Source organism: Undibacterium paludis (assembly GCF_022568815.1).
Lineage (GTDB): Bacteria > Pseudomonadota > Gammaproteobacteria > Burkholderiales > Burkholderiaceae_D > Undibacterium.
Window position 1 is genome coordinate 1 of record NZ_JAKZHX010000008.1, and the last position, 115,343, is coordinate 115,343.

General features: G+C 53.2%; 107 protein-coding genes (1 of these 107 running past the window's edge). 55 read left to right on the forward strand and 52 right to left on the reverse strand.

Features of this window, described 5'->3' with window-relative positions; translation table 11 throughout:
- Positions 1–4: 4 nt before the first annotated feature.
- Positions 5–1,000 carry a LysR substrate-binding domain-containing protein gene (locus LZ463_RS14225; protein WP_241456482.1) on the reverse strand — a complete coding sequence of 332 codons (996 nt, stop codon included), beginning with the start codon at positions 998–1,000 and terminating at the stop codon, positions 5–7.
- A gap of 67 nt (positions 1,001–1,067) precedes the next feature.
- On the opposite strand from LZ463_RS14225, the gene LZ463_RS14230 reads away from it, so the two are divergent.
- The 7 genes from LZ463_RS14230 to tnpC all read left to right on the forward strand — a co-directional run bounded on the left by LZ463_RS14230 (position 1,068) and on the right by tnpC (position 7,571).
- Entirely contained in the window at positions 1,068–2,081 is a 1,014-nt protein-coding gene (locus tag LZ463_RS14230; RefSeq protein WP_241456483.1) for a carbon-nitrogen hydrolase family protein, read from the forward strand.
- Between the two features lie 2 nt (positions 2,082–2,083).
- Positions 2,084–3,076 (forward strand): threonine ammonia-lyase, encoded by a 993-nt coding sequence (locus LZ463_RS14235; protein ID WP_241456484.1) that lies wholly within the window; start codon positions 2,084–2,086, stop codon positions 3,074–3,076.
- Complete coding sequence (locus LZ463_RS14240) at positions 3,073–4,059, forward strand: ornithine cyclodeaminase family protein (protein ID WP_241456485.1); 987 nt, start codon at positions 3,073–3,075, stop codon at positions 4,057–4,059. The genes LZ463_RS14235 and LZ463_RS14240 overlap by 4 nt, the downstream gene beginning before the upstream one ends.
- Before the next feature lie 280 nt (positions 4,060–4,339).
- Positions 4,340–5,038: a DUF2059 domain-containing protein gene (locus LZ463_RS14245; RefSeq protein ID WP_241456486.1), complete on the forward strand. Its 699-nt coding sequence runs from the start codon at positions 4,340–4,342 to the stop codon at positions 5,036–5,038.
- A 227-nt stretch (positions 5,039–5,265) separates the two neighbouring features.
- Positions 5,266–5,598: an IS66 family insertion sequence element accessory protein TnpA gene (gene tnpA, locus LZ463_RS14250; protein WP_241456487.1), complete on the forward strand. Its 333-nt coding sequence runs from the start codon at positions 5,266–5,268 to the stop codon at positions 5,596–5,598.
- The gene (tnpB, locus tag LZ463_RS14255) at positions 5,598–5,939 is read left to right on the forward strand and encodes an IS66 family insertion sequence element accessory protein TnpB (protein WP_241456488.1); all 342 of its coding nucleotides are present in this window, start codon (positions 5,598–5,600) and stop codon (positions 5,937–5,939) included. Before tnpA ends, tnpB begins: the two co-directional genes overlap by 1 nt.
- Positions 5,940–5,981: 42 nt before the next feature.
- A complete protein-coding gene (gene tnpC, locus LZ463_RS14260) occupies positions 5,982–7,571 on the forward strand; it encodes an IS66 family transposase (RefSeq protein WP_241456489.1) in 1,590 nt (529 codons plus the stop codon).
- A 30-nt stretch (positions 7,572–7,601) separates the two neighbouring features.
- Here tnpC and LZ463_RS14265 read toward each other — a convergent pair whose 3' ends face one another.
- From LZ463_RS14265 to LZ463_RS14280, 4 genes are all read right to left on the reverse strand, one after another.
- The gene (locus tag LZ463_RS14265) at positions 7,602–7,826 is read right to left on the reverse strand and encodes a hypothetical protein (protein WP_241456490.1); all 225 of its coding nucleotides are present in this window, start codon (positions 7,824–7,826) and stop codon (positions 7,602–7,604) included.
- Positions 7,827–7,855: 29 nt separating this feature from the next.
- Positions 7,856–8,281: a DUF2318 domain-containing protein gene (locus LZ463_RS14270; RefSeq protein ID WP_241456491.1), complete on the reverse strand. Its 426-nt coding sequence runs from the start codon at positions 8,279–8,281 to the stop codon at positions 7,856–7,858.
- Between the two features lie 309 nt (positions 8,282–8,590).
- Positions 8,591–8,869: a hypothetical protein gene (locus LZ463_RS14275; protein WP_241456492.1), complete on the reverse strand. Its 279-nt coding sequence runs from the start codon at positions 8,867–8,869 to the stop codon at positions 8,591–8,593.
- 48 nt (positions 8,870–8,917) lie between these two features.
- A complete protein-coding gene (locus tag LZ463_RS14280) occupies positions 8,918–20,791 on the reverse strand; it encodes a hypothetical protein (RefSeq protein ID WP_241456493.1) in 11,874 nt (3,957 codons plus the stop codon).
- A gap of 344 nt (positions 20,792–21,135) precedes the next feature.
- On the opposite strand from LZ463_RS14280, the gene LZ463_RS14285 reads away from it, so the two are divergent.
- On the forward strand, positions 21,136–21,528 hold the full coding sequence (locus LZ463_RS14285) for a BAR domain-containing protein (RefSeq protein ID WP_241456494.1): 393 nt from the start codon (positions 21,136–21,138) through the stop codon (positions 21,526–21,528).
- 52 nt (positions 21,529–21,580) lie between these two features.
- Here LZ463_RS14285 and LZ463_RS14290 read toward each other — a convergent pair whose 3' ends face one another.
- The 3 genes from LZ463_RS14290 to LZ463_RS14300 all read right to left on the reverse strand — a co-directional run bounded on the left by LZ463_RS14290 (position 21,581) and on the right by LZ463_RS14300 (position 23,130).
- A complete protein-coding gene (locus LZ463_RS14290; RefSeq protein ID WP_241456495.1) occupies positions 21,581–21,829 on the reverse strand; it encodes a sigma factor-like helix-turn-helix DNA-binding protein in 249 nt (82 codons plus the stop codon).
- Positions 21,826–22,371 (reverse strand): hypothetical protein, encoded by a 546-nt coding sequence (locus tag LZ463_RS14295; protein WP_241456496.1) that lies wholly within the window; start codon positions 22,369–22,371, stop codon positions 21,826–21,828. The genes LZ463_RS14290 and LZ463_RS14295 overlap by 4 nt, the downstream gene beginning before the upstream one ends.
- A gap of 147 nt (positions 22,372–22,518) precedes the next feature.
- Positions 22,519–23,130 (reverse strand): TetR/AcrR family transcriptional regulator, encoded by a 612-nt coding sequence (locus LZ463_RS14300; protein ID WP_241456497.1) that lies wholly within the window; start codon positions 23,128–23,130, stop codon positions 22,519–22,521.
- Between the two features lie 205 nt (positions 23,131–23,335).
- Here LZ463_RS14300 and LZ463_RS14305 point away from each other — a divergent pair, with 205 nt between their 5' ends.
- Positions 23,336–24,430: an MBL fold metallo-hydrolase gene (locus LZ463_RS14305; protein WP_241456498.1), complete on the forward strand. Its 1,095-nt coding sequence runs from the start codon at positions 23,336–23,338 to the stop codon at positions 24,428–24,430.
- A 50-nt stretch (positions 24,431–24,480) separates the two neighbouring features.
- A complete protein-coding gene (locus LZ463_RS14310) occupies positions 24,481–25,344 on the forward strand; it encodes an SDR family oxidoreductase (protein ID WP_241456499.1) in 864 nt (287 codons plus the stop codon).
- Positions 25,345–25,425: 81 nt separating this feature from the next.
- On the opposite strand, the gene panB is transcribed toward LZ463_RS14310, so the two are convergent.
- The 7 genes from panB to LZ463_RS14345 form a co-directional block, all read right to left on the reverse strand.
- Positions 25,426–26,238 carry a 3-methyl-2-oxobutanoate hydroxymethyltransferase gene (gene panB / locus LZ463_RS14315; RefSeq protein ID WP_241456500.1) on the reverse strand — a complete coding sequence of 271 codons (813 nt, stop codon included), beginning with the start codon at positions 26,236–26,238 and terminating at the stop codon, positions 25,426–25,428.
- Between the two features lie 72 nt (positions 26,239–26,310).
- Positions 26,311–26,658, reverse strand: coding sequence for a DMT family protein (locus LZ463_RS14320; RefSeq protein ID WP_241456501.1), 348 nt, complete (start codon positions 26,656–26,658; stop codon positions 26,311–26,313).
- Between the two features lie 39 nt (positions 26,659–26,697).
- On the reverse strand, positions 26,698–27,177 hold the full coding sequence (folK, locus tag LZ463_RS14325) for a 2-amino-4-hydroxy-6-hydroxymethyldihydropteridine diphosphokinase (protein WP_241456502.1): 480 nt from the start codon (positions 27,175–27,177) through the stop codon (positions 26,698–26,700).
- A 2-nt stretch (positions 27,178–27,179) separates the two neighbouring features.
- Entirely contained in the window at positions 27,180–28,541 is a 1,362-nt protein-coding gene (gene pcnB / locus LZ463_RS14330; RefSeq protein ID WP_241456503.1) for a polynucleotide adenylyltransferase PcnB, read from the reverse strand.
- Positions 28,538–29,227 (reverse strand): histidinol-phosphatase, encoded by a 690-nt coding sequence (locus LZ463_RS14335; protein ID WP_241456504.1) that lies wholly within the window; start codon positions 29,225–29,227, stop codon positions 28,538–28,540. The genes pcnB and LZ463_RS14335 overlap by 4 nt, the downstream gene beginning before the upstream one ends.
- 1 nt (position 29,228) lies before the next feature.
- Positions 29,229–29,924: a DnaA regulatory inactivator Hda gene (gene hda / locus LZ463_RS14340; RefSeq protein WP_241456505.1), complete on the reverse strand. Its 696-nt coding sequence runs from the start codon at positions 29,922–29,924 to the stop codon at positions 29,229–29,231.
- Positions 29,921–31,006, reverse strand: coding sequence for an AI-2E family transporter (locus LZ463_RS14345; RefSeq protein WP_241456506.1), 1,086 nt, complete (start codon positions 31,004–31,006; stop codon positions 29,921–29,923). The genes hda and LZ463_RS14345 overlap by 4 nt, the downstream gene beginning before the upstream one ends.
- A gap of 179 nt (positions 31,007–31,185) precedes the next feature.
- Here LZ463_RS14345 and purM point away from each other — a divergent pair, with 179 nt between their 5' ends.
- Positions 31,186–32,229, forward strand: coding sequence for a phosphoribosylformylglycinamidine cyclo-ligase (gene purM / locus LZ463_RS14350; protein WP_241456507.1), 1,044 nt, complete (start codon positions 31,186–31,188; stop codon positions 32,227–32,229).
- 176 nt (positions 32,230–32,405) lie between these two features.
- Here the strand turns inward: purM and LZ463_RS14355 are convergent, their stop codons facing one another.
- Positions 32,406–34,571 carry a DUF4214 domain-containing protein gene (locus LZ463_RS14355; protein ID WP_241456508.1) on the reverse strand — a complete coding sequence of 722 codons (2,166 nt, stop codon included), beginning with the start codon at positions 34,569–34,571 and terminating at the stop codon, positions 32,406–32,408.
- A gap of 128 nt (positions 34,572–34,699) precedes the next feature.
- Between LZ463_RS14355 and LZ463_RS14360 the strand changes: the two genes are divergently transcribed.
- Positions 34,700–35,260: a DNA-3-methyladenine glycosylase I gene (locus LZ463_RS14360; protein WP_241456509.1), complete on the forward strand. Its 561-nt coding sequence runs from the start codon at positions 34,700–34,702 to the stop codon at positions 35,258–35,260.
- A 90-nt stretch (positions 35,261–35,350) separates the two neighbouring features.
- Positions 35,351–35,815 carry a DUF4124 domain-containing protein gene (locus LZ463_RS14365; protein ID WP_241456510.1) on the forward strand — a complete coding sequence of 155 codons (465 nt, stop codon included), beginning with the start codon at positions 35,351–35,353 and terminating at the stop codon, positions 35,813–35,815.
- A gap of 81 nt (positions 35,816–35,896) precedes the next feature.
- Here the strand turns inward: LZ463_RS14365 and LZ463_RS14370 are convergent, their stop codons facing one another.
- Positions 35,897–36,775, reverse strand: coding sequence for a proteasome-type protease (locus LZ463_RS14370; protein ID WP_241456511.1), 879 nt, complete (start codon positions 36,773–36,775; stop codon positions 35,897–35,899).
- A 291-nt stretch (positions 36,776–37,066) separates the two neighbouring features.
- On the opposite strand from LZ463_RS14370, the gene LZ463_RS14375 reads away from it, so the two are divergent.
- Positions 37,067–38,170, forward strand: coding sequence for a hypothetical protein (locus LZ463_RS14375; RefSeq protein WP_241456512.1), 1,104 nt, complete (start codon positions 37,067–37,069; stop codon positions 38,168–38,170).
- An 11-nt stretch (positions 38,171–38,181) separates the two neighbouring features.
- Here the strand turns inward: LZ463_RS14375 and LZ463_RS14380 are convergent, their stop codons facing one another.
- From LZ463_RS14380 to LZ463_RS14405, 6 genes are all read right to left on the reverse strand, one after another.
- Positions 38,182–38,988 (reverse strand): transglutaminase family protein, encoded by an 807-nt coding sequence (locus LZ463_RS14380; protein WP_241456513.1) that lies wholly within the window; start codon positions 38,986–38,988, stop codon positions 38,182–38,184.
- A 13-nt stretch (positions 38,989–39,001) separates the two neighbouring features.
- Complete coding sequence (locus tag LZ463_RS14385) at positions 39,002–39,952, reverse strand: alpha-E domain-containing protein (RefSeq protein ID WP_241456514.1); 951 nt, start codon at positions 39,950–39,952, stop codon at positions 39,002–39,004.
- 14 nt (positions 39,953–39,966) lie between these two features.
- A complete protein-coding gene (locus LZ463_RS14390) occupies positions 39,967–41,397 on the reverse strand; it encodes a circularly permuted type 2 ATP-grasp protein (RefSeq protein ID WP_241456515.1) in 1,431 nt (476 codons plus the stop codon).
- Between the two features lie 159 nt (positions 41,398–41,556).
- The gene (gene gorA, locus LZ463_RS14395; RefSeq protein WP_241456516.1) at positions 41,557–42,909 is read right to left on the reverse strand and encodes a glutathione-disulfide reductase; all 1,353 of its coding nucleotides are present in this window, start codon (positions 42,907–42,909) and stop codon (positions 41,557–41,559) included.
- 96 nt (positions 42,910–43,005) lie between these two features.
- Positions 43,006–43,887 (reverse strand): dienelactone hydrolase family protein, encoded by an 882-nt coding sequence (locus LZ463_RS14400; RefSeq protein ID WP_241456517.1) that lies wholly within the window; start codon positions 43,885–43,887, stop codon positions 43,006–43,008.
- 181 nt (positions 43,888–44,068) lie between these two features.
- Positions 44,069–44,608: a hypothetical protein gene (locus LZ463_RS14405; RefSeq protein ID WP_241456518.1), complete on the reverse strand. Its 540-nt coding sequence runs from the start codon at positions 44,606–44,608 to the stop codon at positions 44,069–44,071.
- Positions 44,609–44,946: 338 nt separating this feature from the next.
- On the opposite strand from LZ463_RS14405, the gene LZ463_RS14410 reads away from it, so the two are divergent.
- From LZ463_RS14410 to LZ463_RS14435, 6 genes are all read left to right on the forward strand, one after another.
- Positions 44,947–45,954, forward strand: coding sequence for a gamma-glutamyl-gamma-aminobutyrate hydrolase family protein (locus LZ463_RS14410; RefSeq protein WP_241456519.1), 1,008 nt, complete (start codon positions 44,947–44,949; stop codon positions 45,952–45,954).
- Between the two features lie 79 nt (positions 45,955–46,033).
- A complete protein-coding gene (locus LZ463_RS14415) occupies positions 46,034–47,302 on the forward strand; it encodes a putative Na+/H+ antiporter (protein WP_241456520.1) in 1,269 nt (422 codons plus the stop codon).
- Between the two features lie 50 nt (positions 47,303–47,352).
- The gene (locus LZ463_RS14420) at positions 47,353–48,534 is read left to right on the forward strand and encodes a cation:proton antiporter (RefSeq protein WP_241456521.1); all 1,182 of its coding nucleotides are present in this window, start codon (positions 47,353–47,355) and stop codon (positions 48,532–48,534) included.
- Between the two features lie 28 nt (positions 48,535–48,562).
- Positions 48,563–49,684 carry a YbdK family carboxylate-amine ligase gene (locus LZ463_RS14425; protein WP_241456522.1) on the forward strand — a complete coding sequence of 374 codons (1,122 nt, stop codon included), beginning with the start codon at positions 48,563–48,565 and terminating at the stop codon, positions 49,682–49,684.
- 50 nt (positions 49,685–49,734) lie between these two features.
- A complete protein-coding gene (locus LZ463_RS14430; protein ID WP_241456523.1) occupies positions 49,735–50,292 on the forward strand; it encodes an HD domain-containing protein in 558 nt (185 codons plus the stop codon).
- Between the two features lie 182 nt (positions 50,293–50,474).
- Positions 50,475–50,957: a hypothetical protein gene (locus LZ463_RS14435; RefSeq protein ID WP_241456524.1), complete on the forward strand. Its 483-nt coding sequence runs from the start codon at positions 50,475–50,477 to the stop codon at positions 50,955–50,957.
- A 74-nt stretch (positions 50,958–51,031) separates the two neighbouring features.
- On the opposite strand, the gene creD is transcribed toward LZ463_RS14435, so the two are convergent.
- The 4 genes from creD to LZ463_RS14455 form a co-directional block, all read right to left on the reverse strand.
- On the reverse strand, positions 51,032–52,444 hold the full coding sequence (gene creD, locus LZ463_RS14440) for a cell envelope integrity protein CreD (RefSeq protein WP_241456525.1): 1,413 nt from the start codon (positions 52,442–52,444) through the stop codon (positions 51,032–51,034).
- Between the two features lie 114 nt (positions 52,445–52,558).
- Entirely contained in the window at positions 52,559–54,001 is a 1,443-nt protein-coding gene (gene creC, locus LZ463_RS14445; protein ID WP_241456526.1) for a two-component system sensor histidine kinase CreC, read from the reverse strand.
- The gene (gene creB / locus LZ463_RS14450) at positions 53,998–54,753 is read right to left on the reverse strand and encodes a two-component system response regulator CreB (RefSeq protein WP_241456527.1); all 756 of its coding nucleotides are present in this window, start codon (positions 54,751–54,753) and stop codon (positions 53,998–54,000) included. The genes creC and creB overlap by 4 nt, the downstream gene beginning before the upstream one ends.
- Before the next feature lie 44 nt (positions 54,754–54,797).
- Positions 54,798–55,199 (reverse strand): cytidine deaminase, encoded by a 402-nt coding sequence (locus LZ463_RS14455; protein WP_241456528.1) that lies wholly within the window; start codon positions 55,197–55,199, stop codon positions 54,798–54,800.
- A gap of 42 nt (positions 55,200–55,241) precedes the next feature.
- On the opposite strand from LZ463_RS14455, the gene LZ463_RS14460 reads away from it, so the two are divergent.
- Entirely contained in the window at positions 55,242–56,723 is a 1,482-nt protein-coding gene (locus tag LZ463_RS14460) for a GGDEF domain-containing protein (RefSeq protein WP_241456529.1), read from the forward strand.
- A gap of 311 nt (positions 56,724–57,034) precedes the next feature.
- On the forward strand, positions 57,035–57,691 hold the full coding sequence (locus tag LZ463_RS14465; protein ID WP_241456530.1) for a hypothetical protein: 657 nt from the start codon (positions 57,035–57,037) through the stop codon (positions 57,689–57,691).
- A gap of 50 nt (positions 57,692–57,741) precedes the next feature.
- Here LZ463_RS14465 and LZ463_RS14470 read toward each other — a convergent pair whose 3' ends face one another.
- The 8 genes from LZ463_RS14470 to rbsK all read right to left on the reverse strand — a co-directional run bounded on the left by LZ463_RS14470 (position 57,742) and on the right by rbsK (position 66,255).
- On the reverse strand, positions 57,742–58,062 hold the full coding sequence (locus LZ463_RS14470; protein ID WP_241456531.1) for a hypothetical protein: 321 nt from the start codon (positions 58,060–58,062) through the stop codon (positions 57,742–57,744).
- Positions 58,063–58,143: 81 nt separating this feature from the next.
- A complete protein-coding gene (locus LZ463_RS14475; RefSeq protein WP_241456532.1) occupies positions 58,144–58,986 on the reverse strand; it encodes a 2OG-Fe(II) oxygenase family protein in 843 nt (280 codons plus the stop codon).
- A 12-nt stretch (positions 58,987–58,998) separates the two neighbouring features.
- Positions 58,999–59,997: a nucleoside hydrolase gene (locus LZ463_RS14480; RefSeq protein ID WP_241456533.1), complete on the reverse strand. Its 999-nt coding sequence runs from the start codon at positions 59,995–59,997 to the stop codon at positions 58,999–59,001.
- 309 nt (positions 59,998–60,306) lie between these two features.
- On the reverse strand, positions 60,307–61,278 hold the full coding sequence (locus LZ463_RS14485; RefSeq protein ID WP_241456534.1) for an ABC transporter permease: 972 nt from the start codon (positions 61,276–61,278) through the stop codon (positions 60,307–60,309).
- A complete protein-coding gene (locus tag LZ463_RS14490) occupies positions 61,275–62,357 on the reverse strand; it encodes an ABC transporter permease (RefSeq protein WP_241456535.1) in 1,083 nt (360 codons plus the stop codon). The genes LZ463_RS14485 and LZ463_RS14490 overlap by 4 nt, the downstream gene beginning before the upstream one ends.
- Before the next feature lie 66 nt (positions 62,358–62,423).
- A complete protein-coding gene (locus tag LZ463_RS14495; protein WP_241456536.1) occupies positions 62,424–63,953 on the reverse strand; it encodes an ABC transporter ATP-binding protein in 1,530 nt (509 codons plus the stop codon).
- Between the two features lie 130 nt (positions 63,954–64,083).
- Complete coding sequence (locus LZ463_RS14500) at positions 64,084–65,082, reverse strand: BMP family lipoprotein (RefSeq protein ID WP_241456537.1); 999 nt, start codon at positions 65,080–65,082, stop codon at positions 64,084–64,086.
- Positions 65,083–65,325: 243 nt separating this feature from the next.
- On the reverse strand, positions 65,326–66,255 hold the full coding sequence (gene rbsK / locus LZ463_RS14505; protein ID WP_241456538.1) for a ribokinase: 930 nt from the start codon (positions 66,253–66,255) through the stop codon (positions 65,326–65,328).
- Between the two features lie 480 nt (positions 66,256–66,735).
- Here rbsK and LZ463_RS14510 point away from each other — a divergent pair, with 480 nt between their 5' ends.
- From LZ463_RS14510 to LZ463_RS14520, 3 genes are all read left to right on the forward strand, one after another.
- The gene (locus LZ463_RS14510; RefSeq protein ID WP_241456539.1) at positions 66,736–67,788 is read left to right on the forward strand and encodes an alpha/beta fold hydrolase; all 1,053 of its coding nucleotides are present in this window, start codon (positions 66,736–66,738) and stop codon (positions 67,786–67,788) included.
- A 95-nt stretch (positions 67,789–67,883) separates the two neighbouring features.
- Positions 67,884–68,579, forward strand: a complete 696-nt coding sequence (locus LZ463_RS14515; RefSeq protein ID WP_241456540.1) for an aspartate/glutamate racemase family protein — start codon at positions 67,884–67,886, stop codon at positions 68,577–68,579.
- A 60-nt stretch (positions 68,580–68,639) separates the two neighbouring features.
- Positions 68,640–69,581, forward strand: coding sequence for a peptidylprolyl isomerase (locus LZ463_RS14520; protein ID WP_241456541.1), 942 nt, complete (start codon positions 68,640–68,642; stop codon positions 69,579–69,581).
- A gap of 131 nt (positions 69,582–69,712) precedes the next feature.
- On the opposite strand, the gene LZ463_RS14525 is transcribed toward LZ463_RS14520, so the two are convergent.
- Positions 69,713–69,904, reverse strand: coding sequence for a Thivi_2564 family membrane protein (locus tag LZ463_RS14525; protein ID WP_241456542.1), 192 nt, complete (start codon positions 69,902–69,904; stop codon positions 69,713–69,715).
- 411 nt (positions 69,905–70,315) lie between these two features.
- On the opposite strand from LZ463_RS14525, the gene LZ463_RS14530 reads away from it, so the two are divergent.
- From LZ463_RS14530 to LZ463_RS14575, 10 genes are all read left to right on the forward strand, one after another.
- Entirely contained in the window at positions 70,316–71,422 is a 1,107-nt protein-coding gene (locus tag LZ463_RS14530) for a PfkB family carbohydrate kinase (RefSeq protein WP_241456543.1), read from the forward strand.
- Positions 71,422–72,348, forward strand: coding sequence for a pseudouridine-5'-phosphate glycosidase (locus LZ463_RS14535; RefSeq protein ID WP_241456775.1), 927 nt, complete (start codon positions 71,422–71,424; stop codon positions 72,346–72,348). Before LZ463_RS14530 ends, LZ463_RS14535 begins: the two co-directional genes overlap by 1 nt.
- A gap of 349 nt (positions 72,349–72,697) precedes the next feature.
- Positions 72,698–73,237 (forward strand): TlpA disulfide reductase family protein, encoded by a 540-nt coding sequence (locus LZ463_RS14540; protein WP_241456544.1) that lies wholly within the window; start codon positions 72,698–72,700, stop codon positions 73,235–73,237.
- A 78-nt stretch (positions 73,238–73,315) separates the two neighbouring features.
- A complete protein-coding gene (aroQ, locus tag LZ463_RS14545; protein ID WP_241456545.1) occupies positions 73,316–73,753 on the forward strand; it encodes a type II 3-dehydroquinate dehydratase in 438 nt (145 codons plus the stop codon).
- A gap of 142 nt (positions 73,754–73,895) precedes the next feature.
- On the forward strand, positions 73,896–74,357 hold the full coding sequence (gene accB, locus LZ463_RS14550) for an acetyl-CoA carboxylase biotin carboxyl carrier protein (protein WP_241456546.1): 462 nt from the start codon (positions 73,896–73,898) through the stop codon (positions 74,355–74,357).
- A 112-nt stretch (positions 74,358–74,469) separates the two neighbouring features.
- Positions 74,470–75,837 carry an acetyl-CoA carboxylase biotin carboxylase subunit gene (accC, locus tag LZ463_RS14555; protein ID WP_241456547.1) on the forward strand — a complete coding sequence of 456 codons (1,368 nt, stop codon included), beginning with the start codon at positions 74,470–74,472 and terminating at the stop codon, positions 75,835–75,837.
- A gap of 484 nt (positions 75,838–76,321) precedes the next feature.
- Positions 76,322–77,233: a 50S ribosomal protein L11 methyltransferase gene (gene prmA / locus LZ463_RS14560; RefSeq protein ID WP_241456548.1), complete on the forward strand. Its 912-nt coding sequence runs from the start codon at positions 76,322–76,324 to the stop codon at positions 77,231–77,233.
- 7 nt (positions 77,234–77,240) lie between these two features.
- Complete coding sequence (locus LZ463_RS14565; RefSeq protein ID WP_241456549.1) at positions 77,241–79,049, forward strand: DUF3426 domain-containing protein; 1,809 nt, start codon at positions 77,241–77,243, stop codon at positions 79,047–79,049.
- 59 nt (positions 79,050–79,108) lie between these two features.
- Entirely contained in the window at positions 79,109–80,359 is a 1,251-nt protein-coding gene (locus LZ463_RS14570; RefSeq protein ID WP_241456550.1) for a YjgN family protein, read from the forward strand.
- Between the two features lie 14 nt (positions 80,360–80,373).
- Entirely contained in the window at positions 80,374–81,432 is a 1,059-nt protein-coding gene (locus LZ463_RS14575; protein ID WP_241456551.1) for a M48 family metallopeptidase, read from the forward strand.
- 136 nt (positions 81,433–81,568) lie between these two features.
- Here LZ463_RS14575 and LZ463_RS14580 read toward each other — a convergent pair whose 3' ends face one another.
- The gene (locus tag LZ463_RS14580) at positions 81,569–82,180 is read right to left on the reverse strand and encodes a hypothetical protein (RefSeq protein WP_241456552.1); all 612 of its coding nucleotides are present in this window, start codon (positions 82,178–82,180) and stop codon (positions 81,569–81,571) included.
- A gap of 313 nt (positions 82,181–82,493) precedes the next feature.
- On the opposite strand from LZ463_RS14580, the gene mpl reads away from it, so the two are divergent.
- The 8 genes from mpl (at position 82,494) to LZ463_RS14620 (ending at position 90,763) form a co-directional block, all read left to right on the forward strand.
- Positions 82,494–83,897, forward strand: a complete 1,404-nt coding sequence (gene mpl / locus LZ463_RS14585; RefSeq protein ID WP_241456553.1) for a UDP-N-acetylmuramate:L-alanyl-gamma-D-glutamyl-meso-diaminopimelate ligase — start codon at positions 82,494–82,496, stop codon at positions 83,895–83,897.
- A complete protein-coding gene (locus LZ463_RS14590) occupies positions 83,894–84,466 on the forward strand; it encodes a YqiA/YcfP family alpha/beta fold hydrolase (protein ID WP_241456554.1) in 573 nt (190 codons plus the stop codon). Before mpl ends, LZ463_RS14590 begins: the two co-directional genes overlap by 4 nt.
- Positions 84,467–84,488: 22 nt before the next feature.
- Positions 84,489–85,064, forward strand: a complete 576-nt coding sequence (locus LZ463_RS14595) for a chorismate--pyruvate lyase family protein (protein WP_241456555.1) — start codon at positions 84,489–84,491, stop codon at positions 85,062–85,064.
- Positions 85,065–85,472: 408 nt separating this feature from the next.
- Positions 85,473–87,557 carry a ribonuclease catalytic domain-containing protein gene (locus LZ463_RS14600; protein WP_241456556.1) on the forward strand — a complete coding sequence of 695 codons (2,085 nt, stop codon included), beginning with the start codon at positions 85,473–85,475 and terminating at the stop codon, positions 87,555–87,557.
- Positions 87,557–88,657, forward strand: coding sequence for a TonB C-terminal domain-containing protein (locus tag LZ463_RS14605; RefSeq protein WP_347176271.1), 1,101 nt, complete (start codon positions 87,557–87,559; stop codon positions 88,655–88,657). Before LZ463_RS14600 ends, LZ463_RS14605 begins: the two co-directional genes overlap by 1 nt.
- Positions 88,654–89,511 (forward strand): shikimate dehydrogenase, encoded by an 858-nt coding sequence (gene aroE, locus LZ463_RS14610; RefSeq protein WP_241456557.1) that lies wholly within the window; start codon positions 88,654–88,656, stop codon positions 89,509–89,511. Before LZ463_RS14605 ends, aroE begins: the two co-directional genes overlap by 4 nt.
- The gene (gene mtgA / locus LZ463_RS14615; RefSeq protein WP_241456558.1) at positions 89,511–90,206 is read left to right on the forward strand and encodes a monofunctional biosynthetic peptidoglycan transglycosylase; all 696 of its coding nucleotides are present in this window, start codon (positions 89,511–89,513) and stop codon (positions 90,204–90,206) included. The genes aroE and mtgA overlap by 1 nt, the downstream gene beginning before the upstream one ends.
- The gene (locus tag LZ463_RS14620) at positions 90,203–90,763 is read left to right on the forward strand and encodes a hypothetical protein (RefSeq protein ID WP_241456559.1); all 561 of its coding nucleotides are present in this window, start codon (positions 90,203–90,205) and stop codon (positions 90,761–90,763) included. Before mtgA ends, LZ463_RS14620 begins: the two co-directional genes overlap by 4 nt.
- Here the strand turns inward: LZ463_RS14620 and LZ463_RS14625 are convergent.
- Positions 90,760–91,320, reverse strand: a complete 561-nt coding sequence (locus LZ463_RS14625) for a hypothetical protein (RefSeq protein WP_241456560.1) — start codon at positions 91,318–91,320, stop codon at positions 90,760–90,762. The two genes, LZ463_RS14620 and LZ463_RS14625, sit on opposite strands and share 4 nt — an antisense overlap.
- A gap of 168 nt (positions 91,321–91,488) precedes the next feature.
- Here LZ463_RS14625 and LZ463_RS14630 point away from each other — a divergent pair, with 168 nt between their 5' ends.
- On the forward strand, positions 91,489–91,839 hold the full coding sequence (locus LZ463_RS14630) for a carboxymuconolactone decarboxylase family protein (RefSeq protein ID WP_241456561.1): 351 nt from the start codon (positions 91,489–91,491) through the stop codon (positions 91,837–91,839).
- Between the two features lie 9 nt (positions 91,840–91,848).
- Here LZ463_RS14630 and LZ463_RS14635 read toward each other — a convergent pair whose 3' ends face one another.
- The 3 genes from LZ463_RS14635 to LZ463_RS14645 form a co-directional block, all read right to left on the reverse strand.
- Complete coding sequence (locus LZ463_RS14635) at positions 91,849–92,646, reverse strand: hypothetical protein (RefSeq protein ID WP_241456562.1); 798 nt, start codon at positions 92,644–92,646, stop codon at positions 91,849–91,851.
- A gap of 32 nt (positions 92,647–92,678) precedes the next feature.
- A complete protein-coding gene (locus tag LZ463_RS14640; RefSeq protein WP_241456563.1) occupies positions 92,679–93,098 on the reverse strand; it encodes a hypothetical protein in 420 nt (139 codons plus the stop codon).
- Positions 93,099–93,372: 274 nt separating this feature from the next.
- Complete coding sequence (locus LZ463_RS14645) at positions 93,373–94,068, reverse strand: aspartate/glutamate racemase family protein (RefSeq protein ID WP_241456564.1); 696 nt, start codon at positions 94,066–94,068, stop codon at positions 93,373–93,375.
- A gap of 325 nt (positions 94,069–94,393) precedes the next feature.
- Here LZ463_RS14645 and LZ463_RS14650 point away from each other — a divergent pair, with 325 nt between their 5' ends.
- Positions 94,394–94,537 (forward strand): hypothetical protein, encoded by a 144-nt coding sequence (locus LZ463_RS14650; RefSeq protein ID WP_241456565.1) that lies wholly within the window; start codon positions 94,394–94,396, stop codon positions 94,535–94,537.
- 124 nt (positions 94,538–94,661) lie between these two features.
- Positions 94,662–95,180, forward strand: coding sequence for a hypothetical protein (locus LZ463_RS14655; protein WP_241456566.1), 519 nt, complete (start codon positions 94,662–94,664; stop codon positions 95,178–95,180).
- 36 nt (positions 95,181–95,216) lie between these two features.
- Here LZ463_RS14655 and LZ463_RS14660 read toward each other — a convergent pair whose 3' ends face one another.
- Positions 95,217–95,621, reverse strand: coding sequence for a VOC family protein (locus LZ463_RS14660; protein WP_241456567.1), 405 nt, complete (start codon positions 95,619–95,621; stop codon positions 95,217–95,219).
- Between the two features lie 195 nt (positions 95,622–95,816).
- On the opposite strand from LZ463_RS14660, the gene corA reads away from it, so the two are divergent.
- From corA to LZ463_RS14685, 5 genes are all read left to right on the forward strand, one after another.
- Positions 95,817–96,785: a magnesium/cobalt transporter CorA gene (gene corA / locus LZ463_RS14665; protein ID WP_241456568.1), complete on the forward strand. Its 969-nt coding sequence runs from the start codon at positions 95,817–95,819 to the stop codon at positions 96,783–96,785.
- A 1-nt stretch (position 96,786) separates the two neighbouring features.
- Positions 96,787–97,176, forward strand: a complete 390-nt coding sequence (locus LZ463_RS14670; RefSeq protein WP_241456569.1) for a VOC family protein — start codon at positions 96,787–96,789, stop codon at positions 97,174–97,176.
- A gap of 105 nt (positions 97,177–97,281) precedes the next feature.
- Positions 97,282–97,707: a GNAT family N-acetyltransferase gene (locus tag LZ463_RS14675; protein WP_241456570.1), complete on the forward strand. Its 426-nt coding sequence runs from the start codon at positions 97,282–97,284 to the stop codon at positions 97,705–97,707.
- 21 nt (positions 97,708–97,728) lie between these two features.
- The gene (locus tag LZ463_RS14680; protein WP_241456571.1) at positions 97,729–98,340 is read left to right on the forward strand and encodes a transglutaminase-like domain-containing protein; all 612 of its coding nucleotides are present in this window, start codon (positions 97,729–97,731) and stop codon (positions 98,338–98,340) included.
- 102 nt (positions 98,341–98,442) lie between these two features.
- On the forward strand, positions 98,443–98,886 hold the full coding sequence (locus LZ463_RS14685) for a thioesterase family protein (protein ID WP_241456572.1): 444 nt from the start codon (positions 98,443–98,445) through the stop codon (positions 98,884–98,886).
- Positions 98,887–98,934: 48 nt separating this feature from the next.
- Here LZ463_RS14685 and LZ463_RS14690 read toward each other — a convergent pair whose 3' ends face one another.
- Positions 98,935–101,628: a TonB-dependent receptor domain-containing protein gene (locus tag LZ463_RS14690; RefSeq protein WP_241456573.1), complete on the reverse strand. Its 2,694-nt coding sequence runs from the start codon at positions 101,626–101,628 to the stop codon at positions 98,935–98,937.
- A gap of 196 nt (positions 101,629–101,824) precedes the next feature.
- Here LZ463_RS14690 and LZ463_RS14695 point away from each other — a divergent pair, with 196 nt between their 5' ends.
- Positions 101,825–102,613, forward strand: coding sequence for a substrate-binding periplasmic protein (locus LZ463_RS14695; RefSeq protein WP_241456574.1), 789 nt, complete (start codon positions 101,825–101,827; stop codon positions 102,611–102,613).
- Positions 102,614–102,663: 50 nt separating this feature from the next.
- On the opposite strand, the gene LZ463_RS14700 is transcribed toward LZ463_RS14695, so the two are convergent.
- Positions 102,664–103,716, reverse strand: a complete 1,053-nt coding sequence (locus LZ463_RS14700; RefSeq protein ID WP_241456575.1) for an ABC transporter substrate-binding protein — start codon at positions 103,714–103,716, stop codon at positions 102,664–102,666.
- 204 nt (positions 103,717–103,920) lie between these two features.
- On the opposite strand from LZ463_RS14700, the gene pdxR reads away from it, so the two are divergent.
- Positions 103,921–105,411, forward strand: coding sequence for a MocR-like pyridoxine biosynthesis transcription factor PdxR (gene pdxR, locus LZ463_RS14705; RefSeq protein ID WP_489686120.1), 1,491 nt, complete (start codon positions 103,921–103,923; stop codon positions 105,409–105,411).
- A gap of 69 nt (positions 105,412–105,480) precedes the next feature.
- On the opposite strand, the gene LZ463_RS14710 is transcribed toward pdxR, so the two are convergent.
- From LZ463_RS14710 to LZ463_RS29105, 8 genes are all read right to left on the reverse strand, one after another.
- Positions 105,481–106,935, reverse strand: a complete 1,455-nt coding sequence (locus LZ463_RS14710) for an NAD-dependent succinate-semialdehyde dehydrogenase (protein WP_241456577.1) — start codon at positions 106,933–106,935, stop codon at positions 105,481–105,483.
- Positions 106,936–106,953: 18 nt separating this feature from the next.
- Positions 106,954–107,790 (reverse strand): ABC transporter permease, encoded by an 837-nt coding sequence (locus LZ463_RS14715; RefSeq protein ID WP_241456578.1) that lies wholly within the window; start codon positions 107,788–107,790, stop codon positions 106,954–106,956.
- Positions 107,791–107,793: 3 nt separating this feature from the next.
- A complete protein-coding gene (locus tag LZ463_RS14720) occupies positions 107,794–109,077 on the reverse strand; it encodes an ABC transporter permease (RefSeq protein WP_241456579.1) in 1,284 nt (427 codons plus the stop codon).
- Between the two features lie 94 nt (positions 109,078–109,171).
- Complete coding sequence (locus tag LZ463_RS14725) at positions 109,172–109,477, reverse strand: cupin domain-containing protein (RefSeq protein WP_241456580.1); 306 nt, start codon at positions 109,475–109,477, stop codon at positions 109,172–109,174.
- Positions 109,478–109,749: 272 nt separating this feature from the next.
- Positions 109,750–110,781 (reverse strand): ABC transporter substrate-binding protein, encoded by a 1,032-nt coding sequence (locus LZ463_RS14730; protein WP_241456581.1) that lies wholly within the window; start codon positions 110,779–110,781, stop codon positions 109,750–109,752.
- Positions 110,782–110,845: 64 nt separating this feature from the next.
- Positions 110,846–111,958, reverse strand: coding sequence for an ABC transporter ATP-binding protein (locus tag LZ463_RS14735; protein WP_241456582.1), 1,113 nt, complete (start codon positions 111,956–111,958; stop codon positions 110,846–110,848).
- A gap of 42 nt (positions 111,959–112,000) precedes the next feature.
- Positions 112,001–113,266, reverse strand: a complete 1,266-nt coding sequence (gene gabT, locus LZ463_RS14740; RefSeq protein WP_241456583.1) for a 4-aminobutyrate--2-oxoglutarate transaminase — start codon at positions 113,264–113,266, stop codon at positions 112,001–112,003.
- Positions 113,267–113,793: 527 nt separating this feature from the next.
- A complete protein-coding gene (locus LZ463_RS29105) occupies positions 113,794–113,922 on the reverse strand; it encodes a hypothetical protein (RefSeq protein WP_277624062.1) in 129 nt (42 codons plus the stop codon).
- On the opposite strand from LZ463_RS29105, the gene LZ463_RS14745 reads away from it, so the two are divergent.
- Both LZ463_RS14745 and LZ463_RS14750 read left to right on the forward strand, forming a co-directional pair.
- Complete coding sequence (locus LZ463_RS14745; protein ID WP_241456584.1) at positions 113,921–114,925, forward strand: porin; 1,005 nt, start codon at positions 113,921–113,923, stop codon at positions 114,923–114,925. The genes LZ463_RS29105 and LZ463_RS14745 overlap by 2 nt on opposite strands.
- Positions 114,926–115,290: 365 nt before the next feature.
- A protein-coding gene (locus tag LZ463_RS14750) for an InlB B-repeat-containing protein (RefSeq protein WP_241456585.1) crosses the window boundary here: on the forward strand, positions 115,291–115,343 show its beginning. Its footprint extends 580 nt past the window's final position; the window shows 53 of its 633 coding nt (coding positions 1–53); the start codon lies at positions 115,291–115,293; the stop codon falls past the right edge of the window.

The following is a 115,343-nucleotide window of genomic DNA, read 5'->3' on the forward strand; positions in this document are numbered from 1 at the left end:
GACACTATACTTCGTGCGTCCTTGTTCGTTGATGTGGTGGGAAACCGCAATTTCCCATTACATTAGTACTGGCTTTCATCGCAATCTCTGTCGCAATTCTAATCTTATGTTTCATCCAATTGACAGCGGGATCTTCTTTGCTATCGCGCCGTGACAGTAACTGAACTGGATATTGGTCAAGATCCAGTGGTGCTGGACATGTCGTAAGTTGCGACATGTGTGAGAGCGCAGCTGCTGCATGGCTTGGGAGCGTAACCACAGCTCGCGTGCCCACCAAAAAAGCAGGAACTGCCGAAAAATGCGTTAGCGCTGTATAGACATAGCGTTGCTTTCCTATCGCATTCAACGCCGTATCTACGATGCCTGATCGCCCCGAAAATGAAACAAGTATGTGAGGCAGTCGAACGTAGTCGTCAACGGACAGGGGCAGCGCAACGTCAATCGCATCTGCGTCCACCAAACAGGCATATCCTGCATTACCGATCTGTTCCTGCGTGATCCAAGCCCGACTTGCTGCACCTGACACAACTGCTAGCTCGATTTCCCTGTCGTTGAGTTTCTGTTCAACCGTATGACTGTTTGTTTGTCGGAAAATCAATGAGACATTCGGGCCTTCCTCCCGGACAAGTCGCGATAGGTTTGGACCGATCGCAAGCTCGAAATCATCTGACATTCCGATCGAGAAGTTGCGAGTCGTGGTTGACGGATCAAACGTCTGAGGTTGCTTAAGCACTTCCCATAAATGAGCAACCCCAGATTCCAATTGTTCGACCATTGCCAGAGCGCGTGGTGTCGGCTCCATGCCACCGTTTGTACGAACGAACAATGAATCGCCACACGTTTGTCGCAGACGTGCAAGTGCCGCACTGGTGGCAGCTTGACTGAGTGCTAGCCTAGACGCGGCTTTCGTCACGCTGCGCTCTTGCCACAATGCCAAAAAGACGACGCAAAGATTGAAATCCAGTTTTCTAATATCCAAAATATTGATTTTCATATTCATTATAATTTGTTTGATAAATATTTTTGATTATAGCAAACTGCCCAGTATGGTTTATATGGAGGCGACGATGGCAAAGCATAAAGTGGCAGTTGTACAGGCTGGATCGCGTGTGTTCGACACGCCAGGAACACTAGATCGAATGGAAGTGCTGTGCCATGAGGCCAGCCAAACAGGCGCAACGCTTATCGTGTTCCCTGAGGCTTATGTTGGCGGTTATCCAAAGGGACTCGATTTCGGTGCTTGTGTGGGCATGCGCACCGCCAGCGGAAGGAACGATTTCCTTCGCTACTGGCAATCTGCAATCGATGTACCAGGACCAGAGGTGCAACGAATAGGCGAATTCGCGGCTCAAGCCCAAGCGTATCTGGTCGTCGGTGTGATCGAACGTGAAGGAACCACACTGTATTGTTCGGTCCTATATTTCGGCCCAGACGGCTTGCTGCTCGGTCGGCATCGCAAGCTAATGCCAACCGCAAGCGAGCGTCTGATCTGGGGGATGGGCGATGGGTCGACGCTACCAGTGCTGGACACTCAACTCGGAAGGGTTGGTGCCGCCATCTGCTGGGAGAACTATATGCCTGCGTTGCGTATGGCAATGTACAGTCAAGGTATCGGTATCTGGTGCGCACCGACCGTCGACGATCGAGAGATATGGCAAAGCTCAATGTGCCATATCGCTTACGAAGGGCGCTGTTTTGTTCTGAGCGCTTGCCAGTACCTCACACGTGATGACTGTCCGCAGGATTACGAGTGCATTCAAGGAGTCGCGCCTGACATGCCGTTGATCAAGGGGGGGAGCGTGATTATTAGCCCGCTCGGACAAGTACTGGCTGGTCCCATATATGGCAGCGAAGCGATTATTTCCGCTGAAATCGACATGGACGACATCGTGCGTGGAAAATTCGATTTGGATGTCGTGGGGCACTATTCAAGGCCCGACGTATTTGAACTGAAAGTTGATACGAACGCACGCACCGCGGTTGCAATCGACAAGCTTCAGCAATCGTACAATCCGGAGCCAAAGCCGACGGCTGTTCGGGTTTGTGGCGCACCTGACATTTTAACTCAAGAAGGAGTATAGGAATGAACTTGACCCTTCCACATATTCAAGCGGCTGCGGAGTTGCTCAAACGGCGGCTTGGAGCCTCTCCGCTAGTAACTGTAAATCGCTGGAGGACTGTAGGTGATGCTCAAATCGTAGTTAAGGCCGAAAGTTTGATGCCGACCGGGTCGTTCAAGATTCGCGGTGCAACTTGGCGTGTGTCAACATTAACGGCAGAAGAGCGTAGCCGGGGAGTAGTCGCGTACTCGACCGGCAACCATGCGCAAGCAGTTGCGAAGGCGGCAGCAGATGCAGGTATCAAGGCTACTATCGTGATGTCCCCAGATGTGCCGCTCGCCAAAATTGATGCCACCAAGGCTTGGGGAGCATTTGTGGTCATGGCAGACTCAACGTCCCATGCACGGAGAATCCTGGCAGAGAGCCTTGCTGAAGAACATGGGTACGTGTTGGTTCCTCCATACGATGACATGGAAGTGATGGCGGGGCAGGCATCGATTGGTGTTGAATTGTTAGCGCAACTAGCAGACAAGCCACCTGGTGCAGTGTTTGTTCCAATCGGGGGAGGAGGTCTACTTGCTGGCGTTGCCGCTGCAATCAAACAGTTAGCCCCTGAGGTGAAGGTTATCGGTGTTGAACCCGAACTGGAAAACGATGCATACAGATCCTTTCACGAAGGCAGGCTATCCTCAATGAAAGCACCAAGCGAGAGCGTTGCTGACGCGATCAAGGTTCAAAGTCTAGGGAATTTGACATTCCCATTAATACGCCAATACGTAGACGATATTGTTACTGTCAGTGAATCGGACATCATGTCCGCCTGCCTTCGCTATTATAAAGAGGCGCACCTAGTAGTTGAACCCGGTGGAGCGGTATCTCTAGCAGCGGCATTTTGTGATCAATACAAGTTTCCGAGCGACACTCCAGTGGTGGTCTTGGCTTGCGGTGGGAACATAACGCTGGAACGGTTGACCCAGCTCCAGATGAACCTAGCTCAAAGGAGTAATGCAACATGAGTGCGTCCAACATTAGGGTAATCGGCTACGAAGAAATTCGGTGTTTGGTTGGCATCGCAGACATTCTGGAACCCGTCAAGGAAAGCTTGGTCGCGTATAGCGCCGGTCACACAAGCGCCTCTCAGATTGGCTTATTGGCACTGCCGGATAATGGAGAAGTTCATATTAAATCTGGTTACTTGAAGGCAAGGCCGTACTTTGTGACCAAGGTTGCAACCATGTGTCCCGTTAACAGGGCTTCTGGGCGACATACGTCTGATGGTCTAGTAGCGGTGTTTGATGCAAAGAGTGGCTACCCTGTGGCCGTCTTGCATGATCGCAAGTATCTTACCGACATCCGTACAGCCGCAGTCGGTGCTATAGCTGCGGAATACTTGTCGCGCAAGGATTCCACAGTGTTGGGAATATTGGGTACCGGTGGACAAGCATTTCTGCAAACAATGGCTGTCTTGCTGGTCAGGTCGATCACCGATGTCGTGGTATATGGGCGAGATAGAGACAGAACTCAAGCTTTCATCGATCGCATCCTTCGCGAGGTTCCGTCTCTTCGTGTGCGCCGTGCTAAGTCTCCACAAGAAGTTACGATGGAGGTTGACATTCTTGTGACGGTGACCGCATCAACAGATGTCCTCGTGAAAGGTGCATGGCTTAATGCCGGATTACATGTGACCGCTGCAGGAGCCGACGATGAGCACAAACAGGAACTAGATTTTGATAGTATCGAACGGGCCGACTTACGTTTCGTCGATAGTAAAACGTTGTGCGAACGCTATGGCGAATTAGCCTTGTATACGAAGACGAAAGGTGTATCGCCGCCGGTCAACGGCGAACTTGGGGAGCTTATTTCAGGAAAACTGCAAGGTAGAAGTTCGCGCGATCAGATCACTCTGTCTAAACATGTTGGAATAGGCGTTGAGGACGTTGTTGCTGCGGAAGCCGTTATGAAAATACTTCAGCGATACGCTGAACTCGATTTGGGGTGATAGGCCGAAACTCTCAGAATTTTTGAAAAGCCAATAAATAATTCCTATTCAAGACACGCACCGATGGGATCCATCGGCGTAGCATCGGTATTCATCCATAGTAGCCAACCTACTTCAAATGCCTGTATTGTACCTGTGGTTACTATAGCGATCCGTCAAGATGGTGCTGATGAGGCGCTTACCATGCATGCAGCATGCATTAATAGTCTCTAGAAAGATCTATCGCGTCAAACTATTCAGAGTCAATTACAATGCCATCTCGCACACAATGGAGCCAATTTTGAAGACTATTCTTAAACATCTGATGATCATTGGAATACTGCTTACTGCATCCTTAGCACAGGCAGCAGCACCGACACCAGAGATGAAACAAGCTTTAAAGGAATTTATTGAAGTTCAAAATTTGGAACAAGCCTGGATAATTATTATTGAGAACGCTGCAAAAAATGGCTCTGAAGAAGTGGTCAAGGGGGCAATGCGAAAATTAGAGAGTAGTAGTTCTTTATCTGAAGTTGAGCGCACCAGGATTAAAAACGTCATCTTGGAAATGACACCAACAATCGCGAATGAGGTGACTGCCTTTCATAAAAATTTAGATGTAAAAACCATGGTCACTGAGATGATTGAAGCGATTTATCCAAAATATTACAATGTGCAGGAGATACGCGATTTGACCATGTTCTATGGCAGCATGGCTTTCAGAAAAACTGCAATATTTGGTCGTGAAATTGCCACAGAAAGTGCCATCACTGGTGAAAGTAAGAGTGTACTCTGGCGTCGCTATGACAGCAAATTCACACCACAGGAAACCAAGCAAAAACTTGAATTCGCCAGCTCGGCAATTGGACTTAGGCAAAACGCAATCGGTGCGAAAGTCAATGCTGAATGCCTAGATTTTTTCTATAATCGTACTACGCCGGAACTGATAAAGATTGCAGATAGATATGGCGAAGTACTGGCAAAACGACTCAACCCGTAGGACATTCTGTAGCACACTAAGTCCCCTCGTGAGATGAGGCATCCCTGAATTTCTGAACAACTGAATTTGATCTGACAAATACCGTCATCAAATCGGGTAACTGTCAGATCAGGTCGCGACTACTGCAAATTAAGCGCTAGAAACAATTCGTCGTCAGCCGCCCCACCTATCATTGACCACTGACCTCGGCCAGACTAGCTCTCCCATCACAAGTAAAGAGGAGCAGCATGAAACGAGATCAAGCCAAGCGACAGCAGTGGCAGCAGCACATTGCCCAATGGCAGCAGAGTACACTAAGCCAGCGTGCCTTTTGCGAACACGCAGGCCTCAAGTTCGCCACCTTCGACTATTGGCGGCGCGCCCTCATTGCCGAACAGGCTGTTGATAGTCTGGTAGCATCTCAATCGCAGCAGCCCGGCATGGCGCTGTTACCCGTGCAAGTGACATCTGCTCCTTCTGGCCCCACAGGGCTGTTGTTGCGCAGCCCGCAAGGATGGGAACTGCGCCTGCCGTCCGAAGTACCGGCCGACTGGCTGCTCACCCTGCTGCGTGGCCTGTGATGCAATGGCAGGCAGACGCCATCTGGCTGGCGGTACAGCCAGTGGACATCCGCGCCGGGATAGACCGTCTGTCAACCTACGTCCAGCAAGCCCTGGGGCGTATGCCTTGTGACGGTACAGCCTACGTCTTCAGCAACCGGCGCCACACACGCCTCAAAGTAGTGTGCTGGGATGGTAATGGCGTGTGGATGTGCGTACGCCGCCTGCACCGTGGTCAGTTCGTCTGGCCCAAGCCTGGCGAGCTCAGTTGGCAATTGACTGCCGAGCAATGGCAATGGCTGGTAGCGGGCGTCGATTGGCAACGTCTGTCGGCACCCGCTCCGGTCGCCTGGACACTGTAACAAGCCCTGTTAACTTCGACGCGATTCTGTTAACATGACGACATGGATCTGCTCGAACAACTTGCCCTGACCAACGCCGACCCTGCGCTTATTGCGCAGTTGACGGCCATGCTGGCGCAGAAGGAAGAACAGATCGCCTCGAAAGATGCTCAGCTCCACGTCCTGCAAAGGCAGCAGGATGTGTTGAGTGCCGCTGGACACGCCAAGGACATCAAGATCAAGGCACTGACGCTGGAACTGGCGCATCACAAGCGCATCCGCTTCGGCAAGGCCAGTGAAGCCTATAGCGGCGAGCAACTGGATATGTTCAACGAAGCCGTCGATGCCGACCTGGCGGCGCTGGAAGCGGAGTTGGAAGTTCTGCAAGCGCCACGTCCAGTCAAGCCGCGCAGCCGTGCCGGTCGCCAGCCGCTGCCCAGCGACCTGCCGCGTATCGAACACCGCCATGAACCAGCCTCTTGCCTATGTGCAGCCTGCGGACGTGGCCTGGTCAAGATCGGTGAAGATATCAGCGAACAACTCGATGTCGAGCCAGCACGTTTCTTCGTACATCATCACATTCGCCCTCAATATGCCTGCCGTGGCTGCGATACAGTCACCGCAGCAGCGACCCCGCCAGCAGTGATCGACGGCGGCGTGGCCGCTCCCGGTTTGCTGGCCTGGGTGGCGGTCAGCAAGTTTGCCGATCATTTGCCGCTGTACCGACTCGAACAGATCGCTGCCCGTCAGGGTGTGCCGCTGGCACGCTCTACGTTGGCCGAATGGATAGGTAAGCTCGGCGTGGCTTTACAGCCCTTGAGCGAGCGACTGGCCGAACTGCTGCGGCAACGGCCTTGCCTGCATGCTGATGAAACACCGGTACGCCAGCTTGATCCCGGGCAAGGCAAGACCAAACATGCCTACTTGTGGGCCTATCGCTCTAACCATCTGGACCAGGGGCCAGCCATGATCGTGTTTGACTACCAGATCGGGCGCGCCGGTGCTCACGCACGCGCCTTCCTCGGAACCTGGCGCGGTCATCTCATGGTGGATGACTATGCCGGTTACAAGGCGCTGTTCGCCGACGGCGTGACCGAACTGGCTTGCCTGGCCCACGTGCGGCGCAGGTTCTTCGAGTTGCATGCGGCCAACGGCAGCCCGGTGGCGGCCGAGGCACTGCGCCGCATCGCCACCCTGTACGCCATTGAGCAAGCGGCCAAGAGCGAGACGGCCGAAGTGCGCCTGCAACGACGGCAAACGCAAGCCAGGCCGGTACTCGATGAGCTACATTCCTGGCTACAGACGATGCAACAAGCTGTCGCACCAGGCAGCGGCACGGGCAAGGCTATTGAACACGCACTCAAGCGCTGGCCGGCGTTGGTACGCTATATCGATTCGGGCACGCTGCCGATCGATAATAAAGCGATCGAAAACGCGATACGTCCGATTGCCATTGGCAAGAAGAACTGGCTGTTCGCGGGTTCGGAACGTGCAGGCCGCCGTGCTGCCGCTATCCAGACCTTGCTGGGCACGGCAAAACTCAATGGTCTTAATCCAATGCAATGGCTCACCAGCGTCCTGGAACGTCTCCCGACGTGCCCTAACAATCAGATCGATTCGCTTCTGCCATTCCCGAACTCTACTCCGTTGTAACTTCTTTTTTTACGTGGGGCGGCTGGACGCTTACCCCCAGGCAGTGTCACTGGCGACATTACCGTTCTTGTCGTAGGTGAGCTGACGCCCCTGGCTGGCATTAACATTGGCATTGTCTGCTGCGGTGGCGTTGGTACTGCCTTCTACCAGGTTTTGTCTTTGCATGCCGTCATAGGCGTACCAGTTGTCCTTGGTCGCTGCAGCAAGTGCAGCTTGCTCATGCTTGACTGTATGCTTCCGGCCTGAGATGGACACATTGCGCGTGGTAACGCTGACTGTTTCGGTTACGTATCCTGTTCTTCGCGCAACAATTGGTTAACTTCGTCTGCTGTTTCAAATAGAAATTCAGGTTTAAACTCTACTGAAAGTCCATTAAATTTATTTGAGAGTTCCTGCCAAAAAGTCAAAAAGAAATCTTCCCGGATAATGACTTTTATTTTTGACACATTGCCACGAAATTTACTAAGTTGTGAGTTAACTAAGTTTAGAATCGTCAGTTTTTCAAGCGTAATCCATTGCTCACGCATGAAATTTATCGCTTCAGCTCGTAAGTTAGCGTTTACTGCTTCCAAACTGAAAATTGCCCATCCCCAATTATCGTGAGTAGGTAACGCATTTATTTCTTCATCCGTAAAAATTTTTGCGCCACAATTCGAGCATGTCTTGTCGCCTTCAGAATATTTCCCGCAAATATCACAAATTGTTTTCATACTGTAGATACAATAAACTATCGATGAATTTCTTGATGAGGAAGCACATTGCCGGCTGTATCCACCACGCCGGCTCCATCACTTTGCGGTATCTTGCCACTGGCGTCGTGGTTTTCATGGGTGATGGTTTGACGGTTGTCGCTCTGGTGAACGCGACCAGCCGCCCCATCGATGAATCGGAGGGAGTCCTGTCCTTAAATCCCAATGTTGATATTAAGGCATCTCTGATTGAATCCAAAATCGCAAAGTTAATTCTAAAAAATAAATTACTTATAAATGGTGTACCGGACTTAATCAGAGGTTCTTTCATCAAGAAAGCATTATTGGTAGCGCTAGAGTCGCCCCGTCAATAAATGACCAAGTTATACCAACTAATTTCTTCACAATGCCCGGATCTTTAGTTAAAAATGGACGAAGAAACCCATCAAATTCTTCAGAAAATTCAACTGACCGAATTCCTGAAAAATCTTTCGCGTGCGCGACAAAAGAAAGAACTTCTCCGTTAAGCAAAAAATGATACATCATTCCACCAATCTCATCCGAACGATTTATGGATTGCAAAAATAGTTGATCAAAATTAGTAGACATGTAATAACTCCCGTTTTTATTTTTTACTTCGTCAAATTGGATGATACCTTATGGCTTATATACAGAATAACCTGTCCATACATTATTGAATTCATTTTGTAGCATTTTATAGCTTGTTTGTTTCCAAGGATCGCGAATCAATACCAAGCCTGCATTATCAATACCGTCTACCACGACCCAATGGCCAATAGGGTTTCCACGTTCAAACAAAAATGCGGACCAAGAACCTGTTTTATTGAGTGCTCCAAAGCTAGAGATATCAACACCAGCCCCCATCCAGCCCTTATCGACAGAATTCAATTTTCCAGCCAAACCTTGGGCTGAAGTTGTCTCGCCTCCAAATATTGACTGTTCAATTATCACCCCTCGATCGGCCAGCATTGTCTGACCGCATGCCTGTCCACAAGCTGTTTTTGTTAATTGTTGCGAAACAGATGAGTTAGGAACTTCATTAATTACCGGCCAATTTCCACCTGCACCTGCACGTTCAAGACCTATGTCCGTACTGTACGAAGCCAATTGACCGGTATCACGCAAAGCACCAACTTTCCCAGCATTACTCCATGCACTGTATCCTCCTGCTAGAGCCATCATCGCGTCAGTTCCATACATACCAAAGCGCTGCGCATCATTGCTCGGCGTCCATGTATGAAGTTGCCAAGGCTGCGAGCCACGGAAATTCTGATACACGTCATTCGATACCAATCCTAATTGGTTAGCAATTGCCAAGTACCCTTCTGCAGCTAGCTTTGTGCCAGTAATAGGTAAATTGACGGCATAAGGGCCTATATTCAAAAAACTTTTAAATGAACCTGTACCCGCTCCTAATGGATCATCCCAGGCAGCTTTAGCCGTACGAACTATAGTCTCACCAAACGGATCACGCACCTGCCGATTATCGACTTGCACCCATTCAGTTCCCACAACATTTCCTAACATATCGGTGATTGGGCGCTCCACCATGCCTGGCCCATTTCCCCCATTTCCAGAATAAGCAATCAGCCCGGCAGTTTCTGAACTACGGCCACCGTACCTCATATAGGTCTCGGCCATTATTGCATTTCCTAATTCAGTATTTTTACGCCCTAAAATCTGGTTTTCAGAATTTGCATAGTTTGCGCTTTGCAATGCTATTTTTCGTGCATTACTAGAATCTAAAGCCGACTGGCCCAGCGCGGTATTGTCACCACTACTATTTCCATCAGGGAGGATGTATTGCATGCCAGCCTTGATAGCATCGGTAGTTAACCCGTTCGCCGCCATAAAGTCACCTATAGCTCCAGCATCACTCGTCCCAAGCATTGAAGAAATGCCTTTACCTTTTCCTGCGATCATAGTTGTTGGCGAATCTTGACTTTCACCAAAACCCATTGCCTGATTTGACCAGTTATCGATTGTATCGGCATCGTTATCCACCACACTGACGTTGTCGTTACCCGATCCACCACCTGTTGTATCTTTGGTCGTGGTATCCAGATTCATTGAAGTGTTACCAGCACCAGTCATTACACTGTCACCTGGCTTGCTCCCGCCTGTTGTGCCATCACCTGCGCCACCAGTATGCGTTTCATCACCTGCCGTCACATGATTATCTGTGCCATTACCATTGCCAGATGTTCCCGTGCCCCCATCCTGTGACCCAGTCGTAGCGACATCTTTCAATGCCGTGTTGGCGCCATCAGCGGTCTTGGTATTGCCCAGGTTTAAGGTGTCCTGATAACCATTAACCTTCGCTACAAGCTTACCGTCTTCGCCACTGTTTTTGTCGACGCCATCGCCTGTGGTTTGATCGAAGGTGTTGCTGTCTGCGATGTCCTGATCAGTTGGCTGGTGTTCTTTTTCATAATCCTCGACCTTTTTCTTGAGGTCAGCGACTTGTGTCTTGAATTGGTCGGCGGGGTCTTGCAGTGCATCGACCTTGGCTTTGAGCGCATCGATCTGGGCCTGGGCGGCGGCAATCTTGGCCAGGGCGTCGGGGGCGGTCGGGTTCCAGGTCTTCTCGCTGGCATTTGTGTCGGTAAGCAACTTGGCGACCTGATCTCGCAAGGTCTTGACTTGCCCCGTCAGGGTATCGAACTGCGTGCCGGCTTCGGCGATCTGTGTTTTGAGTTCGTCGCTTAAGTCAGGTTTATACGCCAGTGGGACCAGATCGGCATCGGCTGTATAGAGCACGACATCTATTTTACCGGGGGCCAGGTTCAACGCTGATTCATGCTGATGCAGCTGTAACAAGCTATTGATGTAGGGGTCGCCAGTCGTTGCTGTGGTGGCGCCCGATGATCCGGTGCTGCTAGTTGCAGTTACTGCGTTACTCGCCAGTGTGGATTTGGTACTCGTGCTGGCTGTACCAGTACTACCTCCTGGCGCAGTTGGCGCAGGTGCTGGCGCAGCAACGGGTGCTGCTGGTGGCGGTGCACTGTTACTGCTGCTCGCCTGCAGCTCTGCCATGCGCAGATTATTGACCAGTGCCTGGGTTGCTGATGTGCTGCCCTGCCAGGTTTCACTCTTGCCTGTACCGTTACCTTTATTGCTGGCAAAGTTGTTGCCAGTCGTCCCCAGGCTGCTATGGAATAGCTGACGGTTGATCAGCAGGTTATTGGTCACCACACCGGCTTGCTCACTTTGGATGATCTTGCCGCTGGCGTCGTGGTTTTCATGGGTGATGGTTTGACGGCTACCGCTCTGGTTGCTGTCGGTCACGTCCAGTTCGATGAGGTTGCCGTTCACATCATAGTTGTACTGGCGGTTGCTTTGTCCACCCAGACTGGCCCATTTGGCATTGGTCTTGGTGGTCAGGACGCTGCCTTGCAGGTAAGCATCTGCCTTGATTTGCTGTAACTGGACTTGCAGGCTGTTACCGGCATTGTCATGGCTGGTATAGGCTTGCAGATGGCCTTCGTTATCGTATTGGGTGTAGTCGGTTTGCAGACTCAGCTGGTTCTGGGCATTGCGCACGGTCTCACTGAGCAGGTCGCCATTGGCGTTATAAGCCTTTTGGTTGTTGACGGCGGTTTCAGCCGCACTGGCAAGTTGACTGCTCTGTAGCGCCTGCAGATAGCCTGGGGCCATACTGTTGTTGATGCCTTGCTGCACCAGCCTGCCATTGCCATCGTAATAGCGCTGGTCAACGACGGTTGCGTAGCTTGCAGCCAGACGCTTGCCCGTCGTGTCATAGCTGGCGACAGCGATGCTGGTGAGGCGATTGGCAGCATCATAGCTGAAGTAACGGGTGATCAGGCCTTCGCGTATGAGGTAAGTGGTGTGGCTGGTGTCGGGTTGGCCGTCGCTTCCCAGTGGGATCTGGGCGACCAATTCCTTACCCCAGGCAGTGTCACTAGCGACATTACCGTTCTTGTCGTAGGTGAGCTGACGCCCCTGGCTGGCATTAACATTGGCATTGTCTGCTGCGGTGGCGTTGGTACTGCCTTCGACCAGGTTTTGTCTTTGCATGCCGTCATACGCATACCAGTTGTCCTTGGTCGCTGCAGCAAGTGCGGCTTGTTCATGCTTGACCGTGTGTTGCGTACCAGAGATGCTGACGTTACGCGTCGTCGTTGATGCTGCTTCGGTCTGCTGGGTCTGGTGTTGGTGGAGCAGATTCCCGTTTTTGTCGTAATCAAAGGCAATGGCATAACCGCTCTGGTCATCGACTCGCGCCAACTGACCAAGGGCGTTGTAGCTGAGCTGGTTATCTTGCAGGCTGTAATCGGCCTGAATGGTCTGTTCGCGTACATGCTGGCCCGCCAGGTTGTAGCTGTACAGGGTGGTCTTGTCGAGGGCAAGGTCGCGGATTTGCGTGACCTGTCCCGCATCGTCATAGTGGTAGTTGAGGTTTTGTCCGCGTGTGCTGGTTTGTTGTTGCAATTGCCCGGCATTGTCATAGGCGTAGCTGGTGACAGCGCCACCAATATCGGTATGGCTTTGTAGCTGGCCTGTGCTGTTGTAGCGCCAGGTGCTGATAGCGCCATTGGCGTCTTGTGAGGCAGTCTGGTGGCCCTGGCTGTCGTAGGCAGTTTGCCTGACCTGGCCCATGACTTGTTGACTGCGTACGGTATTGCCACGCAGGTCGACGTCATAGAGAGTTGTCTCGCCATTGCCGTTGGTGCTGCTCAGTACATGGCCTGCCTGGTCGTAACTGGTGCTGCTGACCAGGCTTTGCTGGTTGCTTGTCAGGATACCGTTGCTGGTGCTGGATTTGACTACAAGGTCGGTACTGGTCGTGAGCAGATGGCCCAGATGGTCGTACTGGTAACGGCTGGTATTGCCATTGGCGTCGGTCTGGCTGCTTTGTTGGCCCAGGCCATTGTAGTAATGCTCAACGACACCGCCATCCGCGTGGGTTTCGGTACGTAACTGGCCGTTGGCATCCCAGGACTGGCGGTTGGTGTTACCTACAGCATCAGTGCTGGCGATCTGGCGGCCAAGCTGGTCATAGTAAAGGCGGGTGACAGCGCTGTCGGCAGTTTGCTGACCTGTGGCATCGGGTGCTCGCTGCTCTATCAACTGGTTATTGGCATTGTACTGATAGGTGGTGATGCCGTTGAAACCGTTCAGGTCACTGCGGCTGGTGAGATTGCCCCAGCGGTCGAAGTTTTGGCGGATGACTGGTATCTGGCCATCACGTGTTGTTTCAACAATCGTGGTGACACGTCCCAGCAGATCGTACTGGTTCAGTGTGCGCCGCGTACCTGTCAATTGTTCGGCCTGTTGCGCATTCTGGATGGTGGTCAGCGGATCACCATTGCCCAGCTGGAGGCTGATCTGGTTGCCACCTGTGGTGCTATAGGTGGCAGTCTGGTGGCCTTGCACGTCGTATTGCATGACTCTGGTGACGCCATCGCCGCCATCGCTGCGCCACAAGCGTCCGGCATTGTCATAGTCGTAGTGGTAGGTTTGCTGACCATTCGTACCTTCACTGATGACATCGCCGAAAGCATTGTAGGCAGCTTCTTTACGAACTACGCCTGCTACCGCCTGTGCAACCGTGATGATTTTGCTGCCATCACTACTGAGCTGGCTGGTGCTGGCGGGAGTGATGCTGGCGGTGCGTCGGCCAAGGGCATCGTATTCATAGGCGGTAAACAAGGTATGGACAACGCCGTCATTGCCACTGACACCCATCCAGTTTTTGCGCAGATGGTTTTGTGCATCATAGGACGCAAAGTGATTGGCACCATTGGCGTCGGTATTTTGTACGACGTTGTTATTGCTGTCATAACGGGCCATGCTGATGCGGTCGTCGCTGCTGGTGCTGCCTTTGGTGTAGCCCAGACTGTCGGCTGCGGTGGCGCCATTGGCGTACTCGGCCTTGGTGACGACATTACCAAGGGCGTCGCGCTGGTATTCGGTGAGTGGGCGCAAGGTCGTGCCTGTTGCGGTACTGACCGCTGCCTGTGCAATGGCACGGACACGTCCCAGGGCATCGTAATAGCGGTAGCTGCGATTGCCGAGTGCGTCGGTGGTTGCTACCAGGTTGCCGGTGGCATCGTATTCCTTGGTGGTGGTCAGGTCGGCACGGCTGCGCTGGCCGGTGGCGAGGTTTTCTGACCCGTCGTTATAGCTGACGTTCAGGCGGGTCTCACTGGTCTGGCGGTTAGCCTTGTCGTACCCGTAGACGATGCTTCTGTCATCGCCACTGGTGGCTGGTAATACCAGATTGCTGGCCTGACTGTCCGTGGCAGACAGGGCGGTAGCATATTCAGTAGTGCGGGCGATATTACCTGCCGCGTCGTAAGACTGTGTGCTGACGTAGCCGAGGGCATTGATGGCTGCTGTGCGGCGACCGTCTTTGTCATAGAAGTAGCGGCTAGTGGTCCAGCTATTGCTTTGCGGATCAGCCAGCACCGAGGTCTGGGACAGGCTGCCAAAGGCATCGTAACTGTAGCGTGTGACGCTGTTTGCCTGGACGCTGGCGGCACCCGCCTGGCCATTGTTGACCCAGGTGGCTGGCCCGGTGATTTCAACAGGACGACCAAGCAGGTCATACTTTGTGGTGCTCGTGCGGTCTTGTTGATGATCCATGCCCGCTAAAGCGGCACTGATCTGGCTGGTTTGTGGTGCCTGCTGTGCTGTTGCTCCAGCGTTGAGCATGCTGCTGATGTTGACTGCGTGGGCATACCTGGTCTCAGTACTTGTATCGCCGAAGCTGTTATAGGTATAGCCGGTGGTATTCCCCAAAGCATCAACGGTATAACTGATGCGGCCAGCCTGGTCGTAGCTGCGATAGCTGGTATTGCCCGCAGTATCGCGGCTGGCAACGACATGACCGAAGCTGTCATAGCGCAATTCCGAAGTCAGCGTGACATTGCTTTCGGTGCGGGCGGCAAGGCCGGTCGCGCCATTACCAGCCAGGTTGTCGGCATCGGCATTATAGATGGCAGTAGGTGGATAGATGGTTTTAGTAAGACGGCCAAGGGCATCGTATTCGTATTGCGTGACACGTTGTTCAGGACGGCCGGCTGCCTCGGTACGGCTTCTGAGGTTGCCTTGCCCATCGTAAGTCATCCTGGTGACGATACCCGCCTGCACTGTGGTGCCGCTTTGCAGATTGCCATTGGCATCAATGGTGACACTGGCCAAGGCAATAGCAGGCGAAGTTCCACTCGCCAACCGGCCAGCCTCATCATAGGTGTAAGTCCAGGTGGCTTTTAATTTATTGGTGTAGCTGGTCTTTTGGCCGAGGCTGTTGTAGGTGTAGCTTTCTGTATTGCCAAGGGCGTCGGTGACGCTGAGCAAATTACCGGCATTGTTATACTTATATCCGGTGAGACGGTCTTTAGCAGCATCTGCGTTGATGGCTGCCTTGATGGATGCGGCATCGCTGTTACTGACAGTGACGGCATTGGCATATTGCACCGTCTGCTTGAGGTGCTGGCCCTCATAGACGTTTTGCGTGACATAGCCTTGCGCATCAACTTTGTAGCTGAGGCGATTGGCTTCATCATAGGCGCGGCGCTCTATACGGTCCTGCGGGCTTTGTTTGCCTGTCATCATGCTGACGACGGCATCTGCCCTGGTGCCAACAGGGACAGCACTGACACTGATGCGGGTGGCGTAGGCTGTTGTGGTAGTCAGATTGCCGACTTTGTCATAGGTGTAGCCGGTGACTGCACCATCAGCAGCAATCTTGAATCCCAGACGACCAGCTACATCGTAGGCATAGGACTCTATCCTGTCCTGATCTGAGGTCGGTATGGCGGCAAGGCTCAAATCAGCTGCTGGCGGTACGGCAATCCTGCTTGCGTACTGGATGGTGCGTACAACGTTGTTGGCGCCGTCATAGGCATGACCGGTGACTTCACCAAGTGCATTAACTTCCAGTGTCTGGCGACCATCCTTGTCGTAGTAACGATAAGAAACCTGGTCATTGGCGCTAGTTGCCGGGATCAGGGCGGCCAGGCTGTCGTTATTGGCGGTGGCGCTGATTGCCTTGACGGCTGTCGGCGTCAGGGCAAGCGCATAGCGGTGGACCTGACTGATACGGCCATTCGGGTCATAGGCGGTGGTGGTGACGCCGCCTGCGGCATCAATGCTAATGGTCTGGCGGTTCTGGCTGTCGTAGGCATAGTGGCTCACATTGCCATTGGCGTCAGTTACGCTGATGACGTTGTTGTTGGCGTCATAGGCGTATTTGCAGCTGATGGTGGTGCCACCATCCTGTGATTCGCTGATACGGCGGCCCAGGGCATCATAGGTATAGCTTTGCACCAAGGAGGCATCGTTGCCATTGCCCTTCTGGGTTATCTTTAGGGTCTTGCCGGCTTCGTCGTAGTTGTATTCGGTGATCAGGTGCAGACCATCGGGGTCAACGATGCTTTGCAACAGTTGGCCTTTGTGGTCATAGACCAGTCTGGTGACTTTGTTGTCCGCATCGGTGATTTCGATCTGACGGCCAAAGGCATCGTATTTGTAACTGGTGACCAGGGTCTGGCCGCCTGCCATGACCAGGGTTTTGCTGGTGAGGCGGTTGGCATCGTCGTAAGTGTAGGTGGTGACGTTGCCGTTTTCGTCTGTGCTTTGTTTTAGCAGGTCGGCTTTGTCGTAGAGATTGCTGGTTGCATTTTGACCAACCGATGTACCAGTCTGATTGCCGTCTTTATCCTGTATAAAACTCGTAAAAATCAAGCCATCGGAAGTATTGAAATATTCTCCAAAACGTGTTTTACCCAGCCCTGATGTATTACCTTCCGCTGAGGTGGCATCAATACGGTTAGCAGCACGTGTTGATGAGTACTGGTAAGTTGTCGTGTTACCTTTGGCATCTGTTTTTGTCAGCACCCTGCTGAATGCATCATAACTTGCATGCGTCGCATTACCGCTCGTCACATCCTTGATTTCAACCACTTGACCGAGACGGTCAAACTGTTGCTGCGTGACATTTCCCATAGCATCGACCGTGCGCCAGGCGCGGCCAAAGGCGTCATAATCAGCATGCACGGCCTGACGCAGGTCGGCGGTATCGCGTATCGTATCCGTGACCGAACCTCGTTTATCGTAATGCAGTTCAGTTTCAATATGTTTGACATCGATGACTTTGATTTGTTCGCCAAACTGGTCATAGGTGTACTTGGTCACCTGGTTGTTGGCATCGGTCGATGTCGCTATCCGGCCATTGAGGTCATAGGTGTAACTGGTGTGGATATCGTCGGTCTGGTTCGCCAACGCCTGGATTTGTTGAGTGAACTCGGCAGTTTGCAAGCCACCTGTCAGTGTGCCCAGCCCTGTCAGGCGGGTGGCGTACTGAACGGTATCTGTCAACTGGCCAAGGTGGTTGTAACGATTTTCCGTGACTTCACCCAAGGCATTGATGGTGTGCGTCAGATGGCCTGCCCTATCGTAGTAATACAAAGTGCGGTGACCATTCTGGTCGGTGCTACTGGTACGGCGATTGGTGGCATCGTAGGTGTAAGTGATGCCATAATCTTTCCAGAGTTGGCTGATGGCAGCCGGGTCGGTGGTATTGCGTAACAACTCGCTGCCATTACCAGCCATTTTGCTGATGACGCGGCCAAACTTGTCGTAGGCAAGTGTAGACGCTCTACGATATGCTGGTAAATCATCTGCAACACTAGTCGTTAGCAACTGACCGGTTTCTCCATCATAGGTGAATTTCGTGGTCGTACTAAGCACTATCCCTACTCTACCGGCAGCGAGCAATACTTCAAGCGATACACGATTTAATGCATCATAGGACTCTGTTTTGATTTGATCCTTGTATGGGACCGCTGCAGGTTTAATTGCTCCCCAACTCAACGACGGATTGACAGAAGCAAGCTTGGTCGCATAACTGGTTGTCTGTGTGACTTGACCATTCAGATTGTATTGATATTCAGTGGCAAACCCTTCCGCATTCACACTTCCTATTAATTGGTTCTCAGCATCGTAGAAGTTGTAGCTGATGGCATCACTGGACGGATTTTGGGTGACGAGTGCGCTAAACACGCTGTTGACCTGTGCACTCTTGTTGGCCATCGCATACGCGATCGTGCTGTTCTGACGGCCAGCGCTGTCATAGCGATACTCGACCAGTCCACCTTCAGCATCTGCCGTGCCTATCAGTCTCTGGTCCTGATCGTAGTAGCGGTAGCTGCTGCGGTCTTTGCTGTCTGCTGCTAAGATGATGTCTTCTGCTGTGGCATTGACGCCTACGCTGGACGGATTAATGGTGTTGGCGCGCTGTATCGTGGCAACCAGTTTGCCAGCGACGTTGTATTGCAGCTCTGTCACTTCGCCCAGCGGGCTGATGGTCTTGGCAATGCGGCCCAGTTTGTCGTACAGGGTACGGACTATCATGTCGCTGGCGCTGGCTGTTACCGGGATGTTGCTGACATTGGCTGGGGCCGGGGTATTGCTACCCGTTTGGACAACCTGGGCTTTGAGTTGCTGGAACTGGGTATCTGTCAGGGCATTGGCACGAGCGATGGTCTGGACTTTTTGACCCAATACATTGTAGATGTATTGGGTGACTTCTCCTTTGCCATTGATGTCGGCCTGGACATTACCAGCCTCATCGTAGATATGTAGTTGTTCTACGCCTGTCGGGTCTTTGGCATAGACCAGGCGGCCCAGGGCATCGTAACCATAGCTGGTGGTGAGTTCGCCACCAAGGCTGCTGCTCAGTAAGTGGCCTTGATTGTCAAACACATGGGTGTCCACGCGACCACTGGAATTGTGCTGGACGATTTTGTGGTTGGCATCGTCATACTCGGTGTAGCTGGTTTTTTGCAGGGCGTCGGTGGTGCTGAGGACGCGGCCCATGCCGTCGTAGGTGTAGCTGGTCTGATTGTTCTGACCGGCTATGGTCAGCAACAGATTGCCCGCTACGTCGTAAGCGTATTGGGTCTTGCTTTCTGTACCATCTTTGATGCCTGTGCCGTCAGCACCAAGCTTGGCATAGGTGGTGACGCTGGTGAGCTGGCCACGGGTGTTGTAGCCATAGTCGCTGCGGGTGGTGTTGCTTTGAGTCTGAGCTGTACCCCAGCTTTGCAGTTGATCGAGCGTTGGTGCGGCAGATGCAGTCAGACCAGCAACAGGGTAGCTGGCACTGGTGTAGTGGATTTCTGCTGTCTTCTGCCCTGCGCTGTCGTAGCGTTGTTCTGTGACGTTGCCAGCAGCGCTGATCTGGAAGCGCAGGTTGTGGTGTTCGTCGTAGAGGTAGCGGCTGGTTTGTACTCCTGTAGCCTGGTTGCTGCCTGCTGCGGGGGTGAGGCTGCTGGTGACGAGGTCGTTGTTGCTGTTGTAGGTGTTGTCTACGCGGTTGCCCTGGGCGTCTGTCTTGGTCAGCAAGTTGCCGGCCGTATCATAGACAAAGCTGGTGATGTTGTTTTGGGCATCGGTGAGGCTGGCGATGTTGCCTGCGCTGTCGTAGGTGTAGCGTACTGTGGCTGTCTGGCCATTGGTGGCAGGAGCCGTCACACTGTCGAAGCGTCTGTCTGTGGTGAGGGTGTAGACGGTGACGTTGCCAAAGGCGTCGGTGACTTTGGTCTGGCGGTTGGCAGTGTCGTAGTCAAACTTGGTGGTGTTGTTGTCCACGTCGCTGATGCTGGCAACACGGGATTCTCCATCAATGGTGATGTAGGTGAACTTCTGGACGCTGCCGTCAGTCTGGGTGATGCTGTCGATGAGCTTGCTTGCACCTACGTAGGTGTAGCTGGTGCTGTAGACTTTGCCATCGGCAATGCTGGCGTCTTCTGGACTAAGGTCGAGCTGGACCTGACTCAGGCGGTTTTGGACATCGTAACTATAGCGGGTGTTGCTGGTGACTTTGCCATCTGCGGCAACGATGCGTTCCTGACTGAGGTTGTTGCCTGTGTAGATGAATTCTACCGCTTCACCATTGGCGCTGGTGATCTTGGACAGGAGATCACCGTTGTAGCTGTAGCTGGTGGTGTTGCCGTTGGCGTCGCTGGCTGTGGCGAGTCGCCATGTGTCAGCGTGAACCGTATAGCTTTCTTTGTTTTGGGTAGAGGGATTCGTCCAGGTCCAGGTGGCTGTTCCGCTATCGTAGGCCAGGGTATCAAATTTGCCTGACCCGGCATGGGCGATGTAGGTCTGGCTGGTGGCGTCAAAATCATAGGTTTCCAGGCTGTTGTCAGCACCAGCACGCTGAATGGTGCTGCCAGGCTGATTGATCGTGCCGGTCTGGTTGATGATGCGGCGGTAGCCATTGATCCACCAGGCGTCTCCATTGTCGTCAGTCAGTTTGCCCTGGCTGTTGTAGGTGCGCAGAACTGAAATATCATTACCACGGCTTGATACAAAGGTATCCTGGTCCAGCACGACGAGGTTGCCGTTGGCAACATTCACATAGCTTTGTTCGCCAGTCTTGCCTTGCCCGGCTGTGCCAAGATTGCCTCTCTGACCAGAATTGGCTAAAGACGTTAAATTCAGACCTGTACTGTTTCCACTGACAATTGCGACCATGAACTATCCTTTAATGTGCAAATTCGCTGCTTACATGGCAATGTTTCACTTCATTCAATTGCCAACTCATAAGCAACTTATCTAAACATTTCGGAATTTGTTTAGTCAAAATCACAAATAATTTCTATTTGCATATTATATTTTGCCAATTTCTTTTTGGCATTATAATATTTAACAAATATTCACATGGTTCAAAATAAACAACGGCAGCTCTGATTTCAGTTTTATCTGCTGCATGGCTTTATTTGTACTAAAACAGTTTTCCCTCCTTTTGCACTGACCCTGCCTATGCCTATTTTTTTCCCGCACAATACGGTAATAATCCTTGATCGAATGACGAAGCAATGAAGACGGAAAGTATTAACCACCTGGCTGCAATGTTACGCACGCAAATTGACTCGATGCGCCGCACCGGCAAGCCACAACAGGGGCAAGGCAATACGCTTAAAAAAGAGCCGGTGCAAGCAAGGAACAGGCAATCAACTGCAAAGCAGGATGTGGCCAGCCTGATTATGCAAAGGGCGGCTGAGATTGCGTCAGACGATGTTCACCGGCGGCGCAAGACTTTCAGGGTATTTCTGGAATCTGTCTTGCTGGGTGAATTAGGCGAAGGCCTGGTTGCTGATCCCAGATTTTTCAGGATGGTCGATGATATTCAGCATCAGATGGAAGCAGATGGGGAACTTGCACCGGTGATTGCGCAGGCGGTCGATTTGTTGTTGGCGCCTGGCAAATAAGCGCTTCAGTACCAGAAGATGGGCCGTGTCTTCGCAGGATATGTTTGATGACCTAATAGACCAAATCAAGCTGGTGTCGCGTCATCAGTTGTTGTTTCAAATTCCTGAGCGCTGACTGATGAATCTGTGCAATGCGGCTCTTGCTTAATTTCAGGATATCGGCAATTTCTTCAAAGGCGATGTTTTGCAGATAGTGGTAATGAATGACTTTTTTTTCTTGTTGCGGCAGTTGGTTGACCAGCGCCTGTATTTGCGTCTGTACCAGATGAGAATGTCTGTCTGATCGGATGAGAATACTCACTTGATGGTCAACGTCAATATAAAACGTACTGTATCGGCGCCTTGATAGCTACCGTAATAATCGCCAAGTATGCCTTGATTGCCAGATTCACTGGCACTACTCTTTGCTGATTCTCTGGCCAGCAATGTTGCCTGTGAGCGCAGTTGCGTAAGATTGATTGAACTTTTGGCAGATGCATCTGCTTCGACGCCGGCTGTGATTTTAGTGTTTGATTTTTCTGTCGCCTGAGGCACGGGCAATTTGTCGGGTGAAGTGGTGCTTGTTGTTGCTGACTTCTTTGCCGGATGCGGCGTTTCTTTTTGAGGCTTAAGCGGCGGCTCTTGGTGTGCAGGTTTTTCTTGTTCAGTTTTTGGTATCAATGGATAGCTTAGCTTCACCACAGACGTCAGGACAGTTACGTCTGTTCTTTGTGTAGCATTATCTGGCGAGTATGGTGTTAAGATAGGACCAGGAGCAGTACGTGCATCGCCAGGATGGCAATCAGCGGCCATATACGGATGGCTGTGCCCCCATGCAATGATTGCTGTATTGAAGACATTCACATATCCCCTGACCTGACGTGGTTCCTGCATTGAGGGCACAAAGGGCATGATATGACAAATCAGTTTGATATGTTTCTGTCATTTCTGAGGCATGGCATGCGTCAGGTTAAGCAGGGACTAACCTGACCTGCATTTGTACCTCCCGCATCAAGCCACTCCGTAATACCTCAAAAACATCCCCGCAGTAAGTTTGATTAACTCTTTCTGCTGCTCAGCTTCCAGCGGTGCTTTCCCCATGGCTACCTGCGGCCAGAAGGCCAGTGCCTTGAGCTGGCTTTGCAGCATGTCGCCCATGAGGCCAGGGTCACCCACCTTTAACTTGCCATCGGCCTGTGCTGCCTTTATCCAGGCGAAGATGCCTTCTTCGCGTTTGTTCATGCGTTCTACCATGTCGCGGGCGCGGTCCGGGGTGTGGATGGTGGCAGCAACAGCGACGCGGGCGAGGTCAATAAAGTTGGGGTCACACATCAGGCGCATCTTGTTGCTGAGGAAATTTTCCAGCTGTTCGCGCAGGTCTTTGTCTGCCTGATAACGAAAATCATCTTGCGAAACGGCGCTTTGCCACAGCTTTAACAATATTGCGGCGAATAAATCGTCTTTACTGGGGAAGTGGTTGTACACCGTGCGTTTGGAGACGGTTGCAGTGGCGGCGATCCTGTCCATGCTGGTGGCTTCAAAGCCATTGAGGCGGAATTCCTGTATGGCTGCCTGCAGGATGGCTTCGCGCTTGCGGTCGGTCTGGCGTAAGGGTTCTGACATGTTGTAATTTTATTATCTGGCGTGCTGATTGAGCCTGTCTGGCAGCGATAAAAGAATTTTACACTAAGTAGTTTACTTTTTCAGATTAAGAAACTACACTGTGTAGTGTAAATATTCGGCGCAGCATTTTTTCTGCGCAGTTTTGTGTAGTCACCAGGCGCAATCATTCATGCCCCGAATTTCGCGGTTTGTATTCAGTCTCTTCATGACAGGAGTGTTGATCACCATGGCTTATGTTTCTTACCCCAGCAATGCCCAGCAGTTACCTACAATAACCCCGCAAACCACTGTAGAGGGTTTCGTGAATCAGGCACCTGTACGTGAACCCAGTGTTTGGCAAAACATGAAAATCATGTGGAAGTTTTTCTTCGACAAACCTAAGGACACCGTGCCTGGCGGCAGCATCCCTGTGTTTGAACTGACGAAAGAACAGTTACTGGCAGCGCCAGACAATAGCCTGTACCGCCTTGGCCATTCCACCATGCTGATGAAATTGCAGGGTGAATTCTGGCTGACTGACCCGGTGTTTTCTGAGCGTGCATCACCTTTCCAGTGGATGGGGCCAAAGCGTTTTCACCAGCCACCCATCAGCATTGCCGACCTGCCGCCTATCAAGGGCATCATTCTGTCGCATGATCATTATGATCACCTGGATTACGCCGCTATCGTGCAACTGGCGAAAAAGACCGAGCATATCCTGACGCCAACCGGTGTTGGTGACAGGTTGATCAAATGGGGCATAGATGCAGAAAAAATCCAGCAACTGGGTTGGTGGCAAAGTGCCTGGATCAATGGCATACAGTTCGTCGCCACACCGGCCCAGCATTTTTCTGGCCGCGGCTTGCATGATCGTGACCAGACCCTGTGGGCATCATGGAGCATATTGACGCCTGAACTGAAAATCTTTTTCAGTGGCGACACTGGCTATTTCAAGGGCTTTAAAGAGATCGGTGACAAATACGGTCCTTTCGACCTGACCATGATAGAAACCGGCGCCTACAACAAGATGTGGCCGGACGTGCACATGCAGCCGGAAGAATCCTTGCAGGCTCATATTGATTTGCGCGGCAAGACCATGCTGCCTATTCATAACGGCACCTTTGATCTGTCCATGCACAGTTGGTTTGAACCCTTTGAGCGCATCGTTGCGCTGGCCAGGCAGCGTGACGTCAAGATCAGCACACCACAAATGGGGGAAGAAGTCGACATCAGTGAGCCGCAAACCGGCAAGCAGTGGTGGCTGTTTCCACTGGTACAGGCAAGCAGGCCGGTGTCTTTGCAGTCTGCGCTGGCTGACTGAGATTGCATCTTATTGATGCAAGCCCGTAACACTTCAAGAATGGAATAGAAATGCAAAAAAGTACGCAGAAAAAAGTGGCGCTTATTACCGGCACTTCGTCCGGCATAGGATTGGCAAGCGCTGTTGCCATGGCACAGGCAGGTTACGCAGTGATCGCCACCATGCGCAATCTGGACAAGGCGGATACCTTGCGCCAGGCGGCGCAGTTTGCCGGGGTGGACATCGATATTCAGCACCTCGATGTGCAGGACCAGGCCAGCATAGAGCGCGCTGTGAACAATGTGATGCAAAGCTATGGCCGGATAGATGTGTTGCTCAATAACGCCGGAGCCGGTTACTTTGCAGCCACGGAAGAAGTAAGTATCGAAGAAGTGCAGCAAGTCATGGACGTGAATTTCTATGGTGTCTGGCGCGTCACCCAGGCAATCCTGCCACATATGCGCAAGGCGCGTGCTGGCCGCATCATGACGGTATCAAGCATAGGCGGTGTGATCGGTCAGCCTTTCAATGATATCTATTGTGCCGCCAAATTTGCCGTCGAGGGCATGATGGAAAGCCTGGCCCCGGTGGCGCAGCGTTTTGGCGTGGGGGTCTGTCTGATTGAACCTGGCCCGGTCAATAGTGAATTTGTTGCCAATGTGCGTGCGCATGGCAGCAGGCCGGAGCAGCACATCGATGATTACAGCTTCATGCGTGACGCTTATCTGGCTGGTACCGAACAGGCCTTTGCCAGCATGGGCCAGACACCACAAGCCGTGGGCGAGTTCATTACTGCCCTGGCTGAAGGCGAGCATCTGCCTTTGCGTGCACCGACGTCTGATTTCGTGCGCGGCATCATCGCACGCAAATATGTCGACACCAGCGGGGACAGTGTACTGGCTCTGAACAGTGCGCGATTGCCAGTTCTGGAATAAGATTGGTATTCAGGTGTAAATATGACTGGCCACTAACCCGATCGCGCGGTGTAGTGGCCAGATTGCTGAAGAGCTATCAGCTCAGAAACAATGCTCAGCCGCAGGGAAGGATTTGTCTTTCACCGCTGTCACATAAGCCTGTACCGCTGCATCGATGCTGGTCTGGCCTTCCATGAAATTTTTCACGAAACGCGCCTTGCGACCCGGGAATACACCCAGCAGGTCATGCATGACCAGTACCTGACCAGAGCAGTCAGCACCGGCGCCTATACCTATGGTGGGGATGTGCAGGGAGTCTGTGACTTCCTTGCCCAGGCTGGCAGGGATGGCTTCGAGTACCAGCAAAGCAGCACCGGCTTCCTGCACCGCCAGGGCTTCAGCCTTTAACAAATTAGCGGATGCATCGGTCTTGCCCTGTACCTTGTAGCCACCGAGCTGATGCACGGATTGCGGCGTCAGGCCCAGGTGGGCGCAGACGGGTATGGCACGTTCCGTCAAAAACCTGATGGTCGGCAGCAACCAGGTACCACCTTCAATCTTCACCATTTGCGCACCGGCCTGTACCAGTTGCACGGCGCTGTTGAAGGCCGCTTCTGGCGTGGCATAAGACCCGAAAGGCATGTCAGCAACGACCAGCGCCTTTTGGTTGCCGCGCGCCACCGCTGCAGTGTGGTAGGCCACGTCTTGCAGTGTCACCGGAAGGGTGGAATCATGACCCTGGCATACCATGCCCAGAGAATCACCGATGAGCAAAATTTCTACGCCGCAACGGTCCATCAGGGATGCGAAGCTGGCATCGTAGCAGGTGAGCATGGTGATTTTTTCACCTTTCTCACGCAGCGCGATCAAGCCAGGAATGCTTACTGCTTTACGGTCTTGCAAATACTCAGCCATGCTTTTTCTCCAAAGGTGATGCTGTCATTTGATTTTTATTTGACAACGGTTTTGTCTCCACCTTACGTCCTCTTAAGACCTAAAAATAAAATAGACCGCTCCCACCAGACACAGGCCCGCCCATACATAATCGAGCTTGAATGGCTGCCCCATGTAAAACATGGCAAAGGGCACGAAGACAATCAGGGTCAGGGCCTCCTGTAATATCTTCAGCTGCGCCAGGCTGTACGCAGTGTAGCCTATTCTGTTGGCGGGCACTTGCAGCAGGTACTCAAACAGGGCGATGCCCCAACTGATGATGGCAGCCATCCACCAGGCTTTGGTGGACAGGCTTTTTAGATGACCATACCAGGCCACCGTCATGAAGACATTGGACAGGATTAAAAGGCCAGTGGTTTGCAGGATGATAGGTATTTGCATAAAACCTCAATGATCTGGCCAGCATATATCATGCCGGGTTCAGGTGGGCGTTAATTCATGTATGCGTTGTTCCGCAACTGCGGCGACATAATCTTGCGCGCGGCCTTTTCCCGGGATGTGGAGGTCTGCTACCAGTTGCAGCAGGGGCAGCAGCACAAAAGCGCGTTCTGTCATGCGTGGATGGGGCACTTGCAGGTCGGCGGTATTGATTTCTTCATCGCCATACAAGAGCAGGTCCAGGTCCAGGGTGCGCGGGGCATTGCGATAGGGGCGTTCGCGGCCATGCGCGAGTTCTATGGCTTGCAGTTGTTGTAGCAAGTCAGTGGCGCTGAGGCTGGTTGAGAGTTCGGCGACGGCATTCACATAGTCGTCGCCAGATGAGTCAATGGGCGCGCTGCCAAACAGGGCAGACTGGGCAACCAGCTTGGTGTCAGGCAGTTGCGCCAAGGTGCCGATGGCCTTGCCAACCGTGGCCCTGGCGTCACCAAGGTTGGCGCCTATACCAATAAAAACTTTCATGCTCATTCTGCTGCTGCGGCTGCCTTGCGTGGGGCGCGGCGGCGGGGTTTGCGTTTTTTCGGGCCAGCTTCGCTAGCGGCTGTCTTGGGTTTGCTGTTGATCAGACGCTCGCGTTCTGCGCTGTCACCTTCCATGAAATCTGTCCACCATTCGCCGATTTCTTCATCGATTTCGCCGGAAGCACAACGCAGCAGCAGGAAGTCATAACCGGCGCGCAGGCGCGGGTGTTCCAGCATCTTGTATGGGGTCTTGCCTACACGTTTGTCAAAGCGCGGCTGCATGGCCCAGATGTCGCGCATGTCCGAACCTATCTTGCGCTGTATCGCCAGCGCATCAGTTTGCGTGTTCAAGACATCATCAGCAGCCAGGTGCAGGGCAGGGATGGGGAATTCACCAGCAGCTTTATAGGCTTCCCATTTTTCGACGACCTGGTGCCACAGCAGGGAGGCAAACAAAAAGCCGGGTGACACACCCTTGCCCTGTTGTACGCGCTCATCGGTATTGGCCAGTGCCAGGGTGACGAATTTTTCACCGAGCGGCTGTTCCAGCACCACATCCAGCAGGGGCATCAGGCCATGATGCAGGCCTTCTTTGCGCAATTGCTGCAGGCAGGCCATGGCGTGGCCGCTGGTCAGCAGCTTGAGCATTTCATCAAACACGCGGGCGGCTGGCACATTGTTGATGAGCGGGGCCATCACCGGTATCGGTGCGCGGGTGGCGGCGTCGATGTCAAATTGCAGCTTGGCGGCAAAGCGCACCACACGCAGCATGCGCACCGGGTCTTCACGGTAACGTGCTTCTGGCACACCGATGATGCGCAGGGTTTTCTTTTTGATGTCTTTCATGCCGCCGTGATAATCAAGCACGGTTTGCGACGCAGGGTCGTAATACATGGCATTGACGGTGAAGTCGCGGCGGGCAGCATCTTCATGCTGTTCGCCAAAGGTATTGTCGCGCAGCACGCGGCCATGTTCGTCCTTGGGCGCGCCATCAGTGGCTGCGCCACGGAAGGTGGTGACTTCGAGCAGGTCTTGCCCAAACATCACATGCACGATCTGGAAGCGGCGGCCGATGATGAAGGCGCGGCGGAACAGGCGCTTTACCTGCTCAGGCGTGGCATTGGTGGCGATGTCAAAGTCCTTGGGCTTGACACCGGTCAGCAGGTCACGCACGGCACCGCCAACGACAAAGGCCTTGAAGCCATTCTCTTGCAGGGTCTGGGTGATGCGTATGGCATTCGCAGACACCAGGCCAGGATCAATGCCATGCTCCTTTGGGCCCAGTACAGTCGGCTTCTTGTTGGCGCTGGCGGGGTCGCTCTTGTTTTTAACGCCGAGTATTTTGCGAATAAATTTCTTGATCATTGCTTGTCAAACAGGTGAAGTTGTGGCCAACCTTTTGCCAGTGCGTGGGCACGCAGTTTGGCATTGGGATTGGTTGCGACAGGGTGACTGACGCGTTCCAGCAGGGGGATATCGTTTTGCGAATCGCTGTAAAAATAACTGTGTCTAAAGTCTTTGAGTTGCCTTAGTTGTGTAACCTGTTGCCTGGCCAGCCAGTCCTCCAGGTGGGTGATCTTGCCTGTGCCAGAGCTCGGTACGCCCAGCAGTTTGCCGGTGATGTTGCCTGCTGCATCAAGTTCAGGCTCAGCCGCCATCAGGTGCTGCACACCCAGGGCCGTGGCGATCGGGGCGGTCACAAAGCGGTTGGTGGCGGTGATGATGGCAATCAGGTCATCCTGGTCCTGATGCTTTTTGATCAGGTCATGCGCGGCTGGCAGCAATGCCGGTTGTATCACTTCCTGCATGAACTGGGCGTGCATGTCGTCAAGCTTTGTACGCGGGAAGCGGGCCAGGGTACCGAGGGCAAATTCCAGGTATTCGACCGGGTCCAGGGTGCCAGCCTGGTACTGGGCAAAAAACGCAGCATTGCGACGGGCAAATTCGTCCGCATCGACCGCACCTATACGGCACAGGAACTGCCCCCATTCGTAATCAGAATCGATGGGGATCAGGGTATGATCAAGATCAAATAAGGCGATATTGCGCATGCTAGTCATTCATGGTGTCAGTATCTGACTGTTGCTGCAACATCAGTTCGCGCAACAGTGGCAGGGTAATCGGGCGTTTGGTCACCAGCGAGTAATGGTCGAGCTGGTCGAGGATATTGCTGAGCGTACTCATGTCACGGCGATAATGGGTGATCAGATAGGGTAACACGCCAGGCGAGATCTGTATGCTGCGCGCCTGGGCGGCTTTTTCCAGTGCGGCGATCTTGTCTTCATCAGTCAGGCCATGCACCTGGTAGATCAGGCCCCAGCCAAAGCGGGTACGCAGGTCGTCACGCACGTTCAAAATCATGGGCGGGCGGTTGCCAGCACCGATCAGAAAGCCGCCTCTTGCGCGCGCCTCGTTGAACAGGTTGAAGGCGGCGATCTGGTTCAACGGCGATAACTGGTCACAGTCATCCAGCAGGTAAAGATTGACGCCTTCGGTAAATTCGAATTCACTTTCCGGTGCATCGGCAGGGATGTACCGTGCCGTGCCATCATCTGCCAGTGCGTGCAGCAGATGGGTTTTGCCGGCACCAGGCTCCCCCCAGATATACACCGAGCGTTCACCATATTTACTGGTGATGCGCTGGGCAAATAAGCCCAGCAACTGCGCCAGTTCAGCATTTTGCCCCACCACAAAGGTGGCGAGGGACGGCAGTTTTTGCGCGTCCAGGTCAAGTAATAATTGCCTCATGTCTGGCTATAAAAAGGACTGTTCAGGTAAGACGTGCGTATATGCTTGACGGCGACCGAGATCACGGCAGAGGCTGGCAGGGCAATCAAAATGCCGATAAAACCAAACAATTGCCCGAATGCCATCAAGGCAAAAATCACGGTCAGCGGGTGCAGGCCTATGCGCTCACCCACCAGGCGTGGTGTCAGGTAGAACGACTCCAGCATCTGGCCTATGCCATAGATGATGGCGACCGACATCAAGCCGCTAAAACCATCAAATTGCAGGATAGCACCAATCAGCGCCAGCACCAGCCCCAGGCCATAACCCAGGTAGGGGATGAACACCAGAAAGCCGGTAATGATGCCAACAGGCAAGGCCAGGTCAAAACGGGCGATGCTGAGTGCAACCGAGTAGTACGCAGCCAGCACGATCATCACCAGAATCTGGCCGCGCAGGTATTGTGCCAGGATGTCATCGACCTCTTCGACGGCATGCGCCACGCTTTTGACAAAGCGGCGCGGGATGAAGTGACTCAGGCGCTTGATCAGCGAATGCCAGTCCATCAGCAGGTAAAACAGCACGATGGGTATCAGCAAGAGATTGGCAACCATGCCCAGTACAGCCGTGCCGCCGACACGAATGGAGTTAAGTACGGCCTTGCCGATGATGTCACCGCTACTGGCCATTTGGTCGCTCAGCAAGTTTTTGATGCCGGTGCTGTCCAGGCGCACCTTGATACCAAATTCTGACAGCATGGGGGCCAGCATTTCATCGAGTTTGTTGAAAAAACTGGGTATCTGGTCTTGTAATTGTGGCACTTCTTTTTGCAATATCGGTATCATGATCAAGACCATGGCCAGTACGGCAGCAATCAGTATCACAATGACCAGGGTGGCGGCAACTGAGCGCGGCATGTGGAATTTCTTGATACGTAAGGTGCAAAGCTTGTCTACCCAGGGTGTCAGCACATAAGACAGGATGCTGGCGACGATAAAGGGCATCAGCACTGGCCCCAGCAGTGACAGCAAGCCTAGCAGCGCCATCGCGACGGCCAGCCACAGCATGGATTGTTTTTGCTCCGACGTAAAAGAAAATGGCATGTTTTTTGGCTAAATAGTAGTCAAGATAGTAGTTAAAATATTACTGAATTTGCTGCCTGGCCCAAAATACAGCGTATTTGCGGTCAATATACCCGGTCAATTTGTTAAAATAGCGGTTTTGCCGGACTTTTCTGGCAATTTCTCTATTTTACCGCCTCCTGCCCCTATTGCCGAATATCATGAGCACTTCTAATCCTGTTTCTCTCTCTTACGCCGACGCTGGTGTCGATATGGTTGCCGGCGATGCGCTGGTTGACGCCATCAAACCTTTTGCCAAACGCACCATGCGCGAAGGCGTGATGGCCGGCATAGGTGGCTTTGGCGCCATGTTTGAAGTCAGCAAAAAGTACAAGGAACCGATACTGGTATCCGGCACCGATGGTGTGGGCACCAAGCTGAAACTGGCTTTTCATTTGAACAAGCATGACACCGTTGGTATTGACCTGGTGGCCATGAGTGTCAATGACATCCTGGTACAAGGTGCAGAACCACTGTTCTTCCTCGACTATTTTGCCTGCGGCAAGCTCGATGTTGCCACGGCAACGGACGTCATCAAGGGCGTAGCCTTTGGTTGCGAGCAAGCCGGTTGCGCCCTGATCGGCGGTGAAACCGCAGAAATGCCTTCCATGTACCCGGACGGTGAATACGACCTGGCAGGCTTTGCCGTCGGCGCAGTTGAAAAATCCAAAATCATTGATGGCAGCAAGATACAACCGGGTGACGTCATCCTCGGCCTGGCATCTTCCGGCATCCACTCCAACGGCTTCTCGCTGGTGCGCAAGATCATCGAAGTCGCCAAGCCAGACCTGAGCGCCGATTTCCATGGCCGCAGCCTCGGCGACGCCCTGATGGCGCCAACCCGCATTTACGTCAAACCCCTGCTGGCACTGATGGAATCCATGGAAGTCAAAGGCATGGCCCACATCACCGGTGGCGGCCTGGTAGAAAACGTCCCGCGCGTGCTGGGTGACAAGCTGACAGCTGTGCTGCATAAAGACGCCTGGACACTGCCACCGCTGTTTACCTGGCTGCAACAGCACGGCGGCGTCGCTGATGCAGAAATGCACCGCGTATTCAACTGCGGCATAGGTATGGTGGTGATTGTGGCTGCTGATGTGGCAGATGCAGCCATGGCGCAGTTATCTGCTGCCGGCGAATCTGTGTACAAGATAGGCGAGATACGCGCCCGTGAAGGTGATGAGCATCAGACTATCGTTGTCTGAGATGCGATAAGCCTGATACCGGTTGAGTGGACTCAACCGGTTTGAATGCAAAAAAGCCCGGTCATTTTGGCCGGGCTTTTTGTTATTTGCGGTGTTTGCTACGAAGCCAAAGCGAGATCAGTCAGGTTTCAAACAATAAAAAAGCGCACCATTGGTGCGCTTTTTTAACTTCTCGATTACCTGAACTGCGGGCTGTTTGCCCTGAGCAGTTTGATATTCTTCCAGGGACGAGGCTCCCTGTCCTTGATTGGGTCAAATGCTTCTGGCGGCGGGGCCGGGCTGAAGGATGAGGCCGGGCAGCTGCCTGTGTTGGCATAGTTCAGTGCAGCGGACAGGCGTGATTCGCTGGTGTCGCCCAGCTGGTGGTTCAGGTCATCAGACACGCGGCAGTTTGGTGTAAAGCCGTTGGTGTAATCGCCCTTGCCCTGTGAATTCACACCGGCAAACTGGATGGCAAAGTAAGCGGTGTTGCAGTTATTGGTCTGGATAAAACCATAAGGCTTGCCGCAACTGGTATCACCGATCAGTATCACCTGCATGAATGGTTTGAGACCATTGATAATGGACTCACTGGCTGAGCAGGTACCACTGCCTGTCAATACAAACACGCGGGACAGATTCAACTGTGGCAGCAGGCGATTCTTGGTATCCGTATCATAGAAATACGAGATATTGTCCGCAGTCTGGTCTGCATGCTTGTCGTTGAACTGCAATTGCTCAAAGATCTGGTTATTGGTCTTGACACCACCTATCATCGCCGACAATTCATTGGCGATATACAGGTAACCCCCACCGTTATAGCGCAGGTCCAGTACCAGGTCGCTGATGCCAGCCTGTTTGAAACTGGTAATGGCGCTGACCAAAGGTGTTTCTGCCGTGCGGATATGGTCATTGAATACCATATAGCCTATCTTTTTGCCGTTGACGGTCAATACCTGGTTCTGCAATACCGGTGCAGTTGTGACAGTAGCAGCGGTCATGCTGACTGTGCGTGGCGCAAAGGCACCGTTGTCCAGTACCTGGAAGCTATGGGTTTCGCGCTTGGTCGGGTAGGTGGCGTCATACTGTGCGTCGGTCAGGTAAGAGCCGATGGCAGAGCCATCGACACTGACCAGTGTCGCGCCGCGCTTGATCTGCGCCAAGTCAGCCGGCGAGCCTGGCGTGACATAACGAACACGGATGCCGCCATTATTGCGTGTCAGGTTAAAGCCAAAGCTGACATCTTCACCGCTATTGAAATAGTCATCAATACTGCCTTGTTCAGATGTGAAGCTGAAACGGTCTTTTGACTTGACGATCAACGCATCGAAATAATCTTGCGGCGTGCTGTAGTTGGCTTTGGGCACGTCGATGATGTCGCGGTACCAGAGGTAGACATCGTCCAGATGGGCGCGTACCCAGTTCTTTTCACCAGCAGGGGTGCAGATGCCTGCCAGACTTTCTGGCGTGCCATAATTGCCGGTGGAGGCATAACCGTCCTTGTAACCGATCAGGTCCAGCGCGGCAGATGTTGAGGAGCTGGTGACTGCGGCTGCAATCGCCATGGTCTTGGTGATGTTGTCGTTCAGGGTCAGGTAACTGAAGCCCTGCTGGACAGCAAAATAATTGGCGACATCAAGTTTGTTGTTCAAGAGCTTGGTGACCCAGCCCCAGACCGGGTCGTTCACATATTCGCGTGCCGATACCAGGATGGCCCTGACCATGCTACCCTTGGGTACGCCGTTTTTCAGCTGGCTGGACCAGTAATCAATTTCTGCACTTGTCGGCGCGGTGAGGCCGCTACGGCCCAGTACATTCTTGTAGATAATGCGAATGAAATCATCGTTGCTCATGCTGGCCGAATAGCCAGTCAGCGTTGGCGATTGCAGGGCAACCTGGTAAAAACTTTCGGCGATCTGCGCTTCTGTCATGCCGGCCTTGACCTGGTCTATCCAGTAAGACAGGCCGTCAGCATCAGGTACGCGATTGAAGAAGGCAACATACAGGTCCAGCAGATTATTGAGGCTGGTGGTCGACAACGTGCCGGCCTTGTCTGCGATGCCAAGATTGACGCGAAAATCTGCAAATTGCAAAACCTTGATATTTGCCGGTACGCTGACAGGTGTTGTCACGCCACGAATATCACTGACCACATAGGTGCTGCCCAATCTGGTGATACCATAATCAGAACGTTTGCCAGTGAATACCATGACATCGTTACTGGCCGGCGTTGCCTGTATGGGCAAGGGTGCGACGGCCGCCGCCTGTTTGGCATCCTGGCTACCGCCACCGCAGGCAGCGAGTATCAGTGTGACGGCAGATAAGGCGAACAGATTTTTACTGCTTTGCTTAAAACTTAACATGTTGGTTCCACAATCTGGTGACGGACATCGATTCTAGGATAAATAGGTAAAATGTCAATTTGAATTGAAAAAATTTGTAAAATTTCTCCTTTTTCACATCATATCTTACTCCAACCTGGTTTTAACCTATGACAACACGCTGCAATTGGGCCAATTCCTCTAATCCCCTGTATCTTGAATATCATGACCATGAATGGGGCATACCCTGCCATGATGAAGTACGTCTGTTTGAAATGCTTAATCTCGAAGGTGCACAGGCTGGCCTGAGCTGGGAAACCATACTCAACAAGCGCGAAAGTTACCGGGCGGCCTTCGACAACTGGGATGCAAAAAAGATTGCCCGCTATGATGACGCCAAGGTTGCCGCATTGCTGGCTGACCCCGGCATCATCCGCAACCGGCTGAAGGTGGCCGCTGCCATCACCAATGCACAGGCTTATCTGCGCCTGTGCGAAGAAAAAGGCGGCCTCGACGCCTACCTGTGGGCCTATGTGAAAGGCAAGCCTATCATCAACAATGGTGAGCGCATCATCACCACGGAATTATCGGACAGTATTTCAAAGGACTTGAAAAAACGCGGCTTCAAGTTTGTTGGCTCCACCATCATCTATGCCTATATGCAGGCAATAGGGATGGTCAACGACCATGCGGCGCATTGCGACTGGCGCAAGAAAAAGGCAAAGAATTGAACCGCATCAACACCATCTGCATCAGTGCAAATACAGCCAGATGCTGCTATCGTGTTAGCTCCTGGCATCATTTTTAAGGAAAAGACGCGAATGAAACGAATGATATCCAGCCTCCGTCCTGCCTGCTTGCTGGCATGCCTGGCCCTGGTGCTGGCAGCGCCCGCCAGCCATGCCGACATCTATAAATGGGTGGACGCTGACGGCAAAACCCATTATTCCGAAAGAAAGGAAGATGCCGGCAAATCCAAAGTGGAAGAAGTAAAAATCAAATCCTCACCTGAAACGACCAATACGGCGACCAGGCCAGGCTGGCAGGAACAGGAAGCTGAATTCCGCCAGCGCCAGATACAGCGGCAGCAGGAAGAAGCCAAGGCAAACAAACCGGCACCAGTCAAACCAAGACAGCTCTACAGTGAAAAACCTGAAACCGATGCCTCACGTTGCGAAATGGCCAAGGACATCCTGGGCGGCAAACTGGTACATGGAAATGGCGCAAAGACAGATGCCAATGACAGGATGATTGCCGAGCGTGACAAGAGCCGTTTCTGTCATTGAAATAAAGTGCCCGTAGTGTCCGTTGGCAGACGGACACGGGACGCCCTGTTGTCGCAGGATTGTGGTGATATTGGCGCGATATCAGGCCTGGCCGTTGCCAGCCGGATGTTGCGCCAGCGACTGCAAAGGCAAAGGTGTATTGGCCGTGTCGAGCAATTGCGGCGGTACTGCGACCCTGACCGGCTTGCTGTGCATATTGGTGGCCGACAGCACATTGCCCTGGGTCTCAGGGCTGGCGTTCCAGACCGGGGCGTCTATGCTTTCAAAGACGGACTTCAATTGTTGGCCCCAGGTGTTGCGTATCATCTGGAAATACTGGTTCTTCTCATCAATGGTGACAAAATGGGTGACGGCCAGCTTATTGTTTTCATACACCAGCAGATCCAGCGGCAAGCCTACCGAGATATTTGAACGCAGGGTGGAATCCATGGAAATCAGCGCGCACTTGGCAGCCTCATCAAGTGGTGTAGCCGGCGTGACAACGCGGTCCAGTATGGGTTTGCCATACTTGGCTTCGCCGATCTGGAAATAGGTATTCTCATTGTGCGATTCAATGAAATTGCCGGCAGAATAAATCTGGAACAGGCGGCAGCGTTCACCCTTGATCTGGCCACCGAAAATCAGGCTGACATTGAAGTCTATGCCAAATTCTGACAAGGACTTGGCATCGCGGTGATAGACCGTGCGCACGGCTTCACCCAGTAAGCGTGCCGCTTCATACATATTGGGCGCGGTCCAGATGCTGTTGCCCGATGCATCAACATGGTCGGAGACCAGCTGGCGTATGGATTGTGAAATCGACAGGTTACCTGCGCTCATCAGCACCATGGTGCGTTCGCCAGGGTTTTCAAATACCGACATCTTGCGGAAAGTACCAACCTGATCCACGCCTGCATTGGTACGTGAGTCGGAAAGAAACACCAGCCCGGCATCCAGGCGCATGCCAACACAGTAAGTCATAAAAAGCAATTTCTGATCTGTCGAAGCTTGAATTTTACCCGAAAGCGCCGCGCCGAAATACGCATGTCACATTTGTATGCAAAGCGGGTATCAGCCAGTTTTTAAAAAATCAGGCATCGCCTGATTTGCTAATGTTATTTAAAAATCAAATTGTTGCTCTGACCTGCCTTTGACCTGCAAGCAAGGGCCTCGCGTTAAAAATCCCTGTGCCGCACTGGAATTGTGTATTTGCCATGTACAATGAATGATCTTATTTGAATTATTTCATTGCAATTTAATCAGGGGCTGATCATGCCGATCAAGACTGGCTGTAACGCGAGCGAAGAATTTCCCCAAGCCACATTACCTGTACGGCAGGTTGTGCTGACCTGTCTGTGCCTGCTGGTGCTCAATGCCTGTGGCGGCAATAGTGGCAATAGTGACAGTGATACCAAGACCAGAGCTGCCAGCCCGCCGCCAGTCAGCAGCGCAAGCGCCATGCGTGCACCAGTCACCCCACTGTATGGCGGCAAGGCAGCTGGTACCTGGCTGTGGGATACCGCCAGCATACTCAGCACCGGTAACAAGCTCACTAATGCAGACAAAGCCAATATCAGTACCCTGATACAGTTCTGCAAAGACAAACAGGTTACCGAAGTGTATTTGCAGATCAATCGCGACATCCCTGTCGCCAAATACCAGTACCTGGTAAGCACGCTCGCCGCTGCCAGCGTTGCCACAGGCAGCACCAGTTCACCTATTGCAGTGCAGGCTCTGGACGGTGCCTCAAACTGGACCGTGGCAGCCGGTGAGACACGCAAAAACGCTTTCATGGACTGGGTATTCGCCTATCAAAAAGCGGCAACAGCAACACAAAGATTCAGCGGCATCCATTTTGATGTGGAACCCTATACCGCTCAACTGTGGAAAGACAATCTGGCAGCCGGAATCCTGGCTTACCAGGATTTCGTGACAGATGTAAAAAAACGCATAGCCGCAAAAAAAGCCAGTGACGGTCTGGACCTGAGCATGACGGTGGATATACCTTTCTGGTATGACGAACGTTTGTACAACAACAGCTATGGCAGCGGCAACCTGGCAGAGTGGGTGTACCAGAACGTGCCCGTGGTCGCCATCATGTCTTATCGTGACACCAGTGGCCCCATGTTCGATGTCGCCAAAAATGAACTTGCCTATGGCGTCTTATACGGCAAACGCACCATCATCGGCGCCGAGACTTCGCAACAAGACCCGACCTATGTCAGCTTTTATGAAGAGGGCGAGGCCATCATGCGTACCGAACTCAACCGTGTCGTGACTGCCATCAGCCTTGATAGCAGCACTGCCGGCGCCCGGTATTCGTTTGGCATACATGATTACAAGAACTGGAAGACCATGCCTTTGTCACCGCGCTGATTGAGGCTTCCCTATCGGGGCACTACCTGTACATTCACACTCAAGGTCTCCAGCCCGCCGCCACGTCTGACACCGCGTACCGGGGCGGCGGAATCGTAGTCGCGGCCTATGGCCAGGCGGCAATAGGCTGCGCTCATCAGGCAGGCGTGGGTGACGTCTATGCTGACCCAGCCGCTGTAATCATGGTCGTCCACCCAGGCATCGATCCAGGCGTGGCTTTCGGCATGGCTGCTTGACTCCGGGTCGATGTAGCCGGATACATAGCGGGCCGGTATGCCGCGCGCATGGCAGCAGGCCAGGAAGAGATGAGCATGGTCCTGGCAGACGCCCTGGCCCAGTTGCAGGGCGTCGCTGGCGCTGGTGGTCACCAGGGTTGCACCGGATTGGTACGTCACTGCACTGCGGATGTGCGTAGCCAGTTGCAATAATGCACCGGTTGTGGTCTTGCCGGTATCCGGCAAGTGGGTGCCCGCAAAGTCCAGGATGGCAGGCACAGGTTCGGTCAGGCGTGTTGCGACGGTAAATACCAGGGGTGAAAAAGTATCAGGGTCGGTAATGCGGCCCTGATAGGGGGCGGTTGTCTCAACCAAGCCTTCGGCGATGATGGACACTTCATGATGCTGGCCGGTGATGGTCAGTGTGTGTGAAGAATTGCCATAGGCATCCGTATAGGCGTGGCGCTGGCCTGCCGTCCTGATCTGCCACGACAGCGCATGCTGGTGCAATTCAGTCCGCGGCGTCAGGCGCAACTGCTGTATGGTGTAGGTCAACGGTGCTGAGTAATGATAGACCGTCTGGTGCCGGATAAAAAGTTGCATGATTTTTTGCGGGCTAAGCCGCCAGTGGAACCAGGAAATCACGACTGACGCGATTACCAAGTTCAAAAATATTTTCCAGGAAGCGTGTCAGGTTGTCGTGCAGGCCTTCTGCCAGGATTTCTTCTATGCTGGCAAACTGCAATTCTGCATGCAGCTTGCCGGCAAAACGCTCGGTATCGGCAGAGACATCATTGCGCACTTCCTTCAGATTGGCGACGACTTCATCCATGCAGGCCAGCAAAGACCGTGGCATGTCGCCGCGCAGCATCAATAATTCTGCCACGCGCTCTGGCGTAATGACGTCACGGTAGACCTTGCGGTAAATCTCAAAGCCGGATACTGAGCGCAGCAAGGCCGCCCAATAGTAAAAATCTCTTTGCAGGTTGTCATTGCCGCGTCCGCTTTCCTTGGCACCGTGAAACTTCACATCCAGTATCCGTGCGGTATTATCGGCGCGTTCTATAAAGGTGCCGAGGCGGATAAAATGTACTGCCTCGTCCTTGAGCATGGTGCCCAGTGTTACGCCGCGTGACAGATGCGAGCGGTATTTGACCCATTCAAAAAACTGGCTTGGGTCGTTTTCCAGTATCGTGTCCGACAATCGTTCCTGCATATCCAGCCAGGTGGCGTTCTGGGTTTCCCACACCTCGGTTGTCAGCGTGCCGCGCACCGCACGGGCATTCTCACGCGCTTCCTTCAGACAGGAGGCGATGGAGGACGGGTTCATCGGATCCCTGACCATGAAGTCCAGTACATCCTTTTTGGTCAGCAAACCATATTGATGATCAAACGCAGACTGCAATTCAGAAATACCCAGCATGGCACGCCAGCCGCGCTCGGCATCTTCAGCAGATTGCGGCAACATCGACGTCTGGATATTCACATCCAGCATGCGGGCAGTATTTTCAGCGCGCTCGGTATAGCGCGCCATCCAGAACAAATGATCAGCGGTACGGCTCAGCATATCTGTCTCCCGACTTAATTTTCTAAAATCCAGGTATCTTTCGTTCCGCCACCCTGTGAAGAATTCACCACCAGCGAGCCCTCCTGCAAGGCCACCCGCGTCAGACCGCCAGGGACCATGGAGATAGTCTTGCCAGACAACACGAATGGACGCAAATCAATATGGCGCGGGGCGATGCCGCTCTCAACAAATGTGGGGCAAGCTGACAATGCCAGCGTAGGCTGGGCGATATAACCATCAGGCTTGGCCAGCAGGCGCTGACGAAAATCTTCTATCTGTGCCTTGGTCGATGCCGGACCAACCAGCATGCCATAACCACCGGCGCCGTGGACTTCTTTCACCACCAGCTCGGGCAGATGGGCCAGGGTATAGGCCAGGTCATCGGGTTTGCGGCACTGGTAGGTTGGTACGTTGTTCAGTATCGGCTGCTCGGACAGGTAGAACTTGATCATGTCCGGTACAAAAGGGTAAATAGATTTGTCGTCAGCCACACCGGTGCCGATGGCATTGGCCAGCGTTACCCGCCCAGCACGATAGACGGACAGCAGGCCCGGCACACCGAGCGAAGAATCCGGACGGAAAGCCAGCGGGTCAAGAAAATCATCATCAATGCGGCGGTAAATCACATCGACACGCCTGGGTCCACGGGTAGTGCGCATAAAGACGGCATTGTCGTTGACGAACAGGTCCTGTCCTTCGACCAGTTCCACCCCCATTTGCTGGGCCAGGAAGGCATGCTCGAAATAGGCCGAGTTATACATACCCGGCGTCATCACCACGACAGTCGGATTATCCACCCCCATGGGGGCGACCGAGCGCAGGTTGTCCAGCAACATGTCAGGGTAATGGTCTACCGGTGCAATCTTGTTACGGGCAAACAGTTCTGGGAAGAGGCGCATCATCATTTTGCGGTCTTCCAGCATGTAAGACACGCCGGACGGTACGCGCAGGTTGTCTTCCAGTACATAAAATTCACCCTGGCCGGCACGCACGATGTCGACACCGGCAATGTGTGCATAGATGTCGGAGGCGACCGAGATGCCCTGCATTTCAGGACGGTACTGGGCATTCTTGTAGATTTGCTCGGCAGGGATGATGCCGGCCTTGATGATGTTCTGGTCATGATAGATATCATGAATGAACATGTTGAGCGCCTGCACGCGCTGCACCAGGCCTTTTTGCAACTGCGCCCATTCATCGGCAGGGATGATGCGGGGAATGATGTCGAAAGGAATCAGGCGCTCTGTCCCGGCATCGTCACCGTACACGGCAAAGGTGATGCCAACCCGGCGAAAGCTGAGGTCGGCCTCGGCCCGCTTGCGCTTCAGTCTGTCGTCTGACTGTTCGCCCAGCCATTTGCAAAATTCACGATAGTGTTCTCGTGTGGATACTCCGCCCGGCGCCGGCGCATCGTCGGCTTGCATTTCGTTGAAAAACTTGGCCATGTTCGTGTCTCTTGGTTACGATTCCATTACAGCATATCAAGAAACGTGCCAGATGACATTGTGGTTGGTACGAATGAGACAAAATGATGTTTGCTTGTCATTTGTGTAATGCTGGCAATACCCGACATCAATTTGATACTTCTGAGTCTTGTCTCTTGTCTAAACGACCGCCGTGCGCATGGTGACAAATTCTTCCGCCAGGGTTGGGTGCACACCGATAGTGGCATCAAGCTGGGCCTTGGTCACGCCGCATTGCATGGCGACGGCAAAGCCCTGGATGATTTCGCCCGCTTCCGGCCCCACCATGTGCATGCCGAGTACGCGGTCTGTACCGGTATCGACAATGATCTTCATCAGGCAGCGCTCTGTTGAACCGGACAAGGTATGTTTGAGCGGCTTGAATTCGCTTTTGAAGATGCTGATGTGCTGATGTTTTTCCCTTGCCTTTGCCTCTGACAGACCAAGGGTCGCCACATTCGGGTGGCTGAACACAGCGGTCGGTATATGCTCATAAGACATCAGCTTGCGGCCATGCTGGAACAGGTTGGCGGCAACGATCATGCCTTCGGCCAATGCTACCGGTGTCAGGGCTACGCGGTCTATCACATCACCGATCGCATGGATGCTGTCGACATTGGTAGCGAAATGTTCGTCGACGATGATTGCACCGTTCTCACGTGTCAGCACGCCGGCATTTTCCAGTCCGAGGTTTTTTATATTGGGCTGACGGCCGGTCGCAAACAGCACGCAATCGCTGTCCAGTGTGCGGCCATCGCTGAGCATGACCTGTCTGATGTTGCCATGTGCGGCGACGGACATGATCCGGGTATCCAGTGCAACGTCCACACCTTTCTTGCGCATTTCATTCACCAGGAAATGGCCAAGATCGTGATCCATATTGCGCAGTATCTGCGTGCCGCGCTGCACCAGCGTCACCTTGCAACCCAGGCCATTCAATATCGATGCCAGTTCGACGGCAATATAGCCACCGCCTTGTACCACGGCATGGCGGGGCAGGGCAGGCAGATGGAAAAACTCATCGGAAGTGATACCCAGTTCTGCACCTGGCAACTCTGGCCTGACCGGGTGTCCGCCGGTTGCAATCAGGATGTGACGGACGCGGTATTGCTGGCCGTTGACGGCAACGGTATGGGCGTCAACAATCTGCGCATGGCCTTTGATCACATGGACTTTGGCATTCTCCAGTATCTGGCTGTAGACGCCATTGAGCCTGGCGATTTCATTATCCTTGTTGGCAATCAGGGTGGCCCAGTCAAATTTCTGCTCGCCCACGCTCCAGCCAAAGCCTGCTGCCTCGGCAAAATCGGCATGGTAATGCGCAGCATACGACATCAGCTTTTTGGGGATGCATCCGGCATTGACGCAGGTGCCGCCCAGTGGTCCCGATTCTGCCAGCGCCACGCGTGCGCCATATTGTGCAGCAAAACGACTGGCCCTGACGCCGCCAGAGCCACCGCCTATGGTGAAGAGATCATAGTCGTAGGTGTGCATGATAATCCTTGGATGCGGAGGGACGAATTTATGTTGCGTTGATCAGCGCAGTGCTGGCTGCGCTGATCATGAAGGGTGATGCCTGCCGATACTGGATTAAGCTACACCATTCGCCCGGAACCAGGCCAGGCAGCGATTCCAGCCATCCCTGGCGTCGGCTTCGTTGTAGCTGGGTCGATAATCGGCATGGAAGGCATGGCCGGAGTTTTCGTAGATCTTGAACTCTGACTTGCTGTTGCCGTTCTTCAGTTCAGCTTCCATTCTGGAGACAGAATCGACAGGTATGCCCTGGTCCTTGGCGCCGTACAGGCCCAGCACCGGCGTTTTCAGGCTGGCAGCGATGTCGATGGGGTGCTTGGGTTTCAAGGCGGTGGATTCGCCTTGCAGGCTACCATACCAGGCCACACCTGCCTTGACATTGGGATTGTAGGCCGAATACATCCAGGTAATGCGGCCACCCCAGCAAAAACCAGTGATGCCAAGTTTTTTGGTGTCACCGCCATTATTGCCAGCCCAGGCGACAGCGGCGTCAAGATCACCCATTACCTGTGCATCAGGTACCCTGGAAATGATTTCTTTCATCAGTTCAGCCACACTGGCGGCATTCTTGGCGTCACCCTGGCGCACAAACAGTTCGGGGGCGAGGGCAAGATAACCCTGCTTGGCAAACCGGCGTGCGACATCGGCGATATGCTCATGTACGCCGAAAATTTCAGAGACGACCAGTATTACCGGCAGGTTGCTTTTACCTTCCGGTTTGGCGTAATACAGGGGGACTTCGGCACCTGCCACGGTCAGTTTGGTTACCCCATCAACCAGGCCATTGCGGTCCGTCTTGATCATGGTCTGTGCGCAGACCGGCGCCACTGCAGCAGCAAAACCCACACCAACTGCCGTTTGCATGAAGCTGCGGCGGCTCAGACCTTCGCCTTCATCTTTGCTACCAACCAGACTATTGAATTCATCACGGAACTGCATGGCGCTCTCCTTTATATAGGTCCTTGGTTACAGATAACAGACAATGCTCTTGGGAAACTTGGTTAAGACAAAAAATGCATTCTACCCCTTATCCAGGGCATGCATTTGTTTCTGTAAAAACTTCTGTCTGGCGTCCATTCCTTGACAGAGGGCAAGGCTCTTGATGAAATGAAGATGCCTGTCATCTATTTTTTGATAATTCGTTGAAATAAGTTCTTTGTCTGTCGAGTTCACGTTCAAGGTATTTGTCCCTGGTTTCATCACTGCCAACCCGTTTCCACACTGTGGTCTGGCGGCTATTGCTTGGTTCTATATGACGTGTCAGCGTATCGTTTTCAAGTTTCAGGTATTTGAACGATGCATTGCAACATTGCAGGCCGCTGGCCGTGTAGTTGCTTTCGATGATGTTGCCTTGTTTGATCTTGTAGTTACCCATGTTGCCCATGGTAGCAATACCCTTGACAGTGTATGCTTCAAGATAGAGATAAGATTTATCCGGCAGGGCTTCGATGACGATTTTCCCCTTGACGGTCTGGCAGGCGAAAGTGCTACCGTCAGGTTTTTTTCCGCACGAAAAAGGTGTGCCATCAAGATTGTCCAACTGGTCGGAAACCAGGCGATAGCTGCCCGCCAGGTTGGCATACTGATCTGCATGGGCATGGGGCAAGAACCAGGAATTGCCTGCAACAATCAGTACAATGGTAAGGTGAATGTTTTTCATTGTCTAAATTTAAAAACGGACGGCTGAATCAACTTGACATGCAAACCTGACGGCAGGCAGTGTGGCGAGACGGCGCAATAATGCCAGGTTGGTTTTATCATGTCTGTCAGCTTATTCTGACAGAAATCTGTGTGAGATGGCGTACATACAAAACGTATGGAGCAGCATATCCTGCTGACAGGATAAATCGTAGTATGTAACCGCTGAGTCCGCCTGATTGTCGTCCAGATTGCGTGTTATCGCTATCCATTCTGATAGCATGGTTCAAGATGGCGTCGCTGCCAAGAGTGAAAAGTGCTGTGCGGCGTATTTTAAAATTGAACTAAACTGGTATTGCCATGTCAGACACTAACAATGAAAAAGACTTGCAGGCATCTGCCGATGGCAAGACGCCATCGCAGGCGGCAAGCGCAAAAACTTTGCCTGACAAGGATGTCAGTGAACCAGTCGCTCCGGTTGCTTCAGTTGCCCCTGCCATGCGGCCCACGGAAGAAAGCCCCTGGCGTACCCTGATCAATATCGTGTCGGCACGCATGCGCGCTGCGTCTGAGCGGGCCGCCAAAGGGATTACCAGGCGTACCTTGAAAATCGGCGTGTCTGCGCGGATATTTCATCCCCAGGCCGGAGCCAAGGGTTTGTCCAGCAAGACCTTGCAATACCTGGAAGAATCCATTGCGCACTGGGTGATGTCGCGCGATGTGATGGTATTCATGATACCGTCGGTGAATACCAATGGTCTTATTCACCCCAGCAATATACGTTTGCGCGATTATGCCAAGCATCTTGATGGTCTGGTGTTGCAGGGCGGGGCCGATGTGGCGCCGGAATCCTATTCGCTGCAAGCCACACGTCCGGAATGGCCGGGCGACCGCACGCGTGACATGTATGAGTTGGAGCTGCTGCATGAGTTCATTGAGGCTGGCAAGCCCCTGTTGGGAATATGCCGTGGTTGTCAGTTGTTGAATGTGGCTTTTGGCGGTTCGCTGTACCAGGACATTGCGAGTGACGTGCCGGGAGCGATTGCCCACGTCAATGACTTGTACGACCAGCATTTCCATGAGTTGCGCTTTACCGAGAATTCCACACTGGGGACCTTGCTCGGCAAACCGACACAGGCCAGGGTGAATTCCATACATCACCAGGCCATCAGGAACCTGGGGCGTGACATGCAGATTGAGGCGGTGTCGGCACATGACAACATGGTGGAAGCAATACGCTATCAAAAGGCACCGTTTGTGGTGGGCCTGCAGTGGCATCCCGAATTCCATCCGGCGAACCAGGAACTGCTTGACTGCACTCCCATACTGGATAGTTTTTTGCGCGCAGCACGCGAAACCAGATTTTGAGCAGCTTGCAAACAATATTTTCAGACATCAAGCCCGATGTTGATTCGCCACTCTGGCTGGCATTTTTTCGGATATAAAAATGGATCATATAAAAATCATTTCCGTCATTATCTTTGCATTGGCTTTGTTGCATACCTTTTGCGCCAAATATTTTGAAGTGCTGGCGCACCGGCACGCTCGCCATGCCGGACTCTTCCATTTACTGGGAGAGGTTGAGGTGGTGTTCGGTTTCTGGGCCCTGGTCCTGATCATCGCCATGGCCATAGTCGCTGGCAGTGATGCTGCGGTTGCTTATGCAGAATCGCGTCAATACACCGAACCGCTGTTTGTCTTTGTCGTGATGGTGGTGGCTGCATCGAGGCCAGTGCTCGACATAGTGGTGCGTCTGCTCGGCAGCCTGGCCAGACTGATGCCAATGCACGAGACAGTTGCCTTGGTATGGCTGGGTCTGACAGCAGTACCCTTGTTGGGGTCATTGATCACGGAGCCGGCAGCCATGACGCTGGCGGCGTTGCTGCTGGCACCCAAGGTGTTCCGGCCCGGCATACCCGAATGGCTGAAATATGGTGCGCTTGGTGTGCTGTTCGTCAATGTGTCGATAGGCGGTACGCTGACATCGTACGCGGCGCCGCCGGTGCTGATGGTGGCGTCGGCCTGGCAATGGGACAGTGCTTTCATGGCGTCTACCTTTGGCTGGAAAGCTGCGCTGGCGGTGTTGTTCAATGCTACTGTGGTCAGTGTCCTGATGCGCAGGTATCTGAAACAAGCAACCAATACCGGTTGGACGGATATGGCAAGTGCAGGCGAGCGTCGCCAGACTGTACCCCTGATCGTCAGCATTATCCATTTGCTGTTTCTGGCGGGCGTGGTCGTGTTTGCCCATCACCCTGTATTCTTTCTTGGTCTGTTCCTGTTTTTCATGGGTTATACCCAGGCTTATGAGCGTCACCAGAGCCCCCTGATACTGAAAGAAGGCCTGCTGGTCGGGTTTTTCCTGGCGGGCCTGGTGGTGCTGGGTGGCATGCAGCAATGGTGGCTGCAACCCATCGTGTCGAGCCTCAGTCCGCATACCCTGTTTTTTTCTGCACTTGGCCTGACGGCGATTACCGATAATGCCGCCCTGACTTATCTCGGTTCATTGATTGCCAGCCTCAGTGATCAGGCCAAATATTTATTGATGGCCGGCGCTGTTGCCGGCGGTGGCCTGACGGTCATTGCCAATGCCCCCAATCCGGCTGGCGTGGCTTTGTTAAGGCGCGGCTTCAATGATGAATCGATCAGTGCGTCCGGCCTGTTGCTGGGGGCATTGCCGCCAACCATCGTCGCGGCGCTGGTTTTTCTTTTGTAGGGTGTGGCAAGGTGAAGTCCGGCTTTGCAAGGTGAAATGAGGGGATCATCATGATGGATTTTTCTTTGAATACAGCGGAGCTGGTCTGGCCGTTCACCATTGCCCTGGCCTGGCTGATTGGTGAATTCGGTTATCGCTGGACACGCTTGCCACGTATCAGTATCTATGGACTGGTTGGCTTCTGCATGGTCAATCTGTCGTTCAACTGGCTGCCGCATGGCAGCAGCGATACCCTGTTGCTGCTGGCGAACATCGCCTTTGGTCTGGTCCTGTTTGAATTTGGTTACCGCATCAACCTGCACTGGCTGCGTATCAATCCCTGGATAGGGCTGACCGGCCTGCTGGAAGCCGGTGGTACTTTTGCTGCGGTTTATTATGTGACGCAGTGGTTTGGCACGTCCATGATGGTTTCATTGCTGCTGGCGGCACTGGCCATGGCAACATCACCTGCGGGTGTGCTGCGGGTGATCAATGAGCAGCGCAGCCTGGGGCAGGTCACCGAACGTGCCCTGCACCTGACGGCCATCAATTGCGTGCTGGCCGTGTTTGCCTTCAAGGTCATCTCTGCATTCTGGGTGTTCCAGACTTCCGGCAATCTGTGGCAGGCACTCAATGCCAGTTTTGTCATCTTGCTGGAATCGGTGGTGCTGGGTGCAGTCTTCGGTATTCTGCTGCCGCTGATATTGCGACGCCTGGGTAATCTTGCACAGGATGGTACCGTGGCATTTGCCATCGCCGTCATCCTGCTGGTGGCGCTGGCGCATGCCGCCAATCTGTCTTCAATACTGGCGGCACTGACTTTTGGCCTGATGGCCAGGCGCAGACGGGTGGCACTCAGCCGTACGCAACGTAACTTTGGTGCCCTGGGTAACTTATTGACCGTGCTGTTGTTTGTCTATGTTGCTTCCACCCTGCAATGGCAACGTGTGATGGATGGCGCCATCCTGGGCTTGTTGCTGGTGGCTGTTCGTTTGGTGGTCAAGGTGACTGCCACTACCTTGCTGGCGCCATTCAGTGGTATTTCCTTGCGCAAGGGGGTGTTGACCGGTTTTGCGCTGGCACCGCTATCTGTCTTTGTGGTGCTGACGCTGGAGCAGACAAGCTATTTCGATGCCAACCTGAGCCAGCAACTGGCGGCCCTGACTGCCATGACCCTGCTGCTTGATATCATCGGCCCCCTGGTGACCAAGCTTGCCCTGATTCTCGCCAGGGAAACCCCGCAGGAAGCATAGTCAATAACGTTGAAAAAGGAGTCACGATATGCCACTCGAACCCTTCAAGAATTCAGCTCCCCTGTCGGTCGGTGTAGAGCTGGAGCTCCAATTGATCAGCCTGTCAGACTTTGACCTGTCAGCATCGAGCCCCGATTTGCTGCACCTGCTGGGCAAGCGTCCTTTCCCTGGCAATGTCACGCCAGAAATTACCGAAAGCATGATAGAAGTCTGTACCGATGTGCAAACCTGTCACAGTGGTGTCCTGAACCAGTTGAAAGACATCCGTAATGCCCTGGTCAAGGCTTCAGATACACTCAACATCGGTATCTGCGGTGGCGGTACTCACCCTTTCCAGAAGTGGAATGAGCGCAAGATATTTTCCAAACCACGCTTCAAGGAAGTATCCGAACTCTACGGTTATCTGGCCAAGCAGTTCACCATCTTTGGCCAGCATGTGCACATAGGCTGCACTTCGGGTGACGACGCCATGTTCCTGTTGCATTCACTGAGTCGTTATGTGCCGCATTTCATTGCCCTGTCCGGTTCTTCGCCATATGTGCAGGGGGCCGATACCCTGTTCAGTTCTGCCCGCCTGAATTCTGTCTTTGCTTTTCCGCTCTCGGGACGCGCGCCCTTTTTGCTGAAGTGGGAAGATTTTTCTGAAGACTATTTCACCAAGATGGAAAAAACTGGCGTCGTCAAAAGCATGAAGGACTTTTATTGGGACATACGCCCCAAGCCCGAATACGGCACCATAGAGCTGCGGGTGTGTGACACGCCGCTGACGGTGGAAAGGGCAGCCGCATTGGCAGCCTATTTGCAGATACTTTGCGCCTACCTGCTGGAACGCCGTGAAGCCGCCCCAGTTGAAGATGACTACCTGGTGTACAACTACAACCGCTTCCAGGCTTGCCGTTTTGGTCTTGATGGTTCCATTGTTCACCCTAAAACCTACGAGACACGTTCTTTGCGCGAAGACATCCTGGCGACCCTGAGACTGGTCGAATCCTATGCTGAACTCGACGCTCTGGCTGCCCTGACGCATTTGTATGAAGCAACTTCAGAAGGCAGCGACGCCCAATACCTGCGCCAGCAATACACGGAAAGTGGCAGCACCGAAGGGGTCGTGCATGCGGCGATACAAAGATTCCGCCAGGGAGTGCAGTGAGCGGATTTTATCGGTTACAGTATCATCAAGCTTAAACGGGGGGAAACAACATGGGTCGCTGGAATCCCGATATCTATGAAAAAGCCTGGGTATTTGCCTCACGTCAGCATAATGGGCAAAGCTATGGTGGCAGGGTGGCTGGTGAGCGTGTCGAGTACATCAACCACATAGGCAGTGTCGCCATGGAAATCATCTGGGCTCTGCAGGACAATGAGCTCGCAGACAGTGCACTGGCTGTGCAATGTGCCTTGCTGCATGACACCATAGAAGATACCGGCGCCAGCCATGCTCTCATCCAGGCTGAATTTGGCCAGGCTGTGGCCGACGGCGTGCTGGCTCTTTCCAAGAACACCAGCCTGGACAAGGTACAGCAAATGCCAGACAGCCTGGCCCGCATCCGGCAGCAGCCGGCAGAAATTGCCATGGTCAAGATGGCGGACCGCATCACTAACCTGTATCACCCGCCGCATTACTGGGATAACCAGAAAATACTGTCTTACCGCGATGAAGCCCTGGTTATCCATGCAGCCCTGCATGAAGCCAATGCTGCCCTGGCGCAGCGCCTGATGCAGAAAATCGAGGCCTACCCGCAGTTTTTGCGCAGCTGATCAGCGCCGGATCAGATTTTGATCTTGCCCCCTTGCCGTTGTTGCGCTTAATAAAATTGCAATTTCTTTGTGGAAATTGAAAAAATCTCAATCGCGATTAGAATGGTTGGATGCCTGAGCGATTCCCGTGAAAACCGTGGAAAAGCTTTGAATCGCATTTTCACATCCGATCGGGGACAAGAATGAAATTACTGCGCTTTTATTTTGAAGTGGGTGGTGAAGAATTTGACGCCGATGGCTTTGCGCTGGCTGCGGATGAGAATGATCTTGATGGCGCCGTCTCAAGCATCAGCAATAACAGCAAAACCCTGAAACGCTGGGGGCAGGACGCCCATGTGACGATCAGTCTGGCGGGCGCAGGTCAGTCAGCAGGCAGCGCTGGGCTAAGGCAGTGGTGCAGCGGTTTGATGGAATGTACGGCAGATGATTCTTCAGGCTTGCCATCATGGATGACAGAAGAGGCGCAGTTGCTTGATTTTATCGAAAGGATCAGGGGCAAGCTGCCTGCCGTGGCGCAGTTTTGTGACGGTGAATATTTCATGCTGCTCAGGCTGATTTATGCAGGCTCCGGCGTGGGCCTGCACTATTCCGAAACCCTGATGCGCAGTCTGGCAGAATTGAATGCCGGGCTTTCCATCGACTACACCCAGACTGCCGGCCTGTAAATACAGGTGACGATGCCGGAAGCAGGTCACCTGTATTCATGTGCTGTATTGATATTTATATTATGCGAGAAAAATCAGGCAATTCTCGCCGGTACTGCTTTGCCCAACTGATACCAGTCGACCTTGCGGGTCACTACCATGATGGCTGACAGCACAGCGAACAGCAGTATGCTGCCCATGACCAGGGCATTGCTTTCTGACTGCAGCAGACCAAACAGGATGCCGTACAGCACAGTCAGTGCACCGCCAAAACCAAAACCGCGTTTCCAGTCACGCAAGACGTGGGACAGGTAAAAACCGATCAGGACGATGCAGGCGACACTGGCGCTGAGATAAGCCAGCACGAAGCTGATTTTTTCCGACAGGCTGACCAGCAGCAAGAAGAAGATTGCCATTGCCAGCCCGACCAACAGATATTGGATGGGATGTATCGGCAATTGCTTGAGCACTTCAAACAGGAAGAAGGCTGCAAAAGTCAGGGCGACAAACATCAGACCATACTTTACTGCACGGTCCGCCTGTGAGTAGATATTGACCGGTTCGATGAAAGATACATTGAAGGTATCGATGGACGTGGGAACTGCACCGGCATCCTCTGTCGAGCTGCTTGCTGACGTCATACGGACTGCATGGCCGGCAGATTCAAGGCTGTTGAATTGCTGCTGTGCATTGCTGGACAGGGCAGAGATATTCCAGTTGGCGCTGAAGCCGGACTCATTTCTTACCCGGCCTTTGGGGGAGGGCAGGAAGCGGCCGCCATACTGCGGATGCGGCCAGCTTGATGAGAGGGTCACCTGGTTATTTTTGGCAATGGGGACAAAGCTCAGCTTTTCTATACCGTCAAGCAAGAGATCAAGCTTGAATTTGACCGTACTGGCTGCCGTCAGCTGCAAACCGTCAATATTGGCATGGATGCCATGTGTGAAGGCGCTCAACTGGCTGCCCTGCCTGAATTCAAACACCTGCTCATTCCACTTCAGTTTGGGGAAATTCTGCAAGCCTCGTGTATCGCTCAGACCCATGGTGATATAAGGGGTTTCAGTCAGGCTGACTGCGGACTTGGTCTTGTCTTTTGATACCAGGCTGGCCAGGACCGGTAAATTGAAATCGCCCGAGATGGTGTGCTCACCGGTATACACCAGTACCTGATGGATGCCGCGGTAGCGCTGGTCAGTACTGACTTTGCCGACTACCTGCATTTCGTTTGGATAAACAAAATGTTCTTTGCTTGCCGACATCTGGCGATGCATGACTTTCTGAGTAGTGGCGTCGACGCTGTCTTCTTCCCAGGTTTCGGTATAGGGGATGACAAGTACCGGGCCGACAATCATCTGCTCGCTGACAGAGTCGGCAGTAATGCTGCGCACGGCTTCGTCGCGATAGCGCATGCGTTCCCAGATGGTGGACTGTATCATCGTCAGCGGCACATAAATGAATATCGCCAGCAGGCCGATGAGAAAGATTTTAAAAAACAGACTTTTTTGCATGACGGACTCCAAGACAGGTTCCAATTAAGGCGAAGCCTGTAATGTAAAAAAGTAATGTGCAGTGACGATGTGTTCTGTGTGAAGTGACTGTGTTTTGTGATGCAAATTTCTGGTTTAATCTTGCAAAGGCAGACAGAGCCTGGCCCTGGTTCCACCCTGGGGCAGGCTTTCTACACTGATGCTCCCACCATGCAACATCGCCACTTCACGGACAAAGGGCAGGCCCAGGCCCGTGCTTTTGGCTGCGCTGGGGCGGGGTAGGGAATAGAAACGGTCGAAGATTTTATCGCGGGCATATTCCGGGATGCCGGGACCCTGGTCAGTGATGGAGATGCATAGTTGTTGCGTACCCTTGTCGATGTCGATGAGTTCTCCTGTCATTTGTATGGTGCCGCCATCCGGGCTGAAGTCGATGGCATTGTCCAGCAGGTTACCCAGGGCCTGACGTAATAACAGGTTGTCGCCGCTGACTTTGTAATGATGGCCGCTGGCAATGTTCAATATCAGTGATTTGCCAGGCAAGCGGGTTTGTACATCATTGCCTGCCTGTTGCAGCAATTGATTGATGTCAACCTGTTGTGCGTGTTCCAGGTTCTGCTGTTTTTCCAGCTTGACAAGAGCCAGCAGCTTGTCGATGAGCTGCCGCTGACGCTGGTTTTGCTCAAGGATATTGTTGAGAAAACGCTGCCTGTCGGCAGCGGGCATGTCTTCCCGCATGAGCTCGGCCGAGCCCTGTATGGAGGCAATAGGGCTCTTCAACTCATGGGTCAGGGTATGCATCAGTTGTTCTACATACTGCTTGCCTTCAAGCTTGTCGCGCATGGATTCCAGCGCACGGCCCAGTGCGCCTATCTCATTGTTGCCTAGTGCAGGCAGGCTGGTCTTTTCACCGTTTTCCACACTGCTGGCATAGTGCTGCAATTTGCGCAGTGCCTGGTTCAGCCACCAGGAGAAGGCGATACCTATCAGCAGCGAACCGAACAGCGCCCAGGCGCTGCGCTGCAGGATCTTGCGCTGGCTGCGATAAACGAAGGGGTTGATGGTGGCGATCGGTTTGGCAACTGTCAGTGAGCCGATGATGCGGCCATGATCCATGAGAGGGGCTGCCACATGCATGACACTGCTGGCTTCGTCAGCGGCGTCATTGCGGGTACTGCGTGCACCGTATTTGCCTTGCAGGGTCAGGTAGACATCATTCCAGCGCGAATAGTCTTTGCCGACATCCTGGCCTTCGCTGTCGAAGATGACGATGCCTTTGGTATCGGTTATGTAGATGCGGTAATCAAGACGGGTCTTGCGTATGCCGCTGATGTTGGCATCTATGCTACGCTGGGCAAAATTCTGCATGCGTTTCATCAATGCACTGTCAGACACATTGCCGGCGGCCACGTCTTCCGCTACCAGGGTGGCCAGCATCTGCGCCGTATCCAGCAAGGTGTCTTCCAGTGTGGCGCGCACGCCGGGTTTGATTTCTTCGACCACGACGTTGAGTATCAGCCAGGACGTCAGCCCCAGCACCAGAAAATAGCCTAGCAGTATGCGCAGGCCTATCTTCATGTCGGTGACCAGCTGTAACCCATGCCTCGGTGGGTTTGTATGCCTTCGTCTTCGCTTTGCCCGCTGTCTTCTGTCGTGGCGGCTGTTGTCGCTGCCAGCCGTGCCTGGCGCAATTTGGCGCGCAGGGATTTGATGTGGGCATCGACAGTACGGTCCAGGGTATCGGGGGCGTTGATCCAGACCAGTTCCATCAATTGTGCACGTGAAAACAATTGCCCCGGTCTTTCCATCAGGGTTTTCAGCAGCAGGTATTCATACCGTGTCAGGTTTAATGTCTGACCATGGGCCAGTATGCGCGCTTCCTGCTGGCGCAGTTCAAAACGTGCGACAGCTGTTTCGGCCCTGGCTTGCGGGCCGGCCTGGCGTCGCAGGATGGCGCGTATGCGCGCCACCACTTCGCGTGGTGAAAATGGTTTGGTGACATAATCGTCTGCACCGATTTCGAGGCCGACGATGCGGTCTATTTCATCGTTGCGCGCTGTCAGGAACAACACCGGTATATCAGTGAACTGGCGCAACTGACGGCAGACATCAAAGCCACTGATGTCGGGCAGACCGATGTCGAGCACGACCAGTGCAGGGGCCATGCCGCCACGAACCAGATTCAGCGCTTCTTGCCCCAGTGTAATGTGATGCGGAGCGAAACCGTCTGTAGACAGGGCATAGGCCAGGTTTTCTGCGATGCTGATTTCATCTTCGACGATCAGTATGGATTTTTGCATGCAGGGGGAATATACAGTGAGGGAGGGCATGCCGGGCAGGCTGCAAAAGAATGAATGCAGCCTGACAAGCAGATTTATTCAGGTTTGAGGTAAAACGCATCCGGCAATTGTTCACCGGCTGTCGTGACCTTGATATCACCTTTCAAATTCGTCAACAGCACCGGCAACTCAGGGCCGCCCAGTTCGATGATGACCTGACGGCAGGCGCCGCAAGGGGCGATCGGGCCTTCGGTATCGCCAGTGACAGCAATCGCGGCAAAATCACCCGGGCGATAGCCTGACGCAACGGCGCTGAACAAGGCGGTACGTTCGGCACAATTGCATAAGCCATAAGAGGCATTTTCCACATTGCAGCCATGGAAAATCTTGCCATCTTTGGTCAGTACGGCAGCGCCGACCTTGAATTTGGAGTACGGCGCATAAGCAGATTCACGCGCTGTGTTTGCAGCTTGCAATAGTTCACTTTTGTTAAACATGTTGATCTTTCGTTGATATAGGCGACATTGTATTATCAAAACATGCTGGAGATCACCAATCCCTTGAAAACTGAGACACCCTCGCCAGGTGAGCGGGAGGGGAAGTCGCAAGCTATCGTCAGGACAAGATTGACAGAATTGTGCCTGATGCTGCTTGCCATGGCCCTGTATTATCTGGCGGCACGTACAGGCATGCAGTTGTTTGCTTTGAAACCCAGCAATATCACCCTGTTGTGGCTGGCGTCCGGCATAGGCATGGTGATGTGCATGCGCCATGGCCTGATGGCTGTTCCTTTGATCATTCTGGCAAGTTTTTTGGCCAATTATCCTGGCATGGCGGCAGCAAAACTGGCTTCCCCTGTTTTATATACGCTGGTGTCAGCGACGGCGGATGGCATGGCCGGTTTGGTTGCCATGCTGATGATGCACTTGTCTTTGCGTGAAGGCTTGCGCAAATCCACGGATTTATTGCAGTTCGGGCTCAAGGTTTGTCTGTTGCCGACGGTGCTCAGCAGTACTATTATCAGCCTCAACCTGGCTGTGGGCGGCTATATAAGGTGGGATGAGGCTGGCGATTTTTTTCGTATGCTGGTGCTGGCTGACAGCCTGGGCATCCTGTTGATTTACCCGCTTTACCAGGCCTGGTGTGATGAGCCCCGCATACGCCGCAGTGAAACTGCCAAGCTGATACTGACATCGTTGGGCATTGCCACCTTGCTATTGCTGGCATTTCGCGGGCATCCGGGTTTTATCTATTTCATCCTGCCCGTGCTGTTGCTCATGGCGTTTTATGTCAGCATGAACCTGATCACCTTGGTGTTGACCATCAGCATGGTTGCGATTATTGCCATGACGGGCCAGCAACTGGGGCCATTTCAGAGCGCTAGCCTGGTGGAGGCGAATTTTATGCTGATCTGTTTTGTGTGCACCACGACTTTCACCATCCTGGCCATGGCCCTGCACAACCGCCAGTTGCAAAGCATAGAAATTGCCCGTCAGGAATGGCAGCAGGCTGCTCAGGTCGATGTACTGACCGGCCTCAACAACCGTGCGGCTTTCCTGCCCATGCTGACAGAGGAACATTTGCGCGCCAAGCGTATGGGACGACCCTATGCCCTGGCCTTGCTTGATATCGATCATTTTAAAAAGGTTAATGATGTATACGGGCATCAGGCCGGTGACGAAGTGCTGGCCTTTTTTGCCAGCCTGATGCAGGCCAATATCCGCGGCATAGACAAGGCTGCCCGTCTGGGCGGTGATGAATTTGTCATACTGTTCCCCGAATCAGGCGCCAAGGACGCTGCCGCCGCCATGGAAAGACTGCGCCAGCGCCTGGAAGCAAGTCCCGTCCAGACTTCGCTGTCGCAAATCTGTATCACCAGCAGCATAGGCATTACCGAATACCAGGGGGGCGATGTCACAGCCGAGATGGTTCGTACCCGCGCCGACCAGTTACTGTATGCAGCCAAGCATGCCGGCAGGAACCAGGTCATGTTTGACGCAGTGACCGATGAGGCCGGATGACGGTGTTCATCGCCAATACTGTCCTGCACGGCACCGGGTTTCAGTTCAGATGCAGTTTGCGCAGACGCCATTCAATGACAAAACCGAGCAGACCGCAGGCGAACAATACAGCGCCCAGAAATTCCAGAACAGGAAGAGGAACATTCCGGATGTTGCTGGAATATATGCACTTTACCGACCTGACTCCTGATAACAGGCTGCAAACAGCAGGCGCTTGCTCAACTATCTTGATAACAGGGCTTGTAATTCTCTTATCCGTGGTACATAACTAGGATACAGGGATGATTTTCCTGTTTTCGCTTTGGAGTAATATGATGAGTTTAGGAATTTCTGCGCAGGACCTGTATGTCCGGGCTTACCAGACCGCCCAAACCAAAACCCCAAAATCCGGCGACAAAACGGTGGAAGACGAATTGTCGCAGGCCCAGGCCAGCACGCCAGACAGCACCACGGTCAGCCTGGACAGCGGCAAGAATGACACCGTGGTCTATGCTGATCCACGCCTGAACAAGACGGCTGCCCCTGATTTGCAGGCTCTGCTGGAAGAGTCGGATCGCAAGGCGCAGGAAATCATCAACCTGATCAAGCCCCTGGTTGAACAGCAAGGTCTGGATATTGCCAAGGTTGCCAGCGGGCAGCAAAAAATTTCCGCCAGCCCTGAGGCCATCAAGGCGGCGCAGGCAGCAATTGCCGAAGGGGGTGAATTCAGCGTGCAAAAGACCGCTGAACGCATACTGAGTTTTGCCAAGGCAGCGATAGGGGATGACCCGTCCAAACTGGACAAGATCACGGCAGCAGTGGAGCAAGGCTTCAAGGAAGCGGCAGATGTTCTCGGCGGCAGCTTGCCCGACATCAGCAAGCAAACCCTGGATGCGATACATACCGAACTTTCGCGCTGGAAATCTGAAGGCATACCTGCCGGGGACACCGTGAGTCTGGCGAAAACCTCGACGCAGAAGGCGGCTTGAAGCCCCCAAAGCAGGCCAGGTGCATCATCGTATTGAAATCACATGCTTGTTCAGGCTGGGAGCCATGTGTGCGTTGCACCTTGAGAACTGCTGTCGTTGAGCGCATCAAATGTTTTGTGGATTGCAAACACACATATATAAATTAAACCCAGGGCCTCAAAACCGTCATGCCGGACTTGATCCGGCATCCAGCGACTTTGTTTGCATGCTGATGCAGTCAGCCTTGTACAGAATCGCGACATTGCTTTATTCAGGTAAAAAAACAGTAAAGCATCAATGATGCTGGAGGCCAGATCGAGTCTGACATGACGGTTGGGGGGGATTACTGGCGATGCTTGTTGCTGCATTTTGTGCAGCACATCGATGAGCATGAGGTGATGGCTCAACGTAAAAAAAGCCCGCTATAGTTTCCTATAACGGGCTTTTCACTTACAGAACCGAACCGTAAAAACTTACTTCTTCACACCCAGTTCACGCAAACGTTCTTGCAGATAACTGCCAGAGGTATGACGCTCGGACAGCACCACGTCTGGACGTGGATGCAGGAACAGTGGCAAAGAGATGCGGGATTTCTTTGCTTCTTCGCCTGTCGGGTTCAGCACGCGGTGTATTGTCGATGGGTAATAGCCTTGCGATGCTTCGTCCAGCATGTCGCCAATGTTGACGATGAGCATGCCAAAGTCACAAGGTACATTATGCCAGCCGCCATCTTTGCCCAATACCTGCAGGCCAGCCTGGGTTGCGGCTGGCAGTACTGTCAGCAGATTGATGTCGCCGTGAGCTGCTGCACGTACGGCGTCTGGCTCCTCATCGCCGCGCAGTGGCGGATAATGCAGCACGCGCAAGAGGGTCAGGTCGCTGTCGGTGATCATGTCAGACAATGGCATGGAATACTTGGCCTTGATCTCGGCAGGTGTATGGTCTTCTACCCATTGCAACAATTCCATGGCCAGGTTTGAGCCTTCGTCATAGTATTGACGTGCTGTATCTGACACTTCAGACGGGTAACGGCCCCAGGGGTAGATATGGTAAAACTCCTTGAGGTCACGTTTGGTCTGGCCCTTGGCCGTTTCCGAGACACTGGGCGAGAAATAGCCATCCATCTTCTCGCGGTCGAAATCGTACTTGTTCTTCGCATCGGTCTGGAAGAAGTCATACCATTCTTTGTAAATGGTTTCCAGCATGGTTTGCGACAAAGGATGATTGGTCAAGACACCAAAGCCGGTGCGATGCAGGCTTTCAGTGAATTTTTTCGCAGCGTCGGGTGCGCGGTAATCAACTGGTTCGATAATCATGATGATTCCTCCTTAGATGCTCAGTGGCGCCTGCAACCAGTCAGAAGACAGCGTTGCATCGATCAATTGTTTGCATGCCTCGGCATCAACCTTCATGCAGACACGGGTTTCGGGCCTGCTGGCTTCCCAACCTGGCTGTGGATAAGGGATAGGCAGTTTTGCCATCATGGTCTGACCATTGCCGATGCCTTCTTTGGCAACACGTACCCGGCCAGAGTTGGTCTCGAAAATCTGCGGCGCCACCAGCCAGACAAATGCGAGTACATCATGGCCATAGCAGGCGTGACCGAGGTCAGGGCGTATGCTCTGGTAGAAATTGGCATAAAAGTTAACGGCGTGTGACAGGGTATCCATTGCCACGTGCTTGTGTTTTGCTGCCAGGCTGGCAAAGAAGGTTGCTGGCAACACTACGCGGTGAGTGACGTCCAGGCCTACCATGGTCAGATCCCAGCCGGCGGTGAAGACCAGGTCGGCTGCGTCTGGGTCATTCCAGACATTCGCTTCTGCTACGGGGGAGACATTACCTGGTTCATCGACCGTACCAGCCATCAACACAACCTGCTTCAGCAGTTTTGGCAATTGCGGTTCCATCTTCAGGGCCAAACCCAGGTTGCCCAAGGGGCCAACGGCAACCAGAGTGATTTCACCCGGATGCTGACGTGCCATCTTGACGATGAATTCAGCCGCGCTTTCGACTTCTGCCTTGCCACCGACTTCAATACGGCTGTTGAGGTTACCCAAACCGTCAGCACCGTGGATAAAGTCAGGCGGCGTACCGGCAGCCTTGGCAAAAGGTACTGGCACACCCTGGGCGACAGGGATGGATCGACCGGCAATGCGCGTCAGGTACAGGGCATTGATTGTTGCCTGCTCAACATAGACGTTACCAAAGGTTGTGGTAATGCCAACCATGTCGATACCAGGATGCGCCAGTGCAAAGTACAAGGCCATTGCATCATCGACGCCTGGATCCGTATCAAAGATGACTTTATGTTTTGCTGTTGTTGACATGTGGATGCTCTCCAAAATTACACCGGCTGGCCATTGGGCAGAACCCAGTCGCGATGTGAATTGTTGCAGTTGACCCGGTTCAAGGAGGTCGAAATTCTTTTGTATTGCTTTAAGACCGAAAAGCTCACCACAGAGTCACAGAGAAGAGCATGAGGAAAAACCGAGGAGCTTCCAAATACGTAGGTTGGGCTGGTAAACCGTAGCCAGCGTGGCCCGGCCCAACCTACGAGAAGCCAACACTCCGGTTTCTCCATCGCTTTTCTCTGTGGCCCTCTGTGTCTCTGTGTTGAAAGGTCTTAATTCATTAACTTACCGTGACTTCACAAACGGCTGACCAATTGCTTTCGGGGCGACGGACTTTGCCATCAAGCCTGCCAGTACAATCACGGTCACGACGTAAGGAATCATCTGTATCAACGAGCCTGGCACCTTGCCGATGACGGGGAAGACCACGCCTTCAATTTGCACTTGCAAGGCAGCAAAGAAACCAAACATCAGGCAGCCCATCGCTGTATAGATGGGGCGCCAGTTACCGAATACCAGGGCCGTCAATGCCAGGTAACCATTACCGGCCGACATGTCACGCAGGAAAAAGCCGCTCTGCACGATAGACAGATAAGCACCGGAGAAAGAGCACAGCACACCAGCACACAGCATCGCCATGAAGCGGGTGCGTTCTACATTGATACCGGCTGCATCGGCTGCGTGCGGGTTTTCACCAACGGCGCGCAGGCGCAGGCCAAAGCGAGTGTGGTACACAACCCAGTGCACCAGCGGTATCAGGGCAAAGGCCAGGTAGACGAGAATACTGTGGCCGCCGATCAGCTTGGTATATACCCAGCCAAGAAAGGGTACGCTGGCGATGGCTTGCGAGCCCGGCAATACGATGTCAAACAGGCGTGCTTCACCGAGGTCAGGCGTACGACCACCCTGCTGGAAAAAGTACTGGGCAACCACAAAAGTCAAACCGCTGAGGGCGATGTTGATGGCGATACCGGCGACCAACTGGTTGCCTTTTTGCGTGATACTGACAAAGCCTTGCAACAGGGCGATGGCGACCGAAATACCCACACCGGCGAGTATGCCCAGCCAGGGGTTCTTGGTCACAAAGGCAACCGCAGCAGAAACAAAGGCAGCGGCCAGCATCTTGCCTTCGAGCGCCAGGTCAACCACGCCGCTGCGCTCAGCAAACAGGCCGGCCATGGCGGCAAACATCAGTACCGGTGCATTGCGTATGGTCGATACCAGGATGCTGGAAAATTGAAAATCATCAAACATCATTTTTCCTTACGCTTGAACAGGGCAGACAGGGCAGGGGCATACAGGTTTTCCATCGCACCACAGAACAGGATGATCAGTCCCTGGATAAAGATAAAAGTCTCGGTAGGGATATTCGGTTTTTCCAGCGACAGATCAAAGCCGCCCTGTATCAGGGCGCCAAACAGTATCGATGACAACAGAATGCCAACCGGATGCTGGCGTCCCATCAGCGCAATCGCGATACCGATGAAGCCGGCGCCGGCCGGGAAGTTCAGGTTCAGGTAATGGGTTGAACCCATGACAGAATTGACCGCTGCCAGACCTGCCAGTGCGCCGGATATCATCATGGTCACGATGATGGTCTTGCTGATGGAGATACCGGCATAATGCGCCGCATGCTGGTTCAGGCCTGTGGCGCGCAGCTGGTAACCCCAGGTGGTGCGCCATACCATTACGCCATAAATCACCAGCGCCAGCAGGGCCAGCACAAAGCTGATGTTGAGTGGCGTTTCACCTAAAATGGGGAAGAGGCCATTGAGCTTGGGCAGCCAGGCGGCATCGGCAAATACGCGGCTGGCCGTATTTTGCTGGCCAGCCGGTATCATGAAGCTGACGATGAGGTAATTCATCAGGCTGGCAGAAATGAAGTTGAACATGATGGTGGTCACCACCACATGGCTGCCACGTTTGGCTTGCAGGTAGCCGGGCAAAAAGGCCCAGGCTGCGCCAAACACGGCAGCACCGAGCATCGCCAGCGGTATCAGCAGCCAGCCCGGCAGGCTGGAGTCCAGCCACAGCAACACCAGGGTCAGGCCTAGGCCACCCAGATACATCTGGCCTTCGCTGCCGATATTGAACAGGCCGGCCTGCATTGCTACCGATACGGACAGGCCGGTGAAGATGAAGGTCGCTGCATAGAACAGGGTATAACCGAGGCCCTCAGGATTGAGGACCGCCGAATTGACCAGGATGCTCAGGGACTCCACCGGGCTTTCACCCAATAGATAAATCACACCCGCCGCGACCAGTAAGGCGGAGAACAGGTTTAACAGCGGCAGGGCAAATGCAGTGGCCCAGCGTGGGAGGTCGGCTTGATTCATTGTGGTCTGTTCGCTTGTCTGTGTTCAGTTTGCTCTGCTATGCTTTTTTGATATGTTCAGTGCGGATTAATGTGTGTGTATGCCGCCCATCAGGCAGCCTATCTGGGTCGCATCAAATTCTTCTGCCTTCAGCTCACCCGTGATAGCGCCGCCGGAAATGACCAGGATACGGTCAGCCAGGGCGCGCACTTCTTCCAGCTCTACCGACACCAGCAAAATCGCAATGCCGGCGTCGCGCATGGCCAGCAGGCGCGTGTGCAGGCTTTCTATGGTGCCGATATCAACGCCGCGGGTAGGCTGGCCGACCAGCATCAACTTGGGATTGGCGGCAATTTCGCGCGCCATCACGACTTTTTGCTGGTTGCCGCCAGACAGCAGGGCGATGCGCAAATCAGGGTCAGACGGGCGTACATCAAATTTGGCCAGCAAATCCGTGCAGTTCTTCATGATGCTTTTGTAATCGAGCAGGCCAAAGACCTTGCCCAGCTTTTTCTGGTAACCGAGAAAGCTGTTCATCATCACGGAAAAATTCTTGACGACGGCATCACGCAAACGATCTTCCGGTACATGGGCAATGCCGAGATCGCGGAAGGTGGCAGGCAAGCCGTCGGCATCCTTGCGACCGGCAAAGGGCAGGTCCTTGCCCTGCATCTGCAACTTGCCGCTAGTGGGCAGGCGCATGCCGCTCAGGACTTCGAGTATCTCGCTCTGGCCATTGCCAGAGACACCAGCGATGGCGACGATTTCACCGGCACGTATATTGAAGCTGACATTCTTCAGCAGGCTGACTTTTTGCGAGTTGACCAGGTTCAGGTCTTTGACCTCCAGCACCGTCTCGCCCGGCGCATAGGCAGCACGTGGCAAGTGGGTGACGATAGGACGGCCCACCATCATCTCGGCCATTTGTGAAGTCGTCGTGTCTTTGGTAGCGACAGAACCGATGACCGTGCCGCCGCGCATGACGGTGACCTGGTCAGTGATTTCCAGTATCTCTTGCAGTTTGTGGGTGATCAGGATGATGGTCTTGCCCTGTTCCTTGAACAGGCGCAGCACTTCAAACAGCGAAGCTGTTTCCTGCACCGTCAGGACGGCAGTCGGTTCATCGAGGATCAGGATATTGGCGCTGCGGTAAATCTGCTTGAGGATTTCCACCCTTTGCTGCACGCCGACCGACAAATCCTGTATTGTCGCCAGCGGGTCCACGTCAAGTGAATAGCGTTTGCATATTTCGCGCAGTTTGGCTTCGACTTCATGGCGCTTGGGTTTCAGGCGAAAACCGCCTTCCGTACCGAGCATGACATTGTCGAGCACGGTCATGTTTTCCACCAGCATGAAATGCTGGTGCACCATGCCTATGCCCAGATCGATGGCTTCCTGGCTGTTGCGGATGTTCTGTTCTGCGCCATTGATCAGCAGTTTGCCGCTGTCCGCACGGTAATAGCCGTACAGTATGCTCATCAGCGTGGATTTGCCCGCGCCGTTTTCACCGATCACGCCATGGATGGAACCGGGCGCAATGGAAAAGCTCACATCGCGATTGGCGTGTACTGCGCCAAAGCGTTTGGAGATGTGCTGAAATTCGACGGCTGGCTGCATACTTTAGCGTTTCTTTAAATGACGTTGTGCAAGGGCTTAAACATCAATCAGGGCGCATCGTACCTTTGCAAAGATACCTGCGCCCCCTTGGTCAGTTGATAGTCAACTGATAGTCAACAACGGCCTGGAATCAGACCGGGCACTTGTTGCCTTCACGGAAATCAACTACCTTGACCTTGCCATTAATGATGTCCTGCTTGGCCGCATTGACACGTTTTTCCATGTCGGCGCTGACTACGGCGCGGTTATCCTTGTCCAGTGCCCAGTCGACGCCGCCTTCTTTCAGGCCCTTGTACTGGGTGCCAGCTTTCCAGTTACCGTTTTTCAACTGCATGAAGCTGTCATAGATGGCCTGGTCCACACGTTTGACCATGGAGGTCAGCATGACGCCAGGGTGCAGGTAGTTCTGGTTGGAATCCACACCGATACCTAGCTTGCCTTTTTCCTTGACGGCTTGCAAGGTGCCCAGGCCGCTGCCGCCAGCTGCTGCAAAAATCACGTCAACCCCGCGTTCCATCTGGGCGCGGCCAAGCTCGCCACCTTTGGCCGGATCATTCCAGGCCGCAGTGGTGGTGCCTACCATGTTTTGCACGACTTCAATCTTGCTTTCTGTCGCTTTGGCGCCCTGGGCGTAGCCGCAAGAGAAATTGCGTATCAGCGGAATATCCATGCCGCCGACAAAGCCTACCTTTTTCGATTTGCTGGCAATGGCTGCTGCCACGCCGACCAGGTAAGAACCTTCCTGTTCCTTGAACAGCACAGAGCTGACATTGTCACCGGCGGCGATGCCGTCGATGAGGACGAATTTGGTTTTAGGGAATTCCTTGGCGATATTCTGTACGGCCGTTGCCTGGCCAAAACCGATGGCGGCAATCAGGTCCACATTTTTGCGGGCCAGGTTGCGCAAGACCTGTTCAGTCTGCGTGTCGCTGGCAACCTGCACTTCGAGGAAATTGAGCTTGGTTTCTTTCTTGAAGCGTTCTGCGCCTTCGGATGCTGACTGGTTGAAGGACTTGTCAAACTTGCCGCCTGCATCATAGATCACGGCAAATTTGAGGTCTGCAGCACCGGCAGCGCCGCTGACAGCCAGCAGGGTTGCCAGGGAAAGGCAGATTTGCTTGAGTTTCATGAAGTTTCCTTAATCAGATATCGTTGTGCGCGCTGCGCCCGAAGTAATTCTTGTCTGGTTTCTTGTCCGGCAATCACCATCCCGGTAATTTCCCGTCTGTTGCTGCCTTCGCAAGCCTAACATGGTGTGGGCGTTTCGCAGGCATTTCGGTTGGCAGCACAGACAAAATTTTATCAAAAACAGTGTTCAGCAGGGTTTGGTTCACACCGGCGATGTATCACCGGCGCCGGCGTCAGGTGGTTTTCAGGCTGCTTGGCGAATCGCCATGAATTCCAGCACTTGCTGACGTTGCGGTATGGATGTCTGCGCACCCAGCTTGGTCACCGTCAGGGCGGCCGTGTATTGGGCTTCGCGGCTCGCATCAAGCAGACTCAGGCCGTTTGCCACACCGACTGCAAAGGCGCCAACAAAGGTGTCGCCGGCGGCGGTGGTGTCAACCACATCGACCTTGACTGCGGCAATGAACTGGCTGCCACTGGCATCCGTGACCAGGGCGCCATGTTCGCCCATGGTCAGCAGGACTGTGCCCGCTCCACGTTTCAGGATTTGTTCAGACGCTGCCTTGGCGCTGGTCTGGTCAAGCACAGTCATGCCACTCAGTTGCGAGGCTTCTGTTTCGTTCAGGATCAGGTAGTCGACCTGGGCCAGCAGGGCATCGCTCAAAGCTTGTGCAGGTGCCGGGTTGAGAATGACCTTGACGCCGTTGGCTCGGGCGATTTCTATGGCGCGTGTGACGGTTGGCAGCGGGGTTTCAAGCTGACAGACCAGCAACTGTGCACCAGCGATGGTCGCTGTGGCAGCCTCCACCTGGGCCGGTGTCAGCGTGGCATTGGCGCCTGCTGCCAGCACAATGCTGTTGTCACCACTGTCTTCAACCAGGATGCCGGCTACGCCGGTGGCAACACCCGCCACCCTGGCCAGATGGCTCAACTCCATTCCCTCTGCCGCCAGGCAATCATGTGAAAAGCTGCCAAAACCATCGTCACCTACTGCACCGATGAAGCTGACATGGGCGCCCTGGCGTGCCGCAGCAACAGCCTGGTTTGCGCCTTTGCCGCCCGGAATCTGGCGAAACTCGTGGCCGTGCAGGGTTTCGCCTACAGCCGGCATGCGCGGAGTGCGAAAAACCAGATCCATATTGACGCTGCCGACTACAGTTATCCGTGGCTTCATGATGCTTTTTTCTCGGTAAAAAGGTGTGGCGCAATCGTTTGCGCAATCGATTTCGTATTTAACTATGCGCACAGTTCAACGTCAAGCGCAATCTGATTTTTTGGTCAAAATTTGTGCAAAATCGCGGCAGGCAGGCAACCATAGTTTGAATATTGTTTTTTGTCCGTTTTGCTGGCGTCATCAGAGTGAGGATTTGTTGCAATGCATCAGAACAGCGGTCTGATGAAAATTGTCATGTTGGTCACAAATCACCCTCAAATATACTGGAGCGCGCTGATTGTGGGGCTGTCTTCCAGGCTTGTCAAATAACACTCGTCTGTAACGGTGTTCAGGGTTATGGATATTTATCTTTGACAAGATGATATGTTGCTGTAAATATATTGCAAATTTCTTTACTGTAAGTTTAATGTTTTGCCACACGCAGGTGCAGTGCTTCCCTATTCAGGCATTTGTTCTGTGTTTTTACCAGGGAGTTTTACTTTGACATCGCGTCGTTTGATTTTGCCTTTATTGCTGGCTTCGCTGCTCAGTATCGATGTACAGGCGCAGCATATCCCCAACTCACGTAGCTGGTACTTGTATTTGGGCAGTCAGGATGAGGTCCGGCAATATGTGCTGGAAGTCGGTAAGGGTCCGACTGTCGTTGTCCTGCATGGCGGCTTTGGTGCGGAACACAGTTATCTGCTTGACCCTCTGCTGCCACTGACAAACAAACGCAAGCTGGTGTTTTATGACCAGCGCGGCTCACTGCGCTCGCCTGCCGGTCAACTGGAAGTATCGCTCCCCAAAATGGTGGAGGACCTGGAAGCCTTGCGCCAGCAACTGGGGGAGGAAAAACTGGTTCTGCTCAGCCATTCCATGGGCGGTGCAGTAGCGATGGCCTACCTGGCAAAATACCCGGACAGGGTGCGCGGCCTGGTTCTGACCGGGCCGGTTTTGCCAATACCTCTTTCCGATGATTTCAAGAAAGCACCGCAAGACCCAGGCTTGCTGACTCCTGCCGAACAAGTCCAGGCAGATGCCCTGGCTGCACAATACTGGCAAAAGCAGGGAACCAGACTTGCCGCTGTCCAGGCAAAATTCAAGGCCATGCCCGCCGCCGCATCGACAGAAGCAGCACGTGCCACCCCCGGTTATTACCGCAACCTGACCGAGCAATGGCGCATGCAGTTTGCCTCTGTCAATATCTATCACGCCGATCGCTGGCCCGGCATCGAAGGCGGAAAAGCATTTTATTCCCAGGCAGTCGCGGATGCTGTCCTCAAAGACCCTGCTGCCCTGGCCAAACAATTCGAGACTTTCCGCCCTGCCTTGCAGGCATTTCAGGGGCCAGTCGAAGTCATCATGGGCGATGAGGATTATTGCGATCCGGGTGGCTATGTCTGGGGCAAAGTACTCAAGACTGTCCCCCGCGGACGCTTGAATCTGTTGCCGGAGGCCAGTCACAGTTACTGGCTGGACCAGCCCAGGGCCAGCCGAGCCGCACTAACGGCAGCACTGGACCGTGTATTTGCGGCCAGTCGCGGCAAGTAAGAAGCTCAATCAGTTGGCCAATGTATTTGTGCTGACTTGTAAATTCCTGAGTCTGTCCCTATGTGTATTACTGTCAATATAGGGGAGACATCAGCATGAGCTTGCACATAGGTATCGTCGGTTGTTCCGCTGCCGGAGCGGCACTTTGTTATCGCACCATCTGTGAAGAGGGAGCCGCCTTGCTGGGGCCGCATGCTCATCCTGAGGTCAGCATGCACACACCTTCTCTGGCTTTATATGTTGATTGCCTGGAGCGGGGTGACAGGCAGGGAGTTGCTGATCTCATGCTGACTTCTGCAGGCAAGCTGGCCGGGGCGGGCGCTGATTTTCTTATCTGCCCGGACAATACCATCCATCAGGCGTTTGACCTGGTGCAGCCGCATTCACCCTTGCCCTGGCTGCATATTGCCGAAGAAGTCGCCATTGCAGCGATGCAACGTGGTTATGGCCGTGTTGGCATCACCGGCACAGGCTGGCTGATGGACAGCGAGGTTTATCCCCAGGCCTTGCGCGCCAGGGGGCTGGACTTCATGCTGCCATCCAGAGACGATCGCGTGCAACTCAACCGCATCATCATGGACGAACTGGTTTGCGGTATTTTCAAGCCTGCCAGCGTCAAGGCCTTTCAGGACATCATCGTCAGGCTGAAAGAGCAGGGCTGTGACGCTGTCATTCTTGGCTGTACAGAACTGCCGCTGATCGTCAGCGACGATAATTCGGCGCTGCCTGTGCTGGACTCAACCCGTTTGCTGGCGCGGGCCGCCTTGCGGCGGGCTGTACTGGCCAGCTAGCGGGGCGGTTGGGGCGGGTGTAAGATATGACAAGTGATTGATAACAATATGTCTTGCCGTATGTTCAGATATTCCGCTCTATTTCCAGCCCTTGTTTGCAGTCTGGTATGCGCCAGCGCCAGTGCTGCCCGGCCCCTTGATGAACGTGACCAACTCAAAGAAGCACATGTTTACCACATCATGTTCAGGACCAGGGCTGAAGCCATCAACGCCAGCGAGATTTTGCGCAATGTGCCGGCCAGCGGTCAACTGCTTGCATTGCAGGACATGGCGCGCAAAAAATCCATAGACCCGGGCTCCATGTCAGCCGGCGGTGATCTTGGCGTCATACGACCCGGGCAGATGGAAATCGGTTTTGAAGAACTGGTGTTTGGCCTGCCGGTCAGGGAAGTATCGGTGCCGGTGCGTTCGTCCTATGGCTGGCATGTGCTGTATATTGAATCCAGAACCGTCAAGCCGGTTGCGCAGATTTGTGAAGCAGGGCTAAAGTCTTATGCACGTTCCGCCGACAGCAAACTGACGCAGGCGCTGGCGCTCAGCAAAAGCTACAAACCCGATGACGAGGGTAGTGTGGCTCTGTCCAGAGTCCTGGGCGTAGGGTGGGGCAAACCGGTGCGTGATGTGGCAGGCAATATGCGTTACTTCAAAGGTACGCCGTTGGAACAGCCGGGTGTATTCGATGTCAGCGAGCATATCGAATACAGTTACGCCACCTATCATGCAGCCAAGAATGCCTGCATGCGTTCCAGCGTGTCGCGCTTCACGGTCAACTGCAAGGCTGGTACAGTGGCTGACAATGGCATGATTCAGTATGAATTGCGCGGTGCGCAAGGGCGCGAACTGGCCAATATCACTGCCCAGCCCGGCAGTCCGGTGTTGCCATATATGTATAACGACATCTATGCAACCATGCATGAGTTGGTATGTCGTATCAGCAATCCGGCAAATGTTGCCAGCAATGAGGCCATCGGCCATCTGTTGCAGAGCAGACCACCTCAATAAATTCCTGTGCAAAAAATGTCAGGCGCCGTGTCGTTGCGCCTGACATGTTCGCTGTTCTTGTTGACCAGTGTGGTCTTTCCTTTCCTGATTTCGGTCTTTTTTTCAGATGCGGGATGAGCGCGTTAGAACGCTCACCAGCGCAATACTGGCAGCCGTATGCCCGGCAAGATGCCAAATACAGACAGGAGCACGCCTATCAGGAAAAGGATGAACAGGACATTGACGATGCGTGCTACCGGTGCGGGCAGAGGGAGCATGCCAACCAGCCACCATATCAGGCCAAAGACAACAAGATAAATGATGAGACTAATGATCTGGTACATGATGTGTCCTTACAAAAAGCGTGGCCGCGGAATCAGGACGCTCTGATCAAGTGCATAGCGCGCACCAAGCCCGGGTTTGCAAGGGTTTGCCGTAACCGCACTTCCATAAGTTAATAAGTAAGTTTGCCAGCCCGGGCCGGGTTTGCCTTGTGCATCTGATCAGAGTTTCCATGAAACGATATGGAGCACTGATGACCTAGCATGCGCGTCTGTTCCTGATTGATCTGTACGCTGGCGAACGAATGAGAAGCATTTGCCGGGCTGATCGCCAGCGATCGTGCCGACAGGGGGGGGCAAGTTTCTAAAACCGCATGGCTCTGGTAAAGATGTATTTAAATAAATCTGCCTGGAGTTTGACTCGAAAAGAACAAATGTTTATTATTGAAAACAATTGTTTTAATTTGAGTCGCCATGACTACCCCACTTACCAAAAAAGAACAGCTCTACCAGCTCATCGCTGCCCAGCCGTTTATTTCTCAGCAAGACCTGGCTGACCAGCTGGGTTTGTCGCGTTCTGCCGTGGCCGGGCATATTGCGGCGCTGATACGTGAAAAGCGCTTGCTGGGGCGGGCTTATGTCTTGCCTGATCAGCGGCCCGTGGTGTGCATAGGCGGAGCGAACATAGACCGTAAATTGCGTACCCTGGGGCCGGTGCAGATGGGGACCTCGAATCCGGTCAGCCAGCATGAAGCCTTTGGCGGCGTGGCGCGCAATATTGCCGAGAACCTGGCCCGCCTGGGTTTGCCAACCCGCCTGCTGTGTGCCGTTGGTGATGATGCTGCCGGGCACAGCATGCTGGCCCATGCGCAGTCGGTCGGTATTGACGCAAAAGCCAGTCTGGTGGCAGGCGGTTTGCATAGCGGCAGCTACACAGCCCTGCTCAATGATGATGGCGACATGGTGCTGGCGCTGGCGCATATGGAATGCTGTGATGCATTGACACCGGAGTTCCTGACCAGCCGTGCACCACAACGCGGCAATGCCGCCCTGACGATTGCCGACTTGAATTTGCCGCAGGATAGCATAGGCTTATTATTGCAAGAAGCATATCAACATGACGCCACCCTGATACTGGTTGCCGTGTCTGAACCCAAGATGGCGCGCCTGCCTGCGGACCTGCGCGGACTGCGCTGCCTGATATTGAACAGGGGCGAGCTCGGTGCTGCCGTTGGCCTGCGTATTGAGGATAAGGCAGACATTGCCGCTGCCTGCCGGCAATTACAGACACGTGGTGTGCGTGATCTGGTCGTGACCCTGGGTGGAGATGGCGTGATGTACACCGATGCAGCGGCTGAAAATGGCATGCAGCAATTGTCAGCGCCACCAGCAAGGATGCGTGATGCGACGGGGGCAGGGGATGCTTTTGCCGCCGGACTTGCATGGTCGTTATGCCGCACGCCTGATGACCTGGGCCTGGCCTGTCAATATGGACTTAAGCTGGCGCGCCTGACGCTGGAAAGTGATGCGACGGTCTCCCCGACCATCTGCCCGACTATTTTTGAAGAGGAATTATCATGATGCAATCTTACCTGGTCTTATCGGACGAAGTCCGTGCAGCCCGCCTGGCGGCAAAACCCGTGGTGGCGCTGGAGTCCACCATCATTTCACATGGCATGCCTTACCCGCAAAACGTGCAGACCGCGCGTGAGCTGGAGCAGATCATCCGTGATGGTGGTGCCGTGCCAGCCACCATTGCCGTCATGAACGGCAAGATACATATCGGCCTGTCAGATGACGACCTGGAAACACTGGGCAATTCACCCGATGCCATGAAGGTCAGCCGCCGCGACCTGGCTTATGCACTCTCAACCGGCAAACTGGGCGCCACAACCGTTGCTGCCACCATGATCTGTGCTGCGCTGGCCAATATTGAAGTCTTTGTCACTGGCGGCATAGGTGGTGTGCATCGTGGCGCCGAAACCAGTTTTGATATCTCGGCTGATTTGCAGGAGCTGGCAAACACCTCGGTAGCCGTGGTCTGTGCCGGTGCCAAATCCATACTCGACATCGGCCTGACACTGGAATACCTGGAAACCCATGGTGTGCCTGTGGTCAGTGTCGGTCAGCCGAATTTTCCGGCATTTTTTACGACGGACAGCGGTTACAAGGCTGATTTCCAGCTTGATACGGCAGAGCAGCAGGCTGACTTCATCCATACCAAATGGACACTGGGCCTCAATGGCGGTATCGTCATCGCCAATCCTGTGCCGGTAGAGTCCGCCATGCCACGTGAAGAAATTGAAAACATTACACAACAGGCACTGGCGCTGGCAGATGAGCTTGCCATCAGCGGCAAGGCGATCACCCCTTTTCTGCTGTCGCGTATCAAGCAACTGACTGAGGGGCGCAGCCTGGAAACCAATATTGCCCTGGTCAAGAATAATGCCGTGGTCGGCACCCAGCTGGCACTGGCGCTGCATCATTTGCGCAAGCGTACGGTGTAAAAGTCAGTGTTTCATCGGGTGTGCCTGTGTACACCCGAATGTCGATATGGGCCTGGTGAATGCCTTTGATGAGCATCTTTATCAGGTAATGTCTGTTTCTGGTGCTTGGGAGCGTTGCCCCTTTTTCTGCAACCTTCGCCCTCTTTATGTTGGCCGACCAAAAATCTGAGACCCCATTTTTGTTATTTCTCCCGGTTTTTGCGGCAGCCTTGGGGCAACGATAGCATCCGTACTCGTTAATGAATTTGTAAGCCCGGTTTCTCCATGGACTTGGCCGCATGAAAAACACAATCGAGCTGCTCTAGGCTATGATGCCTGCTAAGTCTTGAAAGTCTGTTGGGAATAATGAATGATGAATAAGAAATTCGTTGCTGTTGCAGCAATCCTGGGTGTTGCCTGTGCTGCGCTGGGTGCCGTGGTTGCCAATCAGCAATTGACACCCAAGCCGCCAGAAAACAAAGCGGTGGCACAACTGATGGCGCAGCAGTTGACTGACAGCAGCGGCAAGAAACAGGCATTATCACAATGGCAAGATAAGATGCTGGTCGTGAATTTCTGGGCAACCTGGTGCGCACCCTGTGTGCAGGAAATGCCTGAATTGTCAGCATTGCAAGTTGAATACAAGGGCAAGCCTGTGCAAATCCTCGGTATGGGGATAGACAGCCCGACGAATATCAGTGAATTTGCAAAAAAATATCAAATTAGCTACCCCCTGTTTGCAGCCGGCATGGAGGGCAGTGAGCTGTCGCGCCAATTGGGCAATAACGCCGGCGGTCTGCCGTTTACTATTCTGATTGGCCCTGGTGGCCGGGTCTTGAAAAACTACCTTGGCCGTCTGAAGATGGAAGAATTGCGTGCTGACATTGCCAAATTTTCTCTGGAAAAATAGAAGTAGTATCATTTTTCCTTGCCAATCTACGTCGAATGACGGCAAAATGCGGCCATCTTCGTCAAATTGAATGTGACTATGGCGCGCAAACTGCTGCTGCTCAATGGCCCCAATCTGAACCTGCTCGGCACGCGCGAGCCTGCTACCTATGGCGCCACTACCCTGGCCGAAATAGAGGCGGCAGCACAGGAGCAGGCAATAGCAGCTGGTGCAGAGTTGTCATTTTTTCAAAGTAATCATGAGGGCGCATTAATTGATCGCATACATGCTGCCCGTAATGAGCAAGTCGATGCTATCATCATCAACCCGGGCGGTCTGACGCATACCAGCGTCGCTTTGAGGGATGCCCTGGCTGCTGTTGCCATACCGTTTATTGAAGTACATCTATCCAATGTGCATCAAAGAGAGGCCTTCAGGCACCACTCTTTTTTGTCTGCGATTGCCAAGGGGGTCATTTGCGGCCTCGGTCCCGAAGGTTACCGCCTGGCGATTGACTTTTCTCTTAAAAATATTTAAATTCTCGCATCTCCGTTTAATTCGCTGATAATTTCAGCTTATTTCGTATATAATCCACCCATTGGCGGCATTGCCCAGATGTTGTTGTCCGGTATTGCGCGCCCCCGTTAATTCAGAACCACTTTTTTCAAGGGGATTCCACATGGATTTAAGAAAACTCAAGACCCTGATCGACCTCGTAGCAGAATCAGATATTGCAGAACTCGAAGTGACTGAAGGTGAAGGCAAGGTCCGTATCGTCAAATCTTCGGCAATGCCACAAAATCAGGTCGTCATGATGCAGCAGCCGCAGCACCAGCAAATGATGCCGGCAGCTGCCGCACCAGCGGCATCCGCCGCGCCCGTGGCAGCCGCACCTGTCGTGCCGGACGGCCACATCGTCAAATCCCCCATGGTTGGTACGTTCTACCGTTCTTCTGCCCCTGGCGCCGCCCCATTTGCTGATATTGGCAAAAGCGTCAATGCTGGCGACACCCTGTGCATTATTGAAGCGATGAAGCTGCTCAATGAAATTGAAAGCGACTTCACCGGCACGATCAAACAGATTCTGGTTGAAAATGGTCAGCCTGTTGAGTACGGCCAGCCACTGTTCGTGATTGGCTGATCCAGGCTCGCGTGTGCAACCTGGCTACTCACTACCCGTGCTGAGGGCAAACAGTACTGAACCGGGTTTGTTGCTCACGCAATTGCAACCATTGCCACCGCAAAGTTAAATCATGTTTGAAAAAATTCTTATCGCCAATCGTGGTGAAATCGCGCTACGCATTCAGCGCGCCTGCCGCGAGATGGGTATCAAAACCGTGGTCGTGCACTCTGAAGCTGACCGTGAAGCAAAATATGTGAAGCTGGCCGACGAATCTGTTTGCATAGGCCCGGCTCCGTCGAATCTGAGTTACCTGAGCATGCCGGCCATTATCAGTGCCGCTGAAGTCACCGACGCCCAGGCGATTCACCCTGGCTATGGCTTCCTGTCAGAAAATGCCGACTTCGCCGAGCGCGTAGAGCAATCCGGTTTCGTCTTCATCGGCCCGCGTGCTGAATCGATACGCATGATGGGCGACAAGGTGTCGGCCAAGCATGCCATGATCAAGGCGGGTGTACCTTGCGTACCTGGTTCTGAGGGGGCGTTGCCGGACGACCCCAAAGCCATCGTGCAGACTGCCCGCAAGGTCGGTTATCCCGTCATCATCAAGGCTGCTGGCGGCGGCGGTGGTCGTGGCATGCGTGTCGTGCATACTGAGGCCGCTTTGCTGAACGCCGTCACCATGACCAAGACTGAAGCCGGTGCTGCCTTTGGCAACCCGGAAGTCTATATGGAAAAATTCCTGGAAAACCCGCGTCACGTGGAAATCCAGATCCTGGCTGACCAGCATGGCAATGCCATCTGGCTCGGCGAGCGCGACTGCTCCATGCAGCGTCGCCATCAAAAAGTCATCGAAGAAGCACCGGCACCTGGCATCCCCCGCAAGATCATAGAAAAAATCGGTGATCGCTGTGCTGCTGCCTGCCGCAAGATCGGTTATCGCGGTGCGGGTACGTTTGAATTCCTGTACGAAAACGGCGAGTTCTATTTCATCGAAATGAATACCCGCGTGCAGGTGGAACATCCGGTCACGGAAATGATTACCGGTGTCGACATCGTGCAGGAGCAGATACGCATCGCCTTCAATGAAAAGCTGCGCTTCAAGCAGACCGATATCATGCTCAAGGGCCATGCCATCGAGTGCCGTATCAATGCGGAAGACCCGTTCAAGTTTGTGCCTTCGCCTGGTCGTATCACCTCATGGCATACGCCGGGCGGCCCTGGCATACGCGTGGATTCGCATGCTTACGCCGGTTATTTCGTCCCGCCAAATTATGATTCCATGATAGGCAAGGTCATTGCCTATGGCGAAACCCGCGAACAGGCAATCCGTCGCATGCAGATCGCCTTGTCAGAGATGGTGGTTGAAGGCATACAGACCAATATCCCGCTGCACCGCGAGTTGATGATAGACGCCCGCTTTATTGAAGGTGGTACGAATATTCACTACCTTGAGCATAAGCTTGCAGACATGCCGGAGTTGTCGAAGAAGTCGAAGTAATTTGAAGTAAAGACCTCTTCAACACAGAGACACAGAAGGGCTCAGAGGGGCACAGAGAAAAGCCTTGAAAGTCCTTAAAGTAGTTGGTTGGCTTATCTCGTAGATTAGGCTCAGATTGCAGGTTGGGCCGGGCCTAGCTAGGCTTCACCAGCCTAGCGAGGCCCGGCTCAACACTCGGCATTTAAATAACGTATTCGTTTATTAAGGCGCGACCGGCGAAGTTGAAAAAGCACAGAGAAAACACCTGTTTTTCCCTGTGCTTTTGGCTTTGTTATGAAGCCACTGTGTTAAGCTTTTCACTATTGAGAAGTGTTAGTACATTAAATAAGTACCGTATACCCAAAGTGTTAGGGCGCACAGTGTTGATATTGAAGATGAATTTGTTTTCTCTTGGTTTTCTCTGTGGCTCTGTGGTGAGCATTTTGGTCTTGAAGAAGTAATATCGCTGGATATAGAACGTAATAGAACGTAAGAAAGTAGCAATATGGGCTGGATAGAAATAGTCATAGAAGTGGCGCGTGAGCAGGCCGAGGCTTTGTCGGACGCTTTGATGGATGTGGGCGCCTTGTCGGTGTCGGTCGAAGATGCCGATGAAGGGACGGATGCCGAGCGCCCGCTGTTTGGTGAGCCTGGCATGGAACCTGACGAAGCTGCCTGGGACCGCAGCCGCGTGGTTGCGCTCGCGGATATCGATGCTGATCATGCTGAACTGGTGGCTGAAGCTGCCGCCGCCATTGGCCTTGCCGCCGTGCCAGCCTACATCACCCGCAATGTCGAAGAGCAGGACTGGGTGCGTCTGACGCAATCCCAGTTTGCCCCTATCCACATAGGCAAGAATATCTGGGTAGTACCTAGCTGGCATGATGCACCTGACGCCAATGCCCTGATCCTGGAGCTCGACCCCGGCCTGGCCTTTGGTACCGGCAGCCACCCAACTACCAAGCTGTGCATGGAATGGCTGGAAGCGCATGCACCCAAGGATTTGTCTGTACTCGACTATGGTTGCGGTTCCGGCATACTGGCCATGGTTGCCAGCAAACTAGGTGCGGCCAGTGTCGTCGGTGTGGACATCGATCCTCAGGCGATAGAATCGGCCAACTTCAATGCTGAGCGTAATCATTGCCAAATCGAGTACGCCTTGCCGGAAGGTTTTGGTGCTGCTCACCCGGTTTCAGAAAAATTTGACGTGGTCGTAGCGAATATCCTGTCCAGCCCGCTCAAGCTTATGGCACCGATGCTGGCTGGCCGTGTTGCACCTGGCGGTTCTTTGATACTATCGGGCGTACTGGCCAGGCAGGCAGAAGAAGTGGCGGCAGCCTACGCACCTTTCATCAAGCTTAGCGTCTGGGCTGAACATGAGGGCTGGGTCGCATTATCTGGCTCTTTGAGCAACTGAGGCGACTATGGCACTGGCGACCCGCTGCCCCCACTGTCAGACTGCCTTCAAGGTAGCCAATGATCAGTTGAAGCTGCATGCGGGGCTGGTGCGTTGCGGCTCTTGCCAGCGAACCTTTAATGCTGTTGAAAATCTCATTCCTGCTGACGCGCCAAAATCGTCGGCCCCTGTTTCCACCTCTGCCCAGGTTGCCAGCAAGCCTGTGCCGGTGACGCCAGCTGCGCCAGTAACACAATCAACACCAACGATGCCAGCTGCCAGGGCTGCCACAACCAACGCCGGCAGCGCGGCACCAGCGCCTGTGGCTGCAACCAAAGTCAGCCAGTCAACAGAGACGGTGGCAGACAGCAAATTGTCTGCAGCCATGACAGAAACCGGCTCGATTGCAAGCCCGGTCTCAGCCGCCAACTCAAGCACTGCGCCGGCCGTGACGGCATCGTCCGCGGCAAGCACGGCTGCGGCAAGCACGACTGCGGGTGCAACCGCAAGTACAACCACAAGTACAACCGCGAGTACAGCAATAGATGCGGCACAGGCTACCTCTGCGTCACCCATCATTGCGGAAGCTGCCAAACCAGCCCCTGTTGTCGATATGGCCGGAGCCGCTACAGTACAGCCTGTGACAAAGAATACGGTTGCCAGCGTCAGGCCGGCGACTGAAGTACTGGCAGCGATCAGCAAGGCAGAAAAAGAATTTGAAGCGGAAGCCTTCGACAAGCCCAGGTCTGTTACACCAGCACAGAATGCTGTTGCAACTGTGCCCGCACCAGACGTGACTGACAGTTCTGAATCAATGGTGGACAGCCTTGTCGTCAGCCCTGCCGTTGGCGCGGAAGCAAGGCTGAACTCGCGCGTCGAACCCAGGCTTGAACCTGCCATCACCAGTAGTTCCGCACTGGATTTTGATCTGGGCGATGGCGGGTTTTTACTGCCATCTGAAGAAATCAATGATGCCGACCTGGCCAGGGTGGAACTGGAAACCCGCGCTGCCCTGATGGACCCACCGACGGCAGACTGGTCGGTCAGTGACCAGCCAGAAGACCGGCAGCATGCTGCAGTTGACGAAGCTGCATCATCAACAGCCGCCAGCCAGGATGAAATACCTTTACCTGCCAGTGTCAATAAAGTCTGGCGGCACAAGGATCATGGTGATGCTCCTGAGCTTGATGGCGCCGATTCCATCGCCGACGAAGCGCCTCATCAGGAAGCATATATAGGCGAAGAAGAAGCTGCCCTGGCAAATCATGCCGCTATCAACGAAGATTCCAGCAGCGATGCCGAAGAAGAGCACAAACCCGGCTTTGTCATCCAGGCAGAAAAACAGCGTGCGCGCAAACGCATGGCAACGATTTTTTACAGCCTGATGCTGCTACTGCTGTTGCCAGCCTTGCTGGCGCAGTCTGCCTATGTATTACGCAACCAGCTGGCCGTCAGGGTGCCGGAAACCAGGCCGTATTTGCAGGATGCCTGCAAATTCTTATCATGTCAGGTGAGTTTGCCGGCACAGATAGAAAAGATCGTCATCGATTCGAATGAATTGCAGAGCTTAGCGCCTGAACGCAATGTCTTCATGCTGGTGATGCAATTACAAAATCAAAGTGATGTGACGCAGGCCTGGCCGCATATTGAACTGGTCTTGAATGACGTCAAGGAAAAGCCCTTGTTACAGCGTGCTTTCAAGCCAGAAGACTATCTGGCAGAAAAAGACAAGCTGGCCAAGGGATTTGCCGCCGGTGGTGAACAGAATATCAAACTGTATTTTGAATTGCCCACGTTGAAAGCAGCCGGTTTCCATGTCGGGATCTTTTATCCCTGAATCTGCGTTATTTTTTTGGGGTGCATGAAAAATACCCCCAGTCTTGCCAATATTTAGCAATGCATATCCAAACCGATGCAGACCTGTGCCTGCCAACCATTCCACTGACGCAATATCAGGACTGGTCGCATCATGACGGTGCTCGCATGCCCGTCAGTGACATCGCTACTGTTGCCAGCATACACAACAATGTCGTTGTACCTGAATGGCAAAACATCACGTTCACCGGTAAAGGCAGAGAATATTTTCGTATCTGGATCGTCAATCTTTGCCTGAGCCTGGCAACACTGGGTATTTACTCCGCCTGGGCCAAGGTCAGGCGTTTGCAGTATTTTGACCGCAATACCAGCCTCGCCGGTGCAGGCTTCAATTTTCATGGCGACCCCAGGACAATTTTGCGTGGCCGCATTGTTGCTGTCATTTTGCTGTTCTGTTATCACTACCTGTTCACTTTTTCCAAAAGCCTGGCGCTGACTTTTTTTGTCGTGTTTTTGCTTGGCGTGCCGATCATGATGCGCAGCGCCCTGCGTTTTCGCTTGCGGCAAACCAGTTACCGTGGCTTGCGCTTTCATTTTGATGGCTCGCCTGGAGGCGCCTACCGTGCGTATTTGCCAGTGGCCTTTGTCGTCTTGCTGCCCGGCCTGGCAGGAGTCCTGAACCCTAAAAAACCTGAACTGGTGACGCTGGCGTTTGCTGCCTACCTGGCCTGGCCCTGGCTGCATGCCAGAATGCGCATCTACCAGCACGGCAATATCCGCTTTGGTCAATTACATTCAGCGTGTGACATGAAGGGTGGGGCATTGGGCTGGTCTTATTTTGCCGTGGTGCTGGCGCTGTTTTGCGTTGGAGTACTGTTTTTCTTTGCCATGGGTTTTGGCAAGGTCATCATGGAAAAACAGGCGCCGGGTTTGTGGCGCAGTCTGAAGAATGCGGCTGACTGGGTTTTTGTATTGATCGCAATAGCCGCAACACTGGCTGGCGTACTGGTGGCGCTGGCTTGTGTCAGTTATATCCAGGCTGCAGCCTGGAACAAGTCATGGGATGCCACCAGTTTCCCTGGTATGGACATTGACTCCTCATTGCCATACTGGCCTTACTGGCGTTTGCAGGTCAGGAATTTTTTCTTTACGGTATTCAGTGCCGGCCTGTACCGGCCCTTTGCCGTGGTCGCCCTTTACCAGTTCCGCCTCCGACATGTACGTTTTCGTACCCTGGAACTTGACCAGGTCAGTGCAGTACAGGCGGGTGGGGAGATGCAGGCGACTGGCGACAGCTCGGCTGATCTGTTTGGTTTTGATCTGTCCTGGTAAGGCATGGTGAGACGATGAGTGAAACCATGATACCGGCCAATTTTTTTGATCATCGCCAAAGCCGCATGCAAAGCATTCAGCTGAGTCTGCAGCCAGACATGCTTGAGGTCATTTTTGAAGGTAACTCCTACCCTGTACACAAGCAGACGCTGAGGCTGGAGGAGCCATTCGAGCATGCACCCTGCATACTGAACTTCAGTGACGGCAGTCATTGCGAGATTCACGATGCACAGGACAAACAGGCCCTGCTCGATTATCTTGACTATCGTCACAACCTTGTGGAGCGCTGGCAAAAGAAATGGTATTGGGCCTTGCTGTCCATTGTCTTGATGATAGGTATGCTGGCTGCGGCACGACAGTGGGGCATACCCATTGTGGCAGATAAAATCGCCGCCCGCCTGCCAGTCAGTTATGAACGTGCTCTTGGCGGCGACATCATGAAGGTGCTCGATGAAACCATGCTGCGCCCGAGCCGGCTCAGTGACCAGCGCATTGCCCAGGCAGAAGAGATAATACGCCGCCTGCGCCCTGCCAGCACACGTGTACCTATCCATCTGGAAGTCCGTTCTGGTGCGCGCATAGGAGCGAATGCCTTTGCCCTGCCCGGTGGCACCGTTGTCGTTACCGATGAAATGATATTGCTGATCACCGGCCAGAGCGGTAATGAGCTGACGGGCGTACTGGCAGAGGAGCTGGCAGCGGTCCTGGCCCATGAAATAGGTCACGTCCAGGGTAATCATGGCATGCGTCGCCTGGTACGTGACGGCATGGTTACCGTCATCGCCGGCAGTCTGTTCTCTGATTTCAGCTCCGTTGTCACTCTCGCATCTGCGGGCATCGTGAACCGGGAGTTTTCACGCGAGATGGAGGTCGAGGCAGACAGTTATGCCATAGACCGGCTCAGACAGGTCAATATTTCACCGGCACGCCTGGCGGATGTGTTGCAACAAATGGAACATGTGCATCAAAGAGCAAACGGAGCATCTTCGCGCAGCAGGATAGGCCAGTACATATCGAGCCACCCGGCGACCGAAGACAGGATTGCACGCTTCAGGGCTGCAGCAAAACAATAAGGCTGGTTAGAAGTCATGGTTTTGACGTTGCGATCCATGCAAGGCTTTGCGATGGCGACAGAAACTGTGTTTGTCGCCTTGCCGATGGTAAATTTGTCAGTTCACTCGTACAAAAGGTCAGGGGGGTATCCTTGGTTCACGCTTCCGGTTCAGCGGCTTCTGCCTCTGCCATGATGGCCCGCAAGCCTGCCGCATTGGCTCGTTCGGCATTCTTGCCGTGGCCGCTGCGTATGGCGTCCTGATCATGCAGGACCAGGTGCACACCTTCATTTCTGTACATGAAACTCAGGGTTTCCACACTTTCATTGCGATTATTGAAACTCTCGGACACTTCAAACTGCACATCCTTGTTCAATAAGTAAATAGCAACTTCCTTGGTGTTGTCTGCATACAGATGCAGGTGGATGTCAGAATGATTACCGGCAGTGCCATTCAGGACTGCGCCGACAAGATAAGGATTGAAACGCTCCAGTTCTTCCATCAATTCCAGTGCCAGTTGCCTTAAGAGCAAGAGACGCTGTGGCTGTGTGTCGCCAAAGAATAATTCATTGTATTCGCGGACTTCCTGCTCTATCTGTGCATTGTCAGGCAAGACATCGCCCTTGATTTTCTGGTTGCCCAGCAACTGTTTGGCTGCCTTGCGCTTGGCCGAGGCATAGTCGGCTCCGTCTTCGGCGATCATGCGCGCCGCCAGAGCGGCAATTTCAGCCCGCAGGCTTTCTGCTTCATTAGGTGTATGGATCATCATGGGGTAATCATAACTGAAACCTGGGGTAAATCCAAAAAACAAGACCTCTCAACACAGAGACACAGAGGTAACTCAGAGTTCGCAGAGAAAGGAGGGGAATAAAAAAGATAATATGACCAATATTCTGTGATTTCCTCCTGCTTTTTTCTGTGGTGCAGCTGAGGTTTCCAGGTAGTACCCCTCGCCTGGGTAGCGAAGACTGCCTGCCAGCAGCCTTTCCTTTCCCGTACCTCTGTGGCGAGCTGTTTTAAGAACACTGCTTACCAGGGCGTCTCTCAGGTAGAATTGCGGGATTCTGGAATTTGGTTCAATTATGCATATTCATATCTTAGGTATCTGCGGCACTTTCATGGGTGGCCTGGCCGTGCTGGCTAAAGAAGCAGGTCATACAGTGACGGGCTGTGATGCCAATGTCTATCCTCCCATGAGCACCCAGCTTGAATCCCAGGGCATCAGCCTGACCCAGGGTTTCGGGGCCGAGCAGATAGCACTGGAGCCGGATCTGTATGTGATAGGCAATGTCGTCTCGCGCGGCAACCCTTTGATGGAAGAAATCCTTAACCGTGGTCTGCCTTATGTGTCTGGCCCGCAATGGATGGGTGAGCATATCCTGCGTGACAAGTGGGTATTGGCTGTTGCGGGCACCCATGGCAAAACCACCACATCGGCCATGCTGGCCTGGATACTCGAATATGCCGGTTACGCGCCGGGCTTTCTGATCGGTGGCGTGCCGCTCAATTTTGGCATTTCTGCCCGCCTGTGGGGGAGCCACGCTTCTGATTTTTTTGTCATCGAGGCAGATGAATATGACACGGCCTTCTTTGACAAGCGTAGCAAGTTTGTACACTACCATGCCAAGACGGCGGTACTAAACAATCTTGAATATGATCATGCAGACATCTTCCCCGATGTGGCGGCGATAGAAACACAGTTCCATCACCTGGTGCGTACCGTACCTGGTGTAGGCCGCCTGGTCGTCAACGGCGATAATGTCTCGCTGGAGCGTGTCCTGAAACGCGGCTGCTGGAGCGAAAAAGAATTCTTTGGCAAGAATCAGGCATGGCGTTTCGTCATGCAGGATGGCGAAGACTTTGATGTCTATTTCAATGATCAGTTGCAAGGCCGGGTACACTGGAAACTCAATGGTGAACATAACCGCCAGAATGCGCTGGCCGCGATTGCCGCGGCCCGCCATGTCGGCGTTACGCCAGAAATTGCGATAGAGGCCCTGGCCCAGTTTGTCAGCGTCAAGCGCCGCATGGAAGTGCGCGGTGTCGCTGATGGTGTTACTGTCATCGATGATTTTGCCCATCATCCTACCGCCGTTGCGACAACCGTAGAAGGTTTGCGCCACAAAGTCGGTAATGCCCGCATCCTGGCCGTGCTTGAACCACGTTCAAACACCATGAAGCTCGGCACCATGAAACAAGCCTTGCCCGGCAGCCTGGAACAGGCTGACCTGGTATTTGGTTTTGGCGAAGCCGAAGGCAAATCTGCACTGGGTTGGGATCTGGCGGAAGCATTGATGCCTTTGGGTGACAAGGTTGCCTGCCACCACAAACTGGATGAACTGGTGCAGGACATTGTCAGCAAAGCGCAGGCCGGTGACCAGGTGCTAATCATGAGCAATGGTGGCTTTGGCGGCATCCATCAAAAACTGCTGGATGCCTTGCAGACCCGCGCACAGCAAGCTGGCAGACAGGTGATTGCAGCATGATTCTCTACCTGCACGGCTTTCGGTCATCGCCTGATTCTTACAAGGCAAGGGTCATGCTTGCACATATGGCGAAGCTGGGCCGCAGCAATGAGATCGCCTGTCCAGACCTGTCACCCTCGCCAGCGCTGGCTATCCGGCAGGCCGAGGATCTGCTGGCAGGGCACAGGGCAGAAGATATCTGCATCATGGGGTCATCGCTGGGCGGCTATTATGCGACCTGGCTGGCAGAAAAATACGGCTGTAAAGCTATTTTGCTGAACCCCGCAGTCAAACCGCCGCGCGACCTGGAAAGCTATGTCGGTGTGACGACCTATTATCACAGCGATCGTGTGTTTGAATTCAGGGCCGGATATGTCGACGAATTGCGGGCCCTGGTGGTGGACAGGATAACTCAGCCTGAGCGTTACTTCCTGATCGCCGCAACCGGTGATGAAGTGCTGGACTGGCGCGAGATGGTCAGCCATTATCCGGGTGCAAAGCAATTCGTCATCGAAGGCAGCGATCACGGCATTGCCGAATTTGCTGATTATCTGGATATGGTCATGGCGTTCTGTGATGAAAAGAGCTGAATGGGAAACAAGGTTTTTGCCAGTGAATAAAACGATGCAGCGCCCGCGTGCAGCAACCTGGTATGACAATGTGAACGCTGTGCAGACCACCGCCCTGATGGCAGACTGGCTCAGCAACCGTGATTCACTGACCGCCAGGCTGGTGGCAAGATGCAACAAGTTTCGCGTGCAGCGTTTGTCGCAGCACAAGGCAGTCTGCCTGCAGGATGAATATGCTGCGATAGGTTTGCCGCGTGCCATGAAAGTTCATGAGCGCGAAGTCTTTCTGCGTTGTGATGGTGAAGCCATGGTGTATGGGCATACGATAGTGCCGCTGACAGCTACCGCCAATGAGTGGCCACTGTTCCATGCGCTTGGTGAAAAGTCCTTGGGCAGCACCCTGTTCAATGACCCGCTGGTGCGCCGTGGTGATTTGTCTTACGCCAGACTGCGCCGCAGCCACCCGCTGATACAGCGTATCGTGGCCAGGCAACCAGACCTGGCTACGGCAGACAGCATGTTGGCCCGACGGTCCTTGTTCTGGCGTAAGGGCGGGTGTTTGCAGGTGACGGAAGTGTTTTTGCCTGGGGTTGAGGGTTTGCGTTTGGTTCAGGTGTAAAACTACTAAGACCCCTCAACACAGAGGCACAGAGAAAGACAGGAAGGACGCAGAGAGAAAGAGGGTGTCGTATTAATGAAGCCATACTCTTAAGGTCGTCACTCCTGCGCAGGCAGGAATCCACCGGGCTGGCGACACCAGTGGCATTCATGGCGAATTGGTATAGCCAAAATGCAAGCAGCAATGTTTAAAACTCCTTCCCCTTGAAGGGGAGGACATAGAACAGGTATTTGAATGATTTTTCGCTTTGCTGATAAAGCAAAGTAACTATAAAACAGCAGACAACTTAACCAAAAGACGCAGAGTAAAAACAGAACCAGTAAATAACAAGGATTTTCTCTGTGTTAGCTCTGTACCTCCGTACCTCCGTGTTGAGCTTTTTGGTCTTAAAACATAAAGAAGTATTGAATGAATTTATTTTTTGAAGAATCAGGTGATTTCAAGGCTGGCAGCATCATGACGCATGCCGGTGAGGCTTATCAGGTCGAGATGGCCAGTGGCAAGCGTACCAAGGTCAAGGCCAAGGATGTGCTGTTGCAGTTTGCTGCACCTGATCCGGTCAGCCTGATCGAGCAGGCCAGGGCAGCTGCTGCAGAAATCGATCTCGAATTTTTATGGGAAGTCGCCGGCCAGGAAGAATTTGGTTTCGCTGAGCTCGGTGCCGAATACTTTGGCCATGCACCGCAACCGGTGGAAGCAGCCGGGTTGATACTGGCCCTGCACAATGCACCGATTTATTTCTACAAGAAAGGCCGTGGCCGCTACAAGGCAGCGCCCGAAGCATCGCTGAAGGCAGCACTGGCCGGTATAGAAAAGAAAAAACAGCAGGCACTGATACAGGCAGGCTATGTAGAGGAGCTCAAGCAAAACCGTTTGCCCGATGCGATGAAGTCGCTGGCTCTGCAACTCTTGTTCAAGCCCGACAAGAACAGCATCGAGTATAAGGCACTGGCGGAAGCCTGTGATGTCATGCAGATGTCACCGCAAAGGCTGATGCTGGCTGCTGGCGGCATCGCCAGTCCCAAGCACCTGCATCTGGCCAAATTCCATTACGAGCACTTCCCCAAAGGTGTCGGCTTTCCGGCGATTACCGTGCCAGCCTTGCCTGCGGATCTGCCGGTGGCGGATGTACAGGCCTTCTCCATCGATGACGTCACCACGACCGAGATTGATGACGCATTCTCTGTTGCTGATATTGGCAATGGCCAGCTGCGCGTCGGCATACACATTGCCGCACCAGCGCTTGGCATACAGCGGGGGGATGCCATAGACCAGATTGCCCGTGGCCGCATGTCCACCGTCTATATGCCAGGCGACAAGATCACCATGCTGCCCGATGAACTGGTCGAAACCTATACGCTGGGCGCAGGCCAGACCCGCCCGGCGCTGTCCTTGTATGCAACCCTCAATACCGAAGACTGGTCTGTCATCAGCACCGAGACCAAAGTAGAAGCCGTACCGATGGCCAGCAACCTGCGCCACAATGACCTCGATACGCTGGTGACTGAAGACAATCTCGCCAATGACGCCGGTGAGTATCCACACAAGGCAGACATCGCCCAATTGTGGAAATGGGCGTTGGTGCTGGAACAGGGGCGCATGGCCAAGCGCGAAAGCTTTGGCATGAAGCCGGAACAAAACAACCGTGTCGATTTCAATTTCTATGTCGAAGACGATGTGGTTTCCATCGTACGCCGCAAGCGCGGTGCACCGCTGGATAAGATCGTCGCTGAACTGATGATCTTTGCCAACAGCACCTGGGGCAAGCTCATGGCTGACCATGGTATCCCTGGCATCTACCGCGCCCAGGGCGTGGCCGGTGGTCGTGGCCCAGGCGGCTGGGCGGCACGCATGCAGGTGCGCATGCTGACCCATGCGGCGCCACATCAGGGCCTGGGTGTGGACCAGTATGCCTGGAGCACATCACCGCTGCGCCGCTATACTGATCTGGTTAACCAGTGGCAAATCATCGCCTGCGTGCAACACGGTGTGACTGCGCCGCTGGTGGCGCCATTCAAACCCAAGGACGCTGACCTGTTTGCCATCGTTTCCGGCTTTGATGCGGCTTATTCTGCCTATAATGATTTCCAGAACAATATGGAACGTTACTGGTGCCTGCGCTGGCTGGGGCAGGAAGAAAAACGCCAGGTCGAAGCTGTTGTTTTGAAGGACGAAGTCTTGCGTCTTGTCGATATACCACTCATCATTCGTCTGGCAGGCATGCCGCAGACGGCCCGTGGCGCACAGGTCAGGCTCGATATCCTGCGCTGGGATGAGGTTGATCTTACCGTTGAAGCGCGCCTGCTGGAATTGCTGTCCACTGTGACCGAACTCGATGAAGAAGAAATCGATGATGAAGAAAATACGGAAGTGACAGAAGATTTCAGTGATGCTGAACCTGTTCAGGAAGGCGAAACAGCCGAAGCAGGGGAAAAAGAGGATGCCAAGGATCAAGCTGCAGACCAAGCGGAACAACAGCCACAAGCAGAGTAATGAAAAGTCAGAGCAAAAAAAACAAACCTGCCAGACAGGTCTCACAAGAAAAATCGCCGGTTGAGCCGCATCAGGCCGAGACGGCAGGGCAAGCTGCGTCCGTCAGGTCAGATACGGTAAAACCGGCTGCAAGCAAGCCGGGTTCTTCTGCACCCGTCGTGTTTACATCAGCCGCAGAAGCTGCCAGGGCAGTGAAAAGACATGCCAGCAAATCCGTGTTTGACAGATTGATCTTCAGCACTGCCATCACAGCTTCACTGGTCCTGCATGCCACCGCCTTGCTCGTGCATTTTGTCATGCCCAAGACAGACGACATCAAACCGCGCGATGCCGACCTTGAAATCATCCTGGTCAATTCCAAACATGACAAACGCCCGTCGACGGCAGATGCCCTGGCCCAGGCTGATCTGGACGGTGGCGGCACACATGACAGTGGGCGCAGCAAATCCCCTTTGCCTGACATGCGCAAGAGTGAGGACGGTGACGCGGTGCAAACAAATACCCGCAAAATTGCCGAGCTTGAAGAGCAGCAAAAACAGCTGATGGACCAGGCCAAACTCAAGGAAAGCTTCCGTCAGGAAAAACAAGAAAAAAAACTGACGGACGACAAGGCCAAGCCAGCCACAGGCACAGACGATGTTGACACTACCAAGGCGCTGGCCCGTATGGCGGCAGAAATTTCGCAAACCATAGAAGACCAGAACAAGCGCCCACGCAAAACCTATATCACACCCAGCACCAAGCGCATAGAACACGCCATCTACTACAAGGCCGTGCAAAAGCGCATAGAAGATACCGGCACACTGAATTTCCCGCAAAAAGACGGTAAGAAGCTGTATGGTGAAATGTTTGTTTCCATCCCCATTTTCCAGGATGGCACCATTTATGAAAAAGAGGGCGGACCAAAGATAGAGGTATCGTCCGGTGACAAAGACCTTGATGCTGCGGCCTTGCGCATTGTTCGCCGCTCAGGGCCCTTCGGACATTATCCCAAGGCCAGCCTGGGGCCGGATGCGAATGAAGTCTTCGTGATGTTTGCGCGCTTCAAGTTCACCCGCGAACAGCAACTGGAAACCGAATTACGCAAGAGGCCAAGTTGAACCAGCAGCCAGCAGACCGCTATGTGGTCATCGGCAATCCGATTGCCCATAGTAAATCACCAGCCATCCATGCCCGCTTTGCCAAACTGACAGGGCAGCAGATCGATTACCAGCGCCTGCTTGCGCCGCTCGATAGTTTTGCCGATACCGTACGCGGGTTTATAGCTGACGGTGGCAAGGGGGCGAATGTCACCCTGCCATTCAAGTTGGAAGCTTTTGCCCTGGCGGATGAACTGAGTGAGCGCGCCAGGATGGCTGGCGCCGTCAATACCCTGAAATTTGCAGATGGCCGCATCTATGGCGACAATACAGACGGCATAGGCCTGGTGGCAGATATCACACGCAATGCCGGTATCAGTCTGGCTGGCAGGCGAGTACTCCTGCTCGGCGCAGGCGGTGCTGCTCGCGGCGCTTTGTTGCCGGTCCTGCAAGAGCGGCCGGCAGAATTATTCATTGCCAACCGGACCCTCGCCAAGGCTGAGGAACTGGTGGCAGAGGCAAAGGGCATCAGTGATTCGACCAGGTTGTGCGCCTGCCGCTTTGAAGACCTGGTGCAGACCATGGATGTGATCATCAATGCCACCTCGGCCAGCATCAATGATGAAGTGCCGCCGCTTGCCGCCACGCTGTTCGGTGCGCAGACATTGGCCTACGACATGATGTATGCGGCTGCACCGACTGCCTTCCTGCGCTTTGCTGCCGCCCATGGCGCGCAATGCCGTGACGGCCTGGGTATGCTGGTTGAACAGGCGGCTGAGGCCTTTGCCCTGTGGCGCGGCGTGCGACCAGCCAGTGAACTGGTGTTGGCGGAAATGCGGGCGGAAATACATGCAGCCACGCAGGTGGCAGGCTGATGAAAATCTTTGGCCGCATCCTGTTCTGGCTGGTACTTGTACCCTTGCTTATTTTCGTGCTGCTGCAAGCCTATTTCCTGGTGCAGATTTGGTGGTGGAAAGATCACAATCCCAGTTCGACTTCGTTCATGCGTCATCAACTTGATGTCTTGCAGGAAAAAAAGCCCGATTTCAAACTCCAGCACAAGTGGGTGCCGTATGATCGCATCTCCAACAACCTCAAGCGTGCCGTCATTGCCTCGGAAGATGACGGCTTTGTCGATCATGAGGGTGTGGAATGGGAAGCCATGCAAAAGGCTTATGAAAAAAATCAGAAAAAAGGCAAGGTCGTGGCGGGTGGTTCCACCATTACCCAGCAGCTCGCCAAAAACCTGTTTTTGTCTGCGGAGCGCAGTTATTTCCGCAAAGGTGAAGAATTGATCATCACCTACATGCTGGAACAGTGCATGGACAAAAAACGTATCTTGGAAATTTACCTCAATGTCGTAGAATGGGGAGTAGGTGTTTTTGGTGCAGAGGCGGCGGCCCAGCATTATTACCATATCAGTGCTGCCAACCTGGGAGCTGCGCAGGCGGCCAGACTGGCGGTGATGCTGCCCAAGCCACGATATTTTGATAAAAACCAAGGTTCAGGCTATTTGCAAAGACGCAGCGAAGTGATCTTGCAACGCATGGGCAACTCGGAACTACCATGAACTACAGTAATCAACGCGGTGTCAGCCTGGTTGGCGTGGCGATTTTTTCCATGTTGGTGGCTTCATTGGGCATGCTCTTTTTGTACTATATGCGCAATGGTCACCTGCCCATGCAGGACATGTGGGCACGCCTGGGCAAGTCTGCTGCTGTGGTCGGTAATGAGGTCAAAAATGCCACGGGTTTGCCGACGGGCAGCAGTGAAGGGCCGGGCATGCGTGAGGCGGCGACCACCAGGGAAGGCGTACGCCGTTGTAGCATTGATGGCAAGACCGTGTATTCAGACACTTTATGCCTGGATAGCAATCCCAGTACCAAAAAAGTCAAACTCAGTGATTCTGCCGGGATGGAGCCGCCCAGGGCAGCGGTTGCCAATGATAATGGCGGCAACGGTGCAACTACTGGGGCGGCAGGTATATCCGGCACCGCCAGTAACGAAGAACTCAAGAAAAAAATCATGGAACAGGCCATGGGCAAACCTGTATCAGCGTCCAGCGCTGCTGACGAAGAGCTGCGCCTGAAGTCCATGAACCGGGCGATAGACAAAGCAACACGCTAAGCCCTGGATTTCTGCACCTGGGCTATCAGTTCAACCACCTTGCGCGGTTCGGTAATCGTATCGAAAAAAGGACCCAGGTTGTTGCCAATCAACGGCATGCAGGCAAGTTTAGCGATTCCTGGGGCAGACGGGCTGAGCCTGCCAAAGTACACCGTGCCACTGCCATTCCTGGCTTCTTTATATTCAGGCTCGGGCAAATGTTGCATATACACTGATCTTTCAGTAAATCTTTGGCAACCCGGGATGACTATTATTCTTTTATCGGTGACGGCATACCAGGTCTTGGCACGCAACATGGCATCGTACACAAAACGGCCCAGCATCATGTAGGTGCTAAACAACAAAAAGGGTAGTGCGATCAAAATGAATTCCAGCTCGCCACCTGGGTACCAGGAATGTTCTGCCATGCTCAGTGCTTCATCGAAAATTAGCATGGTGGCTGGTAACACCACCATATCGCTCATGGTAAACATGATGCCTTGACGTGGTTGGCCAGACCAGAGCAGGCGTTCACCATCGATCAGGTATTGTGCGACAGCTTTCGGTACAGAATTCATGTTGCTGGTTTCATAAAAATTTTTGCACGATAAACTGAGAATACTCCTGATTCAGCATTGCCAGGGGTAAAAAAATTTGCATCTCCGCGAATCCAAATGGCGACATGCCGCCTCTTGATCTGTGCAGACATCCTGCTACACAGATTTCATCATGAAAAGAGGATACACATGTCAGAAAAATCATCAGGCTACCAGCATCCCGCCGACCTGGCCTACGCCAGGCAACTCATCAGCCTTGCTCCAGCAGAAGCGCAAGGATTTCTTGCACTGAAGAATACAGCTGAACGCGAGGATGGCGCTATCCCCGCCAAATACCGCGAACTGATTTCCATTGCCGTCGCCCTGACCACACAGTGCGCCTATTGCTTGGACACGCATAATAAAAACGCCATCAAGGCTGGCGCCACCAAAGCAGAAATTGCCGAAGTTGTCTTCATTGCTGCCGCATTGCGCGCCGGGGCTGCGGTCGGGCATGGCCTGCTGGCCATGCGCCTGTTTGATGAGGTGGCGGGGCAGTAAGGAACCGTTTCAGCAGGGGCTGACCACGATGGCCGATCCCAGCGCATGCAGCATGGTCGTTATGACTGCGCTGCAGATGCGGGCCCTGTTAAAGGCAATATCACTCAGCATGGTCATGACCAGCAGCAGGTAGGCAAAGTAAGCCAGCCCAAGATAATCAGAAAACAGCAGGGTGTGCAACCAGTTTTGCTGGTACAGGTAAAACCAGGCGGTAATGGCCGCTGCCCCCAGTATCACCAGGCCAGGCATCAATGTCTGTATTGCTGCACGTTGCCGCGACCAGGTGATTGCCGCCGTCAGCATCAGGATCAGGGCATTTGCACCGGTGAAAATACGAAACTCGCGTGTCAATGAGCTGGCTGTTTCCAGGTATTTGTCGTGTATCAGGTTTTCCAGTTTCTCATTGAGACTGGCGAGTGTCACGCTGTGCAGCTCCATGCTTTTTGTGATGCTGCGTTCGATTTTTTGCCTGCATGGACAATCGAATTTCCCCATCTCGGCGGTGATGCGTGCAATCCTGGCGGGCAGGCCATCTTGCAGTTGTTTTTGCAGGCTGGCCAGTTCGGCCTGGTGCTGTGCAGTCATGCGACTGGCAAGCTGGATCAGTTTGCTGTTTTCCAGCTTGCGGATTTCTTCACCCGTGCGCTTTTCGATTTCAAGCCGCACAATCTCGCGTGCGCCATTCTCTACCAGGACGGGATCGATAAAAGACCAGGCAAAGAGGGTGGAAAAAAACAGGCTGCCAACAAGACTGATGGTGATGATGGTGTAGCGCAGCATGGTGTTTCCAGTTTTGTCTGCTGACATGATGGAAGTATTGCCCTGAAGTGTCGCCCGATTCAATCCTGCAGTACTTCAAAGATGTGAAATGCGCCGACGCCTGAACCGGAATCTGAAATCCCCAGCCTTTGTATATCCTGCATGGCCTGCTCTATCGTTGCATTGGCCAGATCATGGTCGGCAAACCACATTTCCAGGGACTGCGGGCCTGCTGGTGACAGGATGACGAAGCAACAGTTGCCAAATGCCGTATCGCTGGCAGGGACATGAAAAACCAGCATGCTGGCAGCATGCGCCATGGCAATTGGCGCACCTATCTGTACGGTGCCATGTGGGAATCCAGCTGCTGCAATGGCACTGGCCTCACTGGCAAATGTCCCGCGGTACAAGGCCGGGAAATAACGCAGGGCAGTGGCGGTGGTGTTGTCTTCTTCAACGATCATGGGAAAATGTGCGGACATATCGGTGCTCTTATCCATCTGGTCTGATGTATGGCAATGTCACAAATGTTACAAATGGTTTAAAAAGACAGTGTAAAACGAGTCGCCTCCCGGCGATAGACAGACCAAAGTATTGCTTACCCAGGGGAAAATATTTTCAATCAGGGTAACTGGAGTTATTTGTGGCTATTTTGTTTCCAACGGGGAAGATAATGATCAGGCATTTCAGTCATTGGCAAGCCCGGGCAGATTATCTGCCCCTGCAAACACGGATCAAGGTATTACCTCTGCCCAGGTGTCAGTTTGTACATGGCTAAGCAAAGGCAAAGTCGACGGCTGCCTGGCAGTGTATGGCTGTGGTATTGAATATCGGCAAGGCGACATCTTCTTGCCGGATCAGCAGGGGGATTTCGGTACAGCCGAGAATGATGCCCTGTGCTCCCTTGTCTGCCAGTGCCTGTATGTACTCCACAAAAAGCGCACGGCTTCTTTGGGTAAGTCGATTGTGTATCAGTTCGTTATAGATGATGTCGTGAATACTGTCTTGTGTGGCTGTATCCGGCGTCAGTGTAGCGATGCCTGCCGCACGCAACCTGTCATGGTAAAAGCTGCCAGCCATGGTTTGCCTGACGCCGAGCAGTCCCACTTTTTCAATACCGCTTGCCTTTACCTTGTCGACAGTCGCATCGACGATACTGACAAAAGGCATGGGCAGGCGCGGGTAAATGGCTGGTACAAACCGGTGTGCGCCATTGGCGCAAAACAGGAAGAAATCAGCACCGGCATCCTTGAGTTTGTGCACCTGGGTCACTAAAAAATTGCAGATGGCCAGCGGGTCACTTTCTGCCGCGCGTGAAGTGAAATCATACTGGTCCAGGCTGAGCAAAACGATGCGCGCACTATGGGCCAAACCCAGGCGCGCAGCCGTCAATTCATTGATGAGCCGGTAGTACTCGGCGCTGGAGGCCCAGCCTATGCCGCCGATCAAGCCTATGGTTTTTTTCTGCATGATTCACTGCTCCTGCTGATTCACTGATCCGCTGATCTTATATATCTGCCATTCAAACCTGCCATCTTACCGCTAATTGCAACGGCATGGATCGCACAGGAATATCTGATTAGCATGCCCGGCACTGCAGCATGATTTGCTTGCAGATAAATTTCTTGATTACACATAATATGAAGACACTATGCATCAACAAGAACTCATCGCACAATGACATCGCCAGAACCGCTTGCTCAAACAGGTATTGGTGCTGCCGGTATGACAGTCATGGTGCTGACCGCTGCTGCCAATTGTCGGCAAGACCCGAAGTAAGTCATCAGCCATCATCATGGCGGACCCCAGGGGGCGCGCACGCATCATGATGCTGGTGACGCCAGAGGGCCAGCCCATGTTGAATTTCCTCGATGAAAATGGCAAGATCATGCAAAGCTTCCCGCAGGTGGAAGCAGCCGCACCTGCAACCGGTAAGTAAGAGCCTGGCGGTGATTTGTCGTTGCCAGGACCGGCATGGGCTGGTTCCATGATGCTTTGGTGACGGGCCTGGGGCGGACACATGGTATGCTTGGGTTTTCTATATTTCTACTGTGGTCCGCAACATGAAACCAAGCGCTGTTGTTTATAAATTCATCGTCACCTGTGTGCTGAGCCTTGTCATGCAAAGCGTATTTGCCAAGCCTAATTTTCATACCTACAACGTGGTCCTGCTCCAGCCTGACAGCGTGATGCAGCAAAGAGTGCCTGACGTGGACATGCTGGCGACCTATATCAAGTCCATACAGAAAGCCATGAGTGTGACGATAGAACCCATACCGAGGATGGAAGTGGCGGGCGGCTTCATCGTTGTGGCGGTCAAACCGGGTAACAAATCGCAAGTCTGGCTGGACTTCAAGAGCGGTATCTCGCCACGCACGGCAAGCGTCATCAAGTCAGCGGTTGCCACGCTCAAGCCTGCAAATGTGACCGGCCTGATCGTCTTTGCATTGAAGGTTGGCCTCAATGGCGGGCCTGAACCAATACAGACCAGCCCGTCCCCGGACGAGTGGAAGGCCGCCGGTGAAAAAGCCGGTCACGCAATGGAAGTATCGTCCCTGGTTGAAAGCATCTGGCCGGACTGATCTCAGCTGGCCCATGCCAGGGCCGTCATCCGTCATTCAATAGGGCGGCCCTTTCAATTCCACCACATTGCCTTCCGGGTCGCTGATGTAGATGGACGGCCCTTCTCCTTCAGCGCCAAAACGGGATTCAGGTTCGCCTGCTTCGATACCATGGGCACGCAAGTGATTTTGTATGACGGCGATGTCAAACGGCTCGACCCGCAGACACAGGTGGTCCAGGTTGCGGCCTTCCTTGCCAGGTGCCGCCCCGCCCTGGCTGCCCAGTTTGCCGGTGACGGGGATCAGGTCTATCATGGAGCGGCCTGCCCGCAGCTGTATCAGGCCGATTTCGTCCTGCCGCCTTTCTATGCTGCAGCCCAATACCTCGCAGTAGAAATGCAGCATTTTTCCGGCATCGGCGATGCGCAATACCAGGTGGTCAATTTCACGGATTTTTATCATGGAATACCTTCAGGGACGGTGATGCCAGAGGCATCTATCTTAGTCCTGATCGGCAAAGTGTGCAGGTGAGTGCCGGCAGAACGAGACTTGTAAATATTGTCATGAAAAATAAACTGCTTCTGCAATTCGCCTGCGGGAGCAAAACAGGTTTACAATCCAGCCAAACCTGAGACTTCGCTTTTCCGGAATTTGCCTATGATTAATGTCTTCGTCCTGCACAATGGCCGCCTGAGCCAGATCAATGTCGAAAACCGCGCTGATCTTGAAAATACCCTGCCTATCTGGGTCGACCTGACTGATCCGAATGAAGAAGAGCGCGAATGGGTAAAGAGCATCTATGGCGTCACCTTGCCTGGTGAAGACGAAGTCAAGGATATCGAGGCATCTGCCCGTTATTACGAAGCCGATAATGGCGACCTGCATCTGCGTACTGATTTTCTGATTGATGACGATGATGAACCGGCGCGTACCGTGACAGTGGCGTTTATCCTGGCGCGCGACATCCTGTTTTCTGTCCACACCATCGATTTGCCAGTATTCCGCCTGGTGCGCATGCGTGCCCGTTCACGTCCGGGCTCCATCGCTGACTACAAGGACGTGCTGCTAGACCTGTATGCCACTGATGCTGAATACTCTGCCGATGCGCTAGAAGGTATTTACCAGAACCTCGAAGATGTCAGCCGCAGCGTGCTGCAAAAAGATTTCAGCGATCAGGATGCCGCCGCCGCCTTGAACTCTATCGCGCAAGAAGAAGACTTGAATGGCCGCATACGCCGCAACATGATGGACACTCGCCGCGCCGTCAGCTTTTTGATGCGCGGGCGTCTGTTGAATGCTGATCAGTTTGAAGAAGCGCGCCAGATTTTGCGCGACATCGAATCGCTGGATGGTCATACCTCGTTTTTGTTCGACAAGATCAACTTCCTGATGGATGCCACGGTTGGTTTCATCAACATCAACCAGAACAAGATCATCAAGATATTTTCCGTCGCCAGCGTGGCCTTCTTGCCACCTACCCTGATCGCCAGTATCTATGGCATGAACTTCAAGGGCTGGTTCCCCGAACTGGAATGGCAACTCGGTTACCCGTTTGCGCTGTTGCTGATGGTCGCTTCGGCGATTACGCCTTTCTGGTATTTCCGTCGCCGTGGATGGTTAAAATAATATGCCTGCAATCGCTCTTGGACATTACAACCTGCGCGGTGACCGCGCCACCCTGGACATGCTCAGGGATTTTTATATCGAATATGTAGGACTTGAACTGGGGCCGCGTCCCCTCAAAAGCTTTGGTTACTGGCTGTATGCCGGTGGTCGCGATGTCTTGCACCTGTCAGAAAACCGCCCCGGTGAAGTGCGTCAGCGCGAACTGAAAACCGGGTTTGATCACGTTGCTTTTACTTGTAAAGATTTACCTGCCATGCTGGAAAAGCTGCAGACAGCGGGCATTTCTTATCGCCATGCAGTGGTGCAAGCCTCTGCAGGCTTTGCCACCCAGCAGCAAGTATTTTTCAGTGACCCGGCGGGCAATGGCATAGAGCTCAATTTCAGCGAATAAGCCGGGGCGCTACTGGCCGCCTGTTGCTTGTCTGTCCATCCGCCTTATTCATCTGTTCCGCATTTGTGATAAATTTCTGGTTTGTTTTTTTACCGGGAGACCATCATGAACGCCAGTCCTGAGCACAACGGCTATCGTGCCGAACACCGCATTCCTGATGTCGCCACCTATTGCCAGATGCGTGTGAGTGCAGGTCTGAGCGCCAAGACGGCAGAAGCTGCAGCACGTGGCCTGCCGGCGAGCCTGTTTGCCGTGCAGATCATGCAAGGCGAAAAAACGGTGGGCATGGGGCGCGTCATCGGTGATGGTGGTACGGCTTACCAGGTGGTCGATATTGCCGTTCTACCCCAGCATCAAGGCAAGGGCCTTGGCAAGATGATCATGCATGAAATCACGCACTACCTGCAACAGCAGGCACCTGCATCAGCCTATGTCAGCCTGATGGCTGACGGGCAAGCGCAAGACCTGTATGCGCAATTCGGCTTCAAACATACTGCGCCTGCTTCGGTCGGCATGGCCTATAAAGTCTGAACACAATATATGGATAAGCAAATGGACCAATTCCTGGCAAGCACCACTTACATCAACTGGCAGCACCCCGCAGTGCTGGCGCAGGCACTGCAACTGGCTGCCGGCAAAAGCAGTGCGCAGGACATCGCACAGGCCTGCTTTGAATTTGTGCGTGACCAGATTCACCATAGCTGGGACTACCGGCAAAACCCGGTGACCTGTATCGCTTCTGATGTGCTGGCACATGGTACCGGTTATTGCTATGCCAAAAGCCATTTGCTGGCAGCTTTGCTGCGTGCAAATGGCATACCGGCAGGCCTGTGTTATCAGCGCCTGACCATAGGCAGCGAGCCGCCATTCTGCCTGCATGGCTTGAATGCCGTTTACCTGCCGGAACATGGTTGGTATCGCATTGATGCCCGCGGCAACAAACCCGGCGTGCAGGCAGAGTTTTGTCCACCACATGAACAACTGGCATTCGCGATGACAACACCCGGCGAGCAGGATTTTGCCGGCATCTGGGCCGAGCCGCATGCAGTGGTTCTGGCAGCATTGATGACCCAGCCTACCGTAGAGGCGGTGATGGAAAACCTGCCGGACGGCGACCTGTCGGCTGAGCTGACACCGGCGATGGTCCCACATCTGTCAGCCTGATACCTGTTTTGCTCATCTTGCATTGACAGTTGAGCAAGGTAGGAGACATGGCCCTGGCGCGGTAGAATAAGAGCCTGAACCACATTTTTTTGCCGATCTGCCATGGCCCGCCTGCAATTACACTTCCCTGAAGACCAGTATTATTACTCTACCCAGCTGACGGTACGCGTGACCGACATCAACGGCGCCAATCACCTGGGTAATGATTCCATGATCTCAATGATTTCAGAAGCCAGGGCGCGTTTCCTGTATGAGTTTGGCATACGCGAAACCGCTGCCGGTGGCAGCGGCATCATCGTCACTGACCTGGCGACCACCTATAAGGCAGAAGCCCATGCGCGTGATCAGCTCCTGTTTGAAGTCGGGGTGATGGACTTCAACAAATATGGCGGCGACATTACGTTTCGCATTACCCGCCCGGCTGACCAGGCATTGATCGCCATGGCCAAGTCGGGTTTCGTGTTTTTTGATTACCGTGCAGGCAGGGTGGTGCAAATGCCTGAGGATTTTCGCGACAAGTTCGGGCGTGTGAATTTTCTGGAATAGCCTTTGAGCCAGACTGTTGTAAATTCAATAGCCGGGCTCTTGGCTGCCTTAGCTGCCGAACTTGTAGTTGACCTCCAGCCAGCCCTGGCGGCCCAGCGGCGAGTAGGAACCAACCGGGTAATTCGGCCAGCCGCCTGTGTAATCATATTTGATCTTGTTGAAGACATTGTTGACGATCAGCGATACCGTCAGGTTCTTGCTGGCCTGGTAGACCGTGCTCCAGTTGGCGATGGCTGTCGACGACAGGTAGAACTGGCCTGACCCATTCGGTATCTTGCCGTAGCGCGTTACGGTCAGGGTATTCGACCAGTCCCCCCTGTTCCAGTTGACAGTCGTGATCAGCTTGTCGCGCCAGTCGCTGTTACCCAGGTCCGCCAGGTCATCATACAGGGCATCGCCTTCAAACTGCTTGGATTTCTTGCTCAATACTTTGCTGTAATTGGCCTTGAAAGTGAAGCTGCCTGCATGGTCGGTCTTCAGCAGATACTTGCCACTGATATCGATACCACTGGTTGCCTGGTAGGCAGCGTTGATGGGATTAACCCAGATTTCCTGTATCTCGCCGGCGTGGCTCAGCGCATCCTGAGGGTAACGCTTGATGCGGTTGATGGTATCGGCACACAGGCTGGAATTGATATCGCGTTTGCCGGTACGACAATCGGCTTCATCACGCAAGAGCTGGTCAGCGCTGAGGTTGACGACCATGTCGCTGATCTTGATATTCCAGTAATCGAGCGAGACATCAAATTCCTTACTTGGCGACCAGACTATGCCCAGGCCGAAAGATTTGCCTTTTTCCGACTTCAGGTCAGGGCTGCCAAACTGTACATAGTTGGCGCCGGGTGAATAATTGGCGTAGTCGCAATCCTTGAGTTCCTGTCCCTGCGATTTGCAGCGATAGTAATCTGTCGTGCTGGAATAATAGCCGGTGCCACGGGCCTTGAAGATGTAATTCATGTCCGGCGCACGAAAGCTGGTCGCATAATTGGCGCGCAACAGCAGGTCTTGCGTGGGGCGGATTTCCAGGCCGCCGTTATAGGTGAGCTTGCCATCCTTGCGGCCGGCAAAGTGATAATCGTCATAGCGTCCGGCCAGGCTGGCGGTGACTTCTTTCAGAACTGGTACATAGATTTCTGCCCCCAGCGCATAGCGCTGGCGCGAGCCATGCACGTCATCGGACTTTGTCGTGGTATTGAATACACCCTGGTTGATGCGGGGGGCAGGCAGGTTGTCAAAACTCTGGCGACCTATTTCGGCAACGCCTGCCGTCTTGACGGCCCCGGCTGGCAGCTTCCACAATTCGGTATTGACGGCCAGGCTCAGGGTCTGGGTGCGTGAGCTGTCGGCACTACGTGAGGCAGCAGTGATCTGCCTGAATTCATCGAGTGTCAGCCGTCTGGTCAAGCGGTTCTGGTCGGGGGCATAGATGGCGATGCCCGCTTTGTCCAGTCCCAGTTTGGGACCAAGGAAAAATTCATCAATGTTCGCCAGCGTGCGCGGCACCACGTTTTCGCTACGATAGGCTGATGCGCTGTAAGCGGCCTCATAGTTCCAGCTACTACCCGGTATCACACCCTTGATGCCGATATTGATACCTGCCGAGGTATCGTCCCAGCGCCGGTTGAAACTGTTGACGCCATTGATCTCTTCCGGCGCAAATACCTTGTTCCAGACTTCATAGGCATTGCTGTTCCTGTTGAAGAAATAGCTTTGATTGGTCGACGATGATGTCCAGCTTGGCGAGCGGGTATCATTCTCTGTTCTGTTCTTGCCCAGCAGGATGTCGGCGAACAGGGTGGTGTCGGCATTGAGGTCCAGATTGCTGCTGGAGAACAGGTTAAGGCTCTGGTTTTTGGTCTGCACGCTCCAGTGCATGGGGCTTAAGCGCGGGCTGGCGCAATAACTGCCCTTGGCGACCTTGTAGCTGATCTGTGTGCCTTCAAAGAAATCACTTGTCTGGCTACAGGTATCGCCAAGATCAAGATAACGGCCGCTCTTGACGTCTTTGCGGTAGAGCGTGGCGCTTGGCGTTGCGCGTGTCGCCATGAAATCACGCTGGGTGGCGCGCAACGGTTCACGTTCACTGTATTCCAGACTGAACAGGCTGCGCAACTGATCGACATTGGCCGTGCCGGAAAACTGTACACGCTTGTTGCTGCCGCCACCACGGTCGGTATCACCGATCTTGACGTTGAGGTTATAGCCCTGGGTCTGCTTCTTGAGGATGATGTTGACCACACCGGCGATCGCATCCGAGCCATAAATCGCTGAAGCGCCGCCATTCAGAATCTCTATGCGTTCAACAATATTGGAAGGGATGTTGGCCAGGTTGGTAAAATTGACGGTACCCTCATAGGCAATCGGGAAATCAGCCATGCGCCTGCCATCGAGCAGGATCAGGGTATGATTGGGTCCAAGGCCACGCAGGCTGATGGTGTTTGCTGAAGGGGTAAAGGTATTGCCGAAGTCTTCGCCCTGGGTAAAGCCGGAATTTTGCACGGCATTGTTCAAGGCATCATAGACATTCTTGTAGCCCTGTCTGGTGATTTCTTCACCGGTAATGATGGTGACCGCAGTCGGTCCTTCCAGACTGGCGCGTGGTATGCGCGAGCCGGTGATGACGACAGCTTCTTCTTTTTGCTCAGTTGTATTGGCAAGGGTGGACTGGCTGTAAAAGAGTGCCGAAAAACAGACAGGTATGCAGGCAGCCAGGGGCTTTAATTGATATGGTGTATTGCGCATGAGTCTTCTCATTGGTAGGGGAAGACCGGAAAATATCAAGAATATATTTATAGGGAAACGAATATATCCGTATATGGAAATTCATACAGGCACTGGTATCTGCAACACATCAGGCATATAAATTCAAGTTCCTCCATGGAAAGATAAGACGTATAGCCAGAAGTGGTATGCAGCCTGGCTTCCTCGTTAAAAACACATGCGTTTAGCGATTATCATTATACTCAACGTCAGTTTGCTGATGACCTCGCTGTGCGGTCTGCCTGCGCAGCAGGCCCATGCCGCGCCGGTCGAGACCATCACCTTGATCGGTGAAGACAACTGGTATCCCTACTCTGCGGTCAAGGACGGCCAGAATCGCGGCTTTGCCGTGGACGTGATACGGGCGGCCTATGCCGCTGTGGGCGTCCAGGTCAGATTTATCGCCACACCGTATTCACGCTGCCTGATGCTGGTCAAAAGCGGGCAGGAGCTGGGCTGTTTTGACAGCCTCAAGGATGCCGTATTGGAGCCTGACTTTCTATTCCACAAAGAACCGGTCTTCCGTGCCAGCATAGGCATCTATGCCAGAAAAGGCAGCGACCTTGCCAAAGCCAGGAATCTGCGCAGCCAGGACCTGCACAGACATGTGATAGGGGTGACCCATGGCTATACCTATGGCTCTGCATTTGAAAATGACAGTCGCATCGTGCGTGAAACTGCCCCGACCGATCTGTCCAACCTGCGCAAGCTGATGCTCGGACGCTCTGATTATTCCCTGATCTACACCCGTGTTGTCGATTACCTGCAAGGCATGCATGCAGATGAATTCAAAGGAAAAATCGACAAGGTGGGCACGCTGATGGAAGACAATCTCTACGTCAGTTTTTCCAAACGCATGCCAGAAGCAGTACGCTATGCCGATGCCCTGGACCAGGGTTTGCGCACCATACGAGCGAACGGTGTGTACGCGGCGATAGAAAAGAAATGGGCCAATCCTGAGCCTTGAGATATATTTTGATTTCCGCTTCCACTGTTGCAGCCCGCTGATGGCAGCATTTAATGCAGCAGCGCGAAAGTATTAAAGGTTCTTTCCAATTGTTCTCCATTGCTGACCCAGAATTTATCGTCAATGTTGAACGATGTCTGTATGTTGTCAGGGTGCGTGGGCAAATTCCGGAAAGCGTCCGTAGAGAAAGATTTCATGACATCCAGGCGGGGTACGCCGTACGGAATCAGTTGCGGCAAACGGCTCTGTACCTCAGGCTTGTTGATGTAACTGAGAAATCGTTTGGATGTATCCTGGTTTTGGCCGTCCTTCATGATCACATACCAGTCCATCATGGCCAGGTTATGGTTCCACTGGATGCGCAGGTTACTCGCTCCGTCACTTTGTGCCGCGCTGATTCGACCATTGTAGGACGCCGCCATGACGATACTGCCTTTGGTGAAAAGCTCCACAGGTTTTGAGCCGGCTTCCCACCAGATGATATCAGGCCTGATCTGATCAAGTTTGCGGAAAGCTCTTGCCTGACCGGCGGGAGTTGCAAGCATCACATAGACATCTTCAGGTTTCACGCCGTCAGCCAGCAGGGCGATTTCTAGTGTGGTCTTGGCGGTTTTTCGCAGGGCGCGCTTGCCAGGGAATTTTTTCAGGTCAAAGAAATCTGACCAGGATTTGGGATCAGCTTTAACTCTGGATTTATCGTAAGCGAGAACGATGCTGTAAAAAATCGCGCCCACTCCGTCATCGGCAACGGAGCGGGTTGGGTATTGGTCCTTGCCACCCAGGCTGCTCCAGTCGATTTTCTGGAACAATCCGGCACGCGAGCCGAGGATGAAATCTTCCCCTTCCACTTGCACCACATCCCAGTCACGCATGCCCAGGTAGGAGCGTGTCGTCAGCTTGCCGATGCCGCCATCCCATTCCTTATTTCTCACTTTTTCAGAGACAATTCTGGAGAAGGGGGCAATGAATGCTTCTCTTTGTGCATTCTGCAAGGCGCCGCCAAAAGACACAAATGTGAAGTCGGAACCATAAGCAGACAGTGACGAGCATACCAGTAGTGAAGCAAAGAGATAGACACCCATGTGTCGTGTTAAGGTTTTCAATCCATACTCCTGTTTGTTCGCCTTGATACAAGAAAACTGGTGAAAAATTCATCCTTGCAATCCGTCGTCTTCGTGTATCTAAAATGATTGATTTGGGCGCATTTCATACCAAAATGGTTTGTTTTTTCTCAGTAGCCCGATAAAATGGTATTACGGTTTATGCCGTTTTCTTATAGCCACTTTGAGATATCTGATAGGTCCACTTTGCGCCTTGCCACACTTCCTGATTTTCTCTTGCAGCGCATAGATCGTGACCTGACCGTACCGGTGAACAGGCAGATCTACCAGGTTGTGCGAGAAGCAATCCTGTCACAGGTTTTACCAGTAGGGATGAAATTGCCGTCCTCACGTGACCTGGCGAATGAGTTGAACATGTCGCGCAATACGGTCATGCATGCCTATGAGCAGTTGATTGCCGAAGGCTATCTTGAGACACGATCAGGTTCCGGTACATTCATCGCCGACACCGTGCCTGACCAGATTGCCAATGCTGCCAAAAACTCCCCGGTATCAAGCAGCGGCAAAGAAAAAAGCATGCTGTCCGAACGGGGTGCAAAACTGATCAGGCATGCGGGAGTCTGTGAATTGCAGTGGGGGGCTTTCATGCCCGGTGTGCCTGATGTCACCATGTTTCCGAACAAGATCTGGGCGCGGCTGCAAAACAAGGTTTGGCGGCGGTCACGTGCTCATTTGCTCACTTACGATAACGGCGGCGGTTATATGCCGCTGCGCGAAGCAATTGCAGAATACCTGAGAGCAGCGCGTTCAGTGAATTGCACTGCCGAGCAGGTCATGATTACCACGGGCATACATCAATCCATAGACCTTGTTGCCAAATTGCTTGGCGAAAACGGTAACAAGGCCTGGGTGGAAAATCCCTGCTACTGGGGCACCCGCAGTGTGCTGCAGTCGCAAGGCATCGAGCCTGTCCCAATCCAGGTAGATCAGGAAGGGATGCAGTTACTGGCCCCCGATCTGCGCAATCCACCCCGCTTTATTTTTGTAACGCCGTCGCATCAATATCCGCTCGGCGTCGTCATGAGCCTGTCGCGCCGTCGCATGTTGCTTGAATATGCGGCGGCAAACGATGCATGGATTATTGAAGATGATTACGACAGCGAATTTCGCTATGGCAGCAGGCCCCTGGCTTCTTTGCAGGGGATGGATACACATGACCGTGTGCTGTATATGGGAACATTCAGCAAGACCATGTTTCCCGGGTTGCGCATCGGCTTTCTCGTGGTTCCAGAAGGCTTAAGCAAGGCATTTGCAACCGGTCTGTCCGAACTTTACAGAGGGGGCCAAATATCTACCCAGGCGGTGTTGACGGATTTTATCAAAGAGGGATATTTCACCTCTTACATCCGGCGCATGCGGGTAGTATATGCTGAACGCCTCCGTCTCCTGACTGAGGCCATCAAGGGGAATTTTGGTGACGCCATCATCATTACCGGCAGTGATGCCGGGCTGCACCTGGCACTGAAATTGCCGGATGGCTGCGAGGATTATCTGATCAGTGAACAGGCAATGAAGGCCGGCATTATTGCACGGCCACTGTCACGGTATTACATGAACCCGGAAACTGCCGTGCATGGATTGTTGCTGGGATATGGCTGTGTGCCGGATGAAGAGATAGGTCCCGCTTTTGACAAGCTGGCAAAAATCATCAAAGCCAGTATACGTAAAAATATATGATTCGTACAGAAATCCGGCTCATAAAAATTGATCAGGTTTTTATGAGCTTCCGGATTGTTCTACTGTCTTTCAGATACCGCCCATGCACACGTATTTCATGGCAAGATAATCTTCCATGCCATATTTTGAACCTTCGCGCCCCAGACCTGACTGTTTGATACCGCCGAAAGGAATCACCTCGCTGGAAATGATACCCGTATTGACGCCGACCATGCCGGTTTCAAGAGATTCTGCAATTCTCCAGATGCGGCCAACATCACGCGCATAAAAATAGCCGGCAAGACCAAACTCGGTATCGTTGGCCAGGGCCAGCACTTCTTCGTCTGACTTGAAACGGAACAAGGGTGCGACCGGGCCAAAAATTTCTTCCCTGGAAAAACGCATGTCGGCGGTGGCATCAGCAATTACGGTGGGTTCAAAAAAACTGTGACCCAGGCTGTGGCGTTTGCCACCTGTCAGAACGCGCCCGCCTTTGGCTATGGCGTCTGCTATATGCAACTCAACTTTCTGGACAGCCTTTTCATTAATCAGCGGCCCTTGTGTCACGCCTGCTTCAAGGCCGTTGCCGACCTTGAGTTTCTTGACGGCGGCCACCAGTTTTTCCGCAAATGCATCGTATACCTCATCGTGCACATAAAAGCGGTTTGCGCAAACGCAGGTTTGGCCGGTATTCCTGAATTTCGCGAGCATGGCGCCTTCAACGGCAGCATCAAGGTCTGCATCATCGAATATGATGAATGGTGCATTGCCACCGAGTTCAAGAGACAGTTTCTTGATGGTTGGCGCGCATTGTTCCATCAGCATGCGACCGACCTCGGTCGATCCGGTAAAGGTCAATTTTCGTACAGTCGGATTACTGCTCATTTCTGTACCGATGGCGCGGGGCGAGCCAGTGACTACACTGAAAACACCTGCCGGAATACCTGCCCGTTCAGCCAGTACTGCCAGTGCAAATGCAGAATGAGGGGTTGCTTCAGCAGGCTTGACGACTATGGTGCACCCGGCAGCCAGTGCCGGGGCCACTTTACGCGTGATCATCGCTGCCGGGAAGTTCCATGGTGTGATGGCTGCACATACCCCGATGGGCTGTTTCAACACAAGCAGGCGGCGGTCGATCCAGGGGGATGTCAGTGTATCACCGCTGACGCGTTTCGCTTCTTCGGCAAACCACTCTATATACGATGCGGCATAGGCGATTTCACCTTTCGCTTCTTCAAAGGCTCTTCCCTGTTCACTGGTCATGATGAGAGCCAGGTCTTCGATATTGGCCAGCAATAAGTCATGCCATTTCCTGAGAAGATTGCTGCGCTCCTTTGCTGTCTTCTTGCGCCAGGCAGGCCATGCTCTGTCTGCACTGGCGATTGCCTGTTTTGTCTCACTGGCGCCCATGTTGGGGACAGAACCTATCTGTTCACCGGTCGCCGGATTGATAACACTGAAGGTCGTACCATCTTCTGCATCACACCATAATCCATTGATGTAGGCCTGCTTACGTAGCAATGACGGGTCTTTCAAGTTCAACATAAATTTATCCCTGTGCGGTTATATTTTGGCGGCAGCCTTGTTACGGCCACGCAGCCATTCAAGAAAAAGCAGCAAAGTGGTCGAAAAAACGATCAGGATAGTTGCCAGCGCTGCGATGGTTGGCGTGATGTTTTCCCGGATGCCAGCGAACATTTGCCGTGGCAAAGTGGACTGTCCGGGGCCTGCGATAAACAAGGTAACCACGACTTCATCGAACGAGGTTGCAAATGCAAACAGCGCTCCTGATATGACACCGGGGGCAATGACTGGCAGCGTGATCCGGAAAAAAGTGCGCAGGGGACTGGCCCCCAGACTCAGGCTGGCGCGTACCAGGTTGTGATTGAAGCCCTGCAAGGTGGCCGATACTGTTGTCACGACAAATGGTGAACCGAGAGCGGCATGGACGAGAATCAGGCCGATGTAGGTTTCTGACAGACCTATCCGGGCAAAAAAGAAATACACACCGACGCCAACCACGACCACCGGGACGATCATTGGTGAAATAAGTATGGCCATCAACAGATTTTTGCCGGCAAAATCTGCCTTATTCAAACCAATTGCCGCCAGGGTGCCGAACAGGGTAGCCAATATTGTGGCGACCGGCGCGATGATGAAACTGTTCTTTGCTGCACGCGCCCACTCTTCAGAATGAAACAGGTTTTCGTACCAGCGCAGGGACAAGCCAGGCATGGGATAAGAAAGAAAAGAGCTGTCGCTGAACGACAGTGGAATGATCACCAGTATGGGTAATACCAAAAATATCAAAATCAGCACATTGATACTGCGCAGTATGAAAAACCAGAGACGCTCCGCCACGGACTGGTGAGGGGCAAATACGGGAATAGATAGTTTCATGATTTACCCCATGCTCACGTCAATTTTGGCGAAACGCCGGTAAACACTGTAGAGCACCAGGGTTGCTGCAAAGAGTAGCGCCCCCAGCGCGCAGGCCATGCCCCAGTTGATCGTGTCGTTGATCATGTGGGCGATGTAGTAACTGATCATTTGTTCGTTGGAACCGCCAAGCAGGGCAGGTGTGATGTAGTAACCCAGGGCGAGGATGAATACCAGCAAGGTTCCGGCGCCTACGCCAGGATAGGTCTGTGGAACATACACGCGCCAGAAAGCCGCAAACGGGTTACTACCCAGCGACACGGCGGCACGCACATAAGTCGGAGGGATAGATTTCATCACGCTGTATAGCGGTAATATCATGAAGGGCAGCATGATATGCGTCATCGATATGTAGACGCCTGCACGGTTGAAAAGCAGCTCCAGAGGGGCTTCGGTCAGGTGCAAGGCGAGCAGGGTTTTATTCACCAGGCCTTCAGATTGCAACAGGACTATCCATGCTGCGATACGTACCAGGATCGATGTCCAGAAAGGAATCAGCACCAGGATCATGACCAGGTTGGCGCGCCGTTCTGGCAAGGTTGAAATCCAGTATGCCAGCGGATAGCCGCCAAGAAGGCAGCACAGCGTCACCACCAGGCTGATATGAAAAGTCCGTTCGAAGATTCTCCTGAATGCCGAGACAGCTTCATCTTTGACAGAAACGTCGCCAAAGGCGTCCTGCTTCAAGTCAAGCGCGCTTAACAGATAGAAGGGCGAGTATGGTCCGCTATTCTTTGCGATGGCTTGCCAGTACTCTACATTTCCCCAGCGTGCATCAATATCCAGCAATACCTGCCTGGCTTCTGCTCCTGACATGGGTTTGGCATCTTTATCCTGTAACGGCACCGATCGCGCCGTCTTGATGAAAATCGAGCGGGCGCCAGGAATCTCATAGTTAATGCGGCGGCCAAGTGAACCGGCAGTACCATTTGCGTTGGCAGTTGCGAGATCGGTCGCCAGTGCAGCATAGGCATCATCGCCGGGTATAGTTTTCCTGTCCCAGTTTTTTAATACTTCCACCGTCTTTGGCAGTGTTGAGATCACTTCCTGATTTTCCACAGACCGCGGAAACAATGCTGCAATCGGCACGACGAAAGTGATCAGCAAAAAAATGGCCAGAGGGGCGATCAGGGCCAGGGCGGTCAGGCGCTTGCGCCGGTGTGCTGCACGCAATTCACGCTTCAACTGACCCGGTGCGTGTGTACCCGGGATGATGTCACTCACATTGTTTAATACAGAAGAATTCATTTTATTTATCCGTGATCCCTGTCTCTATGGGGAGCTTTGCGGCATGTCATCCAAGGCTGGAAAACCCGACAAGCTTTTGATGCCTGCTATCAAGTCAAATGTGCCGTTTGATTTCGATTTCCACAAAACTGATTTCGTGCGGGCTCATATTGACCACATTATGTTCGACGCCCATATTTTTGAAATAGGCCTGTCCGGTGTGCAACCGGGCTGTTTCCGGGCCGCGATGTGTCTCAAGCAGAAGTTCACCATTTTTCTGTGGCACGACAATGTAGTCGCACTGATGATGGTGCCAGCCTGTTTCTGCACCCGGGGCAAAACACCATTCTGTTACTGTGACATGATCATTTGAAATCTGGACTGTGGGAACGGCCAGTTCCCGGCGCAATTGACTACTCATTCAATCTTCCCCAAAAAATTCGGTAACGGCAGATGCTGCCACTAGTGGACTGTAACAGTGAAAAGCGAAGTGCCTGCCATGTGCGCGACGATCATGGTGGCGTTGCAAATACGCGCGATAGCCCCGCTATCGCTGTGTTTATTTGTCAAAACCTTGCCTTGCCCTGATTCGCCGGGCACATGTCCTTCGCTTCCGCTTTCACTGTTACAGTCCACTAGGCAGCATCCCGTATTGTCGATACGATTCCCTGCCTTTCGCAGACAGATCAGGGCTTATCTGGCAGACCAGGCAGCAAAGCGCTGTTCCAGCTCTTCACCATGATCAGTCCAGAATTTCAAATTTGCCTGCACCTGGTCTTTCAGGTTGGCGGTTGATGTGGGCAGGTTGGCCAGCATCTTGCCATCCATTTTCTTGAATGCATGCACATTCACCGGGCCATAGGCGATCTTGGTCGCATAGCTATACTGCGTGTCTGGCGCACTGGCGAAGGCGATGAATTTTTCAGCTATGTCTTTGTTTTTTGAACCTTTCGGTATGACCCAGTAGTCAAGATCGTAGATGCCGCCTGTCCATATCACTTGCAGGTTCTTGCCTTCGCGCTGGGCTGCATCAACGCGACCGTTATAGACAGTCGTCATGACCACATCACCCGCCACCAGGAACTGCGGTGGCTGTGCACCTGCTTCCCACCACTGGATGTTGCCTTTGATCTCATCGAGCTTTTTAAAAGCGCGGTCGATGCCTTCTTTGGTACTCAATACCTTGTAGACATCCTTGGTTGGAACGCCATCGGCCATCAGTGCAAATTCCACGTTATAGCGCGCACCTTTGCGCATGCCGCGTTTGCCCGGGATTTTTTTCACGTCCCAGAAATCAGCCCAGCTTTTTGGTACCGTCTTCAACTTGTCGGCGTTGTAGCCGAGTACCGTAGACCACGCAAATGCGCCCAGGCCGCATTCATGGATGGCTTCCGGCATGAAATCACTTTTTTTGCCGAACTTGGCAATATCGAGTTTTTCCAGCAGACCTTCTTCACATGCACGACCGACTTCGCCGGATTCGACTTCAACCAGGTCCCAGCTCACTTTCTTTGCTTCGACCATCGCTTTCAATTTGGCCATTTCACCGTTGTATTCCACCGTGACGATCTTGTTGCCGGTGGATTTTTCAAATGGTTCAACGTAAGCGGCTTTTTGTGCGTTGCCATTGGCACCGCCAAAATTGACTACTGTAATTTCTGATGCATGTGCCAGGCCAATTGAGAGTGCAGCGACCGTCATTGCAGGTTTGAATAGCAGTTTCATTCAACTTCTCCAGGTATTGAGTGGGTTTGGGGATCGATATGGGTATTGCGGCAGGGTTACAACATCAGGAAAAAATGCGCAGGTATTGCGGATGCAGATACAAATGGACATTCGCTCCTTCTTTCAAACCAGATGCGGCATAGTCGCCAAGCGACAGTTTGACAAAGCAATCGGCCTGTTTCGATGTCGAGCAACGCACACGCACATGATCGCCAAAATAGATCAGGTCGCGCACAACGGCGCGCAGAGCAGTTGCCGGTGCGGACTCATTGTGAACCAGGCTAATACGTTCAGGGCGAATGCAGCCGACAGCGGCCTGTCCCGGCTTCAGGCCGCTGACATTGATACCTTCCACGATGGCGCCACCGGTAAGGCGCAGGCTGCATTGGTCACCAGAGGCAACTTCTACCGTACCGACAAATCGGTTGTTGTCACCGATAAAGCCCGCGACGAATTGATTTTCCGGGTATTCATACAGGCAGTCGACGGTAGCCAGTTGCTGGACGATACCCTGGTCAAATACAGCAACCCGGCTTGACATGGTCAGCGCCTCGCTTTGGTCATGGGTCACATAGACAAATGTGACGCCAAGCCGATGATGCAGGGCCTTCAGTTCAAGCTGCATATGTTCACGCAGCTGCTTGTCCAGGGCGCCAAGAGGTTCATCCATCAAGACCAGCTTGGGGTCGAACACCAAAGCCCGCGCCAGGGCGATGCGCTGTTGCTGTCCGCCAGAGAGCTGCGCCGGATAACGGTCGGAAAATTTCTCCATCTGCACCATGTCCAGTGCACGCTTGACCTTGGCTGCCCGTTCAGATTTTTCCACACCGCGTACCTGCAAGGGGTAGGCGACATTCTGGGCGACGGTCATATGGGGGAACAACGCATAGTTTTGAAACACCATGCCGATGTTGCGCTTGTGCGGCGGTACTTTATTGAGTAATTGCCCTTCCAGATAAATCTCACCGCCGGTAGGGAATTCAAACCCCGCCAGCATCATCAGGCAGGTGGTTTTTCCCGAACCGGATGGCCCCAGCAAAGTTAGAAATTCCCCGCGCTTTATTTCTAAATCGAAACTCTTGACGACCAGCGTTTCGCCATCGTAGGTTTTTTGTACTCCCCTGAACTCGACCAGTGTATCGAGCTTCTCCTGAAGTATTATATTTTCTGGTTTCAATTGTTCTCCTCCTTTTTTATTTCTGTATGGCGACTGAAAAAATCAGCTCTTGTCGAGCATGGATTTTTCCAGGATTGCCAATGCCTCATCCATTAACTGATCGCTGATCGTCAGAGGAAAAAGGAAGCGGATGACGTTTCCGTAACTGCCGCAGGTCAGGAGTATCAGGCCTTGCTTCAAGGCTCGTTCCTGTACTTTTTTCGTGAAATCAACATCGGGCAGTCCGGCGCTCATGAATTCAATTGCTACCATTGCACCAGCACCTCGGATACTGACCAGCTGCGGTACCTCACTGCGCAGTTTTTCCAGCCTTTCGGTCAATTTATTCCCAAGGGCTATCGCACGCTCGCAGAGCTTTTCTTCTGCGATGATGTCGAGTACCGCATGGGCTGCCGCGACTGCCAGGGGATTACCCGCATAAGTGCCACCCAGTCCGCCTGGTGTCGGTGCATCCATCATGGCGGCGCGGCCGCAGACTGCGGAGAGCGGCAAACCGCCAGCCAGGCTTTTTGCCATGGTGATCAGGTCTGGCAGCACGTCATAGTGTTCCATGGCGAGCATCTTGCCGGTACGGCCAAAACCGGTCTGTATTTCATCGGCGATCAAGAGGATTCCGTTGGCGTCACATAATTTGCGCAGTTGCAGCATCAGAGCAGCGGGTGCCTGGTAGAAGCCGCCTTCGCCTTGCACCGGTTCCAGGATGATGGCTGCCACTCTTTTCGGATCAACATCGGTTTTGAACAGCGCATTCAAGGCAGTCATGGAATCCTCAACGCTGATGCCATGCAGATCGATGGGGAACGGTACGTGATAGACCTCGGCTGGCAGTGGCCCAAAACCCAGTTTGTAGGGAGCCACTTTGCCGGTCAGCGCCATACCCATCATTGTTCGTCCGTGGAATGCACCATTGAATGCAATCACGGCTGAGCGGCCGGTAGCTGCACGGGCAATCTTGATGGCATTTTCCACCGCTTCAGCCCCTGTAGAAAAAAATGCTGTCTTCTTTTCGTGAATTCCGGGAGTGAGCCGATTGATGCGTTCAGCCAGCTCTACATAACCGGCATAGGGAATGATCTGGTAGGCAGTGTGGGTGAATTTTTCAAGTTGCTCAGTGACTGCCTGCACCACTCGTGGGTGGCAATGACCGGTATTGAGTACAGCGATGCCGGCTGCAAAGTCGATGAAGCGACGACCTTCTACATCCCATAATTCAGAGTTCGATGCACGGGCGGCATAGAAGTCACACATCACGCCGACACCACGGGGCGTAGCAGCGTTTTTACGTTCTTGAAGAGCAGTATTTTTCATATCGTTTTTCTTTCACCAAAGAGAGCATGTGTCAGATAGTAGTCTTGGACTGGTCAGGCGCCACAGAGCCACTTTTGAATATTTCATGGTGCCACTTTGGTGATGTGCAGCAGCCGCTAATGCATACATATGCACACATTTTGGGCATTGACTGGAGACGTGAATGTACAAATTGGTGAGCAGTCAAAACTGACAAGCAGGGAATCGTGAACCCGGTGTCTGGCTTGCAGTGCAAAGCATGCCAAGTCAGCATGGCTGATGTGTGCGCATCTTTGGTGCGTGATCTTGCACGATGCGCCAGACATCAATCGTACAGAACAGGTGTGAACACCGGACTGCGTAGTTCTACCTGTGGTCAATTGGCTACAAAAAAAACGTGGCACCAACAAGAAAAGCAAAGTGGCACTGTGGCCCATGTCCTGTAGCGCCTTACTATCCAGCTCGGATTCAATGTCAGGTCGATGCGATTCATGTGCTGATATTCATCATCTTGTTTGCGCAAGCACTGTCGATCCAATCCAGCTTCTTCAGCATTTTTTCCAGCCTTTTTTCTGGCTTGTATTGATCGTAAAACCAGCATTGCCACTCGCGGTTTTATTGCTGAAAAATGTTTTTTTTCTTCTCTTTTTATTTTTATAACCTAAAGGATAATTCATGAAAAAACCATTGCTCGCACTTGTCGTCTTGGGCGTATTCTCAGGCGCCACATACGCACAATCTTCTGTCACCGTATATGGTGTTGCCGATCTCGGTTTCGTCCTCGAACGTGGCGGGCCTGCCGGTTCTGTCAGCAAGATTTCCAGTGGTGTTGAAGCCGGTTCGCGCCTGGGTTTCAAGGGAAGTGAAGACCTCGGTAATGGCTTGTCGACTTACTTCGTACTGGAAATGGGTATAGGAATGGATACCGGTGGTTCCAACCAGGGCAATACTGCATTTGGTCGCCAGGCACTGGTTGGCTTCAAGGGTGATTTCGGTTCCATTTCACTGGGACGCCAGTACACGCCATTGTTCCTGGCGCTCGACAATGTTGATCCCTTTGGCACAGGCCTGGCGGGCGCGTCCACCAATCTGTTTGCCTATTACCCGACGACTGGTAACCCGCGTGTAAAGAATGCCGTTGTCTACAAGACGCCCGCGATGAACGGTTTTTCCGGCTCGGTAGTATATGGTTTTGGTGAAGTGGCGGGCAGTACTGCTGCCAGCCGCCAGATGGGTTTATCTGTCAACTATGAAAGCGGCCCGGTCGTACTGACGTTTGCGCATCATGAGACAAATGACGCTACGGCCAGCGACAGTGAAAAAACGACGCTCGTTGGCGGAACCTACAACGTTGGTCCGGCCATGGTACATCTGGTCTATGACAGTAATTCAGGGGTGGGTGGTGCCAGGAATGATGATTTCCTGGTCGGCGTTTCTGCACCTGTAGGCGCTGGTAAGCTGATGCTGTCTTACATTCGCAAGAATGACAAGAGTTCGCTTAACCAGGATGCCAGTCAGCTTGCCATCGGTTATACCTATGCATTGTCAAAGAGAACCAATGTTTATACGTCATATGCGCGCATCAGCAACAAGAATGGCGGCGCTTATACCGTTGGCAATGCCATTGAGAGCGGCACCGGCGATCAGGCATTCAACCTCGGGATTCGCCATACATTCTGAGTGAAATCAAAGTATGCAGCAGGCCCTTGCGGGCCTCTTGCATTTCCGAATGAGGGAAAACATGAGCAGAATGACCACACCTCATCCTCAGCGGTTGTAAAAACAATATTTTTTCTTCTGCCCTCATCGTCGCGCGGTTTGCACGAGCTCTTGATTTCTAAATAATTTAAAAAAATGAAAGTAAAAAATTTTAAAAAGGAACGAAAGTGCCATATACGTATGGGGATGCCTGCTATACCTTAGCGTTTCTGATTCCCATGCAGATTTCCTTCACAGATTTTCATCTTCTGGCGAATTTGCAAGCTTCAGTTCGATGATTGCTTTCATTTATATGAACATGAAAAGGATAGCCAATGATTTTCTCCATGCGACGTGCACCCGTCACCCTGGCCAGCATGTTATGTGCGACCACATGCTT

Bases quoted from the DNA above. Each gene is read 5' to 3' on its own strand.
- LZ463_RS14345 (WP_241456506.1), bottom strand. From the start codon at position 31,006: ATGCCATTTTCTTTTACGTCGGAGCAAAAACAATCCATGCTGTGGCTG.
- LZ463_RS14715 (WP_241456578.1), bottom strand. From the start codon at position 107,790: ATGAAACTATCTATTCCCGTATTTGCCCCTCACCAGTCCGTGGCGGAG.
- accC (WP_241456547.1), top strand. From the start codon at position 74,470: ATGTTTGAAAAAATTCTTATCGCCAATCGTGGTGAAATCGCGCTACGC.
- aroQ (WP_241456545.1), top strand. From the start codon at position 73,316: ATGGCGCGCAAACTGCTGCTGCTCAATGGCCCCAATCTGAACCTGCTC.
- panB (WP_241456500.1), bottom strand. From the start codon at position 26,238: ATGGCTGAGTATTTGCAAGACCGTAAAGCAGTAAGCATTCCTGGCTTG.
- LZ463_RS14455 (WP_241456528.1), bottom strand. From the start codon at position 55,199: ATGTTTAACAAAAGTGAACTATTGCAAGCTGCAAACACAGCGCGTGAA.
- LZ463_RS14720 (WP_241456579.1), bottom strand. From the start codon at position 109,077: ATGAATTCTTCTGTATTAAACAATGTGAGTGACATCATCCCGGGTACA.
- LZ463_RS14235 (WP_241456484.1), top strand. From the start codon at position 2,084: ATGAACTTGACCCTTCCACATATTCAAGCGGCTGCGGAGTTGCTCAAA.
- LZ463_RS14300 (WP_241456497.1), bottom strand. From the start codon at position 23,130: ATGTCAGAACCCTTACGCCAGACCGACCGCAAGCGCGAAGCCATCCTG.
- gabT (WP_241456583.1), bottom strand. From the start codon at position 113,266: ATGAAAAATACTGCTCTTCAAGAACGTAAAAACGCTGCTACGCCCCGT.
- LZ463_RS14590 (WP_241456554.1), top strand. From the start codon at position 83,894: ATGATTCTCTACCTGCACGGCTTTCGGTCATCGCCTGATTCTTACAAG.
- LZ463_RS14670 (WP_241456569.1), top strand. From the start codon at position 96,787: ATGCCTGCAATCGCTCTTGGACATTACAACCTGCGCGGTGACCGCGCC.
- LZ463_RS14660 (WP_241456567.1), bottom strand. From the start codon at position 95,621: ATGATAAAAATCCGTGAAATTGACCACCTGGTATTGCGCATCGCCGAT.
- LZ463_RS14365 (WP_241456510.1), top strand. From the start codon at position 35,351: ATGAAACGAATGATATCCAGCCTCCGTCCTGCCTGCTTGCTGGCATGC.
- LZ463_RS14500 (WP_241456537.1), bottom strand. From the start codon at position 65,082: ATGAAACTCAAGCAAATCTGCCTTTCCCTGGCAACCCTGCTGGCTGTC.
- LZ463_RS14730 (WP_241456581.1), bottom strand. From the start codon at position 110,781: ATGAAACTGCTATTCAAACCTGCAATGACGGTCGCTGCACTCTCAATT.
- LZ463_RS14320 (WP_241456501.1), bottom strand. From the start codon at position 26,658: ATGCAAATACCTATCATCCTGCAAACCACTGGCCTTTTAATCCTGTCC.
- creC (WP_241456526.1), bottom strand. From the start codon at position 54,001: ATGAAGATAGGCCTGCGCATACTGCTAGGCTATTTTCTGGTGCTGGGG.
- LZ463_RS14535 (WP_241456775.1), top strand. From the start codon at position 71,422: ATGCAATCTTACCTGGTCTTATCGGACGAAGTCCGTGCAGCCCGCCTG.
- LZ463_RS14520 (WP_241456541.1), top strand. From the start codon at position 68,640: ATGTTCAGATATTCCGCTCTATTTCCAGCCCTTGTTTGCAGTCTGGTA.
- LZ463_RS14385 (WP_241456514.1), bottom strand. From the start codon at position 39,952: ATGCTGAGCCGTACCGCTGATCATTTGTTCTGGATGGCGCGCTATACC.
- LZ463_RS14415 (WP_241456520.1), top strand. From the start codon at position 46,034: ATGGATCATATAAAAATCATTTCCGTCATTATCTTTGCATTGGCTTTG.
- LZ463_RS14335 (WP_241456504.1), bottom strand. From the start codon at position 29,227: ATGCGCAATATCGCCTTATTTGATCTTGATCATACCCTGATCCCCATC.
- rbsK (WP_241456538.1), bottom strand. From the start codon at position 66,255: ATGAAGCCACGGATAACTGTAGTCGGCAGCGTCAATATGGATCTGGTT.
- LZ463_RS14410 (WP_241456519.1), top strand. From the start codon at position 44,947: ATGTCAGACACTAACAATGAAAAAGACTTGCAGGCATCTGCCGATGGC.
- LZ463_RS14240 (WP_241456485.1), top strand. From the start codon at position 3,073: ATGAGTGCGTCCAACATTAGGGTAATCGGCTACGAAGAAATTCGGTGT.
- LZ463_RS14310 (WP_241456499.1), top strand. From the start codon at position 24,481: ATGCAAAAAAGTACGCAGAAAAAAGTGGCGCTTATTACCGGCACTTCG.
- LZ463_RS14620 (WP_241456559.1), top strand. From the start codon at position 90,203: ATGAACTACAGTAATCAACGCGGTGTCAGCCTGGTTGGCGTGGCGATT.
- LZ463_RS14400 (WP_241456517.1), bottom strand. From the start codon at position 43,887: ATGCAGTTCCGTGATGAATTCAATAGTCTGGTTGGTAGCAAAGATGAA.
- gorA (WP_241456516.1), bottom strand. From the start codon at position 42,909: ATGCACACCTACGACTATGATCTCTTCACCATAGGCGGTGGCTCTGGC.
- LZ463_RS14485 (WP_241456534.1), bottom strand. From the start codon at position 61,278: ATGATGTTTGATGATTTTCAATTTTCCAGCATCCTGGTATCGACCATA.
- creD (WP_241456525.1), bottom strand. From the start codon at position 52,444: ATGCAAAAAAGTCTGTTTTTTAAAATCTTTCTCATCGGCCTGCTGGCG.
- LZ463_RS14655 (WP_241456566.1), top strand. From the start codon at position 94,662: ATGAAACCAAGCGCTGTTGTTTATAAATTCATCGTCACCTGTGTGCTG.
- LZ463_RS14405 (WP_241456518.1), bottom strand. From the start codon at position 44,608: ATGAAAAACATTCACCTTACCATTGTACTGATTGTTGCAGGCAATTCC.
- tnpB (WP_241456488.1), top strand. From the start codon at position 5,598: ATGCAATGGCAGGCAGACGCCATCTGGCTGGCGGTACAGCCAGTGGAC.
- LZ463_RS14305 (WP_241456498.1), top strand. From the start codon at position 23,336: ATGACAGGAGTGTTGATCACCATGGCTTATGTTTCTTACCCCAGCAAT.
- LZ463_RS14540 (WP_241456544.1), top strand. From the start codon at position 72,698: ATGATGAATAAGAAATTCGTTGCTGTTGCAGCAATCCTGGGTGTTGCC.
- LZ463_RS14530 (WP_241456543.1), top strand. From the start codon at position 70,316: ATGACTACCCCACTTACCAAAAAAGAACAGCTCTACCAGCTCATCGCT.
- tnpC (WP_241456489.1), top strand. From the start codon at position 5,982: ATGGATCTGCTCGAACAACTTGCCCTGACCAACGCCGACCCTGCGCTT.
- LZ463_RS14355 (WP_241456508.1), bottom strand. From the start codon at position 34,571: ATGTTAAGTTTTAAGCAAAGCAGTAAAAATCTGTTCGCCTTATCTGCC.
- LZ463_RS14640 (WP_241456563.1), bottom strand. From the start codon at position 93,098: ATGGATAAGAGCACCGATATGTCCGCACATTTTCCCATGATCGTTGAA.
- LZ463_RS14230 (WP_241456483.1), top strand. From the start codon at position 1,068: ATGGCAAAGCATAAAGTGGCAGTTGTACAGGCTGGATCGCGTGTGTTC.
- LZ463_RS14270 (WP_241456491.1), bottom strand. From the start codon at position 8,281: ATGAAAACAATTTGTGATATTTGCGGGAAATATTCTGAAGGCGACAAG.
- LZ463_RS14460 (WP_241456529.1), top strand. From the start codon at position 55,242: ATGCTGGAGATCACCAATCCCTTGAAAACTGAGACACCCTCGCCAGGT.
- LZ463_RS14495 (WP_241456536.1), bottom strand. From the start codon at position 63,953: ATGCAGCCAGCCGTCGAATTTCAGCACATCTCCAAACGCTTTGGCGCA.
- LZ463_RS14375 (WP_241456512.1), top strand. From the start codon at position 37,067: ATGCCGATCAAGACTGGCTGTAACGCGAGCGAAGAATTTCCCCAAGCC.
- LZ463_RS14690 (WP_241456573.1), bottom strand. From the start codon at position 101,628: ATGCGCAATACACCATATCAATTAAAGCCCCTGGCTGCCTGCATACCT.
- LZ463_RS29105 (WP_277624062.1), bottom strand. From the start codon at position 113,922: ATGAATTATCCTTTAGGTTATAAAAATAAAAAGAGAAGAAAAAAAACA.
- LZ463_RS14685 (WP_241456572.1), top strand. From the start codon at position 98,443: ATGGCCCGCCTGCAATTACACTTCCCTGAAGACCAGTATTATTACTCT.
- corA (WP_241456568.1), top strand. From the start codon at position 95,817: ATGATTAATGTCTTCGTCCTGCACAATGGCCGCCTGAGCCAGATCAAT.
- folK (WP_241456502.1), bottom strand. From the start codon at position 27,177: ATGAAAGTTTTTATTGGTATAGGCGCCAACCTTGGTGACGCCAGGGCC.
- LZ463_RS14515 (WP_241456540.1), top strand. From the start codon at position 67,884: ATGAGCTTGCACATAGGTATCGTCGGTTGTTCCGCTGCCGGAGCGGCA.
- LZ463_RS14635 (WP_241456562.1), bottom strand. From the start codon at position 92,646: ATGTCAGCAGACAAAACTGGAAACACCATGCTGCGCTACACCATCATC.
- LZ463_RS14480 (WP_241456533.1), bottom strand. From the start codon at position 59,997: ATGTCAACAACAGCAAAACATAAAGTCATCTTTGATACGGATCCAGGC.
- LZ463_RS14630 (WP_241456561.1), top strand. From the start codon at position 91,489: ATGTCAGAAAAATCATCAGGCTACCAGCATCCCGCCGACCTGGCCTAC.
- mtgA (WP_241456558.1), top strand. From the start codon at position 89,511: ATGAAAATCTTTGGCCGCATCCTGTTCTGGCTGGTACTTGTACCCTTG.
- LZ463_RS14470 (WP_241456531.1), bottom strand. From the start codon at position 58,062: ATGCTCATCGATGTGCTGCACAAAATGCAGCAACAAGCATCGCCAGTA.
- LZ463_RS14575 (WP_241456551.1), top strand. From the start codon at position 80,374: ATGAGTGAAACCATGATACCGGCCAATTTTTTTGATCATCGCCAAAGC.
- LZ463_RS14745 (WP_241456584.1), top strand. From the start codon at position 113,921: ATGAAAAAACCATTGCTCGCACTTGTCGTCTTGGGCGTATTCTCAGGC.
- LZ463_RS14580 (WP_241456552.1), bottom strand. From the start codon at position 82,180: ATGATGATCCATACACCTAATGAAGCAGAAAGCCTGCGGGCTGAAATT.
- LZ463_RS14565 (WP_241456549.1), top strand. From the start codon at position 77,241: ATGGCACTGGCGACCCGCTGCCCCCACTGTCAGACTGCCTTCAAGGTA.
- LZ463_RS14490 (WP_241456535.1), bottom strand. From the start codon at position 62,357: ATGAATCAAGCCGACCTCCCACGCTGGGCCACTGCATTTGCCCTGCCG.
- purM (WP_241456507.1), top strand. From the start codon at position 31,186: ATGAGCACTTCTAATCCTGTTTCTCTCTCTTACGCCGACGCTGGTGTC.
- tnpA (WP_241456487.1), top strand. From the start codon at position 5,266: ATGAAACGAGATCAAGCCAAGCGACAGCAGTGGCAGCAGCACATTGCC.
- accB (WP_241456546.1), top strand. From the start codon at position 73,896: ATGGATTTAAGAAAACTCAAGACCCTGATCGACCTCGTAGCAGAATCA.
- LZ463_RS14370 (WP_241456511.1), bottom strand. From the start codon at position 36,775: ATGACTTACTGTGTTGGCATGCGCCTGGATGCCGGGCTGGTGTTTCTT.
- LZ463_RS14435 (WP_241456524.1), top strand. From the start codon at position 50,475: ATGAAATTACTGCGCTTTTATTTTGAAGTGGGTGGTGAAGAATTTGAC.
- creB (WP_241456527.1), bottom strand. From the start codon at position 54,753: ATGCCCTCCCTCACTGTATATTCCCCCTGCATGCAAAAATCCATACTG.
- LZ463_RS14225 (WP_241456482.1), bottom strand. From the start codon at position 1,000: ATGAATATGAAAATCAATATTTTGGATATTAGAAAACTGGATTTCAAT.
- LZ463_RS14465 (WP_241456530.1), top strand. From the start codon at position 57,035: ATGATGAGTTTAGGAATTTCTGCGCAGGACCTGTATGTCCGGGCTTAC.
- hda (WP_241456505.1), bottom strand. From the start codon at position 29,924: ATGAGGCAATTATTACTTGACCTGGACGCGCAAAAACTGCCGTCCCTC.
- LZ463_RS14695 (WP_241456574.1), top strand. From the start codon at position 101,825: ATGCGTTTAGCGATTATCATTATACTCAACGTCAGTTTGCTGATGACC.
- LZ463_RS14625 (WP_241456560.1), bottom strand. From the start codon at position 91,320: ATGAATTCTGTACCGAAAGCTGTCGCACAATACCTGATCGATGGTGAA.
- LZ463_RS14710 (WP_241456577.1), bottom strand. From the start codon at position 106,935: ATGTTGAACTTGAAAGACCCGTCATTGCTACGTAAGCAGGCCTACATC.
- LZ463_RS14285 (WP_241456494.1), top strand. From the start codon at position 21,136: ATGAAGACGGAAAGTATTAACCACCTGGCTGCAATGTTACGCACGCAA.
- LZ463_RS14280 (WP_241456493.1), bottom strand. From the start codon at position 20,791: ATGGTCGCAATTGTCAGTGGAAACAGTACAGGTCTGAATTTAACGTCT.
- LZ463_RS14645 (WP_241456564.1), bottom strand. From the start codon at position 94,068: ATGCAGAAAAAAACCATAGGCTTGATCGGCGGCATAGGCTGGGCCTCC.
- LZ463_RS14525 (WP_241456542.1), bottom strand. From the start codon at position 69,904: ATGTACCAGATCATTAGTCTCATCATTTATCTTGTTGTCTTTGGCCTG.
- LZ463_RS14360 (WP_241456509.1), top strand. From the start codon at position 34,700: ATGACAACACGCTGCAATTGGGCCAATTCCTCTAATCCCCTGTATCTT.
- LZ463_RS14680 (WP_241456571.1), top strand. From the start codon at position 97,729: ATGGACCAATTCCTGGCAAGCACCACTTACATCAACTGGCAGCACCCC.
- LZ463_RS14570 (WP_241456550.1), top strand. From the start codon at position 79,109: ATGCATATCCAAACCGATGCAGACCTGTGCCTGCCAACCATTCCACTG.
- LZ463_RS14650 (WP_241456565.1), top strand. From the start codon at position 94,394: ATGGCGGACCCCAGGGGGCGCGCACGCATCATGATGCTGGTGACGCCA.
- LZ463_RS14430 (WP_241456523.1), top strand. From the start codon at position 49,735: ATGGGTCGCTGGAATCCCGATATCTATGAAAAAGCCTGGGTATTTGCC.
- LZ463_RS14605 (WP_347176271.1), top strand. From the start codon at position 87,557: ATGAAAAGTCAGAGCAAAAAAAACAAACCTGCCAGACAGGTCTCACAA.
- LZ463_RS14475 (WP_241456532.1), bottom strand. From the start codon at position 58,986: ATGATTATCGAACCAGTTGATTACCGCGCACCCGACGCTGCGAAAAAA.
- LZ463_RS14600 (WP_241456556.1), top strand. From the start codon at position 85,473: ATGAATTTATTTTTTGAAGAATCAGGTGATTTCAAGGCTGGCAGCATC.
- mpl (WP_241456553.1), top strand. From the start codon at position 82,494: ATGCATATTCATATCTTAGGTATCTGCGGCACTTTCATGGGTGGCCTG.
- LZ463_RS14390 (WP_241456515.1), bottom strand. From the start codon at position 41,397: ATGGCCAAGTTTTTCAACGAAATGCAAGCCGACGATGCGCCGGCGCCG.
- LZ463_RS14420 (WP_241456521.1), top strand. From the start codon at position 47,353: ATGATGGATTTTTCTTTGAATACAGCGGAGCTGGTCTGGCCGTTCACC.
- prmA (WP_241456548.1), top strand. From the start codon at position 76,322: ATGGGCTGGATAGAAATAGTCATAGAAGTGGCGCGTGAGCAGGCCGAG.
- LZ463_RS14380 (WP_241456513.1), bottom strand. From the start codon at position 38,988: ATGCAACTTTTTATCCGGCACCAGACGGTCTATCATTACTCAGCACCG.
- LZ463_RS14275 (WP_241456492.1), bottom strand. From the start codon at position 8,869: ATGTCTACTAATTTTGATCAACTATTTTTGCAATCCATAAATCGTTCG.
- LZ463_RS14725 (WP_241456580.1), bottom strand. From the start codon at position 109,477: ATGAGTAGTCAATTGCGCCGGGAACTGGCCGTTCCCACAGTCCAGATT.
- pcnB (WP_241456503.1), bottom strand. From the start codon at position 28,541: ATGATCAAGAAATTTATTCGCAAAATACTCGGCGTTAAAAACAAGAGC.
- LZ463_RS14425 (WP_241456522.1), top strand. From the start codon at position 48,563: ATGCCACTCGAACCCTTCAAGAATTCAGCTCCCCTGTCGGTCGGTGTA.
- LZ463_RS14675 (WP_241456570.1), top strand. From the start codon at position 97,282: ATGAACGCCAGTCCTGAGCACAACGGCTATCGTGCCGAACACCGCATT.